Source organism: Hydrocarboniphaga sp. FW305-C-57, from assembly GCF_058783045.1.
Genome location: NZ_JBYSYG010000014.1, coordinates 1 through 112270, shown reverse-complemented (window position 1 = coordinate 112270; position 112270 = coordinate 1). Strand labels below are relative to the sequence as shown.

Genomic DNA, 112270 nt, shown 5'->3' with positions numbered 1-112270 from the left:
TTATTCGATGAATATCTCGTGGGGGGCTTGTGAATTGGTTTGACCTTGACCGGCAGTATTTCGAATGGCGTTCGGGTGAATTCACTGATCTGCCGCTGTTGCGAATGTCGAAGTCTAGGCTCGGATGGGCCGACCTCCTGCTACGTCGGCGGGTGGTCTTGCTGGCTGAAGGTGGCAGCGGTAAGTCCAGGGAAGTAAGGGCGCGTGCGCAGCTACTTCAGCAGGCGGGTAAGTTTGCCGTCGTGGCCACAATCCTGGACGTTGACAAGGCAGGCAGCCTCGAAGGCGCGCTTCGCTCTGCAGAGCGCGCAAGCTTGGATGCTTGGCGCAGCTCGGAAGACGATGGCTGGTTCTTCCTCGACTCCATCGATGAAGCAAAGCGTGGGGCGGTTCGCTTTCAGCGTGTTGCAGGTCTGGTTGCTGATGCAATCAAGGGGCACGAAGGACGTGCCCATGTGATGTTTACAGGGCGGCCCGCCGACTGGGAGACCCGGGCTGACCTTGAAAGCTTACTTTCAGAGCTGCCGATTCCCCCACCACCTTCGACGGTTCCCGCTCCCGATCCGAACGAGCTGCTAGTTAACATTATCCGTCGGAGGCGAGCTGAGCCACCTGCTCCACAAGAGCAACACCTGGTGGTCGTGATGGCGCCTCTCGATACGCCTCGAATTGAGAAGTACGCCACTTCCCACGGGGTCCAGGATCCCGCAGGACTGATGCAGGCCATTTCGGATCGAGATCTTGCCAGCCTTGCTGGTCGCCCTCTCGACTTGCACTGGATCGCGGACTTCTGGAAAAGCCATCGCCGACTCGGCACGCTAAGAGAGATGCTTCACAGAAGTCTTACGGAGCGCCTGACGGAGCGGCGACCCGGAGCTGCCGCCGGCGATGCATTGACCGAAGCGGCTGGCCTTGAAGGTCTTGAGCGAATCGGCGCCGCGCTTGTATTTGCACACAAGCGCGGCTTGCAGATTCCCGACTCAGATGATGCCGGCGAATTATTGGCAGATAGCGCCGACCTGGTCGCAATTCTTCCAGATTGGACCGGTGACAATCGCAGCGCTCTTCTGCGTCGTGCCGTGTTTGAGCCCGGCCCCCTCGGGACGGTGCAGCTACATAGCGACAACAACGGCGATGTCCGCGCCTACTTAACATCGCGCTGGCTGCATCGTCTGCGAACACAGTCCAACCTCTCGTTGAGCCACCTTCTGGATCTGCTATTCGCTACAACTTACGGAGTTCGTTTTGTTCGGCCCGCGCTTAAAGGGGCCGCGGCATGGCTTGCGGTCCTCGATGACGCAGTCGCTTCGGAAATGATCGCGCACGCGCCGAATTTGCTATTGACCATGGGAGACCCCGAGAGCCTTTCGGTGCCTGTCAGAAAGCGAGCGCTGGAAGCAGTTTGCAACAGCATTGCGGCCGCTCCCGACCTGCACAGCGGACAATTGGACGAAGATGGGCTCAAGCGATTTATCAGCACCGAGTTGATTCCAACCTTGAGGACTCTCTGGAGTCAGCATGCAGGCTGCGCCGAGGTGAGGACATTGCTCACGCGTCTGATCTGGCTTGGGAAGTTGAAGGTTTGCGTCGATTTAGCTGAATCGGTTTTATCTGATCGGAACGAAGTGCCGATTGTTCAGCGTTCCTGGGCAGCGCGTGTAATCGGCCACCTAGGAGATGATCAACAGCGGAGAGCTCTGGCCAATACGATCTGCGACTCACCCGAGCAACTCCATTTGTCGATTGTTTGGGAATTGGTCGTTAGCCTATTTCCGTCGATTTTGAGCCTGGACGAAGTGATCGCGCTGATCGAGAAGCTCGACAGCACGGAGGACGAACTGGCAAGCATGTTTGAGACGGGCGGAGTCGAACTGGTTGCCAAGATGCAAAATGCCGAAACCCTGGGCAGGTATCTGGGGGCGGTGCTAAACATTCTTGGTGGAGTATCTGGAGGTTTCGGTCACGAGCCCGACTTGCGAGAAGAGCGCTACGCGCCAAGCATCACGTCCGGCGCTCTTCGCTTGTTGCAAGTGTCTGCGAAGGATGTAGCCCCCAGCGCTGCTATCGATGCGGTCCTGCGACTTGGAGAGAGTAACTACTCGCAGAGCGGTAATGGCGCTCCGATTACCAAAGAGCTGCATCGGTCTTCCGAACGTCGTCGTGCTGCTTTCTGGCAAGCAGCGAACTGCTTCCGCGGTAACCCGCATCTTCAAGGTGGAGTCGTAACTCGAGATTGGGAAATGCGGATGCTTGGTTACGATCCGGGCATCGTTGAAGAAGATCTCGATTGGCTGCTGTCGGATGTTAAGCAACATGCTGATGAGAATAATCGGCGCCTTGCGTTGAATACGTTGTTGATGCTGTGGCGCGCGCTGGACTCTTCCGAAGGCGTGATGCAGAAAATCGAGTCCGCTGTAGACGGAGACGCTACTATGATGGCGGAGCTTCTCGAGGGGCGAAAGCCACAGAAGCCTAATCCCGAAATCATCAGGATGGAACAGCAGTCACTCGCTTCCGAGCGGCGTAACGCAGCTCAATTGGCCGCTCGCGATCGCCATTGGATCGACTTCATCGCGAGCCTGAAAGCCAAGCCGGAAGATCTTCGATCACCGCGCCCCACAACTGAAAATGGTGTCGATTCTAGGCTGTTCCATTTGTGGGAATTGCTAAGAGGCGTGCACGAATCAAAGCATCGCTACTCACTCGATTCCTTGGGAGCCTTGGGTGATCTTCTGGGGCCTGAACTCTCGGCTGCTTTTGTCTCAGGCCTCGGAATGCATTGGCGGCAATGGCAACCCAAACTGGATAGCCAAAAACAGCCTGACCAGCGAAATACGGCGAGTGCTCATGATCTTATGGGCATCGCTGGATTGTCGTTGGAGGCGGCCAGCGATAAAGATTGGGCGGCAAAACTGTCACCGGAAGAGGCTATTCGTGCTGCCGAATACTCAACTCTCGAGATCAATGGCCTGCCACAATGGCTGGCTGAACTTTCCAAGCGCCATCCCGGGGCAGTTTGCGAAGTTTATTGCCGCGAGATTCGCGCGGAGTTGAGCGAGGCATCGAATGTGGAACAATTCGGAGTTCTTCATGATGCGAGTCGCGCAGACGTAACATTGCATTGGCTCATCGCGCCGGGGCTAATTGGTGAATTGGCTGCACGCGATGAGATTGCGCTGCCAGCGCTGAAAGCGATTTTGTCCATCCTGCTGAGCGCGGCCAACGACGATGCCGTCTTGCGGGAATCTCTAGCAGAGATTGCGCTGCGACGGTTCCATGAGCACGGGCACAGTGAGACCGCAGCTGCATATCTGTCCATTCTCTTTACGCTGGATCCACAGGCTTCGACACAGGCGCTCGCGGACAAGCTTTCGACGTTGGCGAATGATGCTGAGCGAGGAGCGTTCCTGATTGCTTTGCTACCGCGGATTGTGGGAAGCCGATGGCGATCTGGTAATGAAGGCGTGGCGCTCCCATTCGAAAGCCTCGTGCAGATGGTTTGTATAGCCTATGACACGTTAAATCCGAAAGATGATCCCAATCATAGTGGCGTTTACTCTCCCTCCGCGCTTGACCATGCGGTCGACTCTCGTGACCTTGCACTGACTCTGCTGTCGGAAACACCTGGTCGAGCAACCTTTGAAGCGCTTCGCGGCCTTTCTGAGCGTGAAAATTTTCCCTTGCCGGCAGTGGTTTTGCACCGAATGTCACTTGAGCGCGCGGAGAAAGACTCAGATCAAGAGGCTTGGCCGCTGTCCGAAGTTTATGAGTTCGAGCGCAGCCGGTACTTCGCACCTCGGACAACGAGAGGGCTGCAAGATCTAGCAGCCAACCGAGTTCGGGATATTCAGCACGACCTGCTACACGCCGACTTCGCACAGGGGCAAGTTGTTTGTGACCTGCCGAATGAAAAAGCAGTCCAGCTCTGGGTCGCAGACCGATTCGAGAGCGTGGCGAATCGTAGCTACTCGGTTGAGCGAGAGTCGCATGTCGCGAGCGAGAAGGAGCCAGATATCCGGCTTCGCTCGCGAGAATCAGACGCAACCCTACCTATTGAAATAAAAATCGCTGAGAGCTGGTCGTTTTCGCAACTGGAGACCGCTCTAGTTACTCAGCTATGCGGACAGTATCTGCGGCACGACAGCGCCAGACACGGTGTACTGTTGCTAGTGCATCAGGATGCGAGGTCACTTGGCTGGAAGAGGCCAGGAAGCAATGAGTATCTATCGTTTCAGCAGTTGGTCGATGAATTGACCAAGATTGCAGCGAAGCTAGCATCGAGCGACCCCTTGGCAGTGCAGCCGATCGTGGCGACGCTAGACGTGTCTCACTACAAGAGATCGGCACCCGTTGTAAATCCACCCGAGTGACGCCCTGCTGATTTGACTGCGCTATGGAGCCGCCGGTAGCTCCGTGGCGCTCTGTCCCCGTCCAATCAACGTGTATAGATTTTGGAGTGACTTCAGCAAGGTGCGATTCCCGAATCGATTCTCCCGATCGAGCAAAACAGCTGACATACCGAACGCTATTGGCCCGTCAACATCGGCCTCTGGCGTATCGCCGACGAAAAGGATCGCATCCGCAGAAACCCCTAGCTGATCCGTGCAATGGCGATAGATCTCACGAGAAGGTTTGACCGCTCCGACCTCATAGCTAAGGGCGTAGCAATCCAAGTCGGGAAGCAGAAACCTGATAGGCAAGCCGTACGGCGCTGCCAGATTCGAGCACACTCCGATTTTCAGCCCGCTCGCCCTAAGTGCGTCTAGCGTTGGAATCACGTCCTCATACAAGCGAATGTTGGCCAACTCGTGAAACAGATCGCGCTCAAGATCAGCAAGTAGGTTTGCCGGAACTTCATATCCGACCTCAGACGCGAAGCCTGCTAATCCAAGGTTATTCTCCATCATGATGTAGCGATCGTTCGCGTCATATCCCCGGCCCAGTGCATTGAGCACCTTCTGAAGGCGCCGATAGGGGTGCCTGGCCTCGCCAAACCTCAGCAAGGTTCCGAATGCATCAAATACCACCGCTTGAAAGCGAATGGTCCCCTCTGCACTCGCTGACAATGAGGTCGGCGCAGACGCATTGCTGTCGTTCAAGATTTTCTCCGCATGTCGGATCAGAAACGCATCGCTTTGTGGCTTTAGCGAATCAATGGCATTCGGGGTCGCTCAGTATCCTGCTTGGCTGGCGCTCCACCGGCTCGTCGCCTCGTCGTCAATGGAGAGGGTGTGCCACTCCTTTCTACCTCGCAATAGCTGGATGGCGCGAGTTGCGTAGGCTGGCTCGCCTGAATCCACGCTCAGGAAGGACATTGTGAAGTGTGCCTTCATGTTTTGGCGCGAACGCGCAGAGCCTCGGTGATGAGCTGATTCGCGTTCGAATCCCATAACTGGCTGGAGAGCCAAAGCGCCAGGCGCTGATCATCAATGTCGATTCCGAAAATGCGATCAACCATGTGGGGGTAAGACAAGCCGGACCGGTGCGCTTTGCCAATTTTGAGATCGCCAACCTCCGCCATGACGACTATTTCGCTCGTCTTTGTAAGGCCGCACATTGACCAAATGATTTCGGGGTACTCCTTGTCGGAAAAACCAGAGCCGTAATCAATGGCGGACATCGTGTTTCGCGCTTTAGCGACACGCTCTGCCACTTCACCTGGCGTCTCCGCACTCATGAAGATGCTCTTTGCGCAGTGGGCGAATATCCCTTTTGTTTCCGGTATCGCTCAGCGTGCACACCCAAAAAAGCTTTCATTACCTCGCGATACTGCAATGCCTCATTTGGTAACTCGAGCGACAACTCACGGGCGATCGCGACTGCGTATTTCAACTGCTTTTCAGTGGGGGGGAGTAGCTCGCCTTTGAGCAGGGCAGTAACCAAATCAGCGATGCGGCGAGCCATATCGGATCGGTTGCGCTCCGCCGCCTGACCAAGCTCGGCATCTCCGATCACCTGCAGTAGGCGCTCTTCGATGTGCGCCTCAAACGGAAGAGCCAAATGAAGCTCAGAATTCTCATGCATCAGTCGAAAACACACGCGCTGCCCTCAGTCCTGTCGAAAGTAAACGAAGCACCCAATACGACCGTGCCTCTCTCGCAATTCGGACTGTCCGCTGTGCATCGAGTAGTCAAGGCGAGGAGCCGCCGGGCAAAAAAATACCCAACCGCAACCTGCCGAGCCTGGATACCTATAGGGTCTCAGACTATAGTCCGTAGATCAATAGTCGTCGGAGATTCATCTTCCGGCGATGCCCGCCTCCTCGAAACAGCGCAACGAAGTCGCGATCGCGTTTGGAGGAGTTCTTCGGCGCGCTCGCACTCGGTCTGGGCTTTCTCAGGAAGCATTGGGGCTTGCATGCGAGATCGACCGAACCTACGTGTCGATGCTAGAGCGCGGCGAAAGACAGCCCAGCCTCAGCACGATTTTCTCGCTATCGCAGCAGTTGAATAGAAGCCCAGAATCTCTTGTTGCAGAGGCGTGGGAAGCGTTTCGCCGCTGAATTCGCATCGGAGCTATCTGCGTTTGACCACCCATGGCAGCACGTGCGACAGGTATACGGTGTATCCGAAAGCCATCAGCAAGCCTATGCCGTTCGCAAGCTTAATGAATTGCAGAACCGTTGGATGTCCAATGGAGAATGCCCAGGCGATAAGGCCAAGTAGGGCCAGAGCAACATAGCCTAAAGTCAAGAGTCCGATTCCGACTTGTATAGGGTTGCTGGTTAGTTCCACTTCGACATTCTGCGGTGTCAAGTTCCCGAACAGGCGCAGGACTTTTGCTTCTCGATCGGCGATGCGTTTTTGGGTCTTGAGCTTCATGAACGATTCGCGGAAGTGTCGCTTCCAGTTGAAGCCGCGGCCAAATCGATAGTGGAACGCCTCGCTGTCTTCAATGACATTGTCGTCACTCAAGTCCTCCAGCGAAAAATCCCGCTCCTTTGGCTTCGGCTTGGCTTCATCCAACAGCGCCTTTAGCTCATCAAGGCCTGAGGACGAAGGCTCTTCTTTGGGCGGGTCGTTAGGCGGATTCTCGGGACTAGGGCGAATCGGGCGAACCTTGCTCTCGCGATCATCACCGCCTCCATCACCTTCCACACCATCACCTTTAGTAGCCATGCTGCACCTACGCCGCCATCGAAAGCATGTCTTGGAGGTGCAGAGCATCAACGGCGCCCGCTTGGGAGCAGCGTTGATAGGCCAAACTAATCAATTGAGCTTTTTTGTCGCAACGAAGCGTGGCGTCGTGCCGCTCAAGCCATTCTTCGACGAGCCGCATGATGTCTGAGAGCAGCTTCTGATCCAGTTGTCGGCTGCCGATAAGCACAGGCTCCGTGCCGGGGCCTCGCAACAACCAAAGCGGGTCTATTTGAAATTTGTCACATAAGTGCCGAAACAAAGCAGTCGGCATCTCCCGCTCCCCCCGCTCGTAGTTCCCGTAAGCCCGGTAAGAAAGACCGAGATGAGCGGCGAAGTCAGGCTGCGTGTAGCCCAGCTTCGTGCGAACTCCGATGAGGCGCGCGCCGATCTCAATATTGAGATAATCTGTTGACAACTTACTCATAAGTGCAGGATAGTTGTGAGACACACTAATTCACCTAACGGTATCACGGTGTCGCCTGCGATTGAACAGCATGAGCACATCAAGTTGAGGCTGCGCTTGGTTGGCAGCTCGTTGGCCGACGTGGCCCGAGAACTGAGCGTTGCGGCGACGACAGTGACTAGCGTCAGCCAGGGGCATCGTAGGTCAAGGCGAATTGAGGAACACATCGCTGAAAAGCTCGGTTTAAGTGCCTCGGAGCTATGGGCTGATCGGTATCCCCGGGCCCGGGGTCAAAGTGACGGCGATCGCTCGCAGGGCGATTGCCAGGGCTCTCGCCGGGCCTATTGCTAAAGCATAAAGAGGACGGGCAAAACAAAGCCCACGCTTCCGACGGCGTGGGCTTTGGGGTGAACGCTACTCAATTGAACCTTGAGACGGCATTCTCACTTATGCACGTTTAGTTCGTCAACTGTGCCTTCTTCATTGGGCCGGTGAGGTCGCCTTGTGCGGCCCCCACAGGGATTGAGCGTGCGGAATGCTGGAAATTAAAGAACTTTGCCGGACCATCTTGGTCCGGCACTCCCTGTCCAACAGGGCAATCGCGCACATCACGGGCGTCTCGCACAACACTGTCCAGCGGTATCGAGACTTGCTGCTCGAATCAAATCTTCAGTGGGAAGACATCGAGCACTGGGAATTAAACGATTTCGATAGACGGTTGAACGCAAGCCCGAGCTCATTGGGAAGGCACTTCGCTGAGCCAGATTTCTCGTACATCCACGACGAGCGGCGAAAAGTTGGCGTAACGCTGCTTTTGCTTCACGAGGAGTACGCAAAAAACGCAGGATCAGCCGCGATGTCCGAAACTGAGTTTCGGCGCCGATACCACAAGTATGCAAAAAAGCTTGGCATCGTCATGCGCCAGGCACATCGGCCAGGTGAAAACTTATTTCTCGACTTCTCCGGTAAGCGCCCGTCGATTCTCGATCCGGAAACAGGGCTCAAGCGCGAGGTGGAACTCTTCGTTGCTGTTCTAGGTGCGAGCAGAAAGACATTCATGTTCGCCACAGAAAGCCAAGGCATGGCCGACTGGTGCGAAGCAAATGTTCGAGCGTTTGAATATTTCGGTGGCGTGACGCTGGCACTGGTTCCCGACAACCACAAAGCCGCTGTTGACAAAATCAGCCGAACGGAAGGCCATCAAATCAACTTCGTCTATGCACTGCTCGCGCGCCACTACAACACGTTTGTACTGCCGACCCGCGCGAGGAAGCCTAAAGACAAAGCACCCGTGGAGACTGGGGTAAAACTTGCTCAGCGCTGGGGAATTGCCAGGCTTCGCAATCGCATCTTCACATCAATAGGCGAACTGAACGCCGCTCTGGCCGAGATGACTGAAGAACTCAATGCACGGCCGATGAGGAAATATAGGAACAAAAGCAGGAACGATCTCTTCCAAGAGTTGGATCGCCCGGCTCTGCAGCCGCTACCTCAGTACAGATATGAGTATGCGGAGTGGCGACTCAATGTCGTGGTGCCAATGGACTACCACGTTCATTGGCAGAATCACTACTACTCGGTTCCGTATCGCTATATGGGTGACAAAGTTAGGGTGCGCATCTCTTCATCCACTGTCGAAGTGTATACGGTGAATGGCTCATCGCCGATTGCGAGCCATCCCATCGGAGTCTCCGACGGCAGCTGCACAACTCTAAAGGAACATCAACCCAGCGCCCATCAGGCTTACTCCGAAGAAAAAAACGCAGAGATGCTGGCATGGGCTCATCGCGCTGGGGCGAGTGTTGAAGCTTTTGCTCAGCACCACCAAGAAAAACATCGCCGTCCGGCACTCACAATTCAGGCGCTGCGCGGATTGCGAAAGCTTGAAAGTCAGTACGGACAAGACCGGCTAAACGCCGCTTGCAGGCGGGCCATCAGCATTCCACTCATAAGCGTTACCTCGATTCGTTCGATGCTTTCTCGTCGCATGGAGAACACGCCTTTGCGTGGAAACGCCACAAATTCTCCTAGCCCACCGCCGCACAAAAACGTTCGCGGGCCCGAATCCTACCAATAGCCAGCCATGACAATCGCCACCACTCTCGATGCCTTAATTTCGCTGCGGCTGCGCGGCATGCATGAAGCGCTCCAGCACCAGCTCACACAGGCGTCTTACATCAACCTCTCTTTTGAACAGCGCCTCCAAATGTTGGTTGATGGCGAGCGAAGTCATCGCGATTCACGAAGGTTCTCCAGGCTCCTGAGAAACGCAAAACTGAAGCAGAACGCTCAGCCTGAGGATGTTGTTTACGGCAGCGGACGCGGTTTCGAACGTGCCGCATTTTCAGAGTTGTTGACGTGTGCTTGGATCTACCAGAATCTCAATGTGCTAATGACTGGAGCCACCGGCACCGGCAAAACGTGGCTCGCATGCGCTCTTGCTGTAGAAGCAGCGCGACGTGGAATCACGATCCTTTATAAGCGTGTGGGCCGCATGCTTGAAGAGATGTCATATGCGCACGAGGATGGCTCAATCCTCAAGATGCGCAGTCAGCTGGCAAAAGTGCAGCTACTCATTTTGGACGACTTTGGGTTAAGCGCTCTGGACGCGCGCGCAAAGAGTGACTTGCTTGAGCTCCTCGACGATCGAGTGGGATCGGGTGCAACAATAGTGCTCGGTCAGATGCCCGTTCGAGAATGGCACAACTTTATTAATGATCCAGCGGTTGCGGATGCGATTCTCGATCGACTGATTCACTCGTCGGTAAAGATCGAGCTGCAGGGTGATTCTATGAGAAGGATGCGAAGGCGCCCTGATCAAGTCACGCTGGATATCTGACAGCTCTTCTCGATTCAACCAACGCCGCGACATCGCGGCGTTTTTCTTTGCGCAGCTCGGCACGGACATCAACCTAGCGACACTAGCTAGACCTTGACGCCGGCGGTCGGCCTGGGAGCACCTAGACAGCGTCGTATTGGCGGCCTCGGCGCCGATGCTCAACCTGGCGCTGGTGGGCAGCCTGCCGTTCCTGGTCAGCGCCTTGGCGGCCGTGGTCAGATCCCTAGCGGCGCTGGGCACTCCGTTGGCGCTTCTGGTCAGGGCGCCGACGGTGGCGATTTGAGAAATGGTTTTCACATTGGCGCTTAGCGAGCCATCGGCCACCAATGGTTAGCTCGGCGGCACTGGTCGCGCTCAGTGGCGCTGGTGGTAGCGCAGTTTGGCGCCAGTGGTCAGTTGATCTGCCGATCGCGGTCAATTGGATGGCGTTCTACATCCGCTCGACTTGTGGATAATTCGTGTCGTTATGAAGAATCAGCGCAGTCGCCACGCGCGGAACGCGGGCAGCGGATTCCAGCCCGGCCGGGCATGGTCATCGCAGAGCCAGTGCGGGGCTCCTCGGCGACGTGGTCGTCCTGCTTTGCCGCAAAACTCACAGGTGGCGGCGGCTTGCGCTTCTGCCTTGCGGACTTGTTTCATCACGGCGATGCCGAGATGCTCCCAGTCGAATGATTCGGCTCCGTCGCCCTGGCCTGCGGTGAGAGGAGCCTGCAGGCCGTAGCAGCAGGTGAGTCCGTGATCCCGGCGCCTGATCTGTACCCAGTGAAACGCGGCACGTTCTGAATCGCTTAGTTGCCGGTCGATTTGTTCGCAGAGGGCAGCGAAGATGGCGAGCCACCCGCTAGGAATCGCGAAGTGGACGGCGCTCATCGTTCGGAACTGCGTCGGGAAGCGCTCACACAGTTGCCCGAAGGTTTGTGTGGGGAGGGAGTTCGGCAGCACTGTTTGATCTGGATCGCCGGGGTGTGCGAGTTCGAATGGCGTTGCGAGTACGGAATCGACGAATGCGCCAATGTTTGGGGCATCGTCTTGGCGATAAAGCGGGAAGTGGCCGCTGAGGTGCAACGTCTGCAGGTTGAGATGCGCCTTGAAGAATGCTTGGGCTCGCTCCTTCCAATCGGGCTGTTCCAGTGCGAGTTCCAGCAGCACGGTGTGCCTAGGCAGGGGATCGCGGATCCGTCGGTCGTTGGCAGTGGTGAGGATCGACCGGCGCAGCAGAATCGTGGCATCGGCGAGCCGTGCGTTTCGTGAGAGAACGCGATCGCGATTGCGCTCGATCTCGAAGACGGTGCGCAGCGGCACATCCTGGTCTCGTGTTGCGCTCACTTGCGCGAAGCCGCCGCCATCAAGGCCATACAGCTGCGCGAACAACTGGGCATAGCGCTCGGCGGGTGTGCGGTTGCCTGAGATGATTCGTTGGATCGACATCGGTGTTCTCCGAATTCGGGACGCAAAGCCCCGTTGCCTGCTCGCGCAGGCACTGCAAGTCGAGTGGGGGATGCCGCGAAGCGCGGCGAGGGACTAGGCGCCGATCAGGCGCACGGCGCGCCGAAAGGCTCGGCTGCCGTTTCGGCGAAGCGGTACTGAGCTTTGCCGCGCGCTGCGCTAGGGGTGGCGAGGTAGTGCAGCGCGTGTTCGATCTGCTTGGCGCCATCCGCCCACGTCGTATACAGAGCGGCCAAGTGGGGCGCGAGCAACTGCAGCGAGGCGAGTTCGGGCGTCAGGAACTGCGCTGAGGCTGTATTGATCTTTGCCGTGCGGATTCGGCCGATGTGACGGCAGAAGTACGCAATGCAGGCCAGGTGCACGTCCTGGTAGTGCTGATGTCGCTGGGCTCCAGCGAGTTCGCAGCGCGTCACTCCGCGGCCGATGGTTGCGATCAGTCCGCCGGGCTGCGATTCCGCGAAGCTGGGTCCCCATGGGGCAGTTAGCAGGTGCGGATGGATTGCAGGATCCAGCAGGACGTTGTTGAGGAAGGTCCGCAGTTCGGGGCGGACATCGTCGATCAATGCACTGATGTTCGCGACTGCATTCTTGATTGGCTGTGCCAGGTTGTAACAGGGAAGAAGGTCCGCAGCGTTCCGGATGCCACTGCGGTCTGCCATCGCGATCTGTGTCAGCGAAAGTACCGACTGCCCAGATGGTGCCTCCGATACACGGCCGCGTACTCGCACGATCGATCCATCCGGAATGTCCTGCTTGCAATGCTCGGCGTAACGCACGCCGATGACCTGATCGCTGTTGTCGGCGAGCAGGTACTGCTGAACTTTGCGACCACTGCCGCCCGTGATGATCTGCTTGCGTTCAAGCGTGAGCAGCATGTCGACGTCCAAGCCGACGTGGTCGCGGAGGTTTTGAGCGAAGATCATGAGAGAGTCCTTTGTGCGATTGCGCAGCGATTACTTGGTATCCGCCGAAGCGGTGATGCCTTTGCTGATGAGGAGCTGTTCAAACGCAGCACCGTCACGCCGTGTCAGGTTTGGAACGAAGCGGGAATAGACGCGGAACAGCATCTCGGTCGTCGTGTGGCCCATCTGGTCTGCGATCCACTGTGGGTTTTCGCCGGCCGCCAACCACAACGTCGCGCAGGTGTGGCGTGTTTGATACGGCACGCGACGACGAAGGCCCAGGTGGCGAAGCAGTGGATGCCACACGCGCTTGCTGTAGTTGCCGTCGTTGAGCGGCTCTCCGTTCCTCAGGCAGAAGACGTAAGCGCTTAGCTTTCGACTAACGCTCTGCTGCTGCATTAGCGCGTCATATACCGGCGGGCTCATCGAGATTTCGCGCTGGCTGCCGTCGGTCTTGGTGTACTCGACCTTGCCCTTCGAGAATGTCTCACGCACGCGGATTTCGCGGCGTTCAAAATCAACGTGCTCCCACTTGAGTCCGTTGAGTTCGCCAGGCCGCATGGCAGTGAAGAAGGCCGTGGTCATATATGACTTGTAATCGGGCCGTACGCGCGAAAGGATCAGGTTCACTTCTTCGAGCGTGAAAGGAAGGATTTCCTTGCGCTGCACTTTGAGCCGCTTGATGGTCGGTGGCGCGGTGAAGCCAAAGCGCGCGGCAGCCTCCGTCAAGATCGCGCGAAGAATGCGCATCACGGTGTTGACCGTCTTTGTCGAGATCGGACGACCAGACTTCGTTGTGCGCGCACTTAAATCAGCGCGAAAGCTCAGCAGGTCTTCACGCTTGATCTGCGAAATGTCGCGCGCACCGAACACAGGAAGCAGGTGGACGTTGATGATAGTGTCCATCCAGCCGCGTGTGCTGTTGCGCCAGTTGGGCTGCATTTCGCGAACCCAGATGGGAACGAACTCTGAAAAATATGGAGCAATTAATTGTCCAATGTTTTCTGTTGCCATCGCCGCTGCAAGAGCCGTAACAGATTTCGCGGACTCGAATTGCTTAGCTAGTTTGCTATTCGGAAAATATCGCTGGTAGACGAAGGCCCCGCTAGCGATTTCGCTTTCGATTCGAGCAAGAACCTTTTGCATGTCCGCTCGGTTCTTCGCTGTATCCTGAAGTGTGCTCTGCTCTCTGCATCGCACACCTTGATACCGAAAATCAAAAAATAGTAGGCCACTACTTTGGCGTGCGCGAATGCTACCCACGGCAGATTCCGCCGGCCGCCAATGGGATCATCGGAGCAGCTCGCGTGGAGGCGCGCATCATGTCGCGCTCGATCGTGGACCAGATGTACAGAATCTTTCTGCCACCGAAAGGGCGAAAGTAATGAGTTCCCTCAAGCAGAACTGAATCTTTCAGCCGCTCACGAATCGTTCTGCAGTCGTACTTGATTCGCGAGGCGAGTTCCTCGGTCGTCAAATAGTCTGCGCCTGTGCTAGTTTCCTGGTTCATAGGCACTTCCTCTGGTGCGTATGCACAACGTGCTGTGCATGTTGTGCCCATTATAGAGTGCATTTGCACAATGTAAAGTGCTTGTGCACTTTAAACTGTGCATATCTAATGATTAGGAATCATTTCAAGCGCTTACTCGCAGACAAGGAGTTTGCGGAGTCCAGAACTATTAATTTGATAGAGGTTGCGCGCGAGGCGGACATTCACCGCAATACGCTTACTCGCCTCGCGAACGATCAGACTTACAAGATCGGGACGGATGTGCTTGACAAGCTTTGCGGATATTTCAATTGCAGGGTCGAGCAACTCATTGAGTATGTTCCGGGAGTGCGGCTGAAAGACGACTGATCCATCGGTGGCCGGGTAGCCGCTGCTGAGTACTTCTTGTTCGAATTGTTCCGTCGTGCGCCGACTTTCTCGTGAGCTTGTGGCAGTGCAGCGTATGAGGGCGTGGGTTCTGCGACATGACTGCGACGTCCTGGACTTTTTTGAGCCCCGCATCAGAGTGCTCTCAACATAGCGACCATGAGCGAATGCCCTCTGGTCGGAGGGCCGACGACGGACCCACGACCGGTCATGGCTACTGGATTGTGATGGCGCGGCTGAAGCCCGAAGGCGCGAGATGCCCCGGGGCGTCTGGATACAGTGCGAAAAGCGCTTGTGGCGTCAGCAAATCGCCTGCGCCGTTTAGTGGGGGGCTGCGGGCTCGTAAGCGAGCAATTCATTCAGTGTCGCGATCATCGAGCCGAGTTCGGCCTGATAGCGACTACACAAAAATGCAAAGAGCGCCCCTTCTGTCATTGCCCCCTCACGTTTGAGAGCCTCGAAGAGCTTCTTTGAGTCCGCCATGGTTTCGGCGGTCGGTTGTCGTAGCCGAAAACCCGCCTCATCGTAATGCGAACAGAGCGCCTTCTCGACGCTCTGCATCGGGACGCAGTGCACCTGATCGCGCCGCGCATTTCGCGTTCCTGCCTGGTCTCCGTCGAGGACGGCGATCACCTGCCGTGCAGGGGCCAGGAATTCTTGCGCGGCATTGCGCCTCAGCAGATCCACTACTTGGCCAGCCCCGCCAATGTGAATGATCTTGTAGCGGAAGAACGATGGTTGGCAATGATGCTGGATCAGGTACTCGATGAAGTTCGCGAGCACAACATCCTCGGTCAGGATGTAGCGATCCCAGCCCGTGAATCCGAACATCATCGACTTCACGTAGCTGTACGAGGCTGGGGAGAAGCGCGCAACCCCGTCCTCGGTTTCCATGTATAGCAACTCGGATGCATCCAGCGTGCGAATCATCGCGAGCGAGTGTGTCGTGAACAGCACGTTGCAACCGTACTGCTGGCAGAACGCCCGTAGCTTTTTCACCAGCTGTACCTGCGCGACCGCGTCGAGCGACAGATCGATCTCGTCTACAACGATCAGCCGTGCCGCGCCTTTGATCGTTCGATAGAGATTGATTAGGAAGTGCTCGCCGGAACTAAAGTAGTCCTCGCGCACGTAGCGACTACCTTCGCGCAGTAGGCAGTAGTAGCGCCGCTCTGCGGCCTCAACTTCGATCAGTGAGTCGAAGCGATTCGGGCCGTAAATATCTGACAGAAACTGGATCAGCTCGTCGGGACGCTTGAATTCCTCAAGGATGATCTGGCGACGAATATCGGTGTCCGCGTCGCTGGCCGATTTAAAATAGTTGAAGCGCTCGCCGTAGGGCATTGGCAGCTCGGCAGAGCAGACCGCTTTCATGGACGGTGGAATTGTCTGGCGGCAATTGAGAGATTTGACCTTAGGATCGAAGTTGAAGGTGACGGCCTCCTCGTCGAGCTGGTAGGTAATGAAGCTGGTTGCTTCAAAGATGTTGCGAGCCGCTGTGAAGGAGAAAGTATCGGCGCGTGCCAAGTTGCGCAAGGCTCGGACCAGCGTGGTCTTGCCCACACCATTGCGGCCGACGATGCAGGTGAGCTTGTGCTGATTCAGATTCAGCGCCAGTTCTAGGCGCCTAATGTGCTGCACGTCTTGCAGCTCGAGTTGAAACCGCATCGCAGGCCGCTCAGCTGACGGTCTTGTGGATGAAGCTATCGACTATCGTCGCCCCGAATTTTCTCCTGAGCTTTTCCAAATAGTACTGGTCGTTGGCGTTGACGTAGTTCAGCAGACCGGACACCTTGCTGACGGCACCCGCGTAGTCCGAGTTCGCGATTTTCACGAAGGTCGGTACGTCGCGCGAATAGAAGTGGAGCAAGACTTCCAGGCGTTGCTTGACCTCACGGTCGATGGTGACCTGGCCGGTTGGTAAGATCACCAGGCCCAGCGCTTTGACATTGCGCCCGACCGTGGTGAGTTTGCTCTTGGAAGGTTTCAACTGCAGGCGCCCATCGAAATGCCGGTCTAGCAATTGCGCCATGACCGCCTGGATATCGGCCAGTGCCTTGCGATCCACCGCCGACACGATGAGGTCATCGGCGTAGCGGGTGTATGTCAGGCTTCGATCAACACAGTAGGCCTCTAAATCGTTGTCGAACCCGGTGAGGCAAGCGTTGCTGATTGGCGGCGATGTTGCGAAGCCGATCGGTAGGCTATCGTCGATCACCGTCATTTCCAGAATGCGATCAGCGTATTGAGCCAGATCCGTGATGGGCGCAGTGGTACTCTGAGTCGCGATCACCGATCGCACCCGATCGCGACTCAGGCTGTCGAAGAAATTGCGAATATCAGCCTGAAAGAACGCGCGGTTCTGGGCGTGACGCGCTACAGCGCTTTGTGCATTGAAGCCCTTGCGATACGAATACACTACTCGCTCGTTAATCGACAGATACGAGAACAAGAACGTGTTCAAAAACCAGTGAAAAGCCTTTAGGGTCTTCTTTGGCTGATGTAGCCGACGATCAGGCAGATGACGCTGGCGCGCTCGCACGACTTGCGAATCCCATTGCTGGGACACGTCGAGGCTCAGAAAATCCTCGAAGGCGTACTTGTCGTGAAAGGTCGCATCGAACAGCGTGCGCAAGGGCTTCTGCTTCATGGATCAACAGCCAAAGGGGACCGCACGAGTATGCCTGCCGACGACCAGACGCACACCGCCGGAGCTAAACCATTTAGCCAGCGAAGAAAAAAGATGGGGGGAGGAATTTTGAGTTACGAAATGCCCGGCGGGATCACCCGGCCGGGCAAACGTAAAGGAATCAAACACCGTAGAGGTCGGTCATTGGACTGGAGATGCTCCTAGTCGCCGACATGGGACGACTATAGCACGCGACGGGATCTGGCGATCTCTTGTGCCCGCCATCGGCCAGTGCATCGGGCGCCTAACAAGCGCTCAGCGCTGTTCTTGCAGGCCCCAAGGCCGGTGGATGCGAGCGCTGGTGTAGCGAACCCCAAGTGCCCGAAGTTCAAGTGCCGCACCGAACACCACCTGAAAGGCTCGTTCGCTGACCGCCTTCCACCGGACATCTTCCGGATTCGGCTTCCATCGGGCCTCGAGTTCCTCGAACGACGTGCGCTTTCCCATCGAGCCTCGGTTCAGGCGCCGCTCGAAATTGAAGCGCCCCATTTCGGTCCAGGTGTTCTGGAAACGTCGATCGAGCTGCTCTTGCACGCTCGTCCGCAGGCCGTCCTCATAGATGCCCCTGGCATTTACGTGATAGTCAAACACGTAGGTGTAGTTTAAGCGGCTCTCGTCTTGGTCAGCGTGATGTTCGGGCGCCAATGTGACTTGGATCAGGCTGTCACAAGCTCGTGGTCCCGTGCGTCTCTGCGCTGTGACGTAGGCGCCCTCGAGCCGAACTGCACTATGCGGCGCGCAAAGGCCGAGGCTTGAGCCGAAGTGCAGATAGAAAGCATCGACCGGAAATGAGATGTCTTCGATCATCAGGTCGTCGAGCGCGATCGACTGCGCGGACGTCACGATTTCCTCCGTCAGCACGATGATGTGCGACCCAAACTGCTCGAAGTCGTGGATGGAGCGTACGGTATCTTCCGGCAAGTGCTCAGGATTGGAATCGGCCCAATCAGGGTGGAAGTTGCGTGGCAGTACAGACAACCAGTTCAAAGGGTGACAATTCATGGCCACGGTACCTACGGCAATGTGCTGAGTCGATCCAGCTTGGCAGCCCGCGAATATCCAGTGGGCAGGGGAGCAAACATGGCGCCCCCTTTACTTTGTTTCAAGGGCGGGGGCATGAGGTGCAGAAGTAGGCCTACTCGAAACTCGTCGGTCACTGAGGGTCTCTCGTTCTGGGATGTCGAAGCCGTGCAGTTTCAGGAGTTCTTCCGCCAGGTGCTCGTCGCCGAATCAGCTAAGCGGAAGATTCTGGTGCCGGCGCGCGGCATCGAAAACACTACCGACAAAGACCTGCGCATCGAGAGTCGGCAGCCGCATTGCAACAACGGCCTGATCCTTTTCAACCGCAACCACAAGACGCTCATCGCGCAGTTGGAGCAATGTCCCGACGCCGATCACGGCGATGGGCCTGATGCGTTGAAGATGGTGTGGTGGAACCGTTGAGCGGATGTGTCGGTGACGGGGGGGGCTCAATGCGGAGCGGCGTAGCGGCGCTTCGCAGATGTTGCAGGGGTATGGTTGGTGGCCTCTGAACTACTTCAACGCCTTCAATTCCCTGATGCTTTCGGCAAGAAAGGGCTTCATATCGACGACCACTATCAGGCGCATAGCTCCTGCCTCGTCAGAGGCTTCACGGCGTTCTTCGTCTTCGTAGCGTTCGCTGAGCGTTACGCCATGATTAACAGGCCCCAGACAGAGAAAGATTTTAGGGTCAACGTTGATTGCTGAACTCATCAGCGCGCGAAGGGTTGTTGCAAACCTATTTACCAGATCCCTTTGCCTAGTCCGTTCCAACTCTCCTGCACGATCGGTGCTAAGTCCCAGCTGATCGTACCTTCCTTTGTTTTCGTCGATATCTCTCGAAAGTCCCAGCAAAAGCTCCAGTGCGGCCTCGCGATATCGATCTCTGACAGTTTCTTGAGATCGTTGTTGTACCCACAAAGCTCCGTAGACCGCTGCGGCGGCGCCAATTGCCGATCCGAGAAGACTTACGACTTCAGAAAGCAAATCCGGCTGAGACAGCAGGCCCAAGCTCAGGATCAGAAACACTCCGATAAGAACCAGTGTGATTGGCTTCGCGTGCTGGTCAATTCTTTTTCCCACGATGCAAGCCCCCAATTGTTTAAGTGGGCCTCATGATGTCACTACCTAAGCCCGGCGAACTCGCCTGCCGCAGTGCCGATCTGCGCTTCTACGTCGCGCTCGAGGTGCTGCCGAACCCCGACGTGATCCTGCGCCGCCCCGGCAAGACCGACGAGGTTTGCGATGACACCCCAGCCGATGCCCACGTCATCGGCGAGCTGTAGCTGCTCTCCGCTGATCTGCTGCGTTACGCGCACACGCTCAATTCGGGCGGCGAGAGCCACAAGGGCAAGCGCGCCGCTGAGCTTGTGAGGCCGCTTCCTTGCAGCACGGCCGGCCCCACTGACGATCTGGCCCTACATCTTCTGGCAGATCGGGCAAGCGCGTTTCGTGGTCGTCAGCAATGGAAATCGTGTGAGAGCGCTCTGGAGGCGAGCTGATGCCGGAACGTCTGCTGCAGCGCCCGAACCGCCTCTTCGGCTATTTTCTGTATTGCTAGAACGACCGTGAGGCTGTCTTTACCGCGCGGCTACGATTGTTGGTAGGTGCGCTTCCGCACTTCAGGAGGATTTCTAGGCGCCTCTTTTCGCGGCGCGCATTGGGCGGAGAGATGGTGCGAAAGATACTGGCGAAATCTTGAATAATCTGCCGTCGCTGGAGCAGCGAGAGGCTGAGCTATAGATATGGGCAGATTTAGGTGTGGGCGCGGCATGGGCGCCAGATGGGCACCAGCGCCCATGAAACATTTTCCGCAGCAAAACGTCGCGCGGATAACTATCTGTTTAGGCGGGATTTTTTGGTCGGGGCGACAGGATTTGAACCTGCGACCTCTTGCTCCCGAAGCGACTGAGCGGCCTTTCTTTACTTCATGATTTTATGAGTAAAACTATATAAAACAATATCTTATACGTTGACCTGACTTGCGGTGATATGCCTGAATTTGGCCCTATCTGCACTGGCAGTGCAGATGGAGTGCAGATGGATTGCAGATAAATCAGGAGACATTTCGAGCCATTTTCAGGGCCGCAATCGTGCCTGCGTTTCCAGACGCCGGGCCTGCCGGGCACGCTGTCGATTGATCTTGGCCGCCCCGAATTCAGCTGGATGCCGAAAACGGTGCAGGTTCGACTCAAGCCGTTTTGAGCGCGCGTACGACGGCCTTGGGCTCACGCTCGATGATCTTCAGCAAGGTCTTGGCGGCGCCCGTCGGTGCGCGCTGGCCCTGTTCCCACTTCCGAAGCGTCGAGGCGCTGACGCCGAAGGCATCGGCGAACTGATCCTGCGACAGGCCCAGTTGCTTGCGAGCCCTCTGAATGTCGTCCGGCTTGAGCGCGACCTTGTGAACGCGGCTGCCCGTCGGCTTGCCCTGGGCATGCGCAACCGCCTCCGCCATCGACTCCACCAGTTCTTGTCCCAGCTTGCTCATTTCCGTTTCCTCGTTGCCTTGATCGCAGTCGCGAAATCCGCCACCGCTTTGCGTTGCTCCGCCGACAGGTCCGCCCGTTCGTTCTTGCCGTAGATCAGCAAGGCATAGATCGGTGCGCCCTGATCGTAAAAATAGTAGATCACGCGGACGCCGCCGGACTTGCCTTTGCCCATCGCCGCGAACCGGACCTTGCGAACGCCGCCGGTGCCGACGATCTCGTCGCCGGCATCGGGATGATTCGCCAGATACGAAATCAGGTCGGTATGCTCGCTTTCGCTCAGGAGCTTCTCGGCCCGGCGGATGAAGGCGGACGTTTCGACGACAGTCTGCATGCCTGATTATAACCCATTGGGTTATAGTCTCAGCAAGTGGGATCGCGGGAGCGGATCAGTCTCTAATCCGACTGCTGATGGGGGGCTGTCCTGACTGCGCCGAGGACTTCGTCGATTTCTTCGTTCGTGAGCGCAGGCCCCGCCCCCGGCATCTGGGGCGGCTCGACGATTGCGTTGTGCAGCTTCGGGCGCGCCGGCGCGGGCCGCAGCAGCCTGGTGAACGCACGGTCGTCGTAGTACCTGATCTTGTCCGCCTTGACTGGCGGCGCCGCTTCGACCAGCAGGAGTTCCCTGCGCCGGTCCAGTTCGCGGATTTCGTGCGGCAGCATCAGTTCGCGCCGCGTCTGCGATTCCGATACGTGCCCGTGCCAGGGGTCGTTGACGTGCCTGGACCGGCTCTTGGTCGTGATGGTGCGGAATCCCATTTCCTCGGACAGGTACTTCGCCGTCTTGAGGCTGTTCTGCGCATAGGCGATGCGGATGTTGGCGGTGGAGAGGAAAGTTTCGGTAACCGCCTGCCCATACACCTCTTCGAGCTGCGACAGGTCCTGGATCACCGGCGCCAGGATGATGTTGTAGCCGGCGAAATAGGCGATGCCCCTCTCGACGTTCTCCAGCCGCCCCAGGGCGGTAAATTCGTCGAGCAGGGCCAGCACCTGGTGCGGCTCGTCCTTGCCCGGCAGCCGCCCGAGCAGACCGTCGAAGGTCTGCTGCACGAAGATGTTGAGCAGCGGTGACAGGCGCGCGATGTCGCGCGGCATGACGCCCAGATAGATCGTCATCGGCCGGCGGCGCAGCTCGCGCGGGTCGAAATCGGTGCTGGACGTGGCGCGATCCACCAGCGGATTGGCGAACAGCGACAGCGCGGCCTTGAGCGACGACAGCACGCCGGACTGCTCCTTGAATGCCTTGCCGAGGAAGCCGTTGAACTGCATCACCGCCACCGGATCGAGCTTGCCTTCGTACTCCTTCATCGCCCAGGTGAGGTAGTCGGCGAAGTTCGGCGTGGACAGCACGGCGCGGTAGACCGCCCCGAGCGAGGCCCGCCGATTCACGTCGAGCAGAAACAGGATCAGGCCGTCGAGCAGCACTCGCGCCTCGTTGGTCCACATCGGATCGGCGCGTGGCGGCGTGGTCACGAGCTTGGCCGTGATCGCCTGCACGTCATTGACGCGCAGGTTGCGGTCGGTCGAGACGAAATCCAGCGGGTTGTAGGCGTGGGTTCGCCCCTCGGTGTCCAGCGGGGCGAACAGGACGATCTGCTGGCCCATCGCTTCGCGCGCGCCGGAAGTCTTCTCGAAGTTCTCCAGCTTCAGGTCGTTGACGATGGCCGAGCCGTGCCAGGTCAGCAGGTTCGGAATCACGAAACCCACGCCCTTGCCCGAGCGCGGCGGTGCGAACAGCAGCACGCCGAGTTGGCCCCGCGCTCGCAGCAGGCGCCCGCGCAGCCGGCCGAGGACGACGCCACTTCTTGCGCGCAGGCCCGCGGCCCGCACTTCGCTTTCATCGGCGAAGTGCGCATCCCCGAACAGCGCCGGCCGACGAGCCAGAACAGGCAGCAACGCGAACATGGCGCCCAGCACGACGGGCAGTCCGGCGGCCAACTGCAACAACGACCGGTAGTGTGGTGACGGTGAATACGTGCGCCACATCTGCAGGTATTCGAGGTAGCCCGGCATGTAGTTCCTCGCGCCGACGAAGGCGGCGAAGAACATGCCCGCGAGCCAGGGTGCGGCGATCAGCAACAGCAGTGCCGGGATCAAATCCTTCCAGGAATAGCGCACGGCTCATGCGCTTCAACCACGCGCCCTCGATCCATTCGCGACGCGGGCGATTCGTTCGAGTTCGCTCTGTTCCTGCTTTTCCATCCAGTGCACGACCGTCTGCGTGCGCCAGCGCAGGGGGCGCAGGCGGAACGGCGGTGGCAGTCGCTCCGGCGAGCGACTGCGCAGCGTGAGGATCGTTGCCTTCGGAATCTGGGTCAGGCTGGCAAGGCCTTGCACATCGAGTACGGCGGAATCGGATGTGCGCGATGCCGCGGCTGGCTGCGGCGAGCTGCTGTGTTCCGTCATGTCGCTGTCGGCGTTCCTCCCCGTGGACGCCGCTCCTTTGTTCAATGGGCACACAGTTACGCATGGCTGCGCCAGTGGCAACAAATAATTATTTTTCCTTTGGAACGTCAACGCGACAGAGTCCTCTCGGCGTTCGCATGACTCCGTTTCTATCGAGAGCGATTGCAATGCTGCCTTGCGGGTTTCACCGAGTCAGCACCGTGTTGCTTGGTGCGTTTACGCGGCACCCAATCGGCATCACGAAACATCCCGCTTGTAGGTTTGCATTGCCGTTTGACGATGAGTGGCCTTCGGCACACGATTCTCAGGAGTGAAAAGAGGCAGGCGATGGATGCTGATTTCATTTACGCGCTGCGCAGCCCTTGCGGGTCCGTGCACCGCAGAAACTGCGCTCGTGTTCCGCTGCGGATGCCGGACGTGTCCAGCCGGATCATGACGTGGGCGCGTGGAGCCGTCAGTCCCATCCGACCAATCAGAACGATGTCGGCGCGATTGCCACGTGGTCTGGTGGATCGGAGCCTAGTTCGTGGTTTCCACGGGTTGGTCATGACATCCGGTTACCGACGTGCTCATGACGAACCTTGAAGGGTGTCGCGTCGTCCGCAAGGGCAAGTCCTTCGATTGCGCGCGCCGTCTCGACGGACAGGTCCGACGAACTGCGTGCTCACCCTTGCAGCCGCCGCTCATTCCACCCTTCCAGGGAGGTTCGCGCACGTTGCGCATAACCGGAGAAACACCATGACCAAGCAAACCCGCAAGCAGGAAGCCCCGAAGGAATCCAAGGCTCCGACCCATGCGCTGTTCCACATCGAGGAACGCGGCGCCGACGACAAGGCGTTCTGGACCGAAGTCGCGGTCGGATGGGAAAACCAGGACGGTTCGGTGAACCTTCGCACCAACGTCGGTGCGGTCCTGGTTCCCGGACACGTCTACCAGCTCCGCACCCGCACGGCGCGAAACGAGACCGAGCGCAGCGAATAAATCTGCGATGCACTGAGGCCCCCGCAAGGGGGCCTTCTTCTGTTGGCGCAAATAAAAGCCGCGGCTCAAAGGTCGCTCCGCGGGTGAGTTCGGGGCGCAGGTTCAAACGGCCATGAGCCGTTTGAACCTAAGCGCGCCAGGCGGAGAGCGAACCGCCCTGCGGGTCGTCGCTGCGCAGGCTTCGCGCCGCGTCCTCGTGCGCTCCGCTCACTGCCGCCGGCCGCCGATGCCTGCGGCGGCCGTGGTGGAGCCGCTGCGCGGCGGTGGCGGTCTTGCCTGTTCTATTACCGTACCACGTCGTTCTCGCCGTCAAGACGCTCCGTTGCTCGCTTCGCTCCTCTACTCGCCGAGTGGCCTGCGGCCAGTCTGTGACGGCTGCGCTGCGGCGTGACCCCTCCGGTCCAGGGCAATTCCGCCCGATCAGACTGGAGTACGACCATGTCGCACATTTCCACCGAATCCGTTGGGCTTCTCGTTCGCGATGTTCTTGGGGACTATCGTCCGGCTTCGCCCGAAGAAGTGCTGCACGCAGCCCGCAAGGTGATCGCCAGGCGCGTGAAGCGCGGAACTGCTTTCAGCTCCCCACAGGTCGCACGGGAGTTTCTCACCGTGAAGCTCGGCGACCGCGAGCACGAGGTGTTCGTCCTGGTAATGCTCGACAGCCAGCATCGACTGATTGAGGCGCTGGAAATGTTCCGCGGAACGATCGACGGGGCGTCGGTATATCCGCGCGAAGTCGTGAAGGAAGCGCTGGCGCGCAACGCGGCGGCTGTGATCCTGGCTCATAACCATCCATCCGGACATCCCGAGCCGAGTGCGGCGGACCGCGCCCTGACCGACCGGCTCAAGCAGGCGTTGGCGCTGGTGGACGTGCGGGTGCTGGATCATCTCGTCATCGCGGGGAGCGAGGTAACATCGTTTGCTGAGAAAGGATTGCTGTAACGGGAGGCCTTGGACCCCAATATTCCTTGGCGGACCAGGGCGCGACAGTGCCAGGGTTTATGCTTTGACTTGGGAACTTCAAATCAGCGATTCGAACCAGCCCCAGACGGTTCGCCATTTCGGAGATCAGCCCCTTTTCTTAAAGACTCTGTTGTCTGAGATACTGTGGTCAGAGATATTAGGGGACTGTCAAAGCGCACTTGGGGGCGTGACGATAGATATCACGCACATGACGCCAGGAAAAAGGGCTAAGGTGGTCGTCGGCAAATGAATTTCAATATTCTTGTGGATTACGACAATGTCCACGACCAAGATCGACGGGTAGGGCTCAGTCACGTCATTTCGAAGATCACAGCGATAATTTCTCCGCAGCTGCCCTCCGCTATCACGCGCCTTGCCTTTCGGCTTTATGGTGGGTGGTTTGAGGAAACAAAACTCTCGCGGTCCGCCCAGAGATTGGGCGCCGATATCACTGCCTACCCCTCCACAGCAAACATCAACGGGCAACCGGGGGTAGTTCAGGTCGAATTCGCTCGCGCTCTGTTCGCGAATCCCCGAAGCGACCTAACCCATACTTTCAGGCCAAGAGGGCAGGCGCCCCGGCTTACGTGCGAGGCGGCGCCGTACCGAAAATGTTCGGTCGTGACCGCCTGTCCAATTAGTCAAATCGCGACTTTCATCAATTCAGAGCAGTGCAACAGCTCAGGTTGCCTAGTAACTCCGGCCGATATCCTTAAAAAGGAAGAGCAGAAGCTGGTCGATACGATGATCGTCTCCGACATCGCCTATCTGGCTACGCAAGCGGCGGATCCTGCGATAGCGGTGGTTTCTGCGGACTATGACATTTGGCCAGGCATCGTGAACGCTCTTGCCTTCGGGACATCGGTTCTGCATGTCCACCCGAAGCCAAACTATGGAATTCGAAAAAATAGATACGCTGTCCCGTCACGCGCTACATACGTCGCGCTAAGTTTCTGAGGGTCCATGAACATTCAGACGTTTTCGAGAATACTGCGCGCATTTGCCGATACCCCGACGGATATCGACCTCTCAAGGGGGCACCTATATGTCCAAGTTCGGGACGAGGTAATTGAAGCTGAACTTTCCGAACGGGGCGGCGAGTTATTTGTCACCGAAAATGGAGATCGGCTTCCTGCGGGAAGATGGGTGGTATCGAGAATTGCCAGATTGCCAATACTGGCGGAGAAAATCGCGAACGGTGTTGAAGTGCCGAGCACATTCGTTGCCCCAGCCGGCAAGGTACTTGATCAAATCGAGCGGTCCCAATCAGTCGAAGAGAAGGCATGCGGAAATGTGGTCGATGAACTGCGCTCTGCGCTGAACAATCGGCTGGCGGGATTCACTTCAGCGACCTATCTGACATCCGATGCCGGGGAAGGAAAAACAACAACTATCAATTGCCTGGCCCTCGCGCAAGCCAAAGCATTCAAAGACAAGACCACGGACTGGCTGTTGGTCCCAATTCCCCTCGGCGGAAAAGCTTTCCTGCATTTCGACGACGTGGTGGTCGCTGCTCTGGTCAACAAATATCGTTTCCCGTTTTATTACTATGACGCATTCATCGAGCTTGTTCGCTTGGGGGTCCTTGTCCCTGCTTTCGACGGATTTGAAGAAATGTTTATTGAAACTGCCTCCGGTGAGGCAGTTTCAGCACTCGGATCGATGCTAAATGCGCTGGAGTCGGAAGGCAGTATCGTAATCGCTGCCCGCAAGGCGTATTTTGAATATCAAAGCTTCAGGACCCAGGCCAAACTATTCGATTCAATTGGCAAGATCGAGGTTGCGTTCAGTCGCATTTCCCTCGACCGCTGGGGTAGAAAGCAGTTTCTTGAATTGGCGAACAGTTGGGGCATTTCGGACTCAAGTTCTCTTTACGATGCCCTGGCCCAGCGTTTAGGTGAGGATCACCCGCTACTCACCCGCGCTGTTCTAGCTTCTCGACTGATTGAAGAAGCAATTCAGGCAGAGAGCGTCGACCACTTAATTCAACGGCTAGGCAACTCACCACAGGACTATTTCTACGCGTTCGTCACCACCATTGTGGAGCGAGAGGCCAAGGAGAAATGGACAGACAAGTCTGGAGAGCCATTCAAGCCGCTACTTTCAGTGGAAGATCATCATGAGTTGCTATCGATGGTATCGGCAGAGATGTGGAACTCGGGCGTGGAATCTCTTCGTGCTGATGTGCTGGATGTTGTGAGCGAGATATTTTGTGACCGCCGGGGAGCCGTCGTTACTCGGCAGGTGAAGGAGCGCCTCAAGCAGCACGCGCTGATCACGGTTAGTCAATCGCTGCGCGGACAATACGCCTTCGATCACGAGGACTTCAGGAAATTTTACCTGGGCGAAAGTCTGGGCAGTGCCTTGGTTCGTCTGCGCTCGATCGACGTCCATTCGATCTTGAAGGCTGGCACGCTTTCGGCAATCACGGTGGAACAAGCCTGCCTACTTGTAGCTCGGAACAAAGGCGACGTCGGGGCAGTACTACAGCTCGTTCAAAAGCTGGCCTCGAGCGATCTGCCACTGTCCTATGTACGTGAAAACGCTGGCGCGATTGCTATGTACCTGATCTCCGCGCATAAACTACAGCACGTCACCGTCACTGAAATGACCATGGTTACATCGGCGTTGGCGTCTCGCCAATTGCAGAATGTTTCCTTCGAGGAGTGCTACTTCCAGCCTACGAGCACCGCCGGTTCGGGTCTCCAGAATTGCAGCTTTGTCCGCTGTGAGTTTGAGCGTCTGGAGATCGCTTCCGAAATCCAGTCGGCGACGATGGTGGGATGCCAAGTTCCGAATGTGGTGTTGCTCGAAGAAGACCGACAGCTGTTCAGTCCCGCGGAAATTACCAAGGCGCTACAGGACATCGGGTTTGCCATTCACGAGGAGCATCAGCAGCCTCTGCCATTGCAGTCGGTTACATCCCGCACTGAGGGTGACGAGGTCGAACTCGTACACCGAGCGCTCCGAATATTCCTGCGCTCGACCCAGATCAACGAGGGAACAATGAAAGTGCGACTGGGTGCTCGCTCAAATGAATTCTTCGACAACCTGTTGCCGCAGCTGCTGGTGAATGGTGTGATGGAAGAGGTTCCGTACCGGGGAGGTGGCGTGCAACGGCGATTCAAGTTGAGCGTCCATATGGAGAATATCCAAAACGCACTGAATCATTGCGGAAACGACCTCGAAAAATTCTTCGAGGAAGTGAAGGTCGACTAGTTGCTGGTGAGGCTTTGGGGGCGCGCTAGCGCGGGATAGTATGTCGTGTGCGTATTGCGGAAATGCGCCACACTCACTCGCGAGCATGTAATTCCTCGTTCCTCTACAAGGTCTATCCCTCGGCAAAGGGCCTTCGATAGTCGGGATGGATGTCAGCCGAAAAGGCGATAGCATCTGTGGATCGGCGAGTCATTGAATATTGCGGCCGAAAATCTGAGAGCGGCTCGCGTTATGTACGCAGGCGAAGATGATGTTTTTCACGTGACGATCTACCTTTGTCCTCCGTGTCATGTCGGCTACTTCGGCAGCCACTCCGCATAGGCGTTCACGTCGATCATCGGCACCGTGCCGCTGAACTGCAGCATCGAGATCAGCTTGAACAGAAACGCGGTCGCCGGCTTGCCTTCCTTGGTGAACTCGTACTTATCGGCATCCTTATCCCACACGAAGTGGCCGTGCGACGCCACGCAACCGATGTTCAGCCGATCTTCTTCGACGCTGCCGTCTCCAAGCGCCTTCCAAAGCGGATCGCCGCAACAGGGTGACCAGTCGCTCTCGAACGTCAGGATGCCGCCCAGGATTGGGATCAAGGGCTTGGGCGGGTACGTTCCCATAGCGTAGGGGATAGGCAAGCTCGTGCGATGGAGTGTGCGGACCGACGCGACCTTCTTGCGCGCGTAGGCCACATGGTTCGCGTTGATCGTTTGCTTCGCCTCAAAGATCGCGTAAACGCTTTCGGCGGGCACGATCGTTTCGCCTTGGTAGTGGAAGATAAACGGCGAATACTGCCGGTCGTAGACCACGACATCGATCTGGTCGCTGAAGGCGCCCATACTGTCCACCACATAAGCCTTGTCGGCGCGGTAGCGCTCAGGCAAGTAGGTCTTCAGAAGCTCGAGCCAAACCGCCTCGCTCGCGTCGCCTTTGGCGTCAGGATGCCCGAACGACTTCCTCGTGGTCTGCAAACGGTGCTGAATGTCGTCGTGCAAACTTTTCAGCAAAGTTGGCAGTGACCAACTGCTCATGATTTTTTCTCCTCGAAGGGCGGCGTCGGCTGCATCTGCCTCGCGATTTCGAGCGCGCGGGCGGCCTCAACGCCGCTCGACGGGTACGCATCGAGAACGATGGCGGGAAGCAGGCGCTGCGTTAGGTCAGAGAACGTGAACCCATATTGCCCATTCCCTTTTCCGGTTGCGGTGACCAGTTGCTCAATGTGCGTCGAGCTCAGGCCAAGCGCTTGCAGCGCTCCGACAAGCACCGCGTGACGCTGCTTGTTGTTCGGCCGCTCGAACGCCAGGATTTCGGCGGCCCGCCGTTTGACAGCCGGGTCAAGCGCACTCAGACGGTTCGTGCACATGATCACGGCCGCTGGAAGCTGGCCGTTCGCCAAGCGGTCGATGCCGCGGATGAAGGCGTTGACGCCGGCACGATCCTCGTGATGCATCTGCGCCGATTCACGCGACTGAGCAAGTGCGTCAGCTTCGTCGACAAGGAGAATGATGGCCCCGCGCGAACGGCCGGTCGCTCCCTTCAGCTTGGTTGCTGCCTCGACCGTATAGTCGAAAGCGGCCGACAGGAGCTGCGTCATTTCCCCGACCCGCCCCTGGCCGCGACTCGAGAGGCTCAGCGGGTACAGCGTGATCTCGATCTTTTCCTGTCGCGCGACGGCATCACCGATAGTCTCGGCTAACTCGGTCTTGCCGGAACCAACATCGCCCGCCAGCACCACGAGCGGCGGACGACGAAGCACATGCTTCAGTAGCGCCTTCGCATTGGGGTGATGCTTCTGGGCCCAGACCTCGAGGCCCGCAGGGTTCACCAGCAGACCGAGGATCTTGCTCAGGCGCTCTTTGTGGTCGTCAAGGCCGACCAGTCGCGCAAGCCGCTCCTGCGGCTCGAAATCCGGAAACGTCAGGCGACGCTCGAACAACTCATCGAGTGAGGGTTTGGTTTGCATCAATAGGCCCTCACGCTCGCGCGGCTCAGTGCGCGGCCGCCAGCCGAGTAGGTCTTGTCGTCTATCAAATAGCCGTTCACCGTCGGCTGGGCCATTCCTGTGCGATAGAAAGGCATCCGGCGTTTGAAGGCGTCCTTCTGGCTCTCAGATAACGCGTTCCACGCCGCTGAATACGTCATGTAGTTGTGGAAGGTCGCGCCCGAGATATCGCGGCCCGGAAGCACCCGGCCCGGGTCGTCGTCACTCGCGGCCATGCCTGCGAGGTCACGCGCCGTGTAACGCAGCGTCGGCTCAATCCACTGTCCGTCACGCAAGAAGCCCACCGTGAGCGCTCCGAAATACCCCGCCTTCAGCAGCTCGATGGCCTCGCTTTCATAGTCAGCGATGTCGCTATCGCTGGGATAGCCGTAGAAGCGCTGCATGCGCTTGAGATCAGCGGAGACCTTTGCCGCCATATGCCGTGCGTGCGTGACCGTGAATGTCGCGGATTCGGTGATGGTGTAGCTGGACATGGTTCCTCCCTTATCCCTGGAAGGCCGAACCGAAGACCTTCTGCCAGTAATAGACGGTCTCCTGCTTGGTCGGTGCCGAGAGTGCCGAGTCGATGGCGTCTCCGGCGTCGATCGCGGCCTCATAGATCGCCGAGGCGTTCGCGTCTGTGTAGAGTCGGCTAACGTTGTTCACAGCATTCACCGGGTCGATGATCTGCACGCGCTGGTTGAAGGCGCCGATCGCCGAAGCCGGGTAGTTGTCAGTGAAGAACACCTTCTCCCGCAGGTCGGTGCGGCCGAGGTAGGTGAAGAAATGCTGCAGCGCCTCCGGGTAGTCAGAGAATGACAGACCATCGTCGGCAAGCTTCGCAAGAAGCAGCTCAATCATGAACGACTTGAACCTGAAATTGTCATCGGCCCCTTTCATGCGCGCCGCCCAGAACTTCACCAGCCGGACCACCTGCGAAAAGTGGTCAGGCTGCGCACGCTTGCGCTTGCGGATGAACTCAAGGTGCTGAGGGATATTGGTCGTGAGGAACGAACCATCGTCTTGGCTGACGAGGTTCCCGTACCAATTGGGGTCGCCGTCGTAGAGGATCGGCACCACGTCGACATCCAGTCCGGTGCCCTTAAAAGACACCGTCACGCTGTAGGTCTGCGGCTTCACTTGGTCCGCCGAGAAGTTGGGGAACGCCTTGCGCAGCCGCTCCGCCAGATACTCCAGGAGCGCCGACACATCGTGCGGTGCCTCGGCGCCACTGATGTAGCAGGCTACGTCAATGTCGTTCAGGGAACGCAACGCCGTGCCCTTGGCGAGGCTGCCGGCAAGAAGCATCTTCTTCAGCGTGAAGTCCGGGTGCTCGCCCAGGTAGGTTTCCAGACGATCGCGCAGGCGCTTTGCTTGGGCACGGAATTCGTCTGCCCTATCCTTGGGCAGGTTGACCCTGTCCCGAGCGAAGCGCGCGATTTCGGCATGACTAACGTGTTCTCGGCTCATCGATTACTTTCCTAGGGAGCGCATGTCGAATTCGACATATACTTCATGGCTTATTTATGCTGATTCTGTAAAAGAAGTCAACTTTTTTATGGCGAACTAGACATGGCCAATGAACGTGCCCCCTCCGACCTCTTCCAGGAGCGACTGAGGGCCGCCCGAGAGTTACGCAAGTGGAACCAGGGCGAACTGGCCGAAAAGGCGAGCATGCCCCCCAGCTCGATTGCCCATTTCGAATCCGGCTCGCGCAAGCCGTCGTTCGATACGCTCAGGCGTCTCGCGAACGCACTCGAAGTGACGACCGACTACCTGCTGGGTAGGGCCGACGATCCCACGCTGGCACAGGCCGCTGACCCGCTTTTCCGCGACGTCAGCAAACTAACGGGTAACGATCGCGAACTAGCTAAGGACTTCTTGAAGATGCTCGCCGAACGAAACAAGCAAGGGAAGTGATCGATGACGAGCCTACTGCTGCGCCTCAAACTTGCAAAACAGCGCGGTGAGGCCGTCTATTCTGAACAGAAGATCGCAGACCTACCGGTTGATCCGTTCGCGATCGCCCAAAAGCACGACATCGTGGTGCAGGCGAAGCCAGATACCGAGGTGGGCGTGTCCGGCATGCTGCTGCGGCACGGGAACGCCTTCGGCATCCTCTACGCCTCGGACATTCCCAACGAGGGATTCCAGCGGTTTAGTGTGGCCCACGAACTGGGTCACTATTTCCTCGATGGTCACATCGATCACGTGCTGCCGAACGAAGGCATACATGCATCGCACGCTGGCTTTTCGTCTGGCGATCCCTACGAACAGGAGGCGGACAATTTCGCGGTCGGCCTCTTGATGCCGGCGAAGCCCTTTAAGGAGCTCATGGGCCGGGCGGGCCTCGGTCTCGCCGACATCGAATCCATACGCGAGTCATGCAAGACATCACTGACCTCGACCGCGATTCGCTATGCAGAACTAACGGACGACGCGGTTGCGATCATCCTGAGCACGGGACGTACGATTGACTACTGCATCCTCTCCGAAGCCATGAAGTCGCTGCCGGACCTAATCTGGCTGAAGCGTGGCTCGCCCGTGCCGACGAACACCGTGACCGCACGATTCAATGCCGACGGGAACAGAGTAGCCCGAGCAGAGCGCGACGAGGACGAGATCGATGTTCTCGACTGGCTCGGGGGCAAGCGCTCAAGCATCGTCAGGGAAGAAGTGATCGGACTCGGCCGCTACGGCAAGACGCTCACGGTGCTCTCCTCGCGCGAGATTGGCCAGGAGGCCTTCGCCGACGAAGGCGACGACGAAGACGATCTCGATGAGCAATGGACTCCGAGATTCAAGAACTAGCGCCCAGCGGGCGCTTGTGACACACGGTCGTTCGCCTAGACTCACCTGTCCCTAGATGATGATCGGCTCGACCTCATAAAGGTTGTCCAACCACGGATTGTTTCCAGAGGTTGAGTCGGTTATGTGCGAGCATGGCAGACAGGTGATTGACCTGCTTACTCGCGAGTCCATCCCAGTGGCAAATCGCTGAATGGAGATCGAGGCTCGTTCCGTCGAACAGGCTTCTGATAGCGGGCGGCCGCCAAGGACCGCTATTGGCACATCTGAATCATTCATTGAGGCTTTGAACGGCCCCTTGAGAGTCAACCAGCTTAAAAGTGCTTGACGTAAGTGGCAGCTGTCCGGACGCCAATGCCAGCATGGCCACAATCTGCAACAAGGGTTCCGCAACCATTCACAACATTATCTACAGGCGTAACGCAGCGTGCTTGAAATAGACGGCTGATACAACGCGCCGATCCTTGCTTTTTCGCACCTGTACGACGACATCGACCACGCCGCGCAGGTACGCGAGGATTTGTTCTCGCGTCAATGACACATTGCCTTGCATTACCATCAGTGCCAGACGCTCGAAGGCCAGTGCCGGCGAGTCGGCGTGCACGCTGGTCAGTGAGCCGGGATGGCCGCTGTTGATGGCGTGCAGGAAGCTCGATGCTTCGCCGCCGCGCAGCTCGCCGAGAATGATGCGGTCTGGCCGCAGCCGTAGGCAGGCTTCCAGCAGTTCCTGGATCGTGACCCGTGCGACGCCTTGGCCGCCCTTGCTGGCGAGCAGGTGCGCGCAGTTCGGGACTTTCGGACGCAGTTCGCGCACGTCCTCAATGGTCAGGATGCGCTCATCGTCGGGGACTTCGCGCAGCAGCGTGTTGAGGAAGGTGGTCTTGCCGCTGCTGGTGGAGCCGGAGACGACGATGTTGCGGCGATGACGCACGGCCTCACGGAGAAAATTCTTTAGACGGCCAGCCTCCAGCAGTGCGCGCAGCTGGCGATCTTCCGGGCTCAGCGCACCGTCCTGCACGACCTCGACGCGCTCGAACATGCCCGCCGCCTCGTAATCGTCCAGCGAGAACTCGCGCTCGGCCTGCCGGCGGAACGACATCACGACGGTTCCGGCCTCGCAGGCCGGTGGCAGCACGACCTGCACACGCTGCCCGGTCGACAGCCAGGCCGACAGCAGCGGGCGTTCCTCGTTGACGATCTGGTGCGTCTCGTAGGCGATCAGTGAGGCCAGCCGCAGCAGGTGCTCGACGGTCAGCTCGGGCAACGCGAAGCACCGCATGCGACCGGCGTCATCGATGAAGGCTTCGCCGGGCCGGTTGATGGAGACCTCGGTGATTTCCGGCCGCGCGAGCAGCGGCGCCAGCGGACCGAGGAAGGTGCGCAGCGCCGCGCCGCCGGTGTCGAGCCGCGCGAGCGTTGCCGTCATGGCGCTGCGACGGTGGCCGCCGCACGGCCGAAGACCAGATCGCGGGCGACAAAGACCTGCACCGGCGCGCCCTGGTTGATGGTGATCGTCGGCGGAATGTTCACGCTGTCCTGCAGTGATTCCTGCGCGACTTGCGAGAAGCCTTGCGAGGTATCGACGATCACGGTGCTGCCGCCCTGGCTCGCCGTCGTCGTCGAGCCGATCAGCGACAGCAGCACGGCGGCGCCGAAGCGTTCCGCGAAATGTCGGTCGATGGTGCCGGTGAGGCCGGCGCGGCCGAGATCATCCGCGCCGGGCGAGCCGATGGCGATGTCAGTGCCATCCGGCTGCAGCAGGCGCGTCCAGATCACGAACACGCGCGTCTGCCCGCGTGCGAGGCCGGAGCGGTACTCGCCGATCAAGCGCGAGCCGCGCCGGATCAGACGGCGTGAGCCGTCCTCGCTCCATACGTCGCGGCTGACGATCGCGCGCAGCTTGCCGGGCAGGTCCGAGCTGACTGCCGTTTCCAGCGTGGCCGCCAGCATTTTGCCCTGCGCAATGCGGTCGTCGAGCGAGATGCGGCGTGCGGTCGCTTCGGTCACGGACTGCTCGGCCGTGGATTTCGCAAACGCCAGCGTGCGGTCCGCGTAGCCTTCGGACGGTGAACCGGCTTTGGCCTCGTCCTGGCCGACGGCAGCCGGGTTCATCAGGCTGCCGCGCAGGAGCTGCGCCGTGAGCGCGGCCTGCTCGTCTTCGGGGGATGGCCTGGCGGCAGCTGGCGCTGCGCTGCCGCCCGAAACGTCATAGATCAGCATGGGGGCGTGGCGCCGTGCGTCATCCCTCGCCGTGGCGCCGTCCGCGTCCTGCACCTGGCCCGGCACGGGCGGCGGCGGGAAACCGGCCGGCACGGCTTCCGGCGGCGCCGGGGGCAAGGGTGGAGGAGCCGGCGCTGCCGCGGGCAGCCCCGGCGAGGCGGCGATGGCCGGCGGCAGTTTCGCCGCCTGCGCGGGCTCACTGTTCTTCCCGCTGGTCACGAACAGAAAGCCCACCACGAGCATGATCGCGAGAAAGCCCGCGATCATTGGCAGACGGCCGCGGTCGCGGCCTTCGACGACCGGGCTCAGTCCGTGGCGGCGCGTCGCGTCTTCGGACGGATCGCGGCCTTCAGCTTCACCGGGGCGCGGATCGTCGGGTTCAGTCGTCACGGCCCGGCTCCTTGGCCGGCGGCGCGGCGTCGGCCGTCGTCACGGGCTTCGCCCGGTACGCCGTTTCGTTGTAGACGCAGACCTCGCCTTCGCGTCCGCGCAGCGTGAACTGCCTGCCGATGCGCTCGACGACGACGTATTGGCCGGAGACGTGGTAATTCAGCAGCGACTCGTTCTTGCCATCGGTGACCAGGAAGATCGCCGGCACGTCCTGTTTGTCGCGGAACTGGAAGTACGTGAACGTGCCGTCGTCGAAGACGTGCAGCGGTGCCAGTTCGGTCTTGCCCTGGAAGGTGTAGTCGAGATTCCAGGCCGCGGGATCGATGCGCCGCTGCGGCACCACTTCCTGCTGCTGATCGTGCTGCTGCGCGGCCAGTTCGGCCTGCACCCTCGCTTCCTCGTCCTGCGGATAGCGGAAGCGGACGATGTAGTTCATCTGCGCGATCTGCGCGATGAGGTTCACGGCGATCAGCTCGAAGGCGTAGCTGCGCCGGTTGGTGACGACCGACAGATTGGTGTGCGCCTTCGGCTCCACCGGCTTGAGGAACAGCAGGTTGCCGGCCTTGTTCGGCGCCACCTGCCAGGCCAGCGAGTCGCCGATGGACAGCGACTCGACCTTCTCGCCGTCGGCGAGCTGGATCATCTGCTGGAAACCGTAATGCCCCTTGATGACGACGACCTCGCTCGGGTTGTAGACCACCGTGCGGATGCGGGGATCTTCGGGACCGGATTCGGGGAGCTGCGCCGCCGCGGCCGCGAGCGGCAGCAGCAGCAGCGCGAGGATGAGGGACGTTTTCATGGCGTGCCTTCCTTGGGCGGTGATTCCTGATCGACCCGGTACGAGGTCACGACGAAGCCCAGCGGGTTGCGCAGCCGCTGTGTGAAGCTGAGCTTGTCGGTGACGTACTGGAAGCCGACGCTGGCGATGTAGTCCTGGTGTTCCGGCGCACCGGTCGGCTTCGCCACCGTGGCGCGGAAGCGCACCTGCCCGAGCGCGCTGCCAAGCAGCACCACGCTGCGGACCTCGATTTCGCGCGTTGCGCCGGTGTATTGCCGGTAGAGCGAGTCGGGCGCATCGGGCTGGAGCCGCGCGGCGTAGGGTTTCAGCACCGCTTCCGTGGAGCGGGTCTGCACCGTCGCGTAATAGTGGTTCACCAGCGCGCGCTCGAAAGACTCGCGGGCGATGACATAGGCCGCGAGATCGGCTTTGCGCACCGCTTCCTGCTCGCTGATCGTGCCCTTCGCGAGCGGCTGGACGACCTGGGCTTCGCCGGTGCTGCGGTCCACGACGACGGGCACCAGCTCGACGCGCTTGAGCGGCGTTAGCAGCACCACGGCGAGCAGCGCCAGCGCTGCCAGCAGACTGGCGCTCGCTGCGACGATCCAGGCACGGTCGCGCGAGGCGCGGATGCGGCGGTAGCCTTCCTCGTAGAAGCCTTCCGCCGCCGCGAGATACTCGGCCATGTCGGGTGGCACGGCGCGGACGGCACGCTCGGCGCTGGAAGCTTCAGCCCGCACGGCCGCCTCCCGGTGCCGGTGCCGCTCGTGGCTTGCGGCTGAAGTAGCGTGCCCACAGCCGGCGCCGCCGGTCGGCGGCCACGCCGGTCGCCGAGGCCAGCGAGCCGCTGCGGTACAGCGCGTCGCGGAAGGCGCCCATCATCGTCAGCGCGACGCCACCGGCAATGCCGGCGGCGACGAAGGGAATCTGGATCAGCAGCAGGATCGCGACCACGCCGGCCAGTGCCAGGCCGAGGACTTGCGGGAACGTGGCCGTCTCGGCGTTCGCGTCGATGGCCTGCAGCTGCGCATGCGCAATGGCGAGGATCAGCGCGAGCACGCCGTAGACCAGGATGGGCACCATCGCGTAATGGATCATCTGGCCGAGCCAGCCGTCGAACAGCTTGCGCGTCGGCCCGAACAGGTAGAACAGCGCGAACAGCGGTGTCAGGATCAGCAGCACCGCCAGTGCGATCTTGGCGAGCGCCAGCAGGAAGGCGGCGTAGGCGGCGACGCCGACCGTGATCGCGTAGACGGTGATGGCCGCGAACAGCGGGCTCAGCGTGTAGAGGTTGCCGCGATTCCACAGCTTGCTGCCGGCATCCATGCCGGTGCTGTAGAAGCGGTCCATCGCCGAATCCTGTCCGCCGGAGCCACCGACGAGCACGTCGGCGATGCTCGCCGGGCTGTCCACCAGCAGGCGCACGAGGTACGTCGTGTAGAAGTCCGCGTTGGTTGCCAGCACATACACGAACAACACCACCGCAAGCTTGCCGATCGCATCGCGGAACGACATCTCCAGACGCCCCGCGAGCAGCAGCACGCCATAGATCGCGACGAAGATCGTCAGGCTCAGCCGCAGTGGCATCTCGAAGGCATCGCGCATGCGCGCATAGCCGTCGATGATGAAGCCGTTGACGGCCAGATCAACGCTGTCGAGAAAGCCGGTGAAAATGGTGCTCATGATTCCTTGCGCGCGCCGCTCAGGCGCGGATCGAGCACGTCATCCGCCGTGGCATCGGCAAACCCGGCGCCCTGCGCGCGTTCGAGCAGTTCGTCGCGCAGCGCGTCGCAGCGCTTGAGATAGGCGCGATGGCCTTCGGCAACGGGAAGTCCCGCATGCGCCTGCGAGCACGGCAGCCAGGCCACCCAGTCGCCTTGCGTCTGGTCGGGGCCGAAGAACAGCTCGCGGATTTGCAGGTCGCCGAGCTTGCGGCGCAGCGGGTTGCGGTCGCCGGGATGCGGCTGGCGGGCCGGGTCGGTCGCGGCCTGCTGCTGCGATTGCTGCTCGCCGGCCTCGTAGGCCTGCTTGAGCTTGTCCGGCGGCGCGTCGCGGTTGCAGGCCGCGACGAGCATCGCGGCCAGCGTGGCCGTGACATTGAAAGGCATCCTGGCCATGAGCGTTCTCCTTCAGGGAAACGGCTTGAGCGGACCGCAGTCGTCGGACGGGTAAGCGAAGGCCGGGCGCCGGCACGGCGCCTGCAGGTCGTGAGTCGCGCAACCCGCCAGCAGCAGCGCGACCAGCAGCACCACAAGCACGCGCCTCATGGCACGGGGTACGGCGTGAACGCCGCGTCCTGGACCTTGCCGTGCAGCACGGCGGCGTTGCCGGCGCTGAGCAGCTGCATCTGGGCGGACTGCAACTGGATCAGCTGCGTCAGCGACTCGTTGAGTTCGGCCAGCAGCCGCGCATTGAGATCGACGGCGGCCTTGAGGTCGGCGGTGCTGTTGATCTGGTCGAGGTAGTGCTGCACGCGCTGCATGCGCGCCTGCGTCTGGTCATAGGTGGCGCTGCTCAGGCCCGCCGTGGCGGCGGTCGCGTTCGCACTCGTGGTATAGGCCAGCGCGTCGGCGTTGCTGCCGCCGGCCGCCGGATAGAGCTGTGCGCCGGTGGAGCTGATGCCGGCGCTGCGTGCGAACGCCTGCGCGGCCTGCGCCACGTCGGCCGCATTGCCCGGCAGCCCGCCGCGCTCCAGCACCTGCAGCGCCTGCTGCCACGACGTGGGCGCGTAGAGGCGCATCTGCTGCTCGGCGCTGGAATTGAACAGCGCACCGAGATTGCGGCTGCCGGTGATCGACTGGTACTGCTGGACCTGCTGCGCGTATTCCTGCCGGAGCTGCTGGAGCTGCGCGCTGAGCTGCAGGTACTGCTGCAAGGCTTGCGACAGGTTGGCGACATCGATGACCGGCATGCCGCCGGCCGACGCCGGATTGCCGGCCGCGAGGATCGCGGCGCATGCGGTAGATAACAGGACTCGTCTGATCTTCATTGTTGCTTCCTCCGCCGGTGAAACGCCGGCATCCAGGCCGCCGGGTCGTCGCCGGTTTCGGCGATGATCCGGTCGAGCAGTTCCACGGTGTCCTGCCGTCCCGACAGGATCGCGACCTCGTCATCCATGCCGGCGAGGTCGAGCTTCGCCACGACGCTGTGCCGGCCGTGCTTGATGAGAAAGCAGCGGCTTTCCTTGTCCAGCGTCAGGATCAGCTCCAGCTCGCGCTGCGTGAGGTTGTAGCCCTCGAAGGCGCGTGCCTCGCTCTTCGGGTTCGGCATGAAGATGTGCGTGGGCGACTGGCTCACGATTACCGAGCCGACCGGGTTGCGCGTGATGGACTCGGGCGACTGCGAGGCGAACATCACCAGCCCGCCGCGCTTGCGGATGGTCCGCTCCCAGTCCTCGACCAGCCCGGCGAAGACCGGATCGGCCAGTGCGGCCCAGCCCTCGTCGATGACGATGATCGTGGGCGTGCCGGCCGCGAGCACGCGGTCCACGCGCTGCAGCAGGTAGTACAGCGCCGGCACGCGGATCACCGGATCGCGCAGCACGTCGGTGAGATCGAAGCCCATCACCGCCGCGTCCAGCGCGAGGCGATCCTCCACGTTGTCGAACAGCCAGGCGTACTGTCCGCTGCCGTGCCAGGGCTGCAGGCGTTCCGCCAGCCCGCCGGCGCTGATGCGCGGCACGAAGGCGGCGATGATCGCCAGCCGCCGCTGCGCATCCGGCAGGCGGAAGGTATCGTCCACGGCCTGCTGCACGAGCTGAGACTCCTGCGCGGTCAACCGTTCGCCGCGCGCGGTCAGCAGCGTGCCGAGCCAGCTGGCGAGGAAGGCGCGCGTGGCCGCCGAATCCGGCAGCCGCAGCGGGTTGAAGCCGGTCGGCTGGCCCTGGCGGATCACGCTGTAGCGGCCGCCCAGCGCGCGGACCAGCAGGTCCGCGCCGCGGTCCTTGTCGAAATAGAGGATGCGCGCGCCGGTGCGGCGGGCCTGCGCCAGCAGGAAACCCATCACCGTCGTCTTGCCGGTACCGCTGGCGCCGACGACGAGGGTGTTGCCGATGTCGGCATCGTGGAAGTTGAAGAAGTACGGCGTGCCGCTCACGGTTTCGAGGATCGTGATCGCCGGACCCCAGTGATTGCCGCCCGGCTTGCCGTAGGCGTAGTTGTGCAGCGAGGCGAAGGCCGCGAAGTTCAGGCTGGAGATCGGCGCCGGCCGGGCGACGTAGGCGAAGTTGCCGGGGAGCTGCGCCCAGCGCGCCAGCTCCATCGCACCGCCGGACTCGCGCACGACGATCAGGCCCAGGTCGGTGAGGCGCTTGTCCACTTCGTTGCAGGCGCGGTCCAGCTCGGCGGCGTCCTCGACGATCGGCACGACCGAGAAGTGATGGCTGCCGTAGACCAGGCGCCCGCTCGCCAGGTCGTCACGGGCTTCCTCGATCTCGTCGATCTGCGAGAGCGCCGGATCGTCGATGTTCTCCATGATGCGCGCCTGCCGGGCCAGCGCCTCCAGCGCCGCGCCGCGGCCGATGAAGGCGAAGCTCTGCGTGACGATGGCCTCGCAGGGCAGCGTGAACAGGGCGTCGAGCATGCCGGCCTGTGTCTGCGCGGCGTATTCCTTGATCGCGAGCACCGCGCCGAAGCGCGACCACGCCGGACCGCGCATCTCGAAGGCCTCGCCGCCGAGATGATCGGCCGATGCCGGCAGGTAGGTGTCAAGGGACGCCGCCGGCAGCAGCGAACCGACGAACCGGTCCAGTGCCACGGTCGGCAGCAGCACCGGCCGGTCACGGCCGGTGAGCAGGTGCAGGACGAAGCGCAGTAGTTCCGAGTGCGGGCCAAGCGCCGTGTCGGTCACGCCCAGGCGGCGCGCGGCATAGGGCGCGAGCTTGGCCTGTAGATTTTCCGTCTGCTGGTGCAGTTCGCGCAGGGCCTGCGCGCGTTCGCGCTCGTGCTGCTCGCGGTCTCGGCGTGGCGAGATTGCGCGCTGCAGGCGCGTGGCGATGCTCGCCGCGCCGCGGGGCGCGCGCCGCACCAGGCTGAGGTAGAGATCGTTGACGTAGAGCCGGCGCTCCCGCAGCCGCGCAAACCACTTGCGATCGAGCTCGCCGGCGAAGCCATCGCCGACTGCCGGGCTCAGTTCGGGATGCACGCGGCGGCGAACGATGTGTTGCCAGAGCGCGTACTCGCCGCCGGCCAGGGCGCGCAGAAAGGTGTTGCGCGTGGCCTTGAGGCGGTCCAGCTCGCGGGCGTCCTCGGTGTCGAAGGACTTGCCTTCCAGGTGCAGCACCTGCACCCAATCGCCGCTGCGCGTCTCCAGCGTCCAGGCATCCGCGTGCCGGACGTAGGGGATGTGCTGGCTGGCGGGCGCTTCACGCGCCGCGATCCTCGCCGCGGGTGTGCGCCGCGCGGCTGCCTTCAGGAGCAAACCGGCGTGGCGTGGCATCGCAGGGCTTCCTCAACGCGGCACGTAGACGTTGCAGCGATGCAGCGTCCGGTTGCGTACCGGCCGCGCGTGCTGCGCCACGCGAAAGCAAATGTCGAAGAAGCGCGCATCCCACCGGCACAGCAGGACGCCGACGAGGTGCAGCGGCACGATGGTCAGCAGGTAGAGCAGGCTGTTACCGACGAGAAACAGTACCGTTGCCGCCATGCCCTCGATGACGAAATACGAGTACGTCACCCCGAACATCATCAGCGGGCGCGTCATGCCGACGACCAGCGGATCGCGGGCGGTGCGGTCCGCGTCCATGTCAGGCACCCGCCGACGTGGTGAAGAACGAGACGATGGCGTCGGCGCCGAAGATCAGCACGATGCCGCCGATGATCGACGCGGCCCAGGCCCAGCGCAGCCGGCCCAGCATCGCCGTGATGCCCAGGCCGATGACGGTGATCGCCGCGAGCGTGCGGATCGCCGTGCTCTGCAGAAAGCCGTGCAGCGCATCGAGTGTGCTGGTGATGGGCGCGATGTCCTGCGCGTGGGCGACCATCGGGAGCGCGGCGAGGAGCGTCAGCGCGATGTAGAGCCTTGCAGGGTGTTGCATCATGTCATTCTCCTTTCGTGGTCAGCCGCTCGGGATCGACGCCGACGAGATCGACCGTCAGGCGACGCTCATTGCCGCAGGCGCGGCAGACGAAGCGTGCGAGCGCGTTGAGCTGCTTCCAGCGCCGGTCGCGCAGGCGTGCATCGACGAGGCGCAGATAGCGGGTGTAACCGGGGAAGCGCACGACGATGCGCCACCAGAGCTGGTGCGATTCGTCGAGCGGAACGACGTGGATTTCAAACTCGGGGTCAGTCTGCGCAAGTTGCCGCAAAGCGGCTTCTTGAATGGCAATCAGGTCGGCTTGCCTGGAGAGGACGCCCGATTCGAGCGTCGTTGTTGTCATTTGCGGACTGTCCATGTCCGTACCTCATCTGCATCGCCAGCGGCTGACCGATCCCCCGACGGCCCCACGAATCACCGATCGCATCTGGTCGGATTGCGGTCGATGGATGAACTTCAGCATGGGACATGAGCCTTGTCACTGGCACTTTTGCCAGTCCGGATAAGGCCACTTTGGAATATCAATAGCGGCGCGATAATCAAAGAATGCGCTTTCCGGCATGGAGGTCGATATGACGCAGGCCCGTACAGCTTCGGCGGATATCCGCGAAGTCCTCGATCGGTTCGTGGATGCTTTCAATGTCAACGATCTGGACCGGGTGATGATGTTTTTCTCCGAGACCGCCGTCTATCGTCCTGGCGATGGCTCCGAGCACCGCGGCCCGGCCGCCATCCGGCGCGCGTTCGAGCCGCAGTTCAGCGGTGCCTACGGCGCGATGCGCTTCGACGAGCACGACCGGCTGATCGACGACGGTGCCCGCAAGGCGGCCATCCGCTGGGTCTGCCGGCACGACCTGGCGGGCGCCAAGCCCGCCAGTGTGGGGCAATGGCTGCAACGGCTCGTCGTTGGCCTCGTCGTCGGCGAACGCTTTGGATGGGAAGGGCTCGACGTGTTCCATTTCGACGATGCCGGACGCATCGTCGGCAAGTTCACTTACGCCAACTATTCGCGTCCGCGATTGCGCAGGGAACTTGGTGTGGCACTGCCAAATGCGGAGGCCCCGACGGCAGGACGTAAGGCGTAACGTTTTGCAGAAACTTCAGTGTTCATCCTGTGTCTAATCGCGGGCAGCACGAAGGAGTTCGTGATCAGCCATACGGCCCAGTCTGGAGCCGGTACCAGGTGGAGGGACAGTCGGGTTCTCGACCACTGCGATGCATTGTCAGGGGTTCCCCTCCGCATCGGGGACGGTCGGGTATACCGTCAGCCACGCAGAAATGCCCGACCTGCAGCACGCCATCGCCGAGCTGTGCTTCGAGCTGGAGAAGGCTCAGACCTACACGCGCGTCCGTGAGCTGCTGCTCTCGGCGGCAGGGGCATTCGGCACGTCGTTCTACCTGTTGGGCATGCGCACCGGCAGGACCATTTCTCCGCCGGCGCAGATCGTCATCTCGAACTATCCCCGGCCCTGGCGTCGCTACTACGACGAACAGGGCGCCTACGCATTCGATCCGGTCATCAACCGGGCGTTCCAGTCCGCCGGCGCCTTCCGCTGGGATGGCCTGCACAAGGACGAGCGCCAGCTCGCCCTGCGGCGCGAGTCGGTGCGCAACGGCATGGCCTTCGGATTCTCGTGTTCGGATCGCGGGCCGGACAGCTCGCTGGCGATTCTTTCGTTCTGTGGCCGCGAGCCCATTGCCCCCGAGCCGGCCCAGTGGGAGATCACCGAGGTTGCGGTACGGCTGCTCGCCTCGACCGCGCACAAGGCGGTCATCGCCATCATCGAATCGAGGGCCGGCACGACCAGCCTGCTCGGCAATCCCCTCACCGATGCCGAGCGCCGAAGCCTGGAGATGATGGCGTCGGCCATGACCGCCAAGCAGGCCGCCGCCGTGCTCGGCGTGCAGCCGCGTACCGTGCGCTACTACCTCGACCGCGCAGCCGAGAAGCTGGGCGTCGATACGCGCCGCGAGGCCGTGATCAAGGCACTCGCCGACGGCATCATCGACACCCGCAAGTTTCCCAAGGCGGGTTTTGAAACGAGCATGGACATCGACGACTGAGACTTCGGCGTCGCTCTGCAGTTGCGGTGTCATCGCGTCACCTGGAAATCGCTCCGCGTCACATGGCAAGTCGCTGCAGCGGACTGAAAACCGGTGCGTCACTTCACCCTTGACGCTGCCCAAGGGCAGCGTTACGGATCATGGCCCGGCAACACGGTGCGGACGCCATGGACAGCACGACAAGCTCAACAACCATTGGGTCGCGGCGCGGTGACGCACTCGCGATCGCGTCTCGCAATCGATTCGCGGTGTTTGCGGCTCTCGTACTCGCACTGTCCGCCAGCCCTGCCGCTGCGCAGACCTTGCCGGCATCCCACGAAGCGCAATGCATCGAAGCGGCTGCACGCTACAACGCAGTGCCGGCTGCGCTGCTGCGTGCCATTCGCGAACAGGAAGGCGGCACGGTCGGGAGCTGGCACGTCAACGCCGATGGCTCCCTCGACTATGGCGTGATGCAGATCAATTCGCGCTGGCTGCCGCTGCTGAGCAGGTCCGGCTACACGGCCAGCGTGCTGGTCTACGACGCCTGTGCATCGATCAATGTCGGTGCCTGGATACTTGCGCAGGCCCTCGCGAAGCGCGGCGCCTGGAACCACGACGGCGCAGCGCCGGATGCCTACTGGCGTGCGGTCGGCGAGTACCACTCCCGCACGCCGCGTCGCAATCGCGCGTATGCCGAACAGGTGTGGTCGCGCTATCTCCGGGCAGCGCCGCCATGAAGCCCCGCGTCTATAGCCGGCGTGCCATGCCCTCGACGACACGTAGGCGGGATGCCGCGCCGCGTGTCGCGGTCGTGCCGCCGTTCCAGTCGTCGCTGCCGGCGATGACATTCGGGCAGCTTCGGACGCTCACGCGAGCCGGCACGCCACCTGGCGCCACCATCCGCCAGGTGAGCGGCGGCTATGTCGTTGAACTCGATGTCGGCCCGCGGCGCTGGATTCTCATCAGCACGCACCGCAAGCAGCCGCGCCTGTTTCACCGGCTCGATGGTGCGGCGAACGCCATGCGGCAGCTCGGCGCTCAGCCGGTGCATCTCCAGCTCGATGGCGGCGATGTCGCGCCGCCGTTGCCTTCACCCCCACCGGAGTTGACACCATGCAAGTCACGGTCGAAATCCCCGACGAAGACGCGAAGCTGATCCAGCAGTTGCTGGACGCGCTGGACGACGGCAGCGAGGCCTTCAACTCGCACGGCAAGCTCGACATCGCGACGCTCGCGCGCATGCTGCTCGAAGACGTGGCACTCGCCTGGCGGCGCCCCGGATCGTGGGAAGGCGCGAACATGAGGCAGGTGCTGTCGAGCCACGGCTATGAACCCTGAGGCGCGTCTAGCGCGTCGCCTCGGCGGGAGCGGCCGGCGTGGGCCGCGAGCGCTTGGCCAGCTCGGCCTCCGCGAGGCGGGTGGCCCGCTGCAGCGCTTCTTCGACGATCTGGTCCACGGGGAAGATGGCACCGCGATCGTTGTCCTTGAGCCGGCTCTGCACGGTGCGGATGCGGTTCTGCAGCTCCTCGCTGATGCGGCAGTGGAAGACGACGGACTTCGGTTTGTCGAGGAAGATGGACTTGGGCATGTCGCACGCTCCGGGTGCTGGCGATGGAGCGAGCGATGTTAGGCGCGCGTCGGGCACCGCGAAACAGCCTCACAGCGGAGAGGCGGGCCAAAAGCGGGGAAAAGCGTGAAGGCGCAGATTCGCAAACTGTGGGACATTTTGCTGGGAGTGATCGGCACTCCCGTCTGCGTCGCCGGTGCTGCGCACCGAGACAGCAAGGTCGGTGAAGCATGCCCGCCCTCCGCCGCCAGAAGCGCAGCGAGACGTTCCGCCTACGGCTCACCGACGCGGAACACGAGGCGCTACAGGCGCTGTCCGAGCGCACCGGTATCCGCCGCTCGCGCCTGGCGCGCAAGGCGCTGCGTGAACTGGTGACCGGCGGCGTGGACCTGCTCGAACGCGAGCAATATGCGGTGCTGGAACTGGCGCGGCAGATGCGGCTGATCGGCATCAACCTCAACCAGGTCGCGCGCCAGCTCAACCGCGGCGAAGATCCCGGCCGAGCGCTCGCCGAAACTGTCGAGCAGCTCGCCGCCGCCTACAGCGAAGGCGAGTTCACCTGGCGGCGGTTGGTCGCCGCCGCACGTGCGCGCACGGTGCCCGAACATGGCCGGGACTGACCGCGACGACGAAGCCGGGCTGCTCGACGAGCAGCCGCATGGGCGCAAGCCGAAGGGCGGCCGCCTGCTCGGTTCGGGTAGCCGCTATCGGCGTCCCGGCGGCGACGGCGGTGCCCTCGCGCGGAACCTGCGCATTGCCCGGCGCCACCCGCAGGCGATCCTGAAGATCACGCGCTACGGACACGGCGGCCACAAGATTCTCGGCCACCTGCACTACGTCACGCGCCATGGCCGGCTGACACTGGAGGACGAAAACGGCCAGCCGGTGGACGATCCGCGCGAGCTGCGACGGCGCGTCCGGGCCTGGACCGAACAGGCCGGTGCCGTCATGGAAGACCCCGACGCGACGAAGCAGCGCAAGCGCCGCATCACCGCGCATTTCATCCTCGACGCCGGGACGCAGGCGAAGCCCGAGGCGCTGAGCAAGGCCGCCCGCCAATTCCTGGGCGAGCGCTTCGGCAAGGACGGGCATGAATACCTGTTCGTGCGCCACGACGACACGAAGCAGCCGCATGTCCACGTCGTGCTCAACCTCATGAATGCCCACGGCCGGCGGCTGCATACCAGCGTTGCCGAGGTACAACGCTGGCGTGAGCGATTCGCCGACATCGCGCGCGAGCACGGCATCGACGTGGACGCGACGCGGGCCTGGGAACGCGGCAAGGCACCGGCGCGATCACGCGGTCTGGTGCGGCACGGCGCACCGAAGCCGGCGCACTGGACGCGCGAGCAGGTCCGTCGCGGGCTGGCAGCCCGCAAGCAGCGCTTGCTGTCGGAGGCGGCGCTTGCATCAGCGCAGGGGGACAAGGCTCGCGCGCAAACCCTGCGGTCGAAAGCAGCGGCGCTGCGCATGCGCGTGGACGATCATCTCGTGCGGCATACCGTGGCGGAGCAGCGCAGCCCGGCGCCAGTCACAACGTGGGAGCAGGCTCGCGTTCGCAGCGCGCAGGCGGTCTCCAGGGACTTTCGCGAGCAATCGGACCAGCTGCTGAGGGAGGCCCGCACCAGCGACGATCCGGCGCGACAAGCCCTGCTCAATCGCGCCGCGCTCCAGCTCCAGCTCGTCGCGGATCAGATGGAACCGACCCCGACACGATCCCAGCAGGTTGCCGCCCAGATGCAGCGTACGAGGGGCCAGGCTCGCTCGCCCGATGAGGGCCGCGAGCGCTGAGCACCGATTGAGCCTATAACCCTATCAGGGTAATATCGACATGGAAAAGAAGGTTCCACATTACAAGCTGGTGCTGGTCCAGGCGGAGGTTCGTCAGCGTGGCGTGGACGCCTTCACGCGCATGGCGCTGGATGGCGGCCGGGATATGGGTTTGGACTTCGAACAGATGGTGATGGCGGTTTGCGAACTGAGCAGCAAGCAGTTCTTCAAGAGCATGACCACGCTCGCGGATCACACCGTTTGGCAGGACGTGTACCACGCACCGACCCCGGCCGGCGTGGCTTATGTGAAGCTCACCATGCGCGACGGCGCCGTGGTGATTCAGTTCAAGAGGAAGTAGCGATGAAGCGTGTATGCCTGAACTGCGAAAGTGCCGAGATGAAGCATGGGGCGCGTGACGTGACCGTGACGCATCATGGATTCGAGACGGTGGTTCGCAAGCTGCGCGGCTGGCATTGCCCGAACTGCGGCGAGATCGAATTCGACAAGTGCGAAGGCGAGCGCTATGCGAAGGCGGTCGAGCAGTTGGAAGCCGAGGAACGTGCTTGGCTCGCGAGCACGCGGCGGAAGCTGAAGCTGACACAGCGCGAAGCCGCCGCATTGACGGGTGGCGGGCACAATGCGTTCAGCCGTTACGAGCGCGGTGAGGTGAAACCGGTTGTCGCCGTTGTCAATCTGTTCCGGCTGCTAGAAAAGCGGCCTGAGTTGTTGAAAGAGCTGCGATGAGCGGCCTAGCGTTGGGCGCTCCGTCCGAAAATCACTGCTTCGTACCAGATCGCCGGTCCGGTCAGGGTAGAACTGCATGCCACCAACCGTAGTGCGGCGAGCTTTCCTTGAGTTGAAATGGGCCGAGAATGCTGATCCGACGAACGACTTGCGGCAAACGGCGCTGGCTTTCCGAGTTGGCGTTTGCCCATGCGATGAGAATTTCCGGCGTTCCCATCGTTTGCATGGCAATGGGCGAAGCACTTGCTACGCGAACGGCGGGCCGATGCTGATGGACGAATCGCACCGCTACCGGGACGCACGCGGGCCAGTTGATGACGCGCATCCAATCCAGCGACTTATTCGCTCAGATACTCGGACAGACGCTTGATGCGCGGCGACGCCGGGCTCCATTGCGTGCGCCACGATTTACCGCCGCGCACTCCGGTATCTCTCTTTGAGATGTTGAAGATGTTGATCTGCACATCGCTGAGCAAGCTGCCGGATTTCCGGTCTCGTTGCGCGTAGTTTATCGATCATGAGCAACATATAACATGTAACAATATGACTTATCATGACTATATATGCGAAGCCGGTGCCGATTGCTCACATTGGCGCCAGCTGCCGCCGGAACAGGCGCCGAGATGCAGTTCCACCCGTAGCGGCCACTTGATCAGCGACCGAATCGATACGAAAACGCGAAGAACGCTGAGAATGTCGTGTCGTCCTCGACGAGCGGACTGTCCTTGGCGTCACCGAGCAGCACGGTGGAGCCGCCAGAGAGCGTCAGGTTGAGGCGAGGGGTCATCCGATAATTCAGCGTGATCGAAGCCGACGCATCCTTCGACCCAGGGTCCAAGTGGTACTCCGGCAAGCCGGAGGCGAGCGCTTGCGAAGCATTGATACCGAAGTAGCGATCCTGGTGCTGCTCGTTGGCCCAGGTAATGCCCACCGTCGGAATCACAAACAGCTGCCGTGTGAGCATCACCGGCCGCGACAAGCTCGCGTCCGCGATCAGGCCTCCGGTGCCACCGGCCAGTCCCTGCGTCGCCCCGAGTGTGGCGATGAAGCCGCCACCGCTCAGGCTGCCGAAGGCTCGTGCGCCGAGTCCCGTCGACAGTCGGCCGATGCCGTCCGGCACATCGCGCCCGCGATAGCCGGGCGTCCAGCTCAGGCTGGCACCGAGCGTGACATTGCGCGTTTCGACGACCTTGAGGCCGACACCGTTGCGCAGATTTACGAAGAAGCGGCCGATCGAAATGTCGATCGACGGCAGCGGCACCATGCGGTAACCATCCGCCCCTTGAAAGGTCGGCACGTACGCCACGCCCAAGCCCAGATTGAATTCTTTCTTGGCACGAGGCTGCTCCTGGTCCTGCTGCTGCGGAAGACTTTGCGCAAGGGACGTTCCCGTCCAGCCGAGTGCCGTCAACCCGGCTAGGGTCATCATCCGTCGCGTTATGTTGCTGCTTGCCATCACCTCAAATCTCCCGTGTCGAATACATCGTCCGGATGTCGCCACCGTCCGTCCCATCACCTTGCGCGTGGCGCAAAGCCGCATGAGCTCAGCGCAACAGGCGAAGCTCCATTAAACGGACGATATTGTCCGTTTGAAAAATGACCATAACACAAAGGATTTGATCGATGCCGCGTGAACCCCGTGTCACGCACACCCGAGTGACCGGATGCTCTAAAATTCTCGGGATTGATATGGCTTATGGCACAAGGGAAATCACGTGCGAGCGGACGCGGTGCATCATCGGGAACTCCTCGTCACCACCGCGGCGCGCGTGTTCGCCAAGTCGGGCTATGACGCTTCACTGCAACTCGTCATCGACGAATCCGGTTTGGGCCGTGGCACGCTCTATCGTCATTTTCCGGATCGAGGCGCACTGCTCGTCGCCGTGCTCGAACGGCAGATCGCCACGCTTGAGCACTTCGTGAGCGAGCGAATCGGCAAGCCGGACCTATTCTGTCTCTACTTGCGCGAGCAGGCGATCATCGGCGCACACTACCAGCCCAGTCGGCAATTTCTGGACACCGAGATCCCGGCGGCGCAGCGCCGGCGCCTGCGGAGTAAAGGCGAGAAGCTTGCCGTCCCGATCGTGGCGTCGGCCAAACGAAACGGTTACGTCGGCGACAGCTTCAGCGAAAGCGATCTGGCGTTCATTGGCCGCATGCTGATGAATGTCGCCGCGGACCCCAAAGTCAGTGGACAGAGAGACGCCATCGGCCGTGCCATCGACATCGTGCTGGATGGCATCCGGCCGCGAAGCGGCTGAAGTCGACGCCGTGGTTCGCTCCGGAAAGCCCGTGCCGTGGGCATGCCGGCCCTGCTCACGGTGTAGCTCGCCACCCAGCGCGCCCATCGAGGCAGTGCTGACGATGTGCGCTCCGCTTTGGCGCTTGCGCAGCAGCGGCAACATCGTTCGCGTGCCCAGGGACATGCCGGTCAGGTTGACGTCGATGATGCGCCGCCATTCCGCGAGATCGAGCTCCCCGACATGGCGAGCGGTTCCGGTGGGTGATGCCGGCGTTGTTGACGAGCAGTTCGAGCGAACCGCCTTGCGATTCGACGAAGTTCGCAGCGCGCTACCAATCCAGTTCGTTGCCGACGTCGAGCACGAGCGTCGAGACATGCTCGCCTTCAGCCACGAGATCCGCCGCGGCATTCCGAGGCCGCCTCGTCGACATCGGCGATCACGACCCGCAAGCCTTCGCGCGCCGCGGCCCGGGCGATGCCGCTCGCTCCACCCGTGACCAACGCAAGCCTTTTCGTCTGCTCGTTCATGGAGGATTGATTCTCAACGGAAACGTGAAAAATCCGGCTTGCGCTTTTCGAGAAACGCGGCGATCGCCTCTTTCGATTCGTCCGACTTCAGCTGCGCGGTGAAGGCCTCGGACTCGCACTGCATCTGCCCGGCAATATCGACCGATGGACGGCGCAACAGCTCGCGCGTGCACCGCAAGCCGCGCACGGGCATCACGGCACTGCATCGCGTGCTGGCTATGGACCTGCAGTTCCAGGGGCTCGAATACTGGCTCATCGACAACCCGATGCCGCGTCCGCCGCGCGAAGCCTGGGCAGCGAATCCACTGTTCAAGCGTGCGGTCGACGAACTCGACGCTTTATCGCGAAGTGCCGGCGACGAAGGCAGCGAATCCGATCATCGCCGACGAGGTGTACGAATGCCTGCTGCTCACGCGGCAGGATTTTCTCTCGATCGACTGGACCACCAACGCGAACATTCCGAGCTGCCAGCAATGGTGGCTCGACCAGGACACCGAGACGATGTGGCGTCGCTATCACGACAACCTGCGGCTGATCGGCCTGCACGAGCGTGACGAGACCTGGCTGCGGTCGGAGCCGCTGATCAGGTTCCCTGCGAACCGAGCAAGCTCGAAATCTTGGCTGCTGCATTTGTTAGCGCCTGCACCGTCGCCGCATTGGCTTGCGCGGGTAGGTAGTGGATCGAGCCAACGATGGCGAGTGCTCCGAAGGCCTCACCCCCATTGTGATGCAGCGGAGCTGCCAGTGCATTGACGCCCATGAAGACCTCTTCAGGCGCCTCGGCCCAGCCGCGCTTGCGCACGAGTTCAATCTCATGCAGCAGTCGATCGTGGTCGACGATGGTATGCGGAGTGCAGGACACCAGCGGCGATTTCATGACTTGATCGAGCAGCGCTTTGGGACCGAACGCGAGCGCGATCTTGCCCTGGGCCACAGTGTGGAAATGGAATTTAGTGCCCGGGTTCAGCAGGATCTCGAGCGTGCCGTGGCTGCGCACGAGATCGAGCACTACCACTTCGGAGTCGGTGAACGTGGTGATGACGATGGTCTGGCCAACCTGGTCTCGCAGCTCTTCCATAACCGGCTTTGCCAGTGCCGCTGCATTGAATTGGCGTACCAGACGCTGGCCGAGCAGAAACAGACGCCAGCCGATGCGGTAGCGGCTGCTGCGCGGGTTCTGCGTGACGTAACCCTGCTGCTTGAGTGCGGTCAGGTGTCGATGCACGCGGGCCTTGGGTAACCCCAAAGCATCGGCCAGATGAGTGACACCGCACTCGTTGTCTTGCTCAGCGAGAAGTTCCAGGATACGAAGCGAGATGACGGAGGTCGAAGCAGAGGCCCCGGCCTCGGCGTGCGCACCATCGCTGTCTTCTTCTCCCATCGGCTCGGTTACGGCGTCCCCAGTGGCCGGCAGATTGGTGGAGATTATTGCCATAAATGGATTGCTTCGTCTCGATGGATTTGAAGCACTAGCCTACCGTTCGCCCACTGCAAACCGCTAGGGGCCTGGGTGGGCGAACGACGACTCGAATCGCTCAGGGCAGGGTGACGAAGTGCTCGCCGAATACGTGGTACTCCTGCGGTTTCTGTTTGCTGTTGTCCTCCGGATGCACGTAGCGGATCGAGCTGCGCCCGCGGCAATGGCGCGGGAGCAGGAAGCAGCGAATGAAGGCCGTTGGCTCCAGTTCGGTGGTCGGTGCAAAAACGGGGGCATATCCGAGTTCGAGCCAAGGATCCCCGGCGGCATGCACGTGGGTTTGGCCAAGCGTCTCGATGGTGATCTCGCCATACAGGCAGATGCGAATGCCCGGCCCCTGATGCACGTGCGTGTGCGCGACGCCGCCCGGGGGAAAGGCAACACGGTCGCAGCGCATGAGCCAGCTCTGATGCGGATCGAGCTCGATGGTCTCTTCCATCTTGCAGACCGATTCGGTGCCCGGCGCCGAGCGCAGTTCGCCCGGTGAGCGCGTGCTTTCGCGCAGCAGTTCCCAACGCCAGATCCGAACCGGTGCCGGGCCGGACAACAGCGTGACTTCGCTGTCGCCAAGCCAGGCGCTCTGGGCCTGCTGATGCTGGCTTCCGGTCGCATGCTCGACGTGCAGCTCGCCTTCGACGGCGTAGATCGCGCGTGCCAGCGCCGGCAGATAGACAGGAGCCTGGGCGGGCGGCAACCGGTCCTCGAACACGCGCAATACGAACTTCTCCATGACGCTCCTCCTGTTGATCGCCGAAACCATCGGCGGCTGACATGAGTATCGCTAATCGATACTTACAAATCTATTTTTAAAATTTTGCTTGACTCATCGATCGACAGGCGTAGAGTAAGCGCCATAGAAAACGGGCGTATCGATTAACGATACAAACTGGCGACCAAAGAGACGCTGGCAAAGCGGCCGGCGGGTGAGGAGAGGCGACGTGGCAGTGAATTCGATGGCAACCCAAGCGGCGCTGCCGCGCAGCGGCAATCCCTGGTATCGCGGTGCGACGCGTGATCAATGGCGCGCGTTCGGCTCGGCCTACATCGGCTGGATGCTCGACATCATGGATTTGATGCTTTTCGCGATGATGATCCGCGTCATCAGCGTCGATCTGGCGTTCGACAAGGGCATGGCCGGCATCATCGCCTCGACCACCCTGCTCGCCACCGCCGTTGGCGGTCTGGTGTTCGGTTTCCTGGCCGACCGCATCGGCCGCACGCGGTCGATGGTGCTGAGCATTCTTTGCTATTCCATCGGCACCGCGCTCTGCGGTTTTTCCGAAACCGTCACCCAGTTGCTGATCTTCCGTTTCATTCTCGGCCTGGGCATCGGCGGCGAATGGTCGGCCGGCGCGGCGCTGATCACCGAAACCTGGCCAGCCGAGCATCGTGGCAAGGTCATGGCCTGGGTGCAGAGCGCGTTCGCGGTGGGCTATGCGCTCGCGGCCATCATCGCCGCCCTGGTGCTGCCGATCCTCGGCTGGCGCTGGGTGTTCGCCATCGGCCTGCTGCCGGCGCTGTTCGCTTTCTGGGTGCGTCGCCACGCCAAGGAGCCCGAAATCTGGCTCAACCAGAAATCGCGGCCCACGCTCGGCCAGGTGTTCACCACGCTGTTCGGTCCGCATCTGCGCAGCACGCTGGTCGGCCTGGCCTTCACCTCGGCGGCGATGTGCGGCTACTGGGGCCTGTTCACCTGGATTCCGGCCTATCTGGCGACGCCGGCTGCCGACGGTGGTCCGGGCTTCGATCTGGTCAAGTCGACGACGTGGATCGTGGTCATGCAGGTCGGTGCGGCGATCGGGTTCGTGACCTTCGGCTACATCGCCGACGCCATCGGTCGTCGCCGCGCCTTCATGGCTTTCTTCGTCGGCTCGGCGATCGCGGTGCCGCTATACGTCTCGATCAGCTCGCCGACGCTGTTGCTGCTGTTCGGCCCGGTGGTCGCCTACGTCGGTACCGGGTTCTACAGTGGCTTCGCCCCAACCTTCGCCGAACTGTTCCCGACTTCGGTACGCGCCACCGCGCAGGGCTTCATCTACAACACGGGCCGGGCGACGAGTGCACTTGCTCCGGCCGCGGTGGGCTTCTTCTCGCAGGGCAACAGCGTCGGTTCGGCACTCGGCGCGACCGCTGGCTTCTTCGCCCTCGCGGCGCTGATCGTCTTCTTCTTCCTTCCCGAAACGCGCGGCAGCGATCTGGACTGATCCAGCCGCGACTGACGCGTTTCAATCAATCGGGAGTTTCGATGCCCATCGTTCAAATCACCCTCGTCGCCGGCCGCAAGGAGGAGCAGGTGCAAGCCTGCATCCGCGAGGTGGCGCAGACCGTGAGCCGCACGCTGTCCGCGCCGATCGAAACCGTGCGCGTGATGGTCAGCGAGCTTCCGCCGACACGCTTCGCGGTCGGCGACAAGCTCAAAAGCGATCCGCGCTGAGCAAAACCCCAAATCATGAACAAAGAACTCATCCAGCAGCTCGGCGACGAGCTCTACGAAGCGCTGACGTCGGCGCGAGCGATCGCTCCGCTGACCGAGCGCTACGGCGATCTCGCCATCGTCGATGCCTACGCGATTCAGCAGCGCATGGTCGAGCGCCGGCTCGCCGCACGCGGCGAACGCATCATCGGCAAGAAGATCGGCGTCACGAGCAAGGCCGTGATGGACATGCTCAAGGTCGATCAGCCTGATTTCGGTTTGCTGACCTCGGGCATGCTCGCCCAGGACGGCGGTGCGATCGCAGCGGCGCAGCTCATCGCACCGAAGGCCGAAGGCGAAATCGCCTTCGTGCTCAAGCAGGATTTGCGTGGCCCGGGCGTCACCGTCGCCGATGTGCTGCGCGCCACCGAATTCGTGATGCCCTGCTTCGAGATCGTCGATTCGCGCATTCGCGACTGGAAGATCCGCATCGAGGACACCGTGGCGGACAACGCTTCGTCGGGCGTCTTCGTGCTCGGCGATCGCGCGATCAGTCCGCGCGACATCGATCTGGCCCTGGTCGGCATGACCTTGCAGAAGAACGGCGAAATCATCGCTACCGGCGCGGGTGCCGCGGCGCTCGGTCATCCGGCCAACGCGGTCGCCTGGCTCGCCAACACGCTCGGCCAGTTCGACGTCGGTCTCAGAGCCGGCGAAGTGATTCTGTCCGGCTCGCTCGCGGCGATGGTCAGCGTCAAGGCCGGCGACTCTCTCAGCATGACGCTCTGCGGCATCGGTTCCGCAGGCGTGCGCTTCGTTTAAGGACTCCTCGTGAAACTCAGTCAAGACATCATTCGCCAGCTCGCCGAAACGCTCGAAACTGCCGAGCTCGAATGCCGGCCCGTCACCAAGATCACCGACGCGTACCCCGAGATGGATTGGGAAGATGCGTACGCGATCCAGGACGAGATCAAGCGCCGCAAGCAGGAACGCGGCGTGCGCATTCCGGGCCTCAAGATGGGCCTGACCTCGATCGCCAAGATGAAGCAGATGGGCGTCGAAGAACCGATCCACGGTTTTCTGACCGACTACGGTTTGCAGCCCGATGGGGCTCGAATCGACACGAGTCGCTTGATCCATCCGAAAGTCGAAGCCGAAATCGCCTTCGTGCTCAAGCGTCCGCTGCAAGGTCCGGGTTGTCACATCGGCGACGTGCTCGCGGCCACCGATTTCGTGGTGCCGGCAGTCGAAGTCATCGATTCGCGCTACGAAAACTTCCGCTTCGATCTCAAGAGCGTGATCGCGGACAACACCTCGTCGGCACGCTTCATCGTCGGTGGCTCGCGCGATGCGCATGCGGTCGACCTCAAGAATCTTGGCGTCGTGCTGCGTAAGAACGGCGAGATCATGAGTACCGCGACGGGCGCAGCGGTGCTCGGCCATCCGGCGCACAGCGTCGCCACGCTCGCCAACATGCTCGGTGCGCGCGGACGCACGCTCGAAGCCGGAACGCTGATCCTGACCGGCGGCGTCACCGAGGCGATTCCGGTGCGCGCGGGCGATTCCATCGTTGCCGAATACCAGGACCTGGGCTCGGTGAGCCTGTCCTTCGCTTGAGCGCCGCGAGGCGACGGAGCACGACACAATGAGTCGGAACGCAGCGAACAAAGTGAAGGTCGCGATCATCGGTCCCGGCAACATCGGCACCGATCTCATGATCAAGGTGATGCGCAACAGCGAGCATCTGCAGATGGGCGCGATGGTCGGTGTCGATCCGGCTTCCGATGGCCTGGCCCGTGCATCGCGCCTCGGCATCGCGACGACGCACGAGGGCATCGAAGGCCTGCTCAAGCTCGATGTGTTCGCCGACATCGACATCGTCTTCGATGCGACTTCGGCCGGCGCGCACAAGAGGCACAACGACGTGTTGCAGCAGCATGGCGTGCAGGTGATCGATCTGACGCCGGCCGCGATCGGTCCATACGTGATTCCGGCGATCAATCTGCAAGCCGAAAACGCGAGCAACATGAACATGGTGACCTGCGGTGGGCAGGCGACGATTCCGATCGTCGCGGCGGTTTCGCGCGTCGCCAAGGTGCATTACGCCGAGATCGTCGCTTCGATTTCGAGCAAATCGGCCGGGCCCGGTACGCGCGCGAACATCGACGAATTCACCGAAACCACGCGCGCTGCGATCGAAAAGCTCGGTGGTGCCGAACGCGGCAAGGCCATCATCATTCTGAATCCGGCCGAGCCGCCGATGATCATGCGCGACACCGTGCTCGTGCTCTCCGAACTCGCCGATCAGGCCGCCGTCGAGCAAAGCATCGAGCGCATGATCGCCGACGTGAAAGCCTACGTTCCGGGTTATCGGCTCAAGCAGCGAGTGCAGTTCGACGTAATTCCGCCCGAAGCACCGCTCAACGTGCCGCAGATCGGACCGCGCCACGGACTCAAGACCACGGTGTTCCTCGAAGTGGAAGGCGCCGCCCATTACCTGCCGTCTTACGCCGGCAATCTCGACATCATGACCTCGGCCGCGCTGGCCTGTGGCGATCTCATGGCCCAGCGCCGCATGAGCGCCGGCATCGCCCGTACGCGTTCGAAGGAGCAGGCCGCATGAAGAAGCTCTACATCTCCGACGTCACCTTGCGCGACGGCAGCCACGCGGTGCGCCATCAGTACAGCGTCGCGCACGTCACCGCCATCGCCAAGGCGCTCGACGAAGCCGGCGTCGACAGCATGGAAGTCGCGCATGGCGACGGGCTCGAAGGCTCTAGCTTCAACTACGGTTTCGGCGCGCACAGCGACGTCGAATGGATCGCGGCCGCGGCCGCGGTCGCCAGGCGCGCCAAGATCACGACTTTGCTGATTCCGGGCATCGGCACCATTCACGATCTGCGCAACGCCTACGACGCCGGTGCTCGCGTGGTGCGCGTCGCTACGCATTGCACCGAGGCCGACGTGTCGAAGCAGCATCTCGAATACGCGCGCAAGCTCGGCATGGACCCGGTCGGCTTTCTGATGATGAGCCACATGACCACGCCGCAGAAACTTGCCGAGCAAGCCAAGCTCATGGAGAGCTACGGCGCGAGCTGCGTCTACGTGGTCGATTCGGGCGGCGCGCTAGGCATGAATGACGTGCGCGAACGCTTCCGCGCGTTCAAGGACGTGCTCAGGCCTGAGACCGAAACCGGCATTCACGCGCATCACAACCTGAGCCTCGGCGTGGCCAATTCCATCGTCGCGGTCGAGGAAGGGTGCGATCGCATCGATGCGAGTCTCGCGGGCATGGGCGCGGGCGCGGGCAATGCGCCACTCGAGGTGTTCATCGCTGCTGCCGAGCGTCTCGGCTGGAATCACGGCACCGATCTCTACAAGCTCATGGATGCGGCCGACGATCTCGTGCGTCCGCTGCAGGATCGTCCAGTGCGCGTCGATCGCGAAACGCTCGCGCTCGGTTACGCCGGCGTCTATTCGAGCTTTCTGCGGCATGCCGAAACCGCAGCGCAGAAATACGGACTCAAGACGGTCGACATTCTCGTCGAACTCGGCAACCGCAAGATGGTCGGCGGGCAGGAAGACATGATCGTCGACGTCGCGCTCGATCTGCTCAAGCGCAGCGAGGTACACGCTTAGCTCCGACGTAGCGCACAGCGCTGCGGGTCAGACCCGCTCGCAGCCGCTGCGATTCCTTCGAACAGTTTTCGGCTGGCGCCTGGCGCGCCGGTGCGGACCCCTGCGTTCGCACACACACAGATCGCGATCACGAATCCCAACACATCACAGCGGGATGAGAGGAGACGAACGATGGTACATCACACAATCAAGGCCGCATCGTTGCTGGCGTTCGGCGTCATGACGATGGCGTCGGTGGCCGCGCACGCGGAGACCGAAATCAAGATCAACGGCTTCGTGAAGCTCGACAGCATTTACAGCCGTTTCAGCGACGGCGCACCGATTTCGGCCGCGCGTGATTTCTACGCGCCGGGTCTGACGCCCGTCGTCCCGGGCGGCGGCGAGACCAAGGAATATCTCGACATGCACGCCAAGGAAAGCCGCTTGGCCGTGCAGACTTCGACCAAGGTCGGCGATTACACGCTCGGCAGCTTCGCGGCGGTGGATTTCATCGTCAATCCGGGTTCGACGGCCGACGAGCGTTTCGCCAATGCGTACACGCCGGGGTTGCGTCAGTTCTATCTGACGTTCGGTCCGATCACCGCAGGTCAGGACTACACCACGTTCCAGAACATGGTGGCCTTACCCGAATCGCTCGACTTCAGCGGCTGGCCGGCAGACGGCACGCCGTTCATTCGCCAGGCGCTGGTGCGCTACACGCAGGGCGGCTTCGACATCTCGCTCGAAAATCCGAACACGCTTGTCACCAACGCGACCAACAATCGCCTGATCGCCGATGAAAGCGTGCTGCCCGATGTCGCCGCGCGCTATCGATTCGGCTCGGGCGGCAATGTGTTCTCGATCGCGGGCCTGCTTCGTCAGCTGCGTTACGACGGCGGCACGCCGATCGTCAACGTGCAGGCGCTATCCGCACGTTCGAGCGATACGCTCGGCTACGGTGCGTCGTTCGCGGGCAAGGTGACGTTCGATCCGAACAACGACATCCGCTTCACCGTCAGCGGTGGTCGCGGCATCGGACGTTATCTCGCGTACAACGCGGTCAACGACGTGCAGATCGGTAGCGACGGCAAGCTCGACGGCATCGACGTCTACAACGGTTTCCTGGCCTATCGCCACGTCTGGTCGCAGCATTGGCACAGCACGCTCATGGGTGCGTACCTGCGTGCGAATCACGACACCGACGTGATCGGCGAAAGCGTGAGCCGCGACATCTACAGCGCGGCGATCAACCTGATCTACATTCCGGTCGAGCCGGTCTGGATCGGCGTGGAATATCGCCACGCCAGTCGCGAGCTCGAATCGGGCGATGCCGGTCAGCTCGATCGCGTGCAGTTCTCGCTGAAGTATCTGTTCTCATGGGGCACGCGCATTTGACTGCTTATCGGCGGTATTCATCGTGAAGCGCACCGGGGTCATGGGATATGCCCGATCGGACTGCGGTGGCCGGCACGTCGGATGAGATACGCAGGGCTTTCACCCACACCTCGGATTCGTGCTCTCGCTGGGCCCCTGGCGCGTGCGCGTGCTGCTCTGCTCAAGAGGGGCCATGGGTCGCCATGGCCTCTATGCACTGGTCCAGGCTAGGCTGCCTGGAGCGGTTGGTCGGGGGCGGGTGCCGTATGTTGAAATGATGGGCGTGATCGGCGTCATCGCACTGGCAGCAACCTCGGCATACTGGCAGGTGATAGGCCTGGCACGCCGCGAACTGGCGGAAGTCGAACTCGCTACAGTTCGACTAACCCGGACGCTCAACCTGATACGCTGTCCCCCGTATGTCGCGTCTGACCGCCACCTGGATGTTCTGCCTCGGCCTTGTGCTCACGCGCGTGCTGGGTGTGCATATTCACGTGTGTTCAGGCTTGGAACAACAGCCGACCGCCCATGAACAGCCGCACTACGCGGATGCCGGGCTGCTATTCGGGGAGTCCCACGACAGCGACCACGCCGATGACCGTGAGCTGGAACTGGCCGTCATGGCGGGCAACTCCGTTTCGGACGTGGACCTTGAGTCCGTCGCGCTGCCGTGCCCGGATCGGGCGACGCTCTCCACCGCGACGGGCTGGCTGTCCGTCCTGCTACCGCAAGGCCCGCCAACATCTGCGCTGCCTCGACCTTCGAATTTCACGCCGCCATCGCGCGGCCCTCCGTCTATCTCCCTGACCTGAACCTTCCTCCGCCTGAGCCGGGCGGTCGTTCATGCTGTCTTGGAGATTTTCATGTTTACCCTTCTGGGCCGCAGCCTATCGGTAGCTGCGGTGCTGTTGACGTTCGGCACATCGACTGCGGTCAGTGCCGAAGAGCCTGCTATCACCCTGGGCGGAGCCATCTCGCGCACGCTTCAATCGAATCCCGATCTCGCCGCCTACGCATATACGCTGAAGGCACAGGACGGCAGGATCATGCAATCGGGCCTGCGGCCCAATCCGATGTTGTCCGGCACTGTCGAAAATGTGCTCGGCACCGGTCAGGCCAGACGCGTCAAGTACGCCGAAGTCACGTTGATGCTGAGTCAGGTGATCGAGCTGGGCGGACTGCGCGATCGCCGGCTCGATGTCGCCCACCGTGAGCGCGATGGCTTGGAGGTCGATGGCGACATCCGGCGACTCGACACCATCGCCGAAACGGCGCGTCGCTTCGTGTCGCTGGCCTCACAGCAGGAACAGCACCAGCTCACGCACCTGGCTGTCGAACTGGCTGAGAAAACGGCTGTGGCCGTGGAAAAGCGGGTTGTCGCGGCCAAATCCCCGTTGGCCGAACGGGACCGCGCCGCCGTCGCGCTCCAGCGTGCCCGGAACGACGACGCCCATGCGGAGCACGAGCTGCAGACGGCCCGATACGCCCTGGCGGCGAGTTGGGGCGCGACCAAGCCGGACTTCCTGGAGGCTGCGGCCGATCTCTACGAGCTACCGACGACACGGTCTTACGACGAACTGCTCACGGTACTGGAAAACACGCCCGATCTGACCCGCTATCTGTCGGAAACACGCTTGCGCGATGCCGAGATCGCGTTGGCGATCGCCGGTCGGCGTCAGGGTTTCCAGATCGGCGCCGGTGTGCGCCGGCTCGAAGCGACCAACGACATGGGTTTCGTTTTCTCGTTCCAGATGCCGCTGCCGATGCGTGATCGCAACCAGGGCCTCATTGCCGAGGCCGAAGCTCGTCGCGACGGCGCTGCGGCCGAGCGCGAGGCCACGCTGGTCAAGGCGCGCACCCAGCTATTCGGTTACTACCGCGAATTGCTCGATCGGCAACGGCAGGTCGGGCTCATTCGCGAACAAGCGCTGCCGCGCATGGAGTCGGCCCTCGCCAATACCGACTATGCGTATGAGCGTGGCCGCTACAGCTATCTCGAATTGGTGGATGCCCAGCGCGAAATGCTGGACCTCAAGCGCGAGGCAATCGAAGCCGCCGCGCAGTACCACTTCAACCTCATCGAAATCGAACGACTCACCGGCACCGGCCTGAGTCGCTGAAGGACACCACACCATGCGCCATCTCATTCTTTTTCCCGCGCTGTTGGCGAGCTTGCTGTCGCTGGCTGCTTGCGGCTCGTCGACACCCGAAGACCACCAGGACGAACAGGGCCACGCTCACGACGATTCCAAGGGTCATCCCCAATCCAAGAAACACGATGAAAAGAAGGGTCACTCGGAAGGTGACCAGCACGAAGCCGGAGTTTCCGAATCCGGTGGGCACAGCGAAGCAATCAAGCTCACACCCGAGGCGATACAGGCTGCCCAGCTAGAAATCGCACCGGCAGCGCCGGGCACGATTCGCGAGACGCTGTCGCTTTACGGTGTGGTCAAACCCAACGCCGAACGCATTCGCAGTGTCACCGCGCGCTTTCCCGGCGTCGTACGCAGCGTCAGCGCCAAGATCGGCGACACCGTCCGGCAGGGGCAGACATTGGCGACGGTCGAAAGCAATGAGAGCCTGCAGGTGTATCCGATCACCAGTCCGCTTGGCGGTATGGTGACCGAGCGCGCCACCAATCCGGGCGAACAGGCCGAGTCGACCCCACTGTTTACGGTCGCCGACCTCGGCACCGTCTGGGTGGAGCTGGCGCTGTTCCCGCGCGATCGCGGTCGCGTGCAGGTCGGCCAAGCGGTACGCGTACAGACCGCCGATGGCGGGCCAGTGCGTGAAGGCAAGATCGTCTTCGTTTCGCCGCTGGGTGCTTTGAACACGCAGAGCCTCACCGCGCGGGTTCTGCTCGACAACGCCGATGGCTCATGGTCTCCGGGGCTGTATGTGCGCGGCGAAGTCACCATCGGCGAATCGAGCGCCGCGCTCGTGGTGCCTGCGGCTGCGTTGCAGGAACTCGAAGGTGGCACCTCGGTTTTCGTCGAGACACCCGAAGGCTTCATTTCGCGCCCGGTCAAGGTCGGCCGAAGCGATGGCCTCGTCGTCGAGGTGCTCGACGGCATCAAGGCGGGAGACGCCGTGGTTGGCGAAGGCAGCTTCGTGCTGAAGGCCGAGCTGGGCAAGGGAGAGGCCGAACATGATCACTGACGGTCGCTCTACCGCATTTGCCGGAGGGCACTGCAGTGCTTGAGAAGCTCCTTCAATTTTCGATCCATCGGCGCGGCATCATCATGGCGTCGATGCTAGCGCTGATCGCGCTGGGTGTCTGGAATTACCAGCGCCTGCCGATCGATGCGGTTCCCGACATCACCAATGTCCAGGTGCAAATCAACACCCAGGCGCCAGGCTACACGCCGCTCGAAGTCGAACAGCGCATCACGGTGCCGATCGAAACCGCGATCACCGGCTTGCCCGGCCTCGACTACCGTCGTTCGCTGTCGCGCTACGGACTTTCGCAGGTGACGGTTGTCTTCGACGATGGAACCGACCTGTACTTCGCTCGCAACCTCGTCAACGAGCGGCTGCAGCAAGCCCGAAGCCGGCTGCCCGAAGGCGTCGAACCGGCGATGGGCCCGATCGCGACTGGCCTTGGCGAGATTTTCCTCTACACCGTAGAGGCCGATGCCAAAGCACGCCAAGCGGATGGCAAGCCGTATGACGCGATGGCGCTGCGCTCGTTGCAGGACTGGGTGATTCGGCCCCAGCTGCTACAGGTGCCGGGCGTCACCGAGGTCAACAGCATCGGCGGCTATGCCAAGCAGTTTCACGTGCTGCCTGATCCCGGCCGACTGCTCGCCTACGGTATCACTATGGGTCAGGTCGCCGAGGCCCTCGAGCGCAACAACGCCAATCAAGGTGCTGGCTATCTGGAGCGCAACAAGGAGCAGCTGCTGGTGCGCATCCCAGGTCAGGTCACCGGCCTGGACGACCTGCGGCGCATCGTGATCTCCACGCGCGATGGCCTGCCGATCACTGTCGGGGACCTCGCCGAGGTGGCGCTGGGCAAGGAACTGCGTATCGGCGCAGCCACGCGAGACGGGCATGAAACGGTGCTCGGCACTGCGGTCATGCTGGTGGGCGCCAACAGTCGCACCGTCGCCAAGGCTGTCGCTCAACAGCTCGACAAGATCAACACTTCATTGCCATCTGGCGTGAAAGCCGTTCCGGCTTACGACCGCACCGTACTCGTCGACAAAGCGATCGCCACCGTGCAGAAGAATCTGCTCGAAGGCGCGCTGCTGGTCGTCGTGGTGCTGTTCCTCTTACTCGGCAACCTGCGAGCGGCACTGCTGACCGCAGCGGTGATTCCGATCGCGATGCTGATGACGATCACGGGCATGGTCGAGACTGGCGTGTCGGCCAACCTGATGAGCCTGGGGGCGCTCGATTTCGGCCTGATCGTCGATGGCGCCGTAATCATCGTGGAGAACTGCCTGCGGCGATTGTCGGACAGTGGCCAGGCACACACGCTCAACCTGCGCGAGCGATTCGAAACGGTGTACAGCGCCACGACCGAAGTCATCCGGCCGAGCCTGTTCGGCGTCTTCATCATCACCGCGGTGTACCTGCCAATCTTTGCCCTGCAAGGCGTCGAGGGCAAGATGTTTCATCCCATGGCGCAGACGGTAGTGATGGCGCTGGCAGCCGCACTACTGCTGTCGGTTACCTTCGTGCCGGCCGGCGTGGCCTTGCTGTTCCGCGGGCCTGTGCGCGAGAAGCACAACATCGCGCTGGACTGGGCGCGTCGCGGTTATGCGCCGCTGCTGCGCTTCGCCCTCAAGGCGCGGTGGGCTTTCGTCGCCGGGGCCGTGGTGCTGGTGCTTGCCTGCGGCTTGATCGCCAGCCGCATGGGCAGTGAGTTCGTGCCCAACTTGAATGAAGGCGACCTCGCCGTGCAGGCGCTGCGCATTCCGGCCACGGGCTTGACGCAATCCGTCGAGTTCCAGAAGCAGATCGAACAGCGCCTGTTGCAGTTTCCGGAAGTGCTCACGGCCTTCGCGCGGACCGGCACGGCCGAGGTGGCCACCGATCCGATGCCGCAGAACGTCTCGGACGGCTACGTCATGCTCAAGCCACACGATCAATGGCCTGATCCGAAGAAGTCCAAGGCCGATCTCGAAGCCGAGATACAGGAAGCACTGGAACAGCTGCCGGGCAACGCCTACGAGCTGAGTCAGCCGATCCAGCTGCGGTTCAACGAGCTGATCTCGGGCGTGCGTTCGGACTTTGCCGTAAAGCTCTACGGTGACGACCTCGACGTGCTGCTCAGATCCGGCAATCAGTTGGCTGGCGCCGTGCGCGGTGTCACGGGAGCCGAAGATGTGAAGGTCGAGCAGGTTTCCGGCCTGCCGGTGCTGTCGGTCCTGCCCAAGCGAGAGGCCCTGGCGCGCTACGGCGTCGCGCTGGCCGATCTGCAGTCGGTGGTTTCGACGGCGTTGGGTGGTCGCGAGGTGGGCGAAGTGTTCGAGGGTGATGCCCGCTACGACATCGTCGTCCGATTGGCAGAGGCCCAGCGGAACGACTTGCGAAATCTCGAGCGTCTACCGGTCAGCCTGCCGGGCGGCGGTACCGTGCCCTTGGGTGAGGTCGCCGATCTGGTCATTGCGCCGGGACCGAACCAGATCAGCCGCGAGGATGGAAAACGGCGGATCGTGGTGACGGCCAATGTGCGGGGCCGTGATCTCGGCAGCTTCGTTGCCGATGCGCAGACGGTGATCGAGAGCGTCTCGCTGCCATCCGGCTACTGGATCGACTACGGTGGCACGTTCGAACAACTGGAGTCGGCCAGCCAGCGCCTGGCGATCGTAGTGCCGGTAACACTGGCGCTGATCCTGGGCCTGCTGATACTGGCTTTCGGAAATCTTCGCGATGCGCTGGTGATCTTCTCGGGTGTGCCGTTGGCGCTCACCGGCGGCGTGCTGGCACTGTGGCTGCGCGACATCCCACTGTCGATCAGCGCTGGCGTCGGTTTCATTGCCCTGTCCGGCGTCGCAGTTCTCAACGGCCTGGTGATGGTGAGCTTCATTCGCAGCTTGCTGGACCAGGGCAAGCCATTGGAGGACGCGATCATCGAAGGTGCGCTCACGCGCTTGCGGCCGGTGCTGATGACGGCGCTGGTTGCCAGTCTGGGCTTCATTCCGATGGCCCTGAACAGCGGCACTGGCGCCGAAGTGCAGCGGCCGTTGGCCACGGTGGTGATCGGCGGCATCATGTCGTCCACCATGCTGACGCTCCTGGTTCTGCCGGGCTTGTTCCGCATGAGCCGGAGGGAGCGTCCCAAGCCGCCTTTCGTCAGTGTCACGCCGCTCGCCAGCCCCACGGAGTTCTCCGCATGAACGCCTCGACCTCGACGCGCCGTGTCACGCGCACTTCGCAGTTCCGCATCCCGACCATGGACTGCGCTTCTGAGGAATCAGAAATCCGGCGCACGCTGGAACCGGTGGCCGGCATCGAGTCGCTGAGTTTTCAGCTCGGTGCACGAACGCTCGCGATCACCGCCCCGGAAGTCGTGGTGAAGGAGGCGGTGTCGGCGATTCGTGGCGCCGGCTTCGAGCCGCAACCGCTAACGCCGGACGCTGAAGCCTCGGCCGAGGAGGCCGACCTGCACGATTTGCAGGGCGTGTCAGGTGGACTCTGGCGCCTGCTGCTGGCACTCGCCTTGGCCACCGCAGCAGAGCTGCTGTCGTTTCTGGGCGGCGAAAGCACCGCGGTGGCCGCAGGCGAGATAGTACTGGCGGTCGCTGCGATCTGGCTGTCGGGACTGGAGACCTACAAAAAGGGGTTCAACTCGCTGCGTCATGGCCGCCTCAACATCACGGCGCTGATGACCGTGGCCGTGACCGGTGCCTTCCTGATCAAGCAGTGGTCCGAGGCGGCGATGGTCATGGCGCTCTATGCCATTGCCGAGCTGATCGAAGCCCGTTCGCTCGATCGCGCACGCAACGCCGTCAAGAGCCTGATGGCACTCGCGCCCGCACAGGCCGATGTGCACCAGCCCGATGGCAGCTGGAAAGCCACTGCAGCCACCGACGTATCGCTGGAGGCGGTTGTGCGCATTCGCCCAGGTGAGCGCGTGCCGCTCGACGGCGTCGTCACCGCCGGCACCAGTGCCATCGACCAGGCACCTGTCACCGGCGAGAGCATCCCAGTCGACAAGACCCTAGGCGATTCCGTTTTCGCGGGCACGATCAACCAGGCGGCCGAACTGGAAATCCGCGTCACTGCTGGCGCCAATGACACGACGCTGGCTCGCATCATTCACGCGGTCGAGGCGGCGCAGGGCTCGCGTGCGCCGACACAGCGCTTCGTGGACCGCTTCGCCGCGGTGTACACGCCGGGCGTGTTCGTACTGGCCCTGGCGGTGGCTCTGCTCACGCCCTGGCTCGCCGGCTGGACGTGGATGCAGGCGATCTACAAGGCGCTGGTGCTGCTCGTGATCGCCTGTCCCTGCGCATTGGTGATCTCGACCCCGGTCACGGTGGTTAGTGCGCTGGCCGCCGCCGCCAGACGCGGCGTCCTCATCAAGGGCGGCACGTATCTCGAAGAGGCGCGCAAGCTCAAGGCCATCGCACTCGACAAGACCGGCACGATCACGGAAGGCAAACCTCGCCTGGTTGTCTTCGAATCGCTGGCCGCCGACGTGCCAAAGGACTTGATCGCACTGATGGCCACCAGCCTTGCCGGCCGCTCGGACCATCCGGTTTCCAAGGCCATTGCCGAAGGGCTGAAGCGCGAAGGCGTTGCGGTGACGGGTTTCAAGGCCTTGTTGGGACGAGGCGTCGAGGGAATGGTAGATGGCCGTTCTTACGCGCTCGGGAATCACCGTCTCATCGAGGAGCGCAAGCAGTGCAGCCGGGAACTCGAAGCCCGGCTGGCCGTCGAGGAGCAGCAGGGGCGTACCGTCACGCTGCTGGTGTCGGAGGCTGGCGTGCTGGCGCTCTTCGCCGTCGCCGACACGATCAAGGAGACATCGCGCACAGCGGTATCGGACTTGAAATCGTTGGGGATAGTGCCCGTCATGCTCACTGGCGACAACCCGGCGACGGCGCGCACGATTGCCGACCAAGCCGGCATCGAGGATGCCTACGGCGACCTGCTGCCCGAGAACAAGCTGCAGGCGATTGAATCGCTGGCTGCCAAATACGGGCCGACGGCGATGACCGGCGACGGCATCAACGACGCGCCGGCACTTGCCAAAGCCGATATCGGCATCGCCATGGGCGGCATGGGAACGGATACGGCGATGGAAGCGGCCGATGTCGTGATCATGAACGACGATCCGCGCAGCATCCCATTCACCATCCGCCTGTCGCGCAAGACCCACGCAGTGCTCTGGCAAAACATCTCCCTGGCGCTGGGCATCAAGGCTCTATTCTTGGTGCTGGCTGTCTTCGGAAACGCCTCGATGTGGATGGCCGTCTTTGCCGACATGGGCGCAAGTCTCCTGGTGGTCGGCAACGGGCTTCGCTTGCTGAGAGCGTCGGGAGCACGATCACGTCTGCTCGTTTCGCCAGGCCAAGCACCAGGCGGAGGCGCAGATCGGCGACCGTGACCTGCCTGATGGCGCGCTTATGCTTAGGGAGACTCTGAATAAGTCTCGCGATGGCAGCGATCCGTAGGCAGTCGATACTGGATTGAGCTGCATTGCACGTTCGGCGTCATCGAGCGGCACGAAATCGCCGATTGGCCGCATTTCTCAGCTACCTTGCCGCCCCATGGGCGAATCGCGGGCGCAATGTCGCTGAGGCCGGCAGGAGCCGCTTACGCATCATCCATAGATTCGATAGCGCAAACAGCGTGATGATCTGTGCCGTATTCTTCGCCAGCCCTTGAAGCGGACCTTCTGGTAGCCAAACTGCCGCTTGATTACCCGAAAGGGATGCTCGACAAAAGCACGAATGCAGGCCTTGGCTTTCTCCGCCTTCTCGGCAGCCTATTTCTTTCGGCCTTCTGGCATGGCCTGAATTCGGCCGCGGCGTGCCGCGGTCTTCCATTGCAGGTTCTTGCGGACAATCCGCTTGTCTGTGCAGGTATAACCCGCGTCGGCATAGACCACTTCTTCCTTGCCGTGCAGCAGTTGGCCGAATCTTGCCAATCGTCCCCACGCATAGCACTCTAGGCATCCCCCTTCGATCGTCTTAAAGAGGAGTCTGGCGCCTGCTCAAGTTTTACGTGATCAGAGCGCCCTATGCCTGCTTAGTTCTGCGTGAATTCACATCAGGGTGCCTTATGCCAAATTCAAGCATTTCTAGGCAAAAAGATGGCGGACCGAAGTCCGCCAATAGCCTTGGTGAGCGACGAACGGTGGAGGAGGAGGAGATTCCACCGTGTCGACTCCAGATTAAATCGTTCGATGCGGCGAGGCTTCGCGCTCAGTGCAGTTGAATTGGCAGGCCGTGCAAGCGTCGAGATCGAGGCACGGATCAGCGCGTCACTGAATGTAGACAGGGCCGCGCAATGGTGTTCTGAGGCTCTGACCTGAGGCGCTGGCGAGCTGTCCGTCGATGGCCAGCGTGTAACGTCCAGGCTTCAGATTGGAGTGCACGATCAGGCGTGGGTTATTGCCGGCCTTCCAGCCGCCTGCAACCGCCTGGCCGGATTCGTCGACCAGCTTGAGCGCGTTTCCGAGTTCGCCAGGGTTGCCGACGTCGTGAGAAAACAGAACGGCCACCGCACGTTGGCCTTCGACTTGCCCGACGTATTGCACGCCGAACGGATCGGAGGATGTCGCATTCCACCAGGGGCGCAGTACTTGCGCGGCCGGTGGTGGAGCCGGGCGATCCGTCCGGCTTGCAACGCGAGCGGGCGCTGCGGGGCGCTCCTGATGATGGGCGGCAGGCGTATCACTCGCTTCTGCGGTCGATTCCGCTTCGGATGAGCCGTAGTCCGAAGCCACTTGCTCGCCGGGCTCGCTCTCGCCGGTCGATAGTGCTTGTTCGGCATACGGTTCGCTCGAGGCGAAATCTTCGGTCGATGCAGGCGAGCTGGAGTCGTCAGCGACATCAGCTTCCGGCGCCGGTGAAGGTTCTGCGGCAGCGGGCTCGGGTGCGGAGGCCGTCGCGGCGGCTTCCGGCGAGGAGGTTTGCGCCTCAGCTCGTTCCTCGTGCTGCGTTCGCTCGGTGCGCGACAGCGGGTCTGCCCGGTCTGGCAGGAAGAAGTTGAGTCCGACTCCACTGCCGACGCCGACCGCAACGGCGCCCAAGATCATCAGCGCGCCTTTGAAGCGCGTCGTCTCGCCCGAACTGATGGACTGCTCCATTCGAATCTCTCCTCGTTGATGCGTGCCCGAGCGGCTGGAGCCCGGTGCAGTTGCGCCTTGAATCTATTTTGATACGATATTAAACAACAACACAACTTAAATGTATCATAACGAAATAGAGATACATATCGATCCGTCCGCGCCAGTTCGGCGGGACAGGTATTTCCATGTGGAGAGGAGAGAGACACGTGTCCAAGGGAAAGAAGGCGATAGGTGCACAGCTAGGCTTTTTGGTCGCAATAGGCACTACGTCGTCGGCGGCGGTCGCAAGTGATGGCTGGTATCTGAGTGCCAACGCAGGCGCGACGTTCGCCGAGTCGCAGAATTTCAAGATCGACTTCGCCAATGAGACCCTGGTCAACCGCGATGGCCATTTCGCGAAGGTCGAGCTCGATGACGGCTGGATCGGCGGGCTCGGCGGTGGTTACGCGTTTTCGAGCGGACTGCGCACGGAGCTGGTCTTCGATCGTCGGCGCAACGATCTCGATAGCCTCGTGCAACCGCCGGCCGGATTGTTCGGCAATCAGGGTGGCGCTGCGACCAACGTCCATGGGCGCGAGATCGTCAACAGCGCGATGGCGAACCTGTGGTTCGATCTGTTCAAGAGCAGCTGGATTCATCCGTACATCGGCGGCGGTGCAGGTTATGCGCAGCTTTCATTGCGCGATGCCGGTTACAACAACGCCGATTTCTTGAGCAAGCACGACGGAGTCCTCGCTTATCAGTATGGCGGCGGTCTGACGGTCGACATCGGCGCGAACTGGGCCGTCTCTCTCGACTATCGTCGTTTCGAGACCGACAAGGGCAAGTTCGATCTGCTCGGCGATAGCGGCAGTGCATCGAAGTTCAAGTTCCGCTACCAGGCCGACGAGGCGCTGCTGAGCGTGCGCTACTATTTCGATGGCAAGCCCGAGGCCAGGCACGAAGAAACCCCGCAGGCTGAAGAACCCGTCAACGTGGTGGAGCCGATCGCTTCGGATGTTCCGGAAGAAGCCGCGCCAGCCCCGGTTTCGGAAACGACCGCTGCTTGCGAAGCGCCGAAGCCCGGCCAGCGCATCAGCCTGGATGGCTGCAAGGTCGGCGACACCCTCGTGCTGCGCGGCGTGACGTTCGAATTCAACAAGGCCACGCTGACGCCGGACGCCAGGAGCATCCTCGACGAAGTCGCCGATGAGCTCAACGCGCGGGGCGACATCAAGGTCGAGGTCGATGGACACACCGACTCGCGGGGCTCGGACAGCTACAACCAGCAGTTGTCGGAAGGGCGCGCCGACGCCGTGAAGGCTTACCTGGGCGAGCGCGGCATCGATCCGTCGCGCATGACGTCCCAGGGCTTCGGTGAAACCCAGCCGATCGCCGACAACGAGACTGATGAAGGTCGCGAGCTCAATCGCCGCGTCGAGCTCAAGGTGATCGACGCGGGCGATGGACAGCCTGCCGGGGCCACGGCATCGGAAGCGGCGGTGGAGCTCGAGCCCGAGGCGGAAGAAGCGACGGCAGAGCAGCCGGCCGAATAAGCGTCGGCACAGGCCGGGCGCGGAGCCTGTTCGATGAGAGAGCTCCGCCGCCCGCGGCCTGCTGAAACCGATATGCCGGTACCACTCGGTGGAGACGATTCGACGCGCCTGATCGGCGCGTTCGGGGCGCTTGCGATCCATCTGTCGTGCGCACTCGCATGGGGCCACCTGATGCCGATCGTAGCCATGCTTCCTCCGCCAAAGGAGAGCGTGATCACGCTGGTGTTGTCTGCTGAACTGCAGCAAGGCGAGATACTCCCGCCGTCGATATCGACAGCCGATGTCGACCGGCTTTTGAGGTCGACGCCTCCACCCATCGATTCGCAATCGCTGAAACCGAGCGCGATCGCGTTTGCACGACAGCAATCCGAGGCCGGGCCCCAGCAGCGCGCGGCTGCGTCGCCGGTGCCGATTGCGCGTGCCGCTGCCGAAGCCGAAGAGCTGACGGAGTCGCTGCTGTCCAGGCTTCGGGCGAACTGGCTGCCGCCGCCCAACGCGGCGATGCGTGTTCGCTGCAGGCTGAGGATCACCTATCGGCGCGGCGGCGTGGTGACCGCGGTGGCGACGGCTCCAAGCTGCACCGATCAGCAGCTGTCCAGCTCGATCGAGAAAGCGGTCTGGAAGTCGCAGCCGCTTCCGATCCCTGCCGGCGCGCGCGCGGAAGGTCACATCGACGTGGAATTCACGCCGTGAGGTTTGTGTGCGAACCGCTGTGGGTGCTCATCGTGCTGGCGACTTCGCTCTCTGCGTCCGCATTCGCCGCCGAGATCGTCGGCAAGTCGTCTCCGGACACGGATCGATGCGAACGGCAAACGATCGGATCCGGAACGGGCGGAGCCCTGGAATCTTTCAGGGACTGCAAGGACTCGCCGATCATGATCGAGCTGCCTGCCGGCCGGTTCCAGATGGGCGATGCGATCGGCGTGGGCTCGGCATACGAATCCCCGGTGCACGAAGTCAGGCTTGCAGCGTTCGCGCTCGCCAGGTTCGAAACCACGCGCGAGCAATGGCTCGCATGCGAGCGTGCAGGCGCCTGCAAGGCTGCCAGGTCCGACGGATCGAGCTTGACGGCGGCGCCCATTGAAAACGTCACCTGGGAACAGGTGCAGGACTACGTGGCGTGGCTCTCGCAGCGCAGCGGCCAGCGCTATCGGCTGCCGAGCGAAGCCGAATGGGAATACGCAGCACGTGCGGGAACGGTGACGCAATACACCTGGGGGAACAGCCTCGATGGCGTCTGCGCGCATGCCAATGGTTTCGACCGATCCGGACATCGCGAAAACCCGCAGTGGTATTGGCAGTCGGACTGCGACGACGGCCATGCGAAAGCGGCCCCCGTGGGCCGGTTTCCGCCGAATGCCTGGGGCCTGCACGACATGCTCGGCAACGTCTGGGAATGGGTGGGCGACTGCTGGCACAGCGATTACACGAACGCCCCGGCGGACGGCCGGGCCTGGACGGATGCCAATTGCCGCAAACGCGTCAACCGTGGTGGTGGCTGGGGCAATCCGGCGACCACGCTGCGTGTCACCAATCGCGATGGCGATCCGCCCAATGCGCGCAGCGAAGGTCTCGGCTTTCGCGTCGCTCGCGATATGCCATCTCGATGAACGGGAGAATGCGGTGCGCGCGATAGAGAAGTGGCTGATGTGCGGAATGCTGCTGGGCATGCACGACGGTGCGTCGCCCGCTCCGCTGCAGCGGCAGCTGAAATTGAACGTCTCGGTCGATGCCACGCAGGCCTGGAAAAACGAGCTGCAATGGAGCAAAGCCAGCAGCCAGCAGCGGTACGAGCTGACGACGCAGCTGCATTCGGATGGTCGTCTCTACGCGCAGAACCTGCTCGACCCCGATCTCGACAAGCGCTCGCGCATCAAGTCCGAGTTCTACACCTACCAGGGGCTGCTCGAACTCAAGCGGGAGAACGGCGGGCGTCTTCCGTCTGGCAACGCGCTCATGCCCGAGATCAGTGCGGAATCGTTGAAGGCTGGCGGTAGCTGTCTGCCCGGCGTCGATTGCCCGAGCGCGAGTCCGCAACGGTTTTCGGCGATCGCGGCGCTGCAGGACAACACCCCGGCGCAAATCGAGCAGTTCATGAAATCGTTCGAAGCGCCGGGTGGGAAGTGGCTTTACTTCACCGGCTTTGCCGGTTGCCGCAACCAGCTGAGGTTGAACTACACGGCGCACTTCGCCGGCGAACAGGCCTTCGATCACGCTCGCAAGAAGTTGCAGCCTTTCGAGATGGACTGGGTTGCGAATACCGAAGGCTCAGCCGAGGAGAAAGCCTCGCTGTGCCGGCGCTATACGATCACGCTCGATACGGGTTCCGGCACGATGTACGTCGAGAATGCCTATCTGCCGTCTCCGCGAGGAACGTCGACGCGAAAGACCGGCCGCGGTCTCGACCGGAGGGAATCGGATCTGCCGCCGCCCTACGAGCTGATGCGCTGGGTCGGCGATACCTTGAGCAAGAACAGGCCGAGCGGAAGCCAGGAGGCGGTGCTCAAGCTGACGCAGCCGCTGGATGGAAACTCGACCGTGCTCGGGCTGTTCGATGGCACCGCCAAGGTGCGGCTCAGCTGGTCCTTCGCCGAGCCTGCCCAGCGTTAGGCGCCGCGCAATGCAAAACCCGGCCGTACCCACCAGATCAGCAAGGGCAACACGATCAGCGACAGCAGCATGTTGATGCCCATGATCGCGATGAGCAGCAAGCCCATGTCGGCGACGAACTTGAGGTCCGACATCACGTACCAGGGCAATATCCCGAGCATCATGATGGTGGCGGTGAACAGGATCGCCTTGCCGGTGGTGTGCAACGCCGCCGTGATCGCCGCGGCCCAATCGCCACTGTTCGCATGCAGCTCTTCGCGGATTCGGGACAGCAGATAGATTCCGTAATCGATGCCGACGCCGACTCCGATCGCCGCGACGATCATCGCGTTGATGTCGAGGCCGACGCCGAGCAGATGCATCGCGGCGATGAGCGCCTCGTTCGACAGGTTCACCGGCACCAGCAACAACAGGCCGGCGACGAACGAGCGATAAGCGAAGCTCGCGAGCAGGAAAACGAACAGGTTGACGGCCGCGATCACCACGAAGTGATACCGCTCGATCACACGATTGACTGCCTCCTGCAGCGCGATCGTGCCGGTGCCGAGCCGGATGCGGAAACTCTCGTGCTGTTCGCCGACCGCTGCGATCGCCTTGCGTGCCGATGCGAGCGCCGCATCGACGGTTTCCTGCCGGTTGTTGGCGTACCACAGCGAGACGGTCGCGTTCTGCAGCCCGCTATCGACGACGTGTCCGTAGCTCTTGGCGCTCGCGCCCATCAAGGCACCGACGGTGGCCGCTCCCATCGCGCTCGCACGCGGGTCCAGCGGCGACCAGGCGGGATGGCCGCCGTTGAAGAGGCGGTTCGACTCACTCAGGTAATCGGCGAACGACAGCGTCGCCCGCGGCGGGAACGCATCGGCTTCGAGCGAACGTTGCAGGGTTCGCATGGTTTGCACGGTGTCGACCTGCTGCGCGGTCCATTCTTCACTTTTCGGGTTCTTCGCCTCCAGCACCAGTTCGAGCGTGTTGACGCCCGGGAAGTGCGCGTTGATGGCTCTGACCGCGACGTTGAAGGCCGAATCGTCCCAGAGCAGGTTGCTGCCTTCGACCGGATTGCCGATGCGAATCTGGTGGGCGGTGTAGATCGCGGCGGCCGAAAAGATCACCAGGACGACCGTCGAGGCAGGGGCGAGGCGGCCGTGCGTGAGCCTGGCGATGGAGCCGAGCACTCGCTCGTGTAACGGTTGTGCATTCGATGTCGAGCGGCGAACGAGTCGTTCGACATTCTTCGGCGCCGGCAAGGTGCAGAGCAGCACGGTGATCAGCACGATGCCGGTCGGAATCAGCCAGACCGCCCACATGCCGCAGAAGATCGCGTGCCGCACCATCGCCGGAATCGGCGCTGCGCAGACGACGATGATGCCGAGCACGTCGGTCAGAATGCCGAGCAGCGACGGGCCGGCCATGACCGTCAGCGTTTGCTCCGCCGCCTTGCGCCGATCGCCGAGTTCGGCATAGATCTCGTAGAAGCGCTCGGTGAACTGGACGCTGTGGGAGAAGCTGCGTGCGGTCAGCAGCAGCGGCACCACCATCAGCAAGGGCTCGATCGAAATGTCGAGCCAGCCGACGAGTCCGAAGGCCCAGATCGCGGCCACGCTCGAGGTGACGATGGGCGTCAGGATGCCGACCCAGTTGCGCGTGTAGAGCGCCAGGGCGATCAGCAGCGCAGCCAGCGTGACCGCGAAGATGGCGATCATCTGGCTTTCGTAGTGATAGACCCAGCCGATCAGGATCGGCTGCCCGGCGACGAAGATTTCGTGATGGGCATCGCGCGCCTGATCGGCAAGCATCTGCACGGCGCGAAAAACGGTGCCGTAGTCGGTGCCGCGTTCGAGCAGCGTCGCCGTGATCAGCGTGGCCTTGTCGTCGCGCGAGATCAGGAAATCGCGCACCTTCGGCGCCTGATCGACGCGGAGCCGGAACGCGGCCAGTTCCTCGGCGCTTCGCGGCGGATGGCCGCCCATCAGCGGCCGCATGTCGATGCCGAGCGGCGTGGCCTCGGAGGTCCGGGCGCGCTCGGTGGTGATCGACAGGATCTGATCGTGATCGACGCCCGTGATCAGGTCGATGTCCCGAGTCAGCTGCCACACTTTCGCCAGCGTCTCAGTGTTGTAGAGATCGCCGCCGTCGCTGCGCCGGACCATCACGGCAACGGTCAGCGGATTGCCGAAGTTCGGATGATCCCGGTACACCTGCACGAACGGATCATCCTGCGGCAGCAGGTCGGAGAACACGGTTTCGAGCACGACGCGCGGCAGGCCGGCGGCGAAGAATGCGGTGATCAGGCCGAACAGCAGATAGAGCAGCGCCGGATGCGCCACCACCCGGCGCGCGACGCGCGCGCTCAGCGACGGCATGCGATCACCACGCGTCTCGTTGCGAGGCATCGGCCCGAATGCCGATGCGGGATCAGACCGGCGCGAAGCCTCCGAAGCGGGCCAGCACGTCCCGACTCAGTTCCGGCTGCTCGGAAACCTCCGAGAGTTTGGTGACGACGAACTCCTGCGCTCCAGGAAACGTGCTTCGATAAATCTCGCGGCACACCTCGTAGGCGGCATGCCCCGGCCAGTCCGCGGGCAGCACGCTGTCGGGCAGGCGAGGGTCGTGCAGGCTGACGCGGCGGAACGAGTGAATCAGCAAGGTCTGCACGACGAAGCAGATTTCGGGCGAGGCTTGTTTGGACGTCAGCAAGCCGGTGGCGGGCTCGAATCGCTTGAGGAACTCGCGATACTCGAGCGCCACCGATTCGAGGTTCCAGCATTCGGAGGCCAGTTCCGCGATCGGCCGCGCCGACAGTTCGCTGAGATCGGCCACGCTGAGCACCATGGTGCGTTCGCGCAGTTCGAGCTGGTCGAGAATCTCGGCCAGCATGCGAACGTCGGCACTCGGATGCACGAAGATGCCTGGCGCGATCATACCGAAGCCCTCCCACTCGAGCTCCTTTCTGAGCTCGGACCGCTCGGGTGCGCCCACGCCGGCCTTGGTCAGCATGACCAGCGTCCAGCGCCCGTCCCAATTGCTCGGCGGCGGCGTGTAGATGCGCCGGTAGGCGTGCGCGAAGCGGCGCTTGCCTAGCGACGTGAGCGCATAGCGGCTGCGTCTGCCGTCGCGTATCGATTCGAGCCAGCCTTCCTCGATCAGGCGAAAACTGCTGGTCCTTACCAGCCGCTCGTTGACGTCGAACGGTTCCATCAGCTCGATGAGTTCGCCGAGCCAGACGCCGCTCGCGCACGGGGCGATCGAGTCGCCGAACACCGACACGATGAGCGACTTGGAGCGCGGCTCCTCCTCCTTGAGATAGCGCTTGATCCAGTCGTCGATCGATTTGTATTTGACGGCCATTCCCTACCTGCGTTGCGAATCTTCCGAGCATGTTAACGGCCGCTATGGGGTTGTAGTGTGTCTGAAAACAAATCTACTACAGAATTATCGTTGACACTTTATAATCCGTATCATATCGTCTCGGGCACTGGTCGAGCAGAAGGAGCCAAGCCATGTACGCACAGTTGGTCGATACCGGATTGAGCCGGGTACGGAATCTCGAAGACCTCGGTCCCGAAGATCGCGAGTTTCAGGAGCGCATCGATCGCGGGGTGAAGATCGAGGCCAAGGACTGGATGCCCGAGGCTTATCGCCGGACGCTGATCCGGCAGATCAGCCAGCACGCCCATTCGGAGATCGTCGGCCAGCTGCCGGAGGGCAACTGGATCACGCGCGCGCCCTCGCTGAAGCGCAAGGCGATCCTGCTGGCGAAAGTCCAGGATGAAGCCGGACACGGGCTCTATCTGTACAGCGCCGCCGAAACGCTCGGCGTCTCGCGCGACCAGATGGTCGACGACCTGCATTCGGGCAAGGCCAAGTATTCGAGCATCTTCAACTACCCGACGCTGACCTGGGCCGACATGGGCGCGATCGGCTGGCTGGTCGACGGCTCGGCGATCATCAACCAGGTGCCGCTCTGTCGTTGTTCCTACGGCCCTTATGCACGCGCCATGGTGCGGGTATGCAAGGAAGAGTCGTTCCACCAGCGCCAGGGCTACGACATCATGATCGCGCTCGCCAAGGGCACGCCCGAGCAGAAGGCGATGGCGCAGGACGCGCTCGATCGCTGGTGGTGGCCCTCGCTGATGATGTTCGGCCCGAGCGACGCAGAGTCGGTCAATAGCGCGCAGTCTGCGCAGTGGGGCATCAAGCTCTTCAGCAACGACGAACTGCGCCAGAAGATGGTCGACCAGTCGGTCCCGCAGGCCGAGTACCTGGGTCTCACGGTTCCCGATCCGGATCTGAAATGGAACGCCGAGCGCGGCCACTACGACTTCGGAAAGATCGACTGGGAAGAGTTCTACAACGTGGTCAAGGGCAATGGCCCCTGCAATCGCGATCGGCTCAAGACCCGCGTCAAGGCGCATGAGGACGGCGCCTGGTTCCGCGAAGCGCTGATCGCGCACTCCGAAAAGAAAATTCAGCAGGCCGCCGGCGTTGCGGCCTGATCACCTCACGCGAGTTCGAGAGCAACGGCTGACAAGCATGAAGACCAGGAAAGAATGGCCGCTCTGGGAGATTTTCATCCGGAGCCAGCACGGGTTGGCGCACAAGCACGTGGGCAGCCTGCACGCCGCCGACGCCGAGATGGCGATCAACAACGCGCGTGACGTCTACACGCGCCGCAATGAAGGCGTGAGCCTGTGGGTCGTTCGATCGAACGACATCGTCGCCAACGATCCGACCGACCGCGAAGCCCTGTTCGAGCCCGCTGCGAACAAGGTGTATCGCCACCCGACGTTCTTTCCGATGCCGGAAGAAGTCAAGCACATGTAATCGCGCATCCGCGCACGGCAGAAGCAGCCGGCGCGCCGGAGGAGACTATGACCGACAACACATTTCGCTACGTGCTGAGGCTCGGCGACAACGCGCTGATCCTGAGCCACCGCCTTTCCGAATGGTGCGGAAAAGGCCCGGCCCTCGAAGAGGACATGGCGCTCGCCAACACCGCGCTCGATCTGCTCGGCCAGGCGCGCCAGTGGCTGACGGTTGCCGGTGAAATCGAAGGCGCGGATCGTGACGAAGACGATCTCGCCTATCTGCGCGCGCCCGAGCAGTTCACCAACCTGCTGCTGGCCGAGCGTCCCAACGGCAACTATGCCGACACGCTGGTTCGCCAGTTCTTCTTCGACGCCTGGCATCACCTGGCGCTGCAGAAGCTCGTCTCGTCGTCGGATGAGCGCATCGCCGCGATCGCCCAGAAAGCGGCCAAGGAAGTTCGCTACCACCTGCGCAGGACCAGCGATCTGGTGGTTCGACTCGGCGACGGCACGCCGACCAGCCGCTCGATGATGCAGTCCGCGGTCGATGATCTCTGGCCCTATACGGGCGAGATGTTCACTGCCGATGCCATCGACGCCGCGGCCGCCGAATCGAACATCGGTTTCGATCCGGCGCGCCTGCGTGCGGACTGGCTGTCGTACGTCCAGTCCGTGCTCGACGAAGCGACCCTCAGGATGCCGCCGGCCGAAGCCTGGATGCACAAGGGCGGCAAGCAGGGGCGGCACACCGAGGCCTTGAGCTATCTGCTCGCCGAAATGCAGGTCCTGCACCGCGCCCATCCTGGCGCCGCATGGTAGTGCGCGATGTCCTCCGAGACGGCAAGCGAGCCGGCGGTGCGTCAGGTCTGGGCCTGGCTCGAATCGGTTCCTGATCCGGAGATTCCGGTGCTGTCGGTGCTCGATCTGGGCATCGTCCGCGACGTGCAGTGGAGTGGACGCGAAACCGACGAATGCCTGGTGACGGTGACGCCGACGTATTCCGGTTGCCCGGCGACGGAGGTGATCTCGGACGACATCAGCAAGGCATTGCACGATCACGGCGTGCGCGATGTTCGGGTGCGGATTCAGCTCGCGCCGGCCTGGACCACGGATTGGCTGAGGCCGCAGGCGCGCGAAAAACTGCGTGAGTACGGCATAGCCCCGCCGGTTGGACTCGCTGCCAACGAGCGCATCGTCGACATCAGCCGGCTTCGCGCTTCTCGCGAAAAGCCTCTGCAGATCGCCTGTCCGCGATGCGGTTCGAAACACACGCAGCTGACCAGCCAGTTCGGCTCGACGCCGTGCAAGTCGCTGTATCGGTGCCTCGATTGCCTCGAGCCCTTCGACTATTTCAAATGCCACTAGGCGTTCAACAATCCATGAGCAAGTTTCATCATCTGCGGGTCGCCAGCTGCAAGCCCGAGACCCGCGACGCGGTCGTCGTCACCTTCGACGTGCCCGAGGAAAACCGGGAGCACTTCCACTTCGTGCAAGGCCAGCACCTGGTGCTCAAGTCGAAGTTCGAGGGCGAGGAGATCCGGCGCTCGTACTCGATCTGCTCCGCTCCGTACGAGAACACGTTGCGCATCGCGATCAAGCGAGTCGAAGACGGCTTGTTCTCGACCTGGGCGAACCGCGAGCTGCAGCCCGGTCACGTGATCGAGTGCATGGAGCCGTCGGGCCACTTCAATGTGCCGCTCGCGCCCGAGACGGAGCGGCACCACGTGGCGTTTGCATCGGGCAGCGGCATCACGCCGGTGCTGTCGATCATCAAGGCCACGCTCAAGGAAGAGCCGAACAGCCGGTTCACGCTGTTCTACGGAAACCGCGCCTCGTCGAGCGTGATCTTCAAGGAAGAACTCGCGAACCTGAAGGACCGGTACATGACCCGGTTCAACCTGGTCTACGTGCTGAGCCGCGAATCGCAGGACATCGAGCTGTTCAACGGCCGCATCGATCGCCGGAAGTGCGACGAGCTGCTCGATCGCTGGATCGATCCGGCGGGCATCGACGTCGCCTACATCTGCGGCCCGCAGTCGATGATGGAAGCGGTCTCCGAAAGCCTGATGGCGCATGGCGTTCCGAAGCCCTCGATCAAGATGGAGCTGTTCGCGAGCGCGATGCCGAAGCTGCCGAGAAAAGCATCGGCGATCACGGCCAAGGGCACGCAGCAATGCAAGATCACGCTGATCCAGGACGGAAGAACGCGTGAGCTTCATATCGAGAAGAACAGGGAAACCATTCTCGATGCGGCGCTGGAACAAGGCGTCGAGCTGCCGTATTCGTGCAAGGGCGGCGTCTGCTCGACCTGCCGATGCAAGATGACCAAGGGCGAAGTCGACATGGACGTCAACTTCGCCCTGGAAGACTACGAAGTCGCGCGTGGCTTCATCCTGACCTGCCAGAGCTACCCGATCACCGACGAACTCGTCCTCGACTTCGATCAGGAGAGCTGAGTGATTTACGAACTGCTCTCGCTCGAAACCATCGGCAAGGTCGCGCTGATCCGCCTGCGCCGGCCGGAGGCGCTCAATGCGCTTTCGCTGCCGCTGCGCGAAGAGCTGCGCCGCGCGCTCGTCGAGATCGAGGCGGACGAGCGAATCGGAGCGGCCGTCGTCACCGGCGATGAGAAGGCGTTCGCCGCGGGCGCCGACGTCAAGACGTTGGCGACTTGGGGGCCGAAGGAGGTTGCGGCGTCGACCGAGCTGCGCGGCGCCTGGGATCAGCTGCGCATCGGCAAGACGCCGATCATCGCGGCCGTCGCCGGCTTCGCACTCGGAGCGGGGTGCGAGCTCGCGATGATGTGCGACTTCATTCTCGCGGCGGACAACGCCCGCTTCGGCCAGCCCGAGATCAAGCTCGGCACCATTCCGGGCGCCGGCGGCACGCAGCGGCTGACCCGCCTCGTCGGCAAGAGCAAGGCGATGGAGATGGTGCTGACCGGACGGATGATCGATGCCGCCGAAGCCGAGCGCTGCGGGCTGGTCTCGCGCATCGTGCCGCTCGCGGATCTCGTCGGCGAGGCGCTGAAAGTGGCGGCCGCGATCGCCGAGCTGTCGCCGCCGGTGGTGCGCCTGGCTCGGCAGGCCGTCGATCAGGCGTTCGAAACCTCGTTGTCCGAAGGCCTCGCGTTCGAGCAGGCCGCGTTCGAATCCACTTTCGCGCTCGATGACCGGCGCGAAGGCATGACTGCGTTTCTCGAAAAGCGCAAACCCCAGTTCAAGAGCTGCTGAGCTCGACCGAAGACCAGGAGAATCACATGCAATTGCAGAGTTATGCGGCCGGCCAGTGGCGCAGTGGTGAAGGCGGAGAGACGGTTCGTCATGCGATCACCGGTGCTCCGGTGGCGACGGTTTCGAGCAAAGGCATCGACTTTGCCGCGATGCTCGCGCACGGCCGCAAGGTCGGAAGTCCGGCCTTGCGCAAGCTCACGTTCCACGAACGCGCACTCAAGCTCAAGGCGCTTGCGCAGTATCTGGCAGAGCGCAAGGAAACCTACTACGAGCTTTCGAAAGCCACCGGGGCAACGCGCGCGGACTCCTGGGTCGATATCGAAGGCGGCATCGCCACGCTGTTCGCGTTCTCGAGCAAAGGTCGCAAGGAGCTGCCGAACGCGAGCTTCATCATCGACGGCAATCCCGAGATCGTCTCGCGCAACGGAAGCTTCGTCGGCCAGCACATTCGCACGCCGTTGCAAGGTGTCGCCGTCCACATCAACGCATTCAATTTCCCTTGCTGGGGCATGCTCGAAAAGCTTGCGGTGAATTTGTTGGCCGGGGTTCCGGCCATCGTCAAGCCGGCGAGCCAGACCTCGTATCTCACCGAGCTGATGTTCCGCGACATGATCGGCTCCGGAATCTTTCCGGAAGGCTCGCTGCAGCTGATCTGCGGCAGCGTGGGCGATCTGTTCGAGCATCTGGAATCGCAGGACGTCGTGACTTTCACCGGCTCGGCTTCGACCGGGCGCAAGCTCAAGTCGCATCCGGTGATCCTGCGCAACTCGGTTCGCTTCACCATGGAAGCCGATTCGCTGAACTTCTCGATGCTCGGCCCGGACGCGACACCGGACCAGCCCGAGTTCGAGATCTTCATCAAGGAAGTGGCGCGCGAACTCACGAGCAAGGCCGGCCAGAAGTGCACCTGCATCCGCCGCGTGTTCGTGCCCAGGCCGCTGATCGAGACGGTCACCGAGGCCTTGAGCAAGCGCCTGTCGAAGGTCGTGCTCGGCGATCCTTCCGTCGAAGGCGTCACCATGGGTGCGCTGGCGAGCCTTGCGCAGCGCGATGAAGTGCGTGCTCGCGTCCGCGAGCTGCAGCAGGGCGCGGAGATCGTCTACGGCGATCTCGAAAATTTCTCCGTCACCGGCGGTGATGCCGCAATCGGCGCGTTCCTGCCGCCGATCCTGCTGCGTTGCGCGGAGCCGAAGCAGCATGCCGTCGTGCACGAGGTCGAAGCCTTCGGTCCCGTCGCCACGCTGATGCCGTACGAGACCGCGGAAGACGCGATCGACCTGGCGCGTCGCGGCGAAGGCAGCCTCGTCGGTTCGCTGGTCACCTACGACAACGATTTCGCCCGTGAAGTCGTGCTGGGCGCAGCGGCCTATCACGGCCGCCTGCTGATCCTGAATCGCGACAGCGCCAAGGAATCGACCGGCCACGGTTCGCCGCTGCCGGTGCTCGTGCACGGCGGTCCGGGTCGTGCCGGTGGCGGCGAAGAGATGGGCGGCATTCGCGGCGTGATGCACTACATGCAGCGCACCGCGCTGCAGGGTTCGCCCGAGACGCTGAGCCGCATCACCGATCGCTGGATCACGGGCGCGAACCGCGTTGAGGGCGTGCATCCGTTCCGCAAGAACCTCGACGAACTCCAGCTCGGCGATTGCGTGAAGACGGGCTCGCACAAGGTGACGCTCGAAGAGATCGAGCACTTCGCCCACTTCACCGGCGATACCTTCTACGCGCACATGGACGAAGCCGCCGCCAAGGCCAATCCGTTCTTCGGCGGACGCGTGGCGCACGGCTACTACATCGTGTCGATCGCGGCGGGCCTGTTCGTCGAGCCGAACCCGGGCCCGGTGCTCGCCAACTACGGCGTCGACAACCTGCGCTTCCTGACCCCGGTGTTACCCGGAGACGAACTCAAGGTCGTGCTGACCTGCAAGCAGAAGAACCCGCGCATCACCGAGAACTACGGCGAAGTGCGCTGGGACGCCGTGGTCACCAATCAGGACGACAAGGTCGTCGCGCAGTACGACGTGCTGACGATGGTGGAAAAGGCGCCCAGGGTGGAGACCGTATGAGCTACGAGAACATTCGATTCTCCATCGAAGCGGGCATCGCCCGGCTGACGCTCAATCGCCCCGACAAGCTCAACAGCTTCACGGTGGCGATGCATCAGGAAGTGCGTGAAGCTCTCGACAAGGTCAAAGCCGATCGCAGCGTGCGCGTGCTGCTGCTGACGGGTGCCGGCCGTGGCTTCTGCGCCGGGCAGGATCTCGGTGATCGAGCCGTCGCACCGGGCGGAGCCGCGGTCGATCTCGGCGAGTCGGTCGAGCGCTGGTATGCGCCGCTCGTGCTCGCATTGAAGGCGCTGCCGTTGCCGGTCGTATGCGCGGTGAACGGCGTCGCGGCGGGCGCGGGCGCCAATCTCGCCTACGCCTGCGACATCGTGATCGCGGCACGCTCGGCCAGCTTCATCCAGCCGTTCTGCAAGCTCGGCCTGATTCCGGATACCGGCGGCACGCACTTCCTGCCGCGCCTGGTGGGCCGTGCCCGTGCGATGGGCTTGGCGATGCTCGGCGACAAGGTCCCGGCCGAACAGGCGCAGGACATCGGGCTGATCTGGAAAGTCGTCGACGACGACAAGCTGCAGGATGAAGCCGAGTCGCTGCTGCGCCACTTCGCACAGGCACCGACGCTCGGTCTGGCGCGCACCAAGCAGCTCATCAATGGCAGCTTCTCGACGACGCTGGAAGAAGAGCTCGTGCTGGAGCGGGATGCCATGCGCGAACTCGGCTACAGCCGTGATTACGCCGAGGGCGTCGCGGCGTTTCTGGAAAAGCGGCCGCCGCGGTTCGTCGGGGAATGACCGTGGCGTCCAATGCAGCGAACGCCCCGAGAGTCGGCGTCGCCGTCGTCGGTGCCGGTGCGATGGGCTCGGGCATCGCCCAGGTCGCGGCGACGGCTGGGCATCGCGTGCTGCTGTACGACGCACGCGCCGGTGCGGCCGAGCACGCCGTCGACGGCATCCGCTCGACCTTGCGCCGCGTGGTCGACAAAGGCCGGCTCGAGCCCGAGGCGTTCGAGCAGATCATGTCCCGGCTCGGAGCGGCCTCCGCGCTCGAAGACCTGGGCGGATGCGAGCTCGTGGTCGAGGCGATCGTCGAGGATCTGAAGGTCAAGCAAGAGCTGTTCGGCAAGCTCGAAGCGATGGTCGGCGACGGCGCGATCCTGGCGACCAATACCTCGTCGATCTCGGTGACCGCCATCGGCACCGGCTTGAAGCGGCCTGAGCGCTTGGTCGGCATGCACTTCTTCAATCCGGCGCCGCTGATGCCGCTCGTCGAAGTGGTTTCGGGCGTTGCGACGGCTGCGGCCGTTGCGGAGCAGATCTATGCGCTGTCGCTGGCCTGGGGCAAGAAGCCGGTGCATGCGCGTTCGACGCCGGGCTTCATCGTCAACCGCGTTGCGCGCCCTTATTACGCAGAGGGCCTTCGACTGCTGCAGGAAGGCGCTGCGGGTTGCGCCACGATCGATGCGGTGATGAGAGAAGCGGGCGGTTTCCGCATGGGCCCGTTCGAACTCATGGACATGATCGGCCATGACGTGAACTACGCGGTCACGCGCTCGGTGTTCGATGCGTTCTACGGCGACCCGAGATTCCAGCCTTCGCTGCTCCAGCTCGACCTCGTGCAGGCGGGCTTTTTCGGCCGCAAGAGCGGTCGGGGCTTCTATGACTATCGCGAAGGTGCGCCGACACAAGTTGCAGATCACGAGCCTGACGCGGCAGTTCCTTCCGGCGCGATCGTCTGGACCGGATCGCCGACCGGCTCGGCGCTCGCGAAGCGCCTGGATGAGCACGCTGTCGCCTTCGAGCGGATGGCCGGCGAAGGGCCGGCGAACGCGATTGCGGCGGTCGGCGATGCCTTCCTGTTCGTCACCGACGGGCGAACCGCTTCGGCACTCGCCGGGGACGTGCAGCTGCCGAACTGCGTCGTCGTCGACCTGATGCTGGCGCCGGAATCGGCGACGCGAGTCGCGATCGCAAAAGCTGACCAATGCGCCGACGGCGCGTACGAAAAGCTTCTGGGCCTGCTGCAGGGCGCAGGGCTGACCGTGTCTCGCTTGAGCGATACGCCGGGCCTGGCCGTCATGCGCATCGTCGCGATGCTCGCGAACGAAGCCAACGACGCGGTGCATCAGCAGGTCTGCTCGGCACAGGACGTCGACATCGCGATGCGTGCCGGCGTGGCGTATCCGAAAGGCCCGCTCGAATGGGCCCAATCCATCGGGCCGCAACGCGTACTCGCAGTGCTCGATCACCTGTTCGAGTTTTACCGCGAGCCACGCTATCGAGCATCGCCGCGGCTGAGGCAATCGAGATTCAAGGCCGCAGCAGAGCCGGCGTGAGACCCAAAAGAATTCGTCAAAAAATAAAGAGGAGAGCCATGCAGCAGCAAGAGAACCCCGAAGGACGTCGCCTAGCGGAGATCGTCGTCGGTGCGATGATGGAGCGGGACGCCGCATCGAACCATCTCGGCATGCAGATATCGAAGGCCGCCGCAGGGCAGGCGACCGTCACCATGAAGGTCAAGCCGGAAATGCTCAACGGCCATCTGACTTGCCATGGCGGATTCATCTTCAGCCTGGCGGACAGCGCATTCGCGTTCGCCTGCAACAGCCGTAACGAGGCCACCGTCGCCGCCGGCTGCTCGATCGACTATCTGCGTCCTGCGATGGCCGGACAACTGCTCACTGCCGTTGCGCAAGAGCGCGCCCTGCCTGGGCGCACGGGCGTCTACGACGTCACGGTGACGAACGACGCAGGCGAACTGGTGGCGCTGTTCCGTGGCCGTTCGCACCGCATCAAGGGCGAAGTCATTCCGCTCGAAACCGGAACGGTTGCGAACTAGCGGAATGCACGCATAGCGAGCTGCGTGCACGCCGCGCCAAGCGGTGGTGACGCAGCCGGGCGAAAGTTCTAACCGAGCCCAAGAGGCATTCGGACGGGAGGAGGAATCATGCTGGGTGCACTGGAAATCCCTCGCAAGCGCGAGATCGATCGTATCGAAACCGCAAGCCGTGACGAGATCGCTGCGCTGCAGCTGCGCCGGCTTCAATGGTCGCTGCGTCACGCCTACGACAACGTCGAGCACTATCGCCGCAGCTTCGACGCTGTGGGCGTTTCGCCGGATGATTTGAAGAGCCTGTCGGATCTCTCCAAGTTCCCGTTCATGACCAAGAAGGATCTGCGCGACAACTACCCGTTCGGCCTGTTCGCCGTTCCGAAGGATCGCATCGTGCGTCTGCACGCTTCGAGCGGAACGACGGGCAAGCCGACCGTGGTCGGCTACACCGCGAACGACATCGACAACTGGGCCGAGGTGGTTGCGCGCAGCATCCGTGCCGCCGGTGGCGGTCCGGGCGACACGGTCCACATCGCATACGGCTACGGCCTGTTCACCGGCGGACTCGGTGCGCATTACGGTGCCGAGCGCGCGGGCTGCACCGTGGTGCCGATGTCGGGTGGGCAGACCGAGAAACAGGTGCAGCTGATCGGCGACTTCAAGCCGAACATCATCATGGTCACGCCCTCGTACATGCTCAACATCATCGAGGAGTTCCAGCGCCAGGGGCTCGATCCGGCTGCGAGCAGCCTGCGCGTGGGCATCTTCGGCGCCGAGCCGTGGACCAATGCGATGCGCCAGGAGATCGAGCAGCGCGCCGGCATCGACGCGGTGGACATCTACGGCTTGTCGGAAGTCATGGGCCCTGGCGTGGCGAGCGAGTGCGTCGAAAGCAAGGATGGCCCGGTGATCTGGGAGGATCACTTCTATCCCGAAATCATCGACCCGGTCACCGGCGAAGTGCTGCCGGACGGTTCCGAAGGCGAACTCGTGTTCACTTCGCTGACGAAGGAAGCGCTGCCGGTGATTCGCTATCGCACGCGCGATCTCACGCGCCTGTTGCCGCCGACGTCGCGCTCGATGCGCCGCATGGGCAAGATCACCGGCCGTTCCGACGACATGCTGATCATTCGCGGCGTGAACGTGTTCCCGACGCAGATCGAGGAACTGATCCTGCGCTGCCCGGAGTTCGCGCCGCACTATCTGATCGAAGTCAGCCGCAACGGTCATCTCGACGAAGTGAAGGTCAGCGTCGAGCTGTGCGATGCCGCGCGCGAGATCGGCGTCGATGGGTCGAAGAACCTGTGCGGCAAGCTGCAACACCTCGTCAAGACCTACGTCGGCATCAGCGTGAAGGTCGACATCAACCCTCCGCAGACGCTCGAACGTTCGGCCGGCAAGGCCAGGCACGTGATCGACAGGCGTCCGAAGGAAGCGCCGGCAACCGCCGCCGCCTAATTTAGAAACAGCAAGGATCAGGATCATGTCGGAAGCCTTCATCTGCGACACCGTGCGAACTCCTTTTGGCCGTTACGGCGGCGCGCTCGCGGATGTGCGGCCCGACGATCTGGGCGCCATTCCGATCCGCGCGTTGCTCGCGCGTAATGCGGGCGTCGATTGGGAGAGCCTCGACGACGTGATCTACGGCTGCGCGAACCAGGCCGGCGAAGACAACCGCAACGTCGCGCGCATGGCGGTATTGCTGTCGGGGCTGTCGCATAACGTTCCGGGCACCACGATCAATCGCCTGTGCGGTTCGAGCCTAGATGCGGTGATCATGGCGGCGCGCGGCATTCGTGCCGGCGACGTCGATCTGGTGATCGCCGGCGGCGTCGAGAGCATGAGCCGCGCGCCGTTCGTGATGGGCAAGGCCGATTCGGCGTTCTCCCGAGTGGCCAGGATCGAAGACACCACGATCGGCTGGCGCTTCGTGAACCCGCTAATCAAGGCGCAGTACGGCATCGACTCGATGCCGGAGACGGCCGAGAACGTCGCCGCCGAGTTCAAGATCGCGCGCGCGGACCAGGATGCGTTCGCCCTTCGCAGCCAGCAGCGCTATGCGCAGGCGCTTGCACAAGGCGTGTTCGAGAACGAGCTCACGCCGGTGTCGGTGCGGCAGAAGAAGGGCGATCCGCGCGTGCTGTCGAGAGACGAGCCGCCGCGCCCGGAAACCACGCTGGAAGCGCTTGCCAGGCTCAAGGGCGTCGTGCGCCCGGATGGAACGGTCACCGCCGGCAACGCCTCGCCCGTCAATGACGGCGCCAGTGCGGTGCTGCTGGCTTCGGAAGCGGCGCTCAGGAAGAACAACCTGCGCCCGCGAGCCCGCATCGTCGCCAGTGCCGCGGTCGGCATCGAGCCCCGCATCATGGGCTTCGCTCCAGCTCCTGCGACGAAGAAGGCACTCGCGAAAGCAGGACTCTCGGTCGGCCAGCTCGACGTCATCGAGCTCAACGAGGCATTCGCCGCCCAGGGGCTCGCGGTGACGCGCGCGCTGGGCTTGCCGGACGATGCGCCGCAGGTGAATCCCAACGGCGGCGCCATCGCGATCGGCCATCCGCTCGGTGCATCCGGTGCTCGCCTGGTCGGTGCCGCGGTCGCCCAGCTCGAGCGCAGCAATGGACGCTACGGCCTTTGCACGATGTGCATCGGCGTCGGCCAGGGACTCGCGCTGATCATCGAGCGTCTCTGAGCGAACGGCTGTGAAGAATGCCTTGCACGCACGGCGAGGCATCTTGCACTGGCAGCCGAGCGGCAGTGCGGACGCACTTCGTAATCTCGAAGCGGCTGCACGACGAATGGGCGGAGGAGAACGCCGCGACCAGCCATCTCTCAGGAAGCTCTGATCAAGCGAGATGCGGAGTGCAGCCGCTCGATCAGCGATTCCCTGACGGCAAGCGCCGTCGCGCTTGTTCGCCATGGCTTCAATCATTCGAAGTTCGTGCGGCCGGCGCTGGCCGTGATGCGCGGCTGCGCCTACCAATCCTTCTGCATCCTTCATCAGGAGCTCGCGATGACCGCCGACACTGCTTCGTCCAATACAACCCACTTGCAGCACTACATCGGCGGGAAGGAAGTTCCTGCTTCCGACGGCGGTCGTTTCGACTTGCTGAGCCCGGCCACCGAAAAGCTCATCGCGACCTCGGCAAAAGGCACGGCCGACGACGTCGACGCCGCGGTGAAAGCAGCCCGCGCACAGTTCGACGGAGGCGAATGGCGCCGCTTGAACGGCTCGCAGCGCGGGCAGCTGATTTACCGCCTAGCCGAGCTGATCGCGCGCGACGCGGATCTCATCGCCGACATGGATGCCGGCTGCATCGGCCGCGTGCCGATCGAACCGCGCCTGCTCGACCTGCCGAACGCGATCGAAACCTATCGCACCTCGGCCGGCTGGGCCGACAAGATCGAAGGCCGCACGATTCCGACTCCGGGTTACATGGGCATGCCCACGCTGTCGTACACGCAGCGAGTTCCGGTCGGGGTCGTCGGTGCGATCACGCCGTGGAATACGCCGTTCATGATCACGGCCTGGAAGGTCGGTCCGCTACTCGCCGCAGGCTGTACCGTCGTCATCAAGCCGTCGGAAGAAACGCCGCATTCGGCCCTGCATCTGGCCAGGCTGTGCAAGGAAGCCGGCTTCCCGGACGGCGTCGTCAACGTGGTGACGGGCTACGGCGCGGTGGTGGGCAAGGCGCTCTGCACGCATCCGGGCGTCGACAAGATCACCTTCACGGGTTCGCCCGAAGTCGGTGCCGAGATTCAGCGCGTCGCCGGGCCGCTGTTCAAGCGCATCTCGCTCGAACTCGGCGGCAAGAGCCCGCAGATCGTGTTCGAAGACGCGTCGCTCGAAGCCGCCGCGCAAGGCTGCGCGATGGGCGTGTTCTTCAACCAGGGTCAGGTCTGCGCAGCCGGTACGCGCGTGCTCGTGCAGCGCTCGGTCGCAGAGAAGTTCGCCGGCATGCTGGCGGCCGCTGCCAAGAGCATCAAGGTCGGCGATCCGACGCAAGACGGCGTGCAGATGGGGCCGGTCGCCAAGAAGGGACAGTTCGAGCGCGTCAACAGATACATCCGCCAGGGCATCGAAGAAGGCGCCACGCTGCTGGCCGGCGGCGAGTCCGAGCACGTCAAGGGCTGGTTCGTGCAGCCGACGATCTTCGCCGATGCACATAACGGCATGTCGATCGCACGGGACGAAATCTTCGGCCCGGTGGCGACCGTGATTCCGTTCGATACCGAGGAGGACGCGCTGCGGATCGCCAACGATTCGCGCTACGGCCTGGCGGCGACGATCTGGACTTCGAACCTGCCGCGAGCGCATCGCATCGCTCAGGGCGTGCAGGCCGGGGCCGTCGGGGTCAATTGCTGGGCGCCGATCGACGCGCGCCTGCCCTGGGGCGGCATGAAGACCAGCGGCATCGGCCGCGAATGCGGCGCCGCCGGCATCGACGCCTACACCGAAGAGAAGGTCATCACCGTTCTTCTGGCCTGAGCTTGGGCAACGACTCCGCGCGGCCACCGGCTGCGCGGAGTCGCTTAACGCCTGGCGCGCAGCTCCGCGATCACGAAATCGATGAAGCTGCGCGCTCGCTGTGACAGGAAGCGCGTCTGCGGGTACACGATGTTGACCGGCAGCGGACGCGGGTAATAGTCGCCCAGCAAGGCTTCGACGGTATCGGCCTTGAGGTCGTCTGCGACGACCCAATCCGGAATCAGGCCGATGCCGATTCCGTCGAGCACGAGATCGCGCATCACGTCCGGATCGTTCGCGCGCACGGGGCCGGTGACCTCGACCGCGTGGCGCCCGTTCTCCGATTCGAACTCCCAGCGCGCCCAGCGCTCGCCTCGTCCATACAGAATGCAGGGCAGCTCCGACAGGTCCGCCGGGCTCTCCGGATGGCCGTAGCGCTTCAGATAAGCCTTGCTGGCGACCAGCACCTGCTCGGCGATGCCGATCGGGCGAGCCATCAGCGAGCTCGAAGCCAGCTGGCCGACACGCAGCCCAAGCTCCAGCCCTTCCTCCACCAGATCGATGGCCTGATCGGTGAAGGTGATCTCCAGCCGCACTTCCGGGTTGAGTTCCAGAAACTTCGGCAGCAACGGGCAGATCCGATGTCGCCCATACGAACCCGGCATGCTCATGCGCAAGGTTCCGGATGCCGAGGCCTGTCGATTGGTGGTCGCACGCAGGCTGTCGATCACGTCCAGCAACTGTCGGGCATGCTCGTACAAGGTCTGCGCTTCGGGCGTCGGCGTCAGCCGCCGGGTCGTGCGCGCGAACAACTGCACGCCCACGTCGCGTTCGAGCGCCGCGATCTGCTTGCTGACAGCAGATTGCGAGGTGCCGAGCTCCCGAGCGACCGCCGAAAAACTGCCGGACTCGCAGGCTCGCACGAAGGCGGTGTAGCTCTGAACGGCGTCCATTTTATTCAGTCCAAATTGGAATAAGTATTAATCTACAGGCGCTGTTTCCGATTGAATAGCTTTTCCTCAAAATCGATTCATACAGTCGAAAACACAAAGCCCTTCAGAGGAGAGCTGAAACCATGAGTCGCAAAAAGATCGGTGTCATCGGCGCTGGCACCGCGGGCCTCCACCTGGGCCTCTATCTGCGCCAGCACGACGTCGACGTGACCATCTTCACCGACCGCAAGCCCGAAGAATATGCCGGCATGCGGTTGCTCAACACGGTTGCCCACCATGCGGTGACCTGTGAGCGCGAAGCAGAACTCGGCGTCAATCACTGGCCGGGCGAAAAGTGGGGCTACTTCGGTCACTACTACTACATCGGCACGCAGCCGCAGCCGCTGCGCTTCTACGGCGACCTGCACGCTCCGAGCCGTGCGATCGACTATCGCATCTACCAGCCGCGGCTGATGGAAGATTTCCTCGCTCGTGGCGGCAAGATCGAATATCGCGAGATCAAGAGCGAAGACGTTCCGCAGATCAGCACCGACTTCGACGTCGTCGTCGTTTGCACGGGTAAAGGTCCGTTCGGCCAGATGTTCCAGCACGACGCCGGCCACTCGCCCTACGATCGTCCGCAGCGTGCGCTGTGCGTCGGCCTGTTCAAGGGCATCAAGGAAAAACCGATACGCGCGGTGACGATGAACTTCTCGCCGGGTGCCGGCGAGATGATCGAAATCCCGACGTGGAGCTTCAATGGGCTTGCGACCGCGCTGGTGATCGAAAACATCATCGGCGGCGACATGGAAGTGCTGGCCAAGACCAAGTACGACGATAACCCGCGCGCTTTCCTCGATCTGCTGATCGAGAAGTTGCGCAAGCACTATCCGGACTGCGCCGATCGCATCGACGAGAAGGAGTTCGATCTCGCCAACGGCCCGCTCGACATTCTGCAGGGCGGCGTGACGCCCACCGTTCGCAAGTCTCACGTCGTGCTCGACAACGGCAAGCTCGCGATCGCGCTGGGTGACGTGCATTCCGTCGTCGACCCGGTGCTGGGGCAGGGCGCCAATGCGGCCTCCTACGCCGCGGTCGTGCTGGCAGAGGAAATCGTCGATCAGGACGTTTACGACGAGCGCTTCATCGAACTCGTCAACAACCGTCGCAACGATCGCGTGCTCGGCGCCTCGCGCTGGACCAACTTCATGTTGAAGAACTTGCGTGAACTCCCGGTCGAGCTTCAGCAGTTCATCGGAGCCCTGAGCCAGAACCGTGCCCTGGCCGACGTGTTCACCGATAACTTCAACTATCCGGAAAAGCAGTGGGACACCTTCGCCAGCGTCGCGCGCATGAAGTCCTGGTGTGAGGCGACCAGCACGACCAGCCCGTTGGGTGTTTCGCTCGCCGCAAACGACCGCCGCGTTTCGGACTTGCTCGCGGCCAACGCCTGACCGATCGATGCCAGAAAAAATAGAACGCTGAGTCGGCCATCAAATGAGGACTACAAGATGGAAGCGCTAAAGCCCACCAAGCTGATCGAAGCAGTGATCGACCCGATGAAGTATCGCAAGTCGGTCTCGCTGTTCGCCACGGGTATCGCGATCATCACTTGCGAAGATGAGGACGAAAAGGTTCACGGCATGACGATCAACAGCTTCACTTCGATCAGCCTGGACCCGCCCACGGTGCTGATCTCGTTGAAACCGGGTAAGGCCCACCGCCTGATCACCAAGAGCGGTCGTTTCGGTGCCAGCATCCTGGGCGAAGCGCAGCAGGGATATTCGAGCCACTTCAGCGGGCGGCCGCAGGAGTCGTTCGTGCCGGACTTCGTCGTGCGGCACAGCGTGCCGACGTTGCGCCAGTGCCTCGCCTGGTTCGAATGTGAAATTTCGGAGCGGGTGCAGGTGCATGATCACACCCTGTTTCTCGCCCGGGTGAAGCACTGCGATGGAATCGATGGATCGCCGTTGATGTTCTTCGGCAGCCAATATCATCGGCCGGCACTTGCAAATCAAGCCAACGCCTGAGAATCACCGCTGCCTGGAAACAAAAGCTTCAAAATATGAGGGCGAAGGAATAGCATCGCAAAAAAGCGCCGCTAAAAAATTCTTATTTAAAGTGCGAAGGAGAGGTTTCATGAAAAATGACTTGCAAAGAAAGATGGCCGGTCATGGCATCTTGATGATCTTCAGTACGCTGGCGCTGGGCATCGGACTTTGGATGCATCTGGTCGGTGGATTTGAAATCGTTCCGGGCTATATCGTTCACTTCAACGTTCCCGGCACGCCCGAGGGATGGGCTCGTGCCCATACCGGACCGGCTCTCAACGGCATGATGGTGATCGCCGTTGCGTTCGTTCTTCCCCTGCTGCAGTTCAAGGAGAAGACCGCGTCGCTGCTCGGCTGGATCATCGTTCTGGATGGCTGGTCGAACGTCGGCTTTTACTTCTTCGGCAACTTCACGCCGAATCGTGGCCTGAGTTTCGGCGACAACAAGTTCGGGGAAGCCGACCTGTTCAGCACGCTCGCGCTCGGGCCTGCCTATCTTTTCGGGGTGCTGGCCTTGGGTGCGCTCTTCGTGATCGGGCTGCAAGCGCTCAAGAACCGGACGCTGGAATCCAAGCCAGCCGATTCCTTGAATTCGGGAGCTGCAGTGCAGCAGTAACGAGAGGCGGTGCCCGATAACGACAATAAGTGTGCAGTCGATTACTAGATCGAAGCGCTTTTCCAGCGACATTCGGCGGACCGGGCGGTGTGATCCACCACCCGGTTCTTAGAGGAGGACACATCATGCTTATCGCAACGCAGGCTGCCGAGGATGGCGCGCGCAGCGCTTCCCTCATCTCCGCGGGATTCAGATCCGAACGGGTCAATGGCTTTGCTCCCTGGAAAGATTTCGTCAACGCGAACTTTCCGTGGCTGGAGCACCGACAGAAATCCGCAGGCGACTTTCATGCGGAGGTGGGTGCTTACGACATCGCAGGCGGGGCCCTGACGACGATCAGCGCCGATGCACTCGAAGTCATCCGCACCAAGGCACTTGCAGAACGGGCTGAAGCTGGCTTCGTCAAGCTCATGTGGCAGGTATCTGGCGGCTTGCATCTCGAACAGGACGGCCGCGAGTGCCTGATCGAAGCAGGTCAGGCCACGGTCTGCGATACGGCTCGCCCGTACCGCATCCAAATCTCCGACCAGGCGCACTTTGCCGTTCTGATGCTGCCGTACGATGCGTTGCCCGGCTGGGAAGGCATCAGCCAGCGTGTTTGCGGAAGGCAGCTCGCCGACGAAGTGACCTTGCGTGCAACACTCGCGGCGCTGATGTCGCTGCGTGGTGCGCCGGACGGTGGTTCCTGCGATACGGTTCTCAAGGCGCTGCAGTGGATGCTGACCGCTTCACTGCACCGATCCGCGACGAGTCTCGGTTCGACCAGCGTGCACAACGCGCGTCTGAACAAGGCGCAACAGTACATTCTGCGCAATATTCACGATCCGTCGCTCGACGTCGACAACCTGGCGGCAGCGCTCTGCATGTCGCGCCGGTCGCTGTACATGCTGTTCAAGGAATATCAGCTGACGCCCGTGAAGATGATTCACGATCTCCGGCTGCAGCGGACGATGCAGGTGCTCGGCGATGCAAACCAGCATCATCGCAAGATCACCGATATCGCCTTCGATCATGGGTTCAACGACTACGCGACCTTCAGCCGGCTGTTCAAGGCCCATTACGGCATGACGCCGAGCGAGTATCGGCACAAGCTGCAGGAGCCCGGCTCCGAGCCCGACAAGGGAAGCTAAAGCCGGGTTCGTGCACACGGCGGACTGGCCGTTTGCACAAACTAGCAAGCAGTTTGCACCCCCCGACAAGCAGCGATTCTCCAGCGGACGAGAATCAACAATAAGAAGGCGCGGTTCGCGCCAATAGAAACCGACGAAACAGTCGGCACGGTGCACGAGGAGAAGCGTGGTTCCTTGGCGGGCGGTCGCGCAGGTCGCGGCGGGCCAGCCAGCTTCTCGTGCACCGTCGATCTGAAAAAAAGCCCCCGCTCCAGGCGGGGCCGCAGCTCGATTCGAGATACAAGGAACATGGATAACATCCGCGCCAAAATCGCTCGCTGGGTCATTGAATATCGCGCAGCGGTCGGGCTTTTCTTCATCGCCATCACCACGTTCTTCGCAATGGGGATGGCGCACGTCGACATCCGCACGATCTTCGCGGACCTGCTGCCGACCGACGATCCGTTCGTCCAGACCTATGCGGATCACCCGAACTTCGGCAATCCGCTGACCGTCACGATCATGATCAAGCGCTCCGACGGCCAGAAGATCTACAACGCGGAGACGCTGCAGAAAGTCTGGGATCTGACGCGCGACGTCGACCTCATCAATGGCGTCGATCACGATCGCATCATCTCGATCACCACGGAGAAGGCGAACTACGCCGAGGCCACGCCGTTCGGCATCGAGATGCAGCCGCTCATGGGCGACCATGTGCCGACGGAGCCGCAGGAGCTGATCGACCTGCAGCGCAAGGTCGAGCTGTCGCCGATGGCCAGAACCTATCTGATATCGAGCGACGAAACTGCCACGCTGATTCGTGCCGGCTTTCACGAGCGAGAGCTCGACTATGGCAAGGTCTTCATATGAGGGCGAAGGAATAGCATCGCAAAAAAGCGCCGCTAAAAAATTCTTATTAAAGTGCGAAGGAGAGGTTTCATGAAAAATGACTTGCAAAGAAAGATGGTCGGTCATGGCATCTTGATGATCTTCAGTACGCTGGCGCTGGGCATCGGACTTTGGATGCATCTGGTCGGTGGATTTGAAATCGTTCCGGGCTATATCGTTCACTTCAACGTTCCCGGCACGCCCGAGGGATGGGCTCGTGCCCATACCGGACCGGCTCTCAACGGCATGATGGTGATCGCCGTTGCGTTCGTTCTTCCCCTGCTGCAGTTCAAGGAGAAGACCGCGTCGCTGCTCGGCTGGATCATCGTTCTGGATGGCTGGTCGAACGTCGGCTTTTACTTCTTCGGCAACTTCACGCCGAATCGTGGCCTGAGTTTCGGCGACAACAAGTTCGGGGAAGCCGACCTGTTCAGCACGCTCGCGCTCGGGCCTGCCTATCTTTTCGGGGTGCTGGCCTTGGGTGCGCTCTTCGTGATCGGGCTGCAAGCGCTCAAGAACCGGACGCTGGAATCCAAGCCAGCCGATTCCTTGAATTCGGGAGCTGCAGTGCAGCAGTAACGAGAGGCGGTGCCCGATAACGACAATAAGTGTGCAGTCGATTACTAGATCGAAGCGCTTTTCCAGCGACATTCGGCGGACCGGGCGGTGTGATCCACCACCCGGTTCTTAGAGGAGGACACATCATGCTTATCGCAACGCAGGCTGCCGAGGATGGCGCGCGCAGCGCTTCCCTCATCTCCGCGGGATTCAGATCCGAACGGGTCAATGGCTTTGCTCCCTGGAAAGATTTCGTCAACGCGAACTTTCCGTGGCTGGAGCACCGACAGAAATCCGCAGGCGACTTTCATGCGGAGGTGGGTGCTTACGACATCGCAGGCGGGGCCCTGACGACGATCAGCGCCGATGCACTCGAAGTCATCCGCACCAAGGCACTTGCAGAACGGGTTGAAGCTGGCTTCGTCAAGCTCATGTGGCAGGTATCTGGCGGCTTGCATCTCGAACAGGACGGCCGCGAGTGCCGGATCGAAGCAGGTCAGGCCACGGTCTGCGATACGGCTCGCCCGTACCGCATCCAAATCTCCGACCAGGCGCACTTTGCCGTTCTGATGCTGCCGTACGATGCGTTGCCCGGCTGGGAAGGCATCAGCCAGCGTGTTTGCGGAAGGCAGCTCGCCGACGAAGTGACCTTGCGTGCAACACTCGCGGCGCTGATGTCGCTGCGTGGTGCGCCGGACGGTGGTTCCTGCGATACGGTTCTCAAGGCGCTGCAGTGGATGCTGACCGCTTCACTGCACCGATCCGCGACGAGTCTCGGTTCGACCAGCGTGCACAACGCGCGTCTGAACAAGGCGCAACAGTACATTCTGCGCAATATTCACGATCCGTCGCTCGACGTCGACAACCTGGCGGCAGCGCTCTGCATGTCGCGCCGGTCGCTGTACATGCTGTTCAAGGAATATCAGCTGACGCCCGTGAAGATGATTCACGATCTCCGGCTGCAGCGGACGATGCAGGTGCTCGGCGATGCAAACCAGCATCATCGCAAGATCACCGATATCGCCTTCGATCATGGGTTCAACGACTACGCGACCTTCAGCCGGCTGTTCAAGGCCCATTACGGCATGACGCCGAGCGAGTATCGGCACAAGCTGCAGGAGCCCGGCTCCGAGCCCGACAAGGGAAGCTAAAGCCGGGTTCGTGCACACGGCGGACTGGCCGTTTGCACAAACTAGCAAGCAGTTTGCACCCCCCGACAAGCAGCGATTCTCCAGCGGACGAGAATCAACAATAAGAAGGCGCGGTTCGCGCCAATAGAAACCGACGAAACAGTCGGCACGGTGCACGAGGAGAAGCGTGGTTCCTTGGCGGGCGGTCGCGCAGGTCGCGGCGGGCCAGCCAGCTTCTCGTGCACCGTCGATCTGAAAAAAAGCCCCCGCTCCAGGCGGGGCCGCAGCTCGATTCGAGATACAAGGAACATGGATAACATCCGCGCCAAAATCGCTCGCTGGGTCATTGAATATCGCGCAGCGGTCGGGCTTTTCTTCATCGCCATCACCACGTTCTTCGCAATGGGGATGGCGCACGTCGACATCCGCACGATCTTCGCGGACCTGCTGCCGACCGACGATCCGTTCGTCCAGACCTATGCGGATCACCCGAACTTCGGCAATCCGCTGACCGTCACGATCATGATCAAGCGCTCCGACGGCCAGAAGATCTACAACGCGGAGACGCTGCAGAAAGTCTGGGATCTGACGCGCGACGTCGACCTCATCAATGGCGTCGATCACGATCGCATCATCTCGATCACCACGGAGAAGGCGAACTACGCCGAGGCCACGCCGTTCGGCATCGAGATGCAGCCGCTCATGGGCGACCATGTGCCGACGGAGCCGCAGGAGCTGATCGACCTGCAGCGCAAGGTCGAGCTGTCGCCGATGGCCAGAACCTATCTGATATCGAGCGACGAAACTGCCACGCTGATTCGTGCCGGCTTTCACGAGCGAGAGCTCGACTATGGCAAGGTCTTCAACACGCTACAGGATCTCACCGCCAAGGCGGCCGACGGCAAGCACACCGTGCGCCTGGTCGGTCAGCCGATCCTGACGGGCTGGGTTTACCAGCTGCAGGGGCAGACCTACGCGATCTTCGCGGTGACGCTGGCCCTGCTGATCGCAGCGCTGGTTTTCTACATGCGCAACGTCACTGGCGTGACGGTGCCGATCGTCTGCAGCCTGGTCGCGGCGATCTGGGGTTTCGGCCTGGTCGGCTGGCTCGGTTCGCCGATCGAACCGCTGCTGATGGTGGTTCCGCTGCTGCTCGTCGCCCGCTCGTTCTCGCATTGCATCCAGTACACCGAGCGCTACTACGAAATCTACGGACATCTGCGCGATCGCGAAAAGGCTTCGGAAGCGACGCTGAGCTGCATGATGGCGCCGTCGGTGCTCGGCATCATGACCGACATCATCGCCATCTTCGTGATCGGCATCGCGCCGATTCCGGCGATGCAGCGCTTCGCCCTGTTCTGCGGCATGTGGGCGGTGTGGCTGATCCCGACCGGCGTGATCATGATCTCGATCCTGCTCTGCTATCTGCCGGCGCCGAAGAACATCGACAGCATCGTCGGCGGCGAGAAGGAACGCGGCATCCACAAGTTCCAGAAGAACCTGCTGACCAGGATGTCGTCGCTGGTGCATGGTCCCAAGGCTCGCATCACCGCGATGATCGTGTTCCCGCTGTCGATTCTCGGCATCTACGTCTCGACGCAGATCGCGATCGGCAACCCGGTCGAAGGCAGCAACCTGTTGTGGCAGGACTCCGAGTTCAACGTCGGCGTGAAGGACATCAACGATCACTTTCCCGGCGTGAACTCGCTCGAAATCATTCTCGAAGCGAAGGACCCGGACAACGTGCAGCGTCGCGCCGCTCGTACCGCGGAAGCGTACAAGCTGTCGAAGGCGATCCAGCGCGGTGCCGAGAGCAGCGAGCATCCGCCGCGCATCTCGCGTTCTTTCTCCGACATCATGGAGGAAGGCAGCCGTCTGTACTCGGGTGGACATCCCGCGTGGCTGCCGCTCGATCCGGTCGATCGTTCAGTCAACGCGGCCGGTACGGCGGTGGCGTTCGGCCAGAATCCGGTCAACTTCTCCGACATGACGGACTTCCAGTTCCAGCACTCGACGGTGTCGCTGTTCTATCGCGACAACAAGCAGGCGACCGTCGACGGCGCACTCGAAACGGCCCGCGCTGTGGTCGCGCAGCTCGGTGAGGATCACCAGGACGTCCGCATTCGCCTGGCTTCGGGAACCATCGCGCTGCAGGAAGCCAGCAACCGCGTGGTCGAACGCTATCACTGGATTCTGGTCGGCCTGTGCTGCGTCGCCATCTTCATCATCGCGACCTACGCCTACCGCAGCGCGATCGCGGCGCTGATCCTGCTGATTCCCACGCTGCTGTCGAACTTCCTGCTGCTCGCGACGATGCACATGATGGGCATCGGCCTCGACATCAACTCGGTGATGGTGACCGTGCTCGGTGTCGGTGTCGGCATCGACTACGGCATCTACCTGCTGTCGCGCATCTGCGAGGAATACTCGCACCAGGGCGAGGATTGGGGCCGCGCGATCTCCGAGGCGATGACCACCACCGGCAAGGCGATCATGTTCACGGCCACGATCATGCTGATCGGCATCCTGCCCTGGTACTTCCTCTCCGATCTGAAGTTCATGGCGGACATGGGCCTGCTGCTCGCCGCGATCATGCTCATCAACATGGTGCTCGCACTGATCGTGCTGCCGCTGCTGGTCTGGCTGATCAAGCCGCGCTTCGTGACTCGAACCGATTTGATGGTCGGTGAAGGCATCGACCTCGATCAGTTCAAGGCCAACCGCGAGGCCGAGGAGCGGCGTGCACGTTCGGTGCTGCAGGCAGACGCCGTTCCGTCCAAGTAATCGGGCAATGCGGGTGGTGGGAAAAGAGGTCCAGATGGTCGCCAGGCTTCAAGGGGCGGGCGGCCTTTCGAGAATGACACGTCAGGAGACACACAAATGCTGATCAAGAAGTTCGACTTCGACTACGGCCGTAGAAAAATGATGCAGAACATTGCGCTCGGCGTCGGAGCCGGCGTCCTGCTGCCGCTGGGAAAAGTCATCGCAAAGGACATGGACCTGAGCAAGGCCTATCCGGACGAGCTGCTGTCGGTCGAGATGCAGACCAAGGGCAAGCTCAAGCCGGGCGATTACATCACCAAGGACAACGTCGAATCGGCCAAGCATCTGCTCGATCCGTCGGTTTACGACCAGATCGTCAATGAAGGGCGCCGCATCAAGATTCGTGCGCCTACGACCGACATGCGCAAGCTGTTCAACAACAGCTACTACCAGGCGATGCAGGAAAACCTCGCCTCCAACCGCATCGGCAAGTTCGGTGCCGACGGCAACGTCTACGACGACGCCGGCAAGCCTTGGGGTGGCGGTCTTCCGTTCTCGAACCCGAAGGACGGCAAGGAAGTCTGGTGCAACATGGCGATGAGCTGGGGCCGCGCCGACGCCAACTGCTACGCGATCCAGCAGTGGGACTACGGCTCCACCGGCAAGCTCGAGTATCGCTACGACTTCCAGTGGGTCGAGCTGCAGATGCAGGCGCGCACCGACAAGAAAGTGTTCCGCAACATGACGAACGAAATTCGTCGTCAGGCGGTGTTCTTCGCCTCTTCGCAGGACGTGCGCGGTACCTCGTTCCTGAGCAACTGGGCTTATGACCAGCGCAAGATTCCGGACCTCTACGGCTACCTGCCCGAGTTCCGCCGCGTGCGCCAGTTCCCGGCCAACCAGCGCTTCGAGCCCTTGATTCCTGGTTCGACCTGGTTCCTGACCGATCCGTGGGCCGCCGGCGACCCCTTCCTGACCTGGGGCAACCACAAGATCATCGAGCGCAAGCCGATGCTCGGTGCTTTCGGCGGCAACTTCGCGCACACCGATGACAACTGGCAGCCGCCGGAGCAGAAGAACAACCCGAAGTTCTGGGAAAGCGAGTTCGAGATGTCGCCGGAAGTCATCGTCACCGAGTGCGAGCCCACGGGCTATCCGCGCTCGCCGGTGAGCAGGAAGCGCGCCTACGTCGATGCTCGCAACAGCGTGCCGTTCGGCTGCATGCGCTACGACCGTCAGGGCAAGCTGTGGGCGAACTTCGAAATGGCCTTCGGCCAGAAAGTCGGCGGCGGCAAGAACGGCAACCGCGTGATCCTGAGCGCCGACGGCAAGACGCCGGCCTGGTCGTGGACTTACGTGATGATCTACGACCATCAGAACAGGCGCATGTCGCGGACTCACCAAGCGCGTACCGGCACCGGCATCGAGTCGAGGTTCCAGGTCGACGAGAACTGGCTGTTCGATACCTACTGCACGCAGCAGGCGCTGCAGTCGCTGGGTCGCGCCTGATCTGATCGAGCGATGACCGATCGCAGATCGGCGTCAGCGCCCGGCTCGCCGAAAAGGTCGCGCGAGCCGGGCGCATTCCACAAAGCATTCAGAGGTAGACGTGCCATGAATCTGAAATTCAGGCCGGTGGTGGTGCTCGGTCTTTTTCTCGCCGGCGCAGCCTGGGCCACGATCGACAAGCCCGGCATCAATTCCGATAGCGGGAACACCGTGCTGACGCAGGCGACGCCGCACGATCGCCTGTTCTCGCTGGCCTTCAGTGGCAGCAGCGGCCTGGCGGTCGGTGAAAACGGCCTGGTGATGAGCACCACCGATGGCGGCAAGCAGTGGACGCGCGACAAGGCGCCGACCGATCTCGCGATGATCGACGTGGCGACCAACGGCAAGCGCACCATCGCGGTCGGCCAGATGGGCCTGATCCTCGTGCGTGAGAGCGATGGCGCCTGGCGCAAGGTGGAGAGCGGATCGACGCAGCGCCTGCTGCAGGTCGACGTGAATGCGCAAGGCCTGGCGTTCGCAACGGGCGCATTTGGCACGCTGCTGAAGTCGACCGACGGCGGCGATACCTGGACTTCGTCCGCGCCGGACTGGTCGGAGCTCTACGAATCCGGTGAAGGCGACAGCGCGGTGCTGCGCGACGAGCCGACGAACTGGGTGGTGCGCGTGGCCGACGACGGTAGCGTGATCATCGGCGGCGAGTACGGGCAGCTCATTCGGTCTACCGATGGCGGCGCTACCTGGAAGGTGGTGTATCGCCACGTCGCGGAAGACGGTCGCACCGCACCGACGCTGTTCAGCCTGGCGTTCCGCAAGGACGGCACCGGCTACGCGGTCGGTCAGTCCGGCCTGATCGTGCGCTCTACCGACAACGGCATGACCTGGAGCGATCTGCCGGCACCGACGACCAGCAACCTGTTCGGTGTGGATTCGTTCGCCGATGGGCAAGTCGTGGTGGTCGGGCAGCGCGTCGGCATGAGAAGCCGTAATCAGGGGCAGAGCTGGGAGCCCATCGGGGGGCTCGATCTGAATCTCAACTGGTATTCCGCATTGGGCCACAGCGAGCAGGCTGCGTCGGGCGAGGTGATTGGAGTGGGGCATAGCGGGCGCGTGATCCGGCTGGTTCCGTAGCCGTCGAACAAATAGCTGAACGAACAAAACGTGCATCGAGGGAGAAATTGATGAAAGCGTTTGAGAAAAAAGCGATAGCAGTGGCTGCGGCGACTGCCTTTCTCTGCTGTGCTGCTCCCGTCCAGGCTCAGGAGGACGGAGACATCGAAGCTTCAGAAGGGATTTTTGCAGGCTTGTGGAACCGGACGACGTTCAACGGTTCGCTGCGTGCGGACATGTCGTACCGCACCGGAGGGTTCCAGAATCCGTACAACCAGACCAACATGCCGTTCCAGGATGTGGCCGTGCCGCGCCAGGCTTATGTTCCGCCGGCGTTGAGCACCGCGATCCTCGGCATTCCGCTCGCTCCGGGCGCCGACTGGAACATCCCGATTCCGGGCTTCGCCGATACGATCAAGCGCTCCGACGTCATCCCGCAGAACGATACCGAGTGGAACTACAACACCCTTCGCTTCACCGGCGAAATGGACACGCGGTTCTATCAGAACCTTCGCCTCAACGTTCGCGCTCGCGGCATCTACGATCCCGAGATGTACGACCTGTTCGACGCGCGCGACATCTCGGACGTGCAGGGCGGCATCAAGGGTGGTGGTGGCGATCGCTACGCGGATACCGGCCGGCCGAATCTCTACCAGGCCAAGGGCCGCAACGGGCGCAACATCAATCCGCTCGAGTTCGCGGGCCGCAATTATATGGTCGATTTGCCGACCTTCATCCTCAACTACAAGAAAGACAGCTACGACATCCGCTTCGGCAATCAGCAGATCGCCTGGGGGCAATCGATCTTCTTCCGCACCTTCGACGTGGCGAATGGCTTGGATTATCGCCGCCATCTGGTGATCGATCGCGCGACCGAAGAGTACGAAGACAAGCGCGTGCCGAAAATTGCCCTGCGCGGCACCATTCAGGCCAGCGATTCGACGCTGATCGATGCTTACGTCGGCAAGTTCCAGCCGGACATCGTCGGCAACCCGAATACGCCGTTCAACGTCGTGCCGTCGGAGTTCTACAAGCCGCTCGACAATTACTTCACCGGCAACTACGACACCAAGCTCGACTACGGCATTCGCCTCAAGGCCGACTTCGGCAACTGGGGCTACCAGGCGATGGCGGTCAGCCGCTACAACCCGCTCGGTGTGTTCCACTGGACCGAGAGCGGCATCGACAACGGGCTCTACGGCGGTGTCCTGGGCGGGCTCGTCGAGACCTTGTACGCGGCCAAGCTGCCGGGCTGCGGCGCCGCTTACAACGCTTCGACCTGCCGCATGTACGGCAGCCTCGGCGAAGCGCTTGCGCACACGCCATTCACGGTCGGTCCGGCGGGCGTGTACAGCAGTGCGGAATGGTTCTCGACGGCGGCGAACGTGCGCCTCGACGGCTACGATGCCTTGAACGCGGCCATTCGCGAGTTCCCGGCGCTGCGCGATGCCTTCGCGAGCGAAGTGGATACGCCCGAGAAAGCAGCGCATCTGCTCGATACCTTCTTCATGGCCGCGGGCGGCAGTATTCGTGGCAACGTCGGTCGTGACTACTACCGAGAAAGCGTGTTCGGCCTGGGCGGTTCCTACGTGACGTCGGCCGATCCGTCGTCGTTCTTCGATTCGATCATCCTCAACGCCGAAATCCAGTACACGCCCGAACGTGCGTATACGCGTCCGGATCTGTCGAACACGCCGATCAAATCGGACGAGTACATCTTCACGCTCGTGGCCGAGAAGTGGTATCGCTATTCGCAGGCGGTGCCGGCGGCTTATCTCGTGCTGCAATACCAGCATCGCACGGATAGCGACCTGGTCGGGCTCAACCTGCGCGGATACGGCGGCAACACCGGCGACACGGCGTACAAGCCGTCCAGGGGTATCGGCAGTGCGGACTACGTGGTGTTCGCGGGCTTCCAGCCGACGCCGAACCGCAAGTTCATCTTCGAGTGGGCCTTCCTGCTCGACACCGAAGGGGGCTTGCTGGCGCAGCCGAACGTTCGCTGGAACGCGGGCAGCAGCATGGCCGTCGACGTGTTCTACAACTACGTCAACGACAAGATCTACGGTGATGGGACCAACACGCTGCAGCGTGCCTTCAACTACGCCGACGAAATCACGGTGCGTCTGACTTACACGCTGTAAAGGCGCCGGTCGCCGTCGGAGCTGTCGCAGGCTTTGTGCAAAGCGACAGCCCCGATGGCGATTCGACACGGAATTGTGCCGGCGCTCCCCTCTATGCCGGTCCCTGTTGCCAGCCATCAAAGCTCCGCTGGCTTTTTTCTTCGAAACATCGGTGGCGAACCCGCATGCACATAGGCCGATATGACCGAGGCTACAGCCGGCGAAAGTTTCTCGCCGACGCCGCCAGGGGCGTGTTGTCCACGGGCGTGCTGATGCCGTTGTCCAAGGCGATCGCCGATACGGGCGATATCGCCACCGCTTACCCTGCCGAGCTGCTGTCGATCGAGGCCTACACCAAGGGGCGCATCAAGACCGGGGATTTCATCACCGACAGGAACGTCGAGGCGGTGAAGGATTTGCTCGAGCCGATCCGCTATCGGCAGATCGTCGAGCAAGGCCGCAAGCTCAAGGTGGCGGCGACGACGACGGACGTGATGAAGACCTCGCCTTGGGAATACATCGAGGCCACACTTGCCAATGCCGGCAAGGCGCGTTTCGACGCCAAGGGCAACGTCGTGAATGCCGACGGCAAACCCTGGATCGGCGGCAACCCGTTTCCCGACCCGAAGTCGGGCGTCGAGTTGTTCGCGGCACAGACACTCAGTTGGGGGCGACACGATGCTTCGTTCTACGCGATCAACGTGAACGAAGTCGATCAGGACGGCGCGGTTCGCTTTGCCTATGCGGGCGGCTGGGCCGAGCTGTCGCCGGTCGCACGCGTAGTGATGGAGCCCAAGCCTTACTGGCCCGGGCGCGAGAACCTGCTGCGCTATCAGAGCGTGTTCTTCACCAAGCCGTTCACGTTCAAGGGCACCTCGTTCCTGAGCATCTGGGATTACGACCACAGTACGTTCCCGAGCCTGTACACCTACGTTCCCGAGTTCCGGCGCATTCGGCAGCTGCCGAGCGATCAGCGCTTTGAACCTCTGCTGCCAGGGTCGTCCTTGTACTTGTCGGATGCCTGGGCCGCCGGCGATCCGCTGCTGACCTGGGGCAACTACCAGATCGTCGGCAGGGGCCCTTTCCTGGCCGGCATGTCGAACGGCTGGAACGCCGGTCACCCGAACTGGGAGCACAAGACCCACGGCGGCCCCAAGGGCAATACGTTCTGGGATACGACGGTGGAGTTGGTCCCGGAAGCCATCATCGTCGAGGCCGAGCCGGTGAAGTTTCCGCGCGCGCCTATATCGAAAAAGCGCGTGTGGTTCGATGCGCGCAACCAGGTCGTCGTCGGCATGGTGACTTACGATCGGCAAGGCAAGCCGTTCCGCTCGTTCGATGGTGTGTACTCGCTCTACGAGTCGAACGGCAAGCGGCACATGGACGGCAAGCATCCATACTGGAGCTGGACGCATGTAACGGCGTCCAACATTCAAAGCGGATCGGTCACGCGCCTGGAGCAGGTCAAGGCGCTCGAAGACCATCGAAGCGGAGCGAACGATCCGGGAATCTACGACCGTTATCTCACTCAAGCTGCGCTGCTCCGGCTCGGCGCGGCTTGAACACCAAGCAAGGAAACACCGATGATCAAAGTCAGCGTCATGTATGCGAACACGCCCGGTGCGAAGTTCGATCACGAGTACTACAAGAACAGCCACATGCCGCTGCTCAAGAAACGCATGGGCGACCACTGCAAGTTCTACACGGTCGACAAGGGTATCGCTGGCGGAGCGCCCGGAGAGCCTGCGCCTTACGTCGGTCTGTGCCACATCTACTGCGATACGGTGGAGTCGTTCCAGAAAGGTTTCGGTCCGCACGCCAAGGAGATTCTGGGCGACATCCGCAACTACACCGACATCTCGCCGACGATTCAGATCAGTGAGGTCGTCGTCGGGTAAAACGTCGTGGGGTAAATGCGCTGGAGGGGTTATGGCGACTTTCAAACCGTCTACGGTCGCACTGGCCGCCGTGCTGAGTCTGTTGCCCTGCGCCGAAGTCGGCGCGGCCGAAAACAACTGGGTCATGACCCTGTCGTGGTCGCCTCAGTACTGCGAGCAGAACAAGCGATCGACGGAGCTGCAGTGCAGCGGCGAATACTACTTCGTCAACTTCGGACTGCAGGCGGCCGGCAAAGTGGGCGATGCCTCGTTCGGGGACTCGTGCCCGAACGCAGTACTCGATCCGAAGGAGCAGGATCGCTGGTTGTGGACGATCCCGAACGTCGAGCGCATTCGCTATGTCTGGGCCGAGCAAGGTGCTTGCAGTGGTCTCGATCAGTCTGCGTATTACGCGCAGATGGATTATGCGAGCCGGCGCGTCGATATTCCCGAGGTTTACAGCGCGATCGAGCGGCGTACGACTACCTCGCCATCGGCCATACGCGCCGCGTTTCTGGCCGCCAACCCGGAGATGCGAGAGGAAAGCATCGCCCTGCATTGCGATGCCTACTGGCTCTCTGAAGTTCGTGTCTGCTTCGATGAGAACATGCAGTTCACGCAATGTCCGGTTGGTGGCAATTGCTCCGAAGAGGTATGGCTTCGGCCGATCAGGCCCGACAAAGTTGGTGCCGGTCGGTTCCTGATGAGGTGAACGTTACGCTCGTCGTCGTGTGTAAATCGTGTTTGCACGCGATGACGATTGCATGCCCGGTATGCGAGGTGGGGTGATCGGGTCGGTGGAATGATGGACGTGTTTCATTGAAAGCACACGTCAATAAGGACATCGATGAACCTGCACGAATATCAGGCCAAGGCGTTGTTCGCACGCTACGGCATTCCGGTGCCCGAGGGCATTCTGGCCGAGAGCCCCGAAGCGGCCCGCGCTGCGGCCAAACAGCTGGGGACCGAGAAGGTGGTGGTGAAGGCCCAGGTTCACGCCGGCGCGCGTGGCAAGGCCGGCGGCGTGAAGCTGGTCGGCAGCCCCGACGAAGCCGAAGAAGTGGCCAAGAGCCTGCTCGGCAAGAATCTGGTGACGATCCAGACCGACGCCAAGGGTTTGCCGGTGAACTCGGTCTACGTCGAGAAGCCGTCGAACATCGCACGCGAGCTGTACCTGTCGGCGCTGGTCGATCGCACGCAGGAAAAGATCGTGTTCATGGCCTCGCCGGACGGCGGCATGGACATCGAAGAAGTGGCGCACAACACGCCCGAGCGCATCAAGCACGTGTTCGTGAGCCCGACGGCGGGCCTGCAGCCCTACCAGGCGCGCGAACTCGGCTTCTTCCTGGGCCTGAACAAGGAACAGACCGACCAGTTCACCAAGGTGCTGACCGGCCTGTACAGCATCTTCACCGAGCGCGATGCGTCGCTGGTTGAAATCAACCCGCTGATCGTGACCAAGGAAGGCAACATCTTCGCGCTTGACGGCAAGCTCAACTTCGACGACAACGCGCTGTTCCGCCAGAAGGAAATCGCCTCGCAGCGCGATCCGTCGCAGGAAGACGAGCGCGAGCGCCTGGCCAGCAAGTACGACCTCAACTACGTCACGCTGGAAGGCAACATCGGCTGCATGGTCAACGGCGCGGGCCTGGCGATGGCGACGATGGACATCGTCAAGCTGCACGGCGGCCAGCCGGCGAACTTCCTCGACGTCGGTGGCGGCACCACGGCGGAGAAGGTGACCGAAGCGTTCAAGCTGATCACGAGCTCGCCGGAAGTGAAGGCGATCTTCATCAACATCTTCGGCGGCATCGTGCGCTGCGACCTGATCGCCGAAGGCATCATCGCCGCGGTCAAGCAGGTCGGCCTGAAGATTCCGGTCGTCGCGCGTCTGCAGGGCACCAACATGGAGAAAGGCCAGGCGCTGCTGCGCGAATCCGGCCTGGCGGTCACGCCGGTCTCCGATCTCACCGAAGCGGCGCAGACGGTCGTTCGTCTGGCGCAGGGGAAGTAAGCAATGTCGATCCTGATCAACAAAGACACCAAGGTCATCTGCCAGGGCTTCACCGGCAAGCAGGGCACCTTCCACTCGGAACAGGGCATTGCGTACGGCACCAAGATGGTCGGTGGCGTGAGCCCCGGCAAGGGCGGCAGCAAGCACCTGAACCTGCCGGTGTTCAACACCGCGCATGACGCCGTCAAGGACACCGGCGCCGACGCGACGATGATCTACGTTCCGGCGCCGGGTGCGGCCGACGCGATCCTCGAAGCGGCCGACGCGGGCATCAAGGTCATCATCTGCATCACCGAAGGCATTCCGGTGACCGACATGATCAAGGTCAAGGCCACGCTGCGCGCGCAGTATCCGAACAGCGTGCTGATCGGACCGAACTGCCCGGGTGTGATCACGCCGGGCGAATGCAAGATCGGCATCATGCCGGGCCACATCCACAAGCCGGGCAAGATCGGCGTGGTGTCGCGTTCGGGCACGCTGACGTACGAAACCGTGCACCAGACCACGCAGAACGGCCTGGGTCAGTCGACCTGCGTCGGCATCGGCGGCGACCCGGTTCGCGGCCTGGGCTTCATCGACGTGATCAGCCTGTTCGAGAAGGATCCGCAGACCGAAGGCATCATCATGGTCGGCGAAATCGGCGGCAGCAGCGAAGAAGAAGCGGCCGAGTACATCAAGGCCAACGTCAAGAAGCCGGTGGTGGCCTACATCGCGGGCGTGACGGCGCCTCCGGGCAAGCGCATGGGCCATGCCGGCGCGATCATCGCGGGCGGCAAGGGCACGGCGGACGAGAAGTTCGCGGCGCTCGAAGCGGCCGGCGTGAAGACGGTGCGTTCGCCGGCTGATCTTGGCGCGGCGATGCTGTCGCTGCTCAAGTAAGCCCGAGCTTTACTGCCGTTCGAAAAGGCCCGCGCCAGCGGGTCTTAACTTAACGCTAAGAAGGGCTTTGTAAGCACGCCGAAATCGCCGATGAACAATATCAGGCAGTTGCGTCGATCGAAGCGCTGGACACACAGACCATTGCTGCGGTACATCTTCAGATTACGCGAGCTGAGATTTCGTATGAACGCTCCGGAGAAGAGCTGGATCTGAAACTGCACGCTAGAGTTGATCTCTATCTGCAGAAGCATAAAAAACCGTCCGGCGAGCGACCCCTCACTGTCGAATTGGCAGGTATCCAAAGAGCGTTAAGGACGATCTTGCTCGAAACGGCTGGGTTCACGCGGTCAATCGCGAGCGGTTTTGTAATGACCCACTGAAAACCTGCTCAGGCGATACTTTGAAAGGAGTGAGCCATGAGCGTAGTGATGGAAGACGAGATCAAGCGGTGGACGGCCAAGCGCAAGGGCGCGCTGGTGCTGGAGATCGTCCAGGGGAAGAAGACCGTGGCGGAGGCGTCTCGGCAGTTCGATCTGCCGCCATCGGAGCTGGAAGACTGGGTTGAC

General features: G+C 62.0%; 115 protein-coding genes and 2 pseudogenes. 72 read left to right on the top strand and 45 right to left on the bottom strand.

From position 1 onward, the window contains the following. Positions 1–29: 29 nt before the first annotated feature. Positions 30–4370, top strand: coding sequence for a hypothetical protein (locus tag AC3WUM_RS22000; RefSeq protein WP_421793239.1), 4341 nt, complete (start codon positions 30–32; stop codon positions 4368–4370). Positions 4371–4391: 21 nt separating this feature from the next. Here AC3WUM_RS22000 and AC3WUM_RS21995 read toward each other — a convergent pair whose 3' ends face one another. The 3 genes from AC3WUM_RS21995 to AC3WUM_RS21985 form a co-directional block, all read right to left on the bottom strand. Then, complete coding sequence (locus AC3WUM_RS21995) at positions 4392–5099, bottom strand: HAD family hydrolase (RefSeq protein WP_421793238.1); 708 nt, start codon at positions 5097–5099, stop codon at positions 4392–4394. 230 nt (positions 5100–5329) lie between these two features. Continuing rightward, entirely contained in the window at positions 5330–5677 is a 348-nt protein-coding gene (locus AC3WUM_RS21990) for a hypothetical protein (protein WP_421793237.1), read from the bottom strand. Continuing rightward, positions 5674–6039 carry a hypothetical protein gene (locus AC3WUM_RS21985; protein WP_421794263.1) on the bottom strand — a complete coding sequence of 122 codons (366 nt, stop codon included), beginning with the start codon at positions 6037–6039 and terminating at the stop codon, positions 5674–5676. Before AC3WUM_RS21985 ends, AC3WUM_RS21990 begins: the two co-directional genes overlap by 4 nt. 211 nt (positions 6040–6250) lie before the next feature. Between AC3WUM_RS21985 and AC3WUM_RS21980 the strand changes: the two genes are divergently transcribed. After that, positions 6251–6502, top strand: coding sequence for a helix-turn-helix domain-containing protein (locus AC3WUM_RS21980; protein ID WP_421793235.1), 252 nt, complete (start codon positions 6251–6253; stop codon positions 6500–6502). 13 nt (positions 6503–6515) lie between these two features. Here the strand turns inward: AC3WUM_RS21980 and AC3WUM_RS21975 are convergent, their stop codons facing one another. Both AC3WUM_RS21975 and AC3WUM_RS21970 read right to left on the bottom strand, forming a co-directional pair. Further along, positions 6516–7118 (bottom strand): hypothetical protein, encoded by a 603-nt coding sequence (locus AC3WUM_RS21975; RefSeq protein WP_421793234.1) that lies wholly within the window; start codon positions 7116–7118, stop codon positions 6516–6518. A gap of 7 nt (positions 7119–7125) precedes the next feature. Continuing rightward, entirely contained in the window at positions 7126–7587 is a 462-nt protein-coding gene (locus AC3WUM_RS21970) for a helix-turn-helix domain-containing protein (protein ID WP_421793233.1), read from the bottom strand. On the opposite strand from AC3WUM_RS21970, the gene AC3WUM_RS21965 reads away from it, so the two are divergent. The 4 genes from AC3WUM_RS21965 (at position 7579) to AC3WUM_RS21950 (ending at position 10664) form a co-directional block, all read left to right on the top strand. Further along, on the top strand, positions 7579–7893 hold the full coding sequence (locus AC3WUM_RS21965) for a helix-turn-helix domain-containing protein (RefSeq protein ID WP_421793232.1): 315 nt from the start codon (positions 7579–7581) through the stop codon (positions 7891–7893). The genes AC3WUM_RS21970 and AC3WUM_RS21965 overlap by 9 nt on opposite strands. A gap of 184 nt (positions 7894–8077) precedes the next feature. After that, positions 8078–9619: an IS21 family transposase gene (gene istA / locus AC3WUM_RS21960; RefSeq protein WP_421793231.1), complete on the top strand. Its 1542-nt coding sequence runs from the start codon at positions 8078–8080 to the stop codon at positions 9617–9619. A gap of 6 nt (positions 9620–9625) precedes the next feature. Further along, on the top strand, positions 9626–10381 hold the full coding sequence (istB, locus tag AC3WUM_RS21955; protein ID WP_421793230.1) for an IS21-like element helper ATPase IstB: 756 nt from the start codon (positions 9626–9628) through the stop codon (positions 10379–10381). A 154-nt stretch (positions 10382–10535) separates the two neighbouring features. Then, the gene (locus AC3WUM_RS21950; RefSeq protein ID WP_421793229.1) at positions 10536–10664 is read left to right on the top strand and encodes a hypothetical protein; all 129 of its coding nucleotides are present in this window, start codon (positions 10536–10538) and stop codon (positions 10662–10664) included. 191 nt (positions 10665–10855) lie between these two features. Here AC3WUM_RS21950 and AC3WUM_RS21945 read toward each other — a convergent pair whose 3' ends face one another. From AC3WUM_RS21945 to AC3WUM_RS21930, 4 genes are all read right to left on the bottom strand, one after another. Next, a complete protein-coding gene (locus tag AC3WUM_RS21945; protein WP_492413041.1) occupies positions 10856–11809 on the bottom strand; it encodes a hypothetical protein in 954 nt (317 codons plus the stop codon). A gap of 104 nt (positions 11810–11913) precedes the next feature. Then, positions 11914–12750: a hypothetical protein gene (locus AC3WUM_RS21940; protein ID WP_492413039.1), complete on the bottom strand. Its 837-nt coding sequence runs from the start codon at positions 12748–12750 to the stop codon at positions 11914–11916. Between the two features lie 30 nt (positions 12751–12780). Continuing rightward, positions 12781–13992 carry an Arm DNA-binding domain-containing protein gene (locus AC3WUM_RS21935; RefSeq protein ID WP_492413037.1) on the bottom strand — a complete coding sequence of 404 codons (1212 nt, stop codon included), beginning with the start codon at positions 13990–13992 and terminating at the stop codon, positions 12781–12783. After that, entirely contained in the window at positions 13985–14239 is a 255-nt protein-coding gene (locus AC3WUM_RS21930; protein ID WP_492413035.1) for a hypothetical protein, read from the bottom strand. Before AC3WUM_RS21930 ends, AC3WUM_RS21935 begins: the two co-directional genes overlap by 8 nt. 108 nt (positions 14240–14347) lie before the next feature. Here AC3WUM_RS21930 and AC3WUM_RS21925 point away from each other — a divergent pair, with 108 nt between their 5' ends. Beyond that, a complete protein-coding gene (locus tag AC3WUM_RS21925) occupies positions 14348–14587 on the top strand; it encodes a helix-turn-helix domain-containing protein (RefSeq protein WP_492413033.1) in 240 nt (79 codons plus the stop codon). A gap of 339 nt (positions 14588–14926) precedes the next feature. Here AC3WUM_RS21925 and AC3WUM_RS21920 read toward each other — a convergent pair whose 3' ends face one another. The 3 genes from AC3WUM_RS21920 to AC3WUM_RS21910 form a co-directional block, all read right to left on the bottom strand. Beyond that, positions 14927–16273 carry an ATP-dependent nuclease gene (locus AC3WUM_RS21920; RefSeq protein WP_492413031.1) on the bottom strand — a complete coding sequence of 449 codons (1347 nt, stop codon included), beginning with the start codon at positions 16271–16273 and terminating at the stop codon, positions 14927–14929. Positions 16274–16283: 10 nt separating this feature from the next. After that, positions 16284–17255: a reverse transcriptase domain-containing protein gene (locus AC3WUM_RS21915; RefSeq protein ID WP_492413029.1), complete on the bottom strand. Its 972-nt coding sequence runs from the start codon at positions 17253–17255 to the stop codon at positions 16284–16286. A 294-nt stretch (positions 17256–17549) separates the two neighbouring features. After that, on the bottom strand, positions 17550–18281 hold the full coding sequence (locus AC3WUM_RS21910) for a hypothetical protein (protein WP_492413027.1): 732 nt from the start codon (positions 18279–18281) through the stop codon (positions 17550–17552). A 93-nt stretch (positions 18282–18374) separates the two neighbouring features. Between AC3WUM_RS21910 and terL the strand changes: the two genes are divergently transcribed. Next, positions 18375–18737: a phage terminase large subunit gene (terL, locus tag AC3WUM_RS21905; RefSeq protein ID WP_492413025.1), complete on the top strand. Its 363-nt coding sequence runs from the start codon at positions 18375–18377 to the stop codon at positions 18735–18737. 90 nt (positions 18738–18827) lie between these two features. Here the strand turns inward: terL and AC3WUM_RS21900 are convergent, their stop codons facing one another. Continuing rightward, entirely contained in the window at positions 18828–19343 is a 516-nt protein-coding gene (locus AC3WUM_RS21900; protein WP_492413023.1) for a hypothetical protein, read from the bottom strand. An 86-nt stretch (positions 19344–19429) separates the two neighbouring features. Between AC3WUM_RS21900 and AC3WUM_RS21895 the strand changes: the two genes are divergently transcribed. Then, positions 19430–19600: a hypothetical protein gene (locus AC3WUM_RS21895; protein WP_492413021.1), complete on the top strand. Its 171-nt coding sequence runs from the start codon at positions 19430–19432 to the stop codon at positions 19598–19600. Between the two features lie 905 nt (positions 19601–20505). On the opposite strand, the gene AC3WUM_RS21890 is transcribed toward AC3WUM_RS21895, so the two are convergent. From AC3WUM_RS21890 to AC3WUM_RS21875, 4 genes are all read right to left on the bottom strand, one after another. Further along, positions 20506–20802: a helix-turn-helix domain-containing protein gene (locus tag AC3WUM_RS21890; protein WP_492413019.1), complete on the bottom strand. Its 297-nt coding sequence runs from the start codon at positions 20800–20802 to the stop codon at positions 20506–20508. Beyond that, on the bottom strand, positions 20799–21134 hold the full coding sequence (locus AC3WUM_RS21885; protein ID WP_492413017.1) for a type II toxin-antitoxin system RelE/ParE family toxin: 336 nt from the start codon (positions 21132–21134) through the stop codon (positions 20799–20801). The genes AC3WUM_RS21890 and AC3WUM_RS21885 overlap by 4 nt, the downstream gene beginning before the upstream one ends. 62 nt (positions 21135–21196) lie before the next feature. Beyond that, on the bottom strand, positions 21197–22918 hold the full coding sequence (locus AC3WUM_RS21880) for a type IV secretory system conjugative DNA transfer family protein (protein WP_492413015.1): 1722 nt from the start codon (positions 22916–22918) through the stop codon (positions 21197–21199). Positions 22919–22930: 12 nt separating this feature from the next. Further along, positions 22931–23206 (bottom strand): hypothetical protein, encoded by a 276-nt coding sequence (locus AC3WUM_RS21875; RefSeq protein WP_492413013.1) that lies wholly within the window; start codon positions 23204–23206, stop codon positions 22931–22933. A gap of 738 nt (positions 23207–23944) precedes the next feature. Here AC3WUM_RS21875 and AC3WUM_RS21870 point away from each other — a divergent pair. From AC3WUM_RS21870 to AC3WUM_RS21855, 4 genes are all read left to right on the top strand, one after another. After that, positions 23945–24187: a hypothetical protein gene (locus tag AC3WUM_RS21870; RefSeq protein ID WP_492413011.1), complete on the top strand. Its 243-nt coding sequence runs from the start codon at positions 23945–23947 to the stop codon at positions 24185–24187. A 438-nt stretch (positions 24188–24625) separates the two neighbouring features. After that, entirely contained in the window at positions 24626–25129 is a 504-nt protein-coding gene (gene radC, locus AC3WUM_RS21865) for a RadC family protein (protein ID WP_492413009.1), read from the top strand. Between the two features lie 267 nt (positions 25130–25396). Next, positions 25397–26107, top strand: a complete 711-nt coding sequence (locus AC3WUM_RS21860) for a hypothetical protein (protein ID WP_492413007.1) — start codon at positions 25397–25399, stop codon at positions 26105–26107. A 6-nt stretch (positions 26108–26113) separates the two neighbouring features. Next, positions 26114–28369 carry an NACHT domain-containing protein gene (locus AC3WUM_RS21855; RefSeq protein ID WP_492413005.1) on the top strand — a complete coding sequence of 752 codons (2256 nt, stop codon included), beginning with the start codon at positions 26114–26116 and terminating at the stop codon, positions 28367–28369. Positions 28370–28665: 296 nt separating this feature from the next. On the opposite strand, the gene AC3WUM_RS21850 is transcribed toward AC3WUM_RS21855, so the two are convergent. The 4 genes from AC3WUM_RS21850 to AC3WUM_RS21835 are packed head-to-tail and all read right to left on the bottom strand — an operon-like array spanning position 28666 to position 31814. Continuing rightward, on the bottom strand, positions 28666–29394 hold the full coding sequence (locus AC3WUM_RS21850) for a DUF6602 domain-containing protein (protein ID WP_492413003.1): 729 nt from the start codon (positions 29392–29394) through the stop codon (positions 28666–28668). Further along, positions 29391–30326: an AAA family ATPase gene (locus AC3WUM_RS21845; RefSeq protein WP_492413001.1), complete on the bottom strand. Its 936-nt coding sequence runs from the start codon at positions 30324–30326 to the stop codon at positions 29391–29393. Before AC3WUM_RS21845 ends, AC3WUM_RS21850 begins: the two co-directional genes overlap by 4 nt. Next, positions 30326–30838, bottom strand: a complete 513-nt coding sequence (locus AC3WUM_RS21840; protein WP_492413000.1) for an HORMA-1 domain-containing protein — start codon at positions 30836–30838, stop codon at positions 30326–30328. Before AC3WUM_RS21840 ends, AC3WUM_RS21845 begins: the two co-directional genes overlap by 1 nt. 10 nt (positions 30839–30848) lie before the next feature. Beyond that, a complete protein-coding gene (locus AC3WUM_RS21835; RefSeq protein WP_492412998.1) occupies positions 30849–31814 on the bottom strand; it encodes a CBASS oligonucleotide cyclase in 966 nt (321 codons plus the stop codon). Positions 31815–31916: 102 nt separating this feature from the next. On the opposite strand from AC3WUM_RS21835, the gene AC3WUM_RS21830 reads away from it, so the two are divergent. Next, positions 31917–32264 carry a helix-turn-helix domain-containing protein gene (locus tag AC3WUM_RS21830; RefSeq protein ID WP_492412997.1) on the top strand — a complete coding sequence of 116 codons (348 nt, stop codon included), beginning with the start codon at positions 31917–31919 and terminating at the stop codon, positions 32262–32264. 3 nt (positions 32265–32267) lie between these two features. Continuing rightward, positions 32268–33155 (top strand): ImmA/IrrE family metallo-endopeptidase, encoded by an 888-nt coding sequence (locus AC3WUM_RS21825; protein ID WP_492412995.1) that lies wholly within the window; start codon positions 32268–32270, stop codon positions 33153–33155. 406 nt (positions 33156–33561) lie between these two features. Here AC3WUM_RS21825 and virB11 read toward each other — a convergent pair whose 3' ends face one another. From virB11 to AC3WUM_RS21765, 12 genes are read right to left on the bottom strand one after another with little or no spacing between them, the layout of a single operon-like run. Next, on the bottom strand, positions 33562–34578 hold the full coding sequence (virB11, locus tag AC3WUM_RS21820; protein ID WP_492412993.1) for a P-type DNA transfer ATPase VirB11: 1017 nt from the start codon (positions 34576–34578) through the stop codon (positions 33562–33564). Continuing rightward, positions 34575–35762 (bottom strand): TrbI/VirB10 family protein, encoded by a 1188-nt coding sequence (locus tag AC3WUM_RS21815; RefSeq protein ID WP_492412991.1) that lies wholly within the window; start codon positions 35760–35762, stop codon positions 34575–34577. Before AC3WUM_RS21815 ends, virB11 begins: the two co-directional genes overlap by 4 nt. Beyond that, on the bottom strand, positions 35752–36561 hold the full coding sequence (gene virB9, locus AC3WUM_RS21810) for a P-type conjugative transfer protein VirB9 (protein WP_492412989.1): 810 nt from the start codon (positions 36559–36561) through the stop codon (positions 35752–35754). The genes AC3WUM_RS21815 and virB9 overlap by 11 nt, the downstream gene beginning before the upstream one ends. Beyond that, entirely contained in the window at positions 36558–37280 is a 723-nt protein-coding gene (locus AC3WUM_RS21805) for a VirB8 family type IV secretion system protein (RefSeq protein ID WP_492412987.1), read from the bottom strand. The genes virB9 and AC3WUM_RS21805 overlap by 4 nt, the downstream gene beginning before the upstream one ends. Beyond that, positions 37270–38223: a TrbL/VirB6 family protein gene (locus tag AC3WUM_RS21800; RefSeq protein WP_492412985.1), complete on the bottom strand. Its 954-nt coding sequence runs from the start codon at positions 38221–38223 to the stop codon at positions 37270–37272. The genes AC3WUM_RS21805 and AC3WUM_RS21800 overlap by 11 nt, the downstream gene beginning before the upstream one ends. Continuing rightward, the gene (locus tag AC3WUM_RS21795; protein ID WP_492412983.1) at positions 38220–38657 is read right to left on the bottom strand and encodes a hypothetical protein; all 438 of its coding nucleotides are present in this window, start codon (positions 38655–38657) and stop codon (positions 38220–38222) included. The genes AC3WUM_RS21800 and AC3WUM_RS21795 overlap by 4 nt, the downstream gene beginning before the upstream one ends. Before the next feature lie 12 nt (positions 38658–38669). Next, entirely contained in the window at positions 38670–38807 is a 138-nt protein-coding gene (locus AC3WUM_RS21790) for a hypothetical protein (protein ID WP_492412981.1), read from the bottom strand. Beyond that, positions 38804–39529 carry a type IV secretion system protein gene (locus tag AC3WUM_RS21785; protein WP_492412979.1) on the bottom strand — a complete coding sequence of 242 codons (726 nt, stop codon included), beginning with the start codon at positions 39527–39529 and terminating at the stop codon, positions 38804–38806. The genes AC3WUM_RS21790 and AC3WUM_RS21785 overlap by 4 nt, the downstream gene beginning before the upstream one ends. Continuing rightward, positions 39526–41976 carry a VirB4 family type IV secretion/conjugal transfer ATPase gene (locus AC3WUM_RS21780; RefSeq protein ID WP_492412977.1) on the bottom strand — a complete coding sequence of 817 codons (2451 nt, stop codon included), beginning with the start codon at positions 41974–41976 and terminating at the stop codon, positions 39526–39528. Before AC3WUM_RS21780 ends, AC3WUM_RS21785 begins: the two co-directional genes overlap by 4 nt. 12 nt (positions 41977–41988) lie before the next feature. After that, positions 41989–42282: a VirB3 family type IV secretion system protein gene (locus AC3WUM_RS21775; RefSeq protein ID WP_322266499.1), complete on the bottom strand. Its 294-nt coding sequence runs from the start codon at positions 42280–42282 to the stop codon at positions 41989–41991. A 1-nt stretch (position 42283) separates the two neighbouring features. Further along, positions 42284–42577 (bottom strand): TrbC/VirB2 family protein, encoded by a 294-nt coding sequence (locus tag AC3WUM_RS21770; protein ID WP_492412975.1) that lies wholly within the window; start codon positions 42575–42577, stop codon positions 42284–42286. 1 nt (position 42578) lies between these two features. After that, positions 42579–42932, bottom strand: coding sequence for a hypothetical protein (locus AC3WUM_RS21765; protein ID WP_492412973.1), 354 nt, complete (start codon positions 42930–42932; stop codon positions 42579–42581). A 214-nt stretch (positions 42933–43146) separates the two neighbouring features. Here AC3WUM_RS21765 and AC3WUM_RS21760 point away from each other — a divergent pair, with 214 nt between their 5' ends. The 5 genes from AC3WUM_RS21760 (at position 43147) to AC3WUM_RS21740 (ending at position 45958) form a co-directional block, all read left to right on the top strand. Then, the gene (locus AC3WUM_RS21760) at positions 43147–43659 is read left to right on the top strand and encodes a YybH family protein (RefSeq protein ID WP_492412971.1); all 513 of its coding nucleotides are present in this window, start codon (positions 43147–43149) and stop codon (positions 43657–43659) included. A 193-nt stretch (positions 43660–43852) separates the two neighbouring features. After that, positions 43853–44638, top strand: coding sequence for a helix-turn-helix transcriptional regulator (locus AC3WUM_RS21755; protein ID WP_492412969.1), 786 nt, complete (start codon positions 43853–43855; stop codon positions 44636–44638). 248 nt (positions 44639–44886) lie between these two features. Beyond that, on the top strand, positions 44887–45357 hold the full coding sequence (locus AC3WUM_RS21750) for a lytic transglycosylase domain-containing protein (RefSeq protein WP_492412967.1): 471 nt from the start codon (positions 44887–44889) through the stop codon (positions 45355–45357). After that, positions 45354–45776: a hypothetical protein gene (locus AC3WUM_RS21745; RefSeq protein WP_322266493.1), complete on the top strand. Its 423-nt coding sequence runs from the start codon at positions 45354–45356 to the stop codon at positions 45774–45776. Before AC3WUM_RS21750 ends, AC3WUM_RS21745 begins: the two co-directional genes overlap by 4 nt. Further along, positions 45734–45958: a type 2 periplasmic-binding domain-containing protein gene (locus AC3WUM_RS21740; protein WP_322266492.1), complete on the top strand. Its 225-nt coding sequence runs from the start codon at positions 45734–45736 to the stop codon at positions 45956–45958. The genes AC3WUM_RS21745 and AC3WUM_RS21740 overlap by 43 nt, the downstream gene beginning before the upstream one ends. Before the next feature lie 7 nt (positions 45959–45965). Here AC3WUM_RS21740 and AC3WUM_RS21735 read toward each other — a convergent pair whose 3' ends face one another. After that, positions 45966–46208 carry a hypothetical protein gene (locus tag AC3WUM_RS21735; protein WP_322266491.1) on the bottom strand — a complete coding sequence of 81 codons (243 nt, stop codon included), beginning with the start codon at positions 46206–46208 and terminating at the stop codon, positions 45966–45968. Between the two features lie 209 nt (positions 46209–46417). Here AC3WUM_RS21735 and AC3WUM_RS21730 point away from each other — a divergent pair, with 209 nt between their 5' ends. From AC3WUM_RS21730 to AC3WUM_RS21715, 4 genes are read left to right on the top strand one after another with little or no spacing between them, the layout of a single operon-like run. Beyond that, positions 46418–46807, top strand: coding sequence for a plasmid mobilization protein (locus AC3WUM_RS21730; RefSeq protein ID WP_322266490.1), 390 nt, complete (start codon positions 46418–46420; stop codon positions 46805–46807). Beyond that, on the top strand, positions 46794–47978 hold the full coding sequence (locus tag AC3WUM_RS21725) for a relaxase/mobilization nuclease domain-containing protein (RefSeq protein WP_322266489.1): 1185 nt from the start codon (positions 46794–46796) through the stop codon (positions 47976–47978). The genes AC3WUM_RS21730 and AC3WUM_RS21725 overlap by 14 nt, the downstream gene beginning before the upstream one ends. Before the next feature lie 40 nt (positions 47979–48018). Continuing rightward, the gene (locus tag AC3WUM_RS21720) at positions 48019–48318 is read left to right on the top strand and encodes a type II toxin-antitoxin system MqsR family toxin (RefSeq protein WP_322266488.1); all 300 of its coding nucleotides are present in this window, start codon (positions 48019–48021) and stop codon (positions 48316–48318) included. Between the two features lie 2 nt (positions 48319–48320). Then, positions 48321–48704: a type II toxin-antitoxin system MqsA family antitoxin gene (locus tag AC3WUM_RS21715; RefSeq protein ID WP_322266487.1), complete on the top strand. Its 384-nt coding sequence runs from the start codon at positions 48321–48323 to the stop codon at positions 48702–48704. Between the two features lie 652 nt (positions 48705–49356). Here the strand turns inward: AC3WUM_RS21715 and AC3WUM_RS21710 are convergent. Next, the gene (locus tag AC3WUM_RS21710) at positions 49357–50205 is read right to left on the bottom strand and encodes a MipA/OmpV family protein (protein WP_322266486.1); all 849 of its coding nucleotides are present in this window, start codon (positions 50203–50205) and stop codon (positions 49357–49359) included. Between the two features lie 214 nt (positions 50206–50419). Between AC3WUM_RS21710 and AC3WUM_RS21705 the strand changes: the two genes are divergently transcribed. After that, the gene (locus AC3WUM_RS21705) at positions 50420–50965 is read left to right on the top strand and encodes a helix-turn-helix domain-containing protein (RefSeq protein WP_322266485.1); all 546 of its coding nucleotides are present in this window, start codon (positions 50420–50422) and stop codon (positions 50963–50965) included. A gap of 87 nt (positions 50966–51052) precedes the next feature. Here the strand turns inward: AC3WUM_RS21705 and AC3WUM_RS21700 are convergent. The 3 genes and pseudogenes from AC3WUM_RS21700 to AC3WUM_RS21690 form a co-directional block, all read right to left on the bottom strand. Continuing rightward, positions 51053–51322 (bottom strand): annotated as a pseudogene (locus tag AC3WUM_RS21700) (SDR family NAD(P)-dependent oxidoreductase); the annotation flags it as partial. An 8-nt stretch (positions 51323–51330) separates the two neighbouring features. Further along, positions 51331–51474: a hypothetical protein gene (locus AC3WUM_RS21695; RefSeq protein ID WP_322266484.1), complete on the bottom strand. Its 144-nt coding sequence runs from the start codon at positions 51472–51474 to the stop codon at positions 51331–51333. Between the two features lie 13 nt (positions 51475–51487). Then, positions 51488–51667 carry a hypothetical protein gene (locus tag AC3WUM_RS21690; protein WP_492412962.1) on the bottom strand — a complete coding sequence of 60 codons (180 nt, stop codon included), beginning with the start codon at positions 51665–51667 and terminating at the stop codon, positions 51488–51490. 25 nt (positions 51668–51692) lie between these two features. On the opposite strand from AC3WUM_RS21690, the gene AC3WUM_RS21685 reads away from it, so the two are divergent. Beyond that, complete coding sequence (locus tag AC3WUM_RS21685; RefSeq protein ID WP_492412960.1) at positions 51693–52028, top strand: hypothetical protein; 336 nt, start codon at positions 51693–51695, stop codon at positions 52026–52028. A gap of 29 nt (positions 52029–52057) precedes the next feature. Here the strand turns inward: AC3WUM_RS21685 and AC3WUM_RS21680 are convergent, their stop codons facing one another. Both AC3WUM_RS21680 and AC3WUM_RS21675 read right to left on the bottom strand, forming a co-directional pair. Next, a complete protein-coding gene (locus AC3WUM_RS21680; protein ID WP_322266482.1) occupies positions 52058–52909 on the bottom strand; it encodes an IclR family transcriptional regulator in 852 nt (283 codons plus the stop codon). Positions 52910–53009: 100 nt separating this feature from the next. Continuing rightward, positions 53010–53711, bottom strand: coding sequence for a hypothetical protein (locus tag AC3WUM_RS21675; RefSeq protein ID WP_492412958.1), 702 nt, complete (start codon positions 53709–53711; stop codon positions 53010–53012). 178 nt (positions 53712–53889) lie between these two features. Here AC3WUM_RS21675 and AC3WUM_RS21670 point away from each other — a divergent pair, with 178 nt between their 5' ends. The 12 genes from AC3WUM_RS21670 (at position 53890) to AC3WUM_RS21615 (ending at position 68919) form a co-directional block, all read left to right on the top strand. Further along, positions 53890–55155, top strand: a complete 1266-nt coding sequence (locus AC3WUM_RS21670) for an MFS transporter (RefSeq protein ID WP_492412956.1) — start codon at positions 53890–53892, stop codon at positions 55153–55155. A gap of 41 nt (positions 55156–55196) precedes the next feature. Then, complete coding sequence (gene thmT, locus AC3WUM_RS21665; RefSeq protein ID WP_322266479.1) at positions 55197–55385, top strand: 2-hydroxymuconate tautomerase; 189 nt, start codon at positions 55197–55199, stop codon at positions 55383–55385. Between the two features lie 15 nt (positions 55386–55400). Beyond that, positions 55401–56186 carry a 2-oxopent-4-enoate hydratase gene (gene dmpE / locus AC3WUM_RS21660; RefSeq protein ID WP_492412954.1) on the top strand — a complete coding sequence of 262 codons (786 nt, stop codon included), beginning with the start codon at positions 55401–55403 and terminating at the stop codon, positions 56184–56186. A 9-nt stretch (positions 56187–56195) separates the two neighbouring features. After that, positions 56196–56981, top strand: a complete 786-nt coding sequence (dmpH, locus tag AC3WUM_RS21655; protein ID WP_322266477.1) for a 2-oxo-3-hexenedioate decarboxylase — start codon at positions 56196–56198, stop codon at positions 56979–56981. A gap of 28 nt (positions 56982–57009) precedes the next feature. Then, positions 57010–57987: an acetaldehyde dehydrogenase (acetylating) gene (locus AC3WUM_RS21650; RefSeq protein WP_322266476.1), complete on the top strand. Its 978-nt coding sequence runs from the start codon at positions 57010–57012 to the stop codon at positions 57985–57987. Then, the gene (gene dmpG, locus AC3WUM_RS21645; RefSeq protein ID WP_322266475.1) at positions 57984–59003 is read left to right on the top strand and encodes a 4-hydroxy-2-oxovalerate aldolase; all 1020 of its coding nucleotides are present in this window, start codon (positions 57984–57986) and stop codon (positions 59001–59003) included. Before AC3WUM_RS21650 ends, dmpG begins: the two co-directional genes overlap by 4 nt. 171 nt (positions 59004–59174) lie before the next feature. Next, positions 59175–60377 (top strand): DcaP family trimeric outer membrane transporter, encoded by a 1203-nt coding sequence (locus AC3WUM_RS21640; RefSeq protein WP_492412951.1) that lies wholly within the window; start codon positions 59175–59177, stop codon positions 60375–60377. Between the two features lie 398 nt (positions 60378–60775). Beyond that, complete coding sequence (locus tag AC3WUM_RS21635; protein WP_322266473.1) at positions 60776–61168, top strand: hypothetical protein; 393 nt, start codon at positions 60776–60778, stop codon at positions 61166–61168. Between the two features lie 51 nt (positions 61169–61219). Further along, entirely contained in the window at positions 61220–62476 is a 1257-nt protein-coding gene (locus tag AC3WUM_RS21630) for a TolC family protein (RefSeq protein WP_322266472.1), read from the top strand. A gap of 13 nt (positions 62477–62489) precedes the next feature. After that, positions 62490–63515, top strand: a complete 1026-nt coding sequence (locus AC3WUM_RS21625; protein WP_322266471.1) for an efflux RND transporter periplasmic adaptor subunit — start codon at positions 62490–62492, stop codon at positions 63513–63515. Between the two features lie 35 nt (positions 63516–63550). Further along, on the top strand, positions 63551–66703 hold the full coding sequence (locus tag AC3WUM_RS21620) for an efflux RND transporter permease subunit (RefSeq protein WP_492412949.1): 3153 nt from the start codon (positions 63551–63553) through the stop codon (positions 66701–66703). Continuing rightward, positions 66700–68919 carry a heavy metal translocating P-type ATPase gene (locus AC3WUM_RS21615; RefSeq protein WP_322266469.1) on the top strand — a complete coding sequence of 740 codons (2220 nt, stop codon included), beginning with the start codon at positions 66700–66702 and terminating at the stop codon, positions 68917–68919. Before AC3WUM_RS21620 ends, AC3WUM_RS21615 begins: the two co-directional genes overlap by 4 nt. 148 nt (positions 68920–69067) lie before the next feature. On the opposite strand, the pseudogene AC3WUM_RS21610 reads toward AC3WUM_RS21615, so the two are convergent. After that, positions 69068–69285, bottom strand: a pseudogene (locus AC3WUM_RS21610) (transposase); the annotation flags it as partial. 513 nt (positions 69286–69798) lie between these two features. Continuing rightward, the gene (locus AC3WUM_RS21605) at positions 69799–70626 is read right to left on the bottom strand and encodes a hypothetical protein (protein WP_322266468.1); all 828 of its coding nucleotides are present in this window, start codon (positions 70624–70626) and stop codon (positions 69799–69801) included. Positions 70627–70814: 188 nt separating this feature from the next. On the opposite strand from AC3WUM_RS21605, the gene AC3WUM_RS21600 reads away from it, so the two are divergent. The 4 genes from AC3WUM_RS21600 to AC3WUM_RS21585 all read left to right on the top strand — a co-directional run bounded on the left by AC3WUM_RS21600 (position 70815) and on the right by AC3WUM_RS21585 (position 74753). Continuing rightward, positions 70815–72143 carry an OmpA family protein gene (locus AC3WUM_RS21600; protein ID WP_322266467.1) on the top strand — a complete coding sequence of 443 codons (1329 nt, stop codon included), beginning with the start codon at positions 70815–70817 and terminating at the stop codon, positions 72141–72143. Between the two features lie 210 nt (positions 72144–72353). Further along, positions 72354–72836: a TonB C-terminal domain-containing protein gene (locus AC3WUM_RS21595; protein ID WP_492412947.1), complete on the top strand. Its 483-nt coding sequence runs from the start codon at positions 72354–72356 to the stop codon at positions 72834–72836. After that, positions 72833–73753, top strand: a complete 921-nt coding sequence (locus AC3WUM_RS21590; protein ID WP_492412946.1) for a formylglycine-generating enzyme family protein — start codon at positions 72833–72835, stop codon at positions 73751–73753. The genes AC3WUM_RS21595 and AC3WUM_RS21590 overlap by 4 nt, the downstream gene beginning before the upstream one ends. Positions 73754–73790: 37 nt before the next feature. After that, positions 73791–74753: a hypothetical protein gene (locus AC3WUM_RS21585; RefSeq protein ID WP_322266464.1), complete on the top strand. Its 963-nt coding sequence runs from the start codon at positions 73791–73793 to the stop codon at positions 74751–74753. Here AC3WUM_RS21585 and AC3WUM_RS21580 read toward each other — a convergent pair. Beyond that, positions 74750–77143 (bottom strand): efflux RND transporter permease subunit, encoded by a 2394-nt coding sequence (locus tag AC3WUM_RS21580; RefSeq protein WP_492412944.1) that lies wholly within the window; start codon positions 77141–77143, stop codon positions 74750–74752. The two genes, AC3WUM_RS21585 and AC3WUM_RS21580, sit on opposite strands and share 4 nt — an antisense overlap. Before the next feature lie 22 nt (positions 77144–77165). Then, positions 77166–78098, bottom strand: coding sequence for a phenylacetic acid degradation operon negative regulatory protein PaaX (gene paaX, locus AC3WUM_RS21575; protein WP_322266462.1), 933 nt, complete (start codon positions 78096–78098; stop codon positions 77166–77168). Positions 78099–78250: 152 nt separating this feature from the next. On the opposite strand from paaX, the gene paaA reads away from it, so the two are divergent. The 13 genes from paaA to AC3WUM_RS21510 all read left to right on the top strand — a co-directional run bounded on the left by paaA (position 78251) and on the right by AC3WUM_RS21510 (position 92169). Beyond that, positions 78251–79246 carry a 1,2-phenylacetyl-CoA epoxidase subunit PaaA gene (gene paaA, locus AC3WUM_RS21570; protein ID WP_322266461.1) on the top strand — a complete coding sequence of 332 codons (996 nt, stop codon included), beginning with the start codon at positions 78251–78253 and terminating at the stop codon, positions 79244–79246. A 37-nt stretch (positions 79247–79283) separates the two neighbouring features. Then, entirely contained in the window at positions 79284–79574 is a 291-nt protein-coding gene (gene paaB, locus AC3WUM_RS21565) for a 1,2-phenylacetyl-CoA epoxidase subunit PaaB (RefSeq protein WP_322266460.1), read from the top strand. Continuing rightward, positions 79574–80377: a 1,2-phenylacetyl-CoA epoxidase subunit PaaC gene (paaC, locus tag AC3WUM_RS21560; protein ID WP_322266526.1), complete on the top strand. Its 804-nt coding sequence runs from the start codon at positions 79574–79576 to the stop codon at positions 80375–80377. Before paaB ends, paaC begins: the two co-directional genes overlap by 1 nt. Positions 80378–80383: 6 nt before the next feature. Beyond that, on the top strand, positions 80384–80923 hold the full coding sequence (gene paaD / locus AC3WUM_RS21555) for a 1,2-phenylacetyl-CoA epoxidase subunit PaaD (protein ID WP_322266459.1): 540 nt from the start codon (positions 80384–80386) through the stop codon (positions 80921–80923). Positions 80924–80937: 14 nt separating this feature from the next. Beyond that, a complete protein-coding gene (paaE, locus tag AC3WUM_RS21550) occupies positions 80938–82014 on the top strand; it encodes a 1,2-phenylacetyl-CoA epoxidase subunit PaaE (protein ID WP_322266458.1) in 1077 nt (358 codons plus the stop codon). Continuing rightward, positions 82015–82791: an enoyl-CoA hydratase-related protein gene (locus AC3WUM_RS21545; protein WP_322266457.1), complete on the top strand. Its 777-nt coding sequence runs from the start codon at positions 82015–82017 to the stop codon at positions 82789–82791. Between the two features lie 26 nt (positions 82792–82817). Continuing rightward, entirely contained in the window at positions 82818–84857 is a 2040-nt protein-coding gene (paaZ, locus tag AC3WUM_RS21540; RefSeq protein ID WP_322266456.1) for a phenylacetic acid degradation bifunctional protein PaaZ, read from the top strand. After that, positions 84854–85645: a 2-(1,2-epoxy-1,2-dihydrophenyl)acetyl-CoA isomerase PaaG gene (gene paaG / locus AC3WUM_RS21535; RefSeq protein WP_322266455.1), complete on the top strand. Its 792-nt coding sequence runs from the start codon at positions 84854–84856 to the stop codon at positions 85643–85645. The genes paaZ and paaG overlap by 4 nt, the downstream gene beginning before the upstream one ends. Next, positions 85642–87186: a 3-hydroxyacyl-CoA dehydrogenase gene (locus AC3WUM_RS21530; RefSeq protein WP_416187303.1), complete on the top strand. Its 1545-nt coding sequence runs from the start codon at positions 85642–85644 to the stop codon at positions 87184–87186. The genes paaG and AC3WUM_RS21530 overlap by 4 nt, the downstream gene beginning before the upstream one ends. A 38-nt stretch (positions 87187–87224) precedes the next feature. Beyond that, positions 87225–87689, top strand: coding sequence for a hydroxyphenylacetyl-CoA thioesterase PaaI (gene paaI, locus AC3WUM_RS21525; RefSeq protein WP_322266453.1), 465 nt, complete (start codon positions 87225–87227; stop codon positions 87687–87689). Between the two features lie 108 nt (positions 87690–87797). Then, on the top strand, positions 87798–89141 hold the full coding sequence (paaK, locus tag AC3WUM_RS21520; protein ID WP_322266452.1) for a phenylacetate--CoA ligase PaaK: 1344 nt from the start codon (positions 87798–87800) through the stop codon (positions 89139–89141). 25 nt (positions 89142–89166) lie between these two features. Continuing rightward, the gene (pcaF, locus tag AC3WUM_RS21515; protein ID WP_322266451.1) at positions 89167–90372 is read left to right on the top strand and encodes a 3-oxoadipyl-CoA thiolase; all 1206 of its coding nucleotides are present in this window, start codon (positions 89167–89169) and stop codon (positions 90370–90372) included. A 321-nt stretch (positions 90373–90693) separates the two neighbouring features. Then, positions 90694–92169, top strand: coding sequence for an aldehyde dehydrogenase family protein (locus tag AC3WUM_RS21510; protein ID WP_322266450.1), 1476 nt, complete (start codon positions 90694–90696; stop codon positions 92167–92169). A 44-nt stretch (positions 92170–92213) separates the two neighbouring features. Here the strand turns inward: AC3WUM_RS21510 and AC3WUM_RS21505 are convergent, their stop codons facing one another. Then, positions 92214–93101, bottom strand: coding sequence for a LysR family transcriptional regulator (locus tag AC3WUM_RS21505; protein WP_322266449.1), 888 nt, complete (start codon positions 93099–93101; stop codon positions 92214–92216). A 122-nt stretch (positions 93102–93223) separates the two neighbouring features. Here AC3WUM_RS21505 and styA point away from each other — a divergent pair, with 122 nt between their 5' ends. From styA to AC3WUM_RS21420, 17 genes are all read left to right on the top strand, one after another. Beyond that, complete coding sequence (styA, locus tag AC3WUM_RS21500) at positions 93224–94534, top strand: styrene monooxygenase subunit StyA (RefSeq protein WP_322266448.1); 1311 nt, start codon at positions 93224–93226, stop codon at positions 94532–94534. Positions 94535–94591: 57 nt separating this feature from the next. Beyond that, entirely contained in the window at positions 94592–95110 is a 519-nt protein-coding gene (gene styB / locus AC3WUM_RS21495) for a styrene monooxygenase NADH-dependent flavin reductase subunit StyB (protein ID WP_322266447.1), read from the top strand. Between the two features lie 109 nt (positions 95111–95219). Next, entirely contained in the window at positions 95220–95747 is a 528-nt protein-coding gene (styC, locus tag AC3WUM_RS21490; protein ID WP_492412938.1) for a styrene-oxide isomerase StyC, read from the top strand. A 29-nt stretch (positions 95748–95776) separates the two neighbouring features. Beyond that, entirely contained in the window at positions 95777–96877 is a 1101-nt protein-coding gene (locus AC3WUM_RS21485) for a helix-turn-helix domain-containing protein (protein ID WP_492412937.1), read from the top strand. A gap of 288 nt (positions 96878–97165) precedes the next feature. Beyond that, positions 97166–97726 carry a hypothetical protein gene (locus tag AC3WUM_RS21480; protein WP_492412935.1) on the top strand — a complete coding sequence of 187 codons (561 nt, stop codon included), beginning with the start codon at positions 97166–97168 and terminating at the stop codon, positions 97724–97726. A 69-nt stretch (positions 97727–97795) separates the two neighbouring features. Further along, positions 97796–98323: a styrene-oxide isomerase StyC gene (styC, locus tag AC3WUM_RS21475; RefSeq protein ID WP_322266446.1), complete on the top strand. Its 528-nt coding sequence runs from the start codon at positions 97796–97798 to the stop codon at positions 98321–98323. A gap of 89 nt (positions 98324–98412) precedes the next feature. Beyond that, positions 98413–99453, top strand: coding sequence for a helix-turn-helix domain-containing protein (locus AC3WUM_RS21470; protein ID WP_492412933.1), 1041 nt, complete (start codon positions 98413–98415; stop codon positions 99451–99453). A gap of 288 nt (positions 99454–99741) precedes the next feature. Further along, positions 99742–102216 (top strand): efflux RND transporter permease subunit, encoded by a 2475-nt coding sequence (locus AC3WUM_RS21465; RefSeq protein WP_322266444.1) that lies wholly within the window; start codon positions 99742–99744, stop codon positions 102214–102216. Positions 102217–102312: 96 nt separating this feature from the next. After that, a complete protein-coding gene (locus AC3WUM_RS21460) occupies positions 102313–103704 on the top strand; it encodes a DUF1329 domain-containing protein (protein ID WP_492412932.1) in 1392 nt (463 codons plus the stop codon). 105 nt (positions 103705–103809) lie between these two features. Continuing rightward, positions 103810–104832 (top strand): WD40/YVTN/BNR-like repeat-containing protein, encoded by a 1023-nt coding sequence (locus AC3WUM_RS21455; protein WP_322266442.1) that lies wholly within the window; start codon positions 103810–103812, stop codon positions 104830–104832. A gap of 50 nt (positions 104833–104882) precedes the next feature. Beyond that, complete coding sequence (locus tag AC3WUM_RS21450; RefSeq protein WP_492412930.1) at positions 104883–106955, top strand: DUF1302 family protein; 2073 nt, start codon at positions 104883–104885, stop codon at positions 106953–106955. 164 nt (positions 106956–107119) lie between these two features. Further along, positions 107120–108496 (top strand): DUF1329 domain-containing protein, encoded by a 1377-nt coding sequence (locus AC3WUM_RS21445; protein WP_492412929.1) that lies wholly within the window; start codon positions 107120–107122, stop codon positions 108494–108496. A 21-nt stretch (positions 108497–108517) separates the two neighbouring features. Next, positions 108518–108832: an EthD family reductase gene (locus AC3WUM_RS21440; protein WP_492412928.1), complete on the top strand. Its 315-nt coding sequence runs from the start codon at positions 108518–108520 to the stop codon at positions 108830–108832. Continuing rightward, complete coding sequence (locus tag AC3WUM_RS21435; protein ID WP_492412926.1) at positions 108813–109523, top strand: ribonuclease T2 family protein; 711 nt, start codon at positions 108813–108815, stop codon at positions 109521–109523. The genes AC3WUM_RS21440 and AC3WUM_RS21435 overlap by 20 nt, the downstream gene beginning before the upstream one ends. A gap of 135 nt (positions 109524–109658) precedes the next feature. Next, positions 109659–110825, top strand: a complete 1167-nt coding sequence (sucC, locus tag AC3WUM_RS21430) for an ADP-forming succinate--CoA ligase subunit beta (protein WP_322266437.1) — start codon at positions 109659–109661, stop codon at positions 110823–110825. Between the two features lie 3 nt (positions 110826–110828). Next, positions 110829–111704 (top strand): succinate--CoA ligase subunit alpha, encoded by an 876-nt coding sequence (gene sucD, locus AC3WUM_RS21425; protein WP_492412924.1) that lies wholly within the window; start codon positions 110829–110831, stop codon positions 111702–111704. 416 nt (positions 111705–112120) lie between these two features. Next, positions 112121–112270: DUF1153 domain-containing protein (locus AC3WUM_RS21420; RefSeq protein ID WP_492413054.1), on the top strand; the 150-nt coding region annotated here is incomplete at its 3' end.

Bases quoted from the DNA above. Each gene is read 5' to 3' on its own strand.
- paaB (WP_322266460.1), top strand. From the start codon at position 79,284: ATGAAGACCAGGAAAGAATGGCCGCTCTGGGAGATTTTCATCCGGAGC.
- AC3WUM_RS21615 (WP_322266469.1), top strand. From the start codon at position 66,700: ATGAACGCCTCGACCTCGACGCGCCGTGTCACGCGCACTTCGCAGTTC.
- AC3WUM_RS21940 (WP_492413039.1), bottom strand. From the start codon at position 12,750: ATGATCTTCGCTCAAAACCTCCGCGACCACGTCGGCTTGGACGTCGAC.
- AC3WUM_RS21725 (WP_322266489.1), top strand. From the start codon at position 46,794: ATGGCCGGGACTGACCGCGACGACGAAGCCGGGCTGCTCGACGAGCAG.
- AC3WUM_RS21840 (WP_492413000.1), bottom strand. From the start codon at position 30,838: ATGTCCAGCTACACCATCACCGAATCCGCGACATTCACGGTCACGCAC.
- AC3WUM_RS21845 (WP_492413001.1), bottom strand. From the start codon at position 30,326: ATGCAAACCAAACCCTCACTCGATGAGTTGTTCGAGCGTCGCCTGACG.
- styA (WP_322266448.1), top strand. From the start codon at position 93,224: ATGAGTCGCAAAAAGATCGGTGTCATCGGCGCTGGCACCGCGGGCCTC.
- AC3WUM_RS21450 (WP_492412930.1), top strand. From the start codon at position 104,883: ATGAAAGCGTTTGAGAAAAAAGCGATAGCAGTGGCTGCGGCGACTGCC.
- istB (WP_421793230.1), top strand. From the start codon at position 9,626: ATGACAATCGCCACCACTCTCGATGCCTTAATTTCGCTGCGGCTGCGC.
- AC3WUM_RS21945 (WP_492413041.1), bottom strand. From the start codon at position 11,809: ATGTCGATCCAACGAATCATCTCAGGCAACCGCACACCCGCCGAGCGC.
- AC3WUM_RS21625 (WP_322266471.1), top strand. From the start codon at position 62,490: ATGCGCCATCTCATTCTTTTTCCCGCGCTGTTGGCGAGCTTGCTGTCG.
- AC3WUM_RS21950 (WP_421793229.1), top strand. From the start codon at position 10,536: ATGCTCAACCTGGCGCTGGTGGGCAGCCTGCCGTTCCTGGTCAGCGCC.
- AC3WUM_RS21505 (WP_322266449.1), bottom strand. From the start codon at position 93,101: ATGGACGCCGTTCAGAGCTACACCGCCTTCGTGCGAGCCTGCGAGTCC.
- paaX (WP_322266462.1), bottom strand. From the start codon at position 78,098: ATGGCCGTCAAATACAAATCGATCGACGACTGGATCAAGCGCTATCTC.
- AC3WUM_RS21630 (WP_322266472.1), top strand. From the start codon at position 61,220: ATGTTTACCCTTCTGGGCCGCAGCCTATCGGTAGCTGCGGTGCTGTTG.
- AC3WUM_RS21775 (WP_322266499.1), bottom strand. From the start codon at position 42,282: ATGGACGCGGACCGCACCGCCCGCGATCCGCTGGTCGTCGGCATGACG.
- virB11 (WP_492412993.1), bottom strand. From the start codon at position 34,578: ATGACGGCAACGCTCGCGCGGCTCGACACCGGCGGCGCGGCGCTGCGC.
- AC3WUM_RS21445 (WP_492412929.1), top strand. From the start codon at position 107,120: ATGCACATAGGCCGATATGACCGAGGCTACAGCCGGCGAAAGTTTCTC.
- paaZ (WP_322266456.1), top strand. From the start codon at position 82,818: ATGCAATTGCAGAGTTATGCGGCCGGCCAGTGGCGCAGTGGTGAAGGC.
- AC3WUM_RS21745 (WP_322266493.1), top strand. From the start codon at position 45,354: ATGAAGCCCCGCGTCTATAGCCGGCGTGCCATGCCCTCGACGACACGT.
- AC3WUM_RS21920 (WP_492413031.1), bottom strand. From the start codon at position 16,273: ATGCGGTTTCAACTCGAGCTGCAAGACGTGCAGCACATTAGGCGCCTA.
- sucD (WP_492412924.1), top strand. From the start codon at position 110,829: ATGTCGATCCTGATCAACAAAGACACCAAGGTCATCTGCCAGGGCTTC.
- AC3WUM_RS21855 (WP_492413005.1), top strand. From the start codon at position 26,114: ATGAACATTCAGACGTTTTCGAGAATACTGCGCGCATTTGCCGATACC.
- AC3WUM_RS21715 (WP_322266487.1), top strand. From the start codon at position 48,321: ATGAAGCGTGTATGCCTGAACTGCGAAAGTGCCGAGATGAAGCATGGG.
- AC3WUM_RS21785 (WP_492412979.1), bottom strand. From the start codon at position 39,529: ATGAAGATCAGACGAGTCCTGTTATCTACCGCATGCGCCGCGATCCTC.
- paaE (WP_322266458.1), top strand. From the start codon at position 80,938: ATGAGCAAGTTTCATCATCTGCGGGTCGCCAGCTGCAAGCCCGAGACC.
- AC3WUM_RS21580 (WP_492412944.1), bottom strand. From the start codon at position 77,143: ATGCCTCGCAACGAGACGCGTGGTGATCGCATGCCGTCGCTGAGCGCG.
- AC3WUM_RS21735 (WP_322266491.1), bottom strand. From the start codon at position 46,208: ATGCCCAAGTCCATCTTCCTCGACAAACCGAAGTCCGTCGTCTTCCAC.
- AC3WUM_RS21440 (WP_492412928.1), top strand. From the start codon at position 108,518: ATGATCAAAGTCAGCGTCATGTATGCGAACACGCCCGGTGCGAAGTTC.
- AC3WUM_RS21690 (WP_492412962.1), bottom strand. From the start codon at position 51,667: ATGCCCGTGCGCGGCTTGCGGTGCACGCGCGAGCTGTTGCGCCGTCCA.
- AC3WUM_RS21680 (WP_322266482.1), bottom strand. From the start codon at position 52,909: ATGGCAATAATCTCCACCAATCTGCCGGCCACTGGGGACGCCGTAACC.
- AC3WUM_RS21850 (WP_492413003.1), bottom strand. From the start codon at position 29,394: ATGAGCAGTTGGTCACTGCCAACTTTGCTGAAAAGTTTGCACGACGAC.
- AC3WUM_RS21860 (WP_492413007.1), top strand. From the start codon at position 25,397: ATGAATTTCAATATTCTTGTGGATTACGACAATGTCCACGACCAAGAT.
- AC3WUM_RS21980 (WP_421793235.1), top strand. From the start codon at position 6,251: ATGCCCGCCTCCTCGAAACAGCGCAACGAAGTCGCGATCGCGTTTGGA.
- AC3WUM_RS21510 (WP_322266450.1), top strand. From the start codon at position 90,694: ATGACCGCCGACACTGCTTCGTCCAATACAACCCACTTGCAGCACTAC.
- AC3WUM_RS21675 (WP_492412958.1), bottom strand. From the start codon at position 53,711: ATGGTTTCGGCGATCAACAGGAGGAGCGTCATGGAGAAGTTCGTATTG.
- styB (WP_322266447.1), top strand. From the start codon at position 94,592: ATGGAAGCGCTAAAGCCCACCAAGCTGATCGAAGCAGTGATCGACCCG.
- AC3WUM_RS21915 (WP_492413029.1), bottom strand. From the start codon at position 17,255: ATGAAGCAGAAGCCCTTGCGCACGCTGTTCGATGCGACCTTTCACGAC.
- sucC (WP_322266437.1), top strand. From the start codon at position 109,659: ATGAACCTGCACGAATATCAGGCCAAGGCGTTGTTCGCACGCTACGGC.
- AC3WUM_RS21795 (WP_492412983.1), bottom strand. From the start codon at position 38,657: ATGGCCAGGATGCCTTTCAATGTCACGGCCACGCTGGCCGCGATGCTC.
- AC3WUM_RS21930 (WP_492413035.1), bottom strand. From the start codon at position 14,239: ATGAACCAGGAAACTAGCACAGGCGCAGACTATTTGACGACCGAGGAA.
- paaD (WP_322266459.1), top strand. From the start codon at position 80,384: ATGTCCTCCGAGACGGCAAGCGAGCCGGCGGTGCGTCAGGTCTGGGCC.
- AC3WUM_RS21780 (WP_492412977.1), bottom strand. From the start codon at position 41,976: ATGCCACGCCACGCCGGTTTGCTCCTGAAGGCAGCCGCGCGGCGCACA.
- AC3WUM_RS21890 (WP_492413019.1), bottom strand. From the start codon at position 20,802: ATGAGCAAGCTGGGACAAGAACTGGTGGAGTCGATGGCGGAGGCGGTT.
- AC3WUM_RS21740 (WP_322266492.1), top strand. From the start codon at position 45,734: ATGCAAGTCACGGTCGAAATCCCCGACGAAGACGCGAAGCTGATCCAG.
- dmpE (WP_492412954.1), top strand. From the start codon at position 55,401: ATGAACAAAGAACTCATCCAGCAGCTCGGCGACGAGCTCTACGAAGCG.
- AC3WUM_RS21975 (WP_421793234.1), bottom strand. From the start codon at position 7,118: ATGGCTACTAAAGGTGATGGTGTGGAAGGTGATGGAGGCGGTGATGAT.
- styC (WP_492412938.1), top strand. From the start codon at position 95,220: ATGAAAAATGACTTGCAAAGAAAGATGGCCGGTCATGGCATCTTGATG.
- AC3WUM_RS21990 (WP_421793237.1), bottom strand. From the start codon at position 5,677: ATGAGTGCGGAGACGCCAGGTGAAGTGGCAGAGCGTGTCGCTAAAGCG.
- AC3WUM_RS21455 (WP_322266442.1), top strand. From the start codon at position 103,810: ATGAATCTGAAATTCAGGCCGGTGGTGGTGCTCGGTCTTTTTCTCGCC.
- AC3WUM_RS21640 (WP_492412951.1), top strand. From the start codon at position 59,175: ATGGTACATCACACAATCAAGGCCGCATCGTTGCTGGCGTTCGGCGTC.
- AC3WUM_RS21605 (WP_322266468.1), bottom strand. From the start codon at position 70,626: ATGGAGCAGTCCATCAGTTCGGGCGAGACGACGCGCTTCAAAGGCGCG.
- paaA (WP_322266461.1), top strand. From the start codon at position 78,251: ATGTACGCACAGTTGGTCGATACCGGATTGAGCCGGGTACGGAATCTC.
- AC3WUM_RS21730 (WP_322266490.1), top strand. From the start codon at position 46,418: ATGCCCGCCCTCCGCCGCCAGAAGCGCAGCGAGACGTTCCGCCTACGG.
- AC3WUM_RS21755 (WP_492412969.1), top strand. From the start codon at position 43,853: ATGCCCGACCTGCAGCACGCCATCGCCGAGCTGTGCTTCGAGCTGGAG.
- AC3WUM_RS21650 (WP_322266476.1), top strand. From the start codon at position 57,010: ATGAGTCGGAACGCAGCGAACAAAGTGAAGGTCGCGATCATCGGTCCC.
- styC (WP_322266446.1), top strand. From the start codon at position 97,796: ATGAAAAATGACTTGCAAAGAAAGATGGTCGGTCATGGCATCTTGATG.
- AC3WUM_RS21480 (WP_492412935.1), top strand. From the start codon at position 97,166: ATGGATAACATCCGCGCCAAAATCGCTCGCTGGGTCATTGAATATCGC.
- AC3WUM_RS21765 (WP_492412973.1), bottom strand. From the start codon at position 42,932: ATGGACAGTCCGCAAATGACAACAACGACGCTCGAATCGGGCGTCCTC.
- AC3WUM_RS21465 (WP_322266444.1), top strand. From the start codon at position 99,742: ATGGATAACATCCGCGCCAAAATCGCTCGCTGGGTCATTGAATATCGC.
- radC (WP_492413009.1), top strand. From the start codon at position 24,626: ATGTCGCACATTTCCACCGAATCCGTTGGGCTTCTCGTTCGCGATGTT.
- AC3WUM_RS21835 (WP_492412998.1), bottom strand. From the start codon at position 31,814: ATGAGCCGAGAACACGTTAGTCATGCCGAAATCGCGCGCTTCGCTCGG.
- AC3WUM_RS21685 (WP_492412960.1), top strand. From the start codon at position 51,693: ATGGACCTGCAGTTCCAGGGGCTCGAATACTGGCTCATCGACAACCCG.
- terL (WP_492413025.1), top strand. From the start codon at position 18,375: ATGGCGCCCCCTTTACTTTGTTTCAAGGGCGGGGGCATGAGGTGCAGA.
- dmpG (WP_322266475.1), top strand. From the start codon at position 57,984: ATGAAGAAGCTCTACATCTCCGACGTCACCTTGCGCGACGGCAGCCAC.
- AC3WUM_RS21925 (WP_492413033.1), top strand. From the start codon at position 14,348: ATGATTAGGAATCATTTCAAGCGCTTACTCGCAGACAAGGAGTTTGCG.
- AC3WUM_RS21530 (WP_416187303.1), top strand. From the start codon at position 85,642: ATGACCGTGGCGTCCAATGCAGCGAACGCCCCGAGAGTCGGCGTCGCC.
- pcaF (WP_322266451.1), top strand. From the start codon at position 89,167: ATGTCGGAAGCCTTCATCTGCGACACCGTGCGAACTCCTTTTGGCCGT.
- AC3WUM_RS21870 (WP_492413011.1), top strand. From the start codon at position 23,945: ATGACCAAGCAAACCCGCAAGCAGGAAGCCCCGAAGGAATCCAAGGCT.
- AC3WUM_RS21760 (WP_492412971.1), top strand. From the start codon at position 43,147: ATGACGCAGGCCCGTACAGCTTCGGCGGATATCCGCGAAGTCCTCGAT.
- AC3WUM_RS21895 (WP_492413021.1), top strand. From the start codon at position 19,430: ATGATGTCACTACCTAAGCCCGGCGAACTCGCCTGCCGCAGTGCCGAT.
- AC3WUM_RS21720 (WP_322266488.1), top strand. From the start codon at position 48,019: ATGGAAAAGAAGGTTCCACATTACAAGCTGGTGCTGGTCCAGGCGGAG.
- AC3WUM_RS21635 (WP_322266473.1), top strand. From the start codon at position 60,776: ATGTCGCGTCTGACCGCCACCTGGATGTTCTGCCTCGGCCTTGTGCTC.
- AC3WUM_RS21460 (WP_492412932.1), top strand. From the start codon at position 102,313: ATGCTGATCAAGAAGTTCGACTTCGACTACGGCCGTAGAAAAATGATG.
- virB9 (WP_492412989.1), bottom strand. From the start codon at position 36,561: ATGAAAACGTCCCTCATCCTCGCGCTGCTGCTGCTGCCGCTCGCGGCC.
- AC3WUM_RS21800 (WP_492412985.1), bottom strand. From the start codon at position 38,223: ATGAGCACCATTTTCACCGGCTTTCTCGACAGCGTTGATCTGGCCGTC.
- AC3WUM_RS21695 (WP_322266484.1), bottom strand. From the start codon at position 51,474: ATGAACGAGCAGACGAAAAGGCTTGCGTTGGTCACGGGTGGAGCGAGC.
- AC3WUM_RS21875 (WP_492413013.1), bottom strand. From the start codon at position 23,206: ATGACGGAACACAGCAGCTCGCCGCAGCCAGCCGCGGCATCGCGCACA.
- AC3WUM_RS21885 (WP_492413017.1), bottom strand. From the start codon at position 21,134: ATGCAGACTGTCGTCGAAACGTCCGCCTTCATCCGCCGGGCCGAGAAG.
- paaI (WP_322266453.1), top strand. From the start codon at position 87,225: ATGCAGCAGCAAGAGAACCCCGAAGGACGTCGCCTAGCGGAGATCGTC.
- AC3WUM_RS21585 (WP_322266464.1), top strand. From the start codon at position 73,791: ATGTGCGGAATGCTGCTGGGCATGCACGACGGTGCGTCGCCCGCTCCG.
- istA (WP_421793231.1), top strand. From the start codon at position 8,078: ATGCTGGAAATTAAAGAACTTTGCCGGACCATCTTGGTCCGGCACTCC.
- AC3WUM_RS21825 (WP_492412995.1), top strand. From the start codon at position 32,268: ATGACGAGCCTACTGCTGCGCCTCAAACTTGCAAAACAGCGCGGTGAG.
- AC3WUM_RS21770 (WP_492412975.1), bottom strand. From the start codon at position 42,577: ATGATGCAACACCCTGCAAGGCTCTACATCGCGCTGACGCTCCTCGCC.
- paaK (WP_322266452.1), top strand. From the start codon at position 87,798: ATGCTGGGTGCACTGGAAATCCCTCGCAAGCGCGAGATCGATCGTATC.
- AC3WUM_RS21790 (WP_492412981.1), bottom strand. From the start codon at position 38,807: ATGAGGCGCGTGCTTGTGGTGCTGCTGGTCGCGCTGCTGCTGGCGGGT.
- paaG (WP_322266455.1), top strand. From the start codon at position 84,854: ATGAGCTACGAGAACATTCGATTCTCCATCGAAGCGGGCATCGCCCGG.
- thmT (WP_322266479.1), top strand. From the start codon at position 55,197: ATGCCCATCGTTCAAATCACCCTCGTCGCCGGCCGCAAGGAGGAGCAG.
- AC3WUM_RS21830 (WP_492412997.1), top strand. From the start codon at position 31,917: ATGGCCAATGAACGTGCCCCCTCCGACCTCTTCCAGGAGCGACTGAGG.